Below are 109,703 nucleotides of genomic sequence, written 5' to 3' on the forward strand. Positions count from 1 at the left end.
CGACTGGACTGTCTGGGCGACCGCCCGCGAGGAATCGGACATCGAAGACCTCGGCGAAGACGGGTGTGAGACCGCCGAACTCGACGTGACGAACCCGCGCGAATGCGAGCGGGTCGTTGAGTCGCTCATCGACGCCGAGGGCCGGCTCGACTGCCTGGTGAACAACGCCGGCTACCCGCAGTTCGGCGCGGTCGAGGACGTGTCGACGGCGGCGCTACACGAGCAGTTCGACGTGAACCTCTACGGCCCCCACCGACTCATCCGCGAAGCGCTCCCGCACATGCGGGCTCGCGAGAACGGAACTATCGTCAACGTCTCCAGCGTCGCGGGCCGTATCGCGTTCCCGAACCAGGGTGGCTACGCCGCCTCGAAGTTCGCTCTGGAGGGGCTCAGCGACGCGCTCCGGATGGAGGTCGAGGAGTTCGGCATCGACGTGGTGCTCGTCGAACCCGGACCGGTGGAGACCAACTTCGACGACCGCGCCGAGGAAGAACTCGATGAGCTCGACAAGTCCGGCGCGTACGACTGGCTGTACCAGGCCCACGAGGATTCGAGCCTCGTCGGCATCCAGGACGCACTGTCGGTCACCCCCGGGACGGTGGCGCTCACCATCCGCGACGCCGCCAGCGCCAGCGATCCCGAGCCGCGGTATCCCGTCGGCCAGGGCGCGCAACTGCTTCTCATGCTTGACTATCTGCCGGCGCGGTGGCGCGACGCGGCCTTTGGCGTCATCCGGAAGCTGACGAGTTAAGCAACGACTGCCGCCCGATACACCAATCTGTCTCAGTCCAGACAGGCCGCCACAACCGACAGCAACCGCTCGCCGCGCACTTCTTCGGCGAACAGCGGGACGCGGCGCACGTCGTGGCCGCGGAACATGTCCTGTGACCGGGCCAGCGCGTCCTGCTGGACCTGCCAGCGCCGCGCGCAGAACTCGCAGTCGGCGTGGTTCGGGCCGGCGATGTCTACGTCCTCGCCGAGCACTTCGCTCGGGTCTTGCATCACTCTGTTGACGACGACGGTGCTGACGGGGATGTTGAACTCGTCGAGTTGGGCGAGCAAGCGTTCGGATTCGACCACAGACAGTTCCTCGGGGACCATCACGATGCGGAAGTCGGTCTTCCGGGAATCCTGCAGAATCGACCGCAGGTGTTCGATGCGGTCGGACAGTTCCCGCAGGTCCTCGATGCCGGCCTCAGCATCCACGTCTTGGTCGTCGCCGAACATGCCGGTGAGGTTGTCCATCATCCCCGAAAACCGCTCGCGGAGCTGGAGGATCTTCCCGACCATCGAATCCATCGTCTCGGGGAGTTCCAGCAGGCGGAGCGTGTGACCGGTCGGGGCGGTGTCGATGACGACGCGGTCGAAGCGGTCGTCGTCGACGTAATCCAGCAGGAGGCGGAGGGCCGCGGCCTCGTCAGCCCCGGGCATCGACCCGCCGAGGAGTCCCTCCTCGCCGCCGATGGGGTCCTCGGCCTGACCTGCGCCTGCTGCGCCGCCTGCGCCACCGCCGAACATGCCGTCGCCGCCGAGCAGTTCGCCCACGCCGCCGAGTGCGTCCTCCTCGACGCCGAGCGGTCCCTCGCCGACGGCGGCCTCCGGGTCGATTTCCGCGGCGTACAGCGGGATGTCCTCACGGATGCGCGTCGGCGTCGCCGGAATGTCTGCCTCCAGTGTGTCCGACAGGGAGTGTGCGGGGTCCGTAGAGACGACGAGCGTCGCCGTGTCGTCTCGCGCGGAGGCCAGCGCCGTTGCCGCGGCACACGTCGTCTTGCCGACGCCGCCTTTCCCGCCGTAGAGGACGTACTCCGCTGCGTCGATTCCCGCGGGTGCGTCGATGTCGTCGACCGCCTCGACGTCGAGTTCGCTCATGCCAGGAGCTACGCTCGCCCGGACTTGAGTACTTCCCGAAAAAGAGTTGTCCTACTGCCTCGAGGATCGCGCTTCACGGACATCCGCGCCGTCTCTGAGTTTGTCCTCACAGTTCGGACAGACCCGGGGGCCATGACCTTCGACGGCTTCTGGTGTGAAAACCCGTACGTACTGCTCGGTTACGAACTCGCCGCAGTTCTGACACTCGGGCATCTATAGGTACACTCGTTCCACGATGTATATGCTTTCCGCTGGCAACGAAATCTTCCGGTTAATCAACAGGCGGCACTACTGGTGGTCGGCCCAGAACGAATCTAGTTGGCTCGCGAGGAAATCGGGTGTCATCCGGGTGAACTCCTCGCGCTCGCCGGCGGGCAGGTACGGATACACCGAATGCCGTGCGTCCGGCGTGTACCGGCGGCCGACCAGCGCCCGCACGCCGACCTCGTCGACACCGCGGATGACGCGGCCGATGGCCTGGCGCGCGCGCCGCACGGCCGGGACAGTCAGGGCGTACTCGAAGGCGTTGTCCTCGCCGAAGGCGTCGCCGTATGCTCGCTGGACACCCCGGACGCGCGGCGACCCGATATTCACCAGCGGGATGCCCACGACGGCACAGGTCGATAGCTTCTCGCCGTCGTAGTCGACACCCTCCGTCAGCGTCCCGCGTGTCGACGTGACCATGACTTTCCCGTCGCCGCTGAAGAACTCGCGTTTCAGCCGTTCGGTCTCCTCGTTGCTCGATGACTCGTCAACGAGAACGGCCTTGTCGACGGCTTCTTGCAGGTATGCGCCGGCCCAGCGCGCCTCCCGATAGTTCGGCATCGCCACCATGACGTTGCCCGGCGAGCGGGCCAGCGCGCGCAGCGCCTGTGCGTACTCGTCGCGCGTCGGGTTCCAGTTCTCCCCGAGCGGCCGCATCGTCTCGGGGTCGCCGCGGTTGCGCGCGGTAAACGGCGTCGCGTCCACGAGATACGAGGCCCGGTTCTCGGACGGGAACGGCAGGTCGTAGGTGGTCGTGCGGACCGGCCGGCCGTCGCCGGACTGCTCGTCGGGGGCTGTCGACCCCGTCTCGGCCATCGAATCCAGCCCGGAAACGCGGGTGAACACGTCCAGCGGCTCCAGCGTCGCGCTCATCAGGATACCGCCCCCGAGGTCGTCGAAGACGTTCCGAAGCGCCGTCGCCGGCATGCAGTTGTAACAGAGCAGCCCCGGCGTGTAGACGGCCTGGTAATCGGCGTCGAGGGTCTGTCCGTGATTGGGGGAGTGCTCCAGTTCGATCTCCCGGAGGAACGTCGCGTGGTCGCGCTCCCACCACTGGCCGGCCAGCACGCCGACGGCGGCACACACCGGCTGGCGGGTCAGGCCGAGCTGGTCGATTGCGTCCTCGACCGCGGCCCCGACCTTCGACAGTGACCGCCAGAGCGACCCGTCGTATCCCTTGCCCTCGGCCCACTCGGTCAGTTCGTCCTGTTCGACCGTGTCGGGGTCCCGCAGCGGAATCTCCCTATCGTGTTCCGGCAGCATCGACGGGTCCGCGCGCCAGCCTTCGTGTTCGGCGTCGAGGAACGACTCGATGCGGTCGTCGAGCCACCGAACGAGGTCGTCGTAGAACTTCCGGGCCTGGTCGACTGCGTCCAGCGGGACTTCACGGGCCGACAGCACCTCGCGGACCTGCGCCTTGTGGTCGGCGCTCTGCTGGGCGCGCTGAATGAGCGTCGTGCAGTCGTTGCGCGCCTGGACGATAGTCTGGCGGCCCAGGCGGTCCGACAAGAGGTCCCGCACGCGCTCTTCGAGCCGGTGGGCCTCGTCCACGATGACGAGCGTCTGGCCGTCGAGCACGTCCGACAGCAGGGGTCGAGAGCCGGGGTCGAACAGGTGGTTGTAGTTCCCGATGACAACGTCGGCCTCGTTTAGCATCACGCTCATCACCCGGTGTGGGCAGGTCCCGCGCTCCGTCGCCGCCGGCAGGTAGTCGTCCATCGTCACTACATGCCCCTCCCCGGCGGAGAAATCGACGGGCGAGCCCTTGTTACGAGCGTACCAGTCCGCTTCGAACGGACAGTACAGCGGCGGGTCCGATCCCTCAGCCATCGACTCTGGGGCCGTGGGCTGGGCCTTCCGGTATGGGGAGGTCGCGCCAGCGGTCTGGAGTGTGTCGTCGCCCAGCGTCGACTGCTCGACTGCGTCGGGGCGCGCGGCAGCGGCGAGGTCCTGACCCTTCCGCGGGTCCCACCACTGGTCGTCGTCGGTCTCACCGGCGATTGTGGCGTCCGCGACGGCTGCGCCGTCCGAGCGCCCGTCGTCCTCGACTAACCGCGCCGTCGCCTCCCTGAGGTCCTCACAGCGGTCGTGCGTGCCCACGTCGTCGGGGAACTGCCCCTCGCGACCGTACGGGCAGAGGTCGCGCTTGCCGACCAGCGAGATGCCGTCGAAGGGCTCCTCTATTCCAGCGTTGAGCGCTCGAAGGTCGTCGACGAACTGCTGGAGCTGTTGTTTGACCGGGGTAACGACGACCATTCGCTCGTACAGATTCGTATCGCGGACCAGCGTCGCGCCGGCGGTGAGCGCGGCCATCGTCTTGCCCGTCCCGCAGGGACCCTCCATCGCGAGAAAACCGCGCGCCTTGCCCGCCTCGATGGCTCGTTCGACGGCGTCGGCCTGATTCTCGTATGGCTCGTCGAAGCCGAAATACGTGCGCCAGGACTCCGTGCCCGTCGAGGCGGGGTCTGCCATTGGGCCGGGGTTAGTCGTCCCGGTATTTGAACCGCAGGGTTCCTGTCCGCCGCTCGCGCTCTGTGTGAACAGCGTCGAGACCACAATGAACGGAAAAACGGGCAGTGACTGACCGCCGGCCAGTCACTATAGTAGCCATTGAAAATCAATGCACACCTGATCGCACGACGGCAGTGCGATCAGTGTGTACATCGTTTCAATTGTTACTATAGCACCGAGCCGTTAGTCCAGCAGGCCGAGGTCGCTGAGCCGCTCGACGATAGTGTCGACGGCTTCCTCCGCGTCCTCCTTTCGCTTCCCGCCGGTGACGACGAGCTTCCCCGAACCGAACAGCAGCGCGACCACGTCGGGCTCGTCCAGTCGGTAGACGAGGCCCGGGAACTGCTCCGGCTCGTACTCGATGTTCTCGAGGCCGAGGCCGATTGCGATGGCGTTGAGGTTGAGCGAACTCCCGAGGTCCGCGGAACTGACGATGTTCTGGACGACGATTTCGGGATCGTCGTCGACCTGGATGTTCAGGTCGCGGAGTTTGTCGAAGACGATACGCAGGCTCTGGTGGACGTCGTCCGTGGATTTCGCACCCGTGCAGACGATCTTGCCCGACCGGAAGATGAGCGCGGCGGATTTGGGGTCCTGTGTCCGATAGACGAGGCCCGGGAACTGCTCGGGGTCGTAGTCGGCTCCCTCCAGGTCCATCGCGACGCTCTCAAGGTCGAGTTCTTGTCCGATACCGGTCGAAGCAACGACATTTTCGATGTCAATGCTCTCTTTTGGGTCGACCATATAGTGTTTTAAATACCGGATTTAAATCATATAAACGTTTGTGATGCTGTGATTACTAGTCGTTCTTCGACCTCTACCACGTCCGACAGATTCCATTCAAGTGGGGGTACGTCCGCCGAGCGGCCCGCTGTGCCCGTTCGGTCCGGTCCTGCGAGGCTGCCACTCCGGCGGTAGAACGAGCCGAAAAGAGCCAGCAGTCCCGCTATACGGTCCGGCCGTCGTTGTCGACGACGCTCGCAAACGCGACGTTCTCCTGCACGGTTTCGATTTCGACGGTCGGCGAGTCGCCCGGTTCGCCGTCGGGGACAATGACGACGTAGCCCCGCTCGACCTTGGCGATGCCGTCGCCCTGGTCGCCCAGCGATTCGATGGTGACGTTTCGGATCTCGCCCTCGTCGACCGGCGGTTGCGGGACGCCGGTGTCGGCTCGCTCCGGGTCGGTATCCTGTGTGGGCGTCTGTGGCTGGGCCGTCGTCGACGAGCCGGCATCGACCTGTGAGAGCAGACCGACGCGGTAAGTCTCGCCCGGCGAAATCGCGCCGTGGGACACTTCGCTTTTCGGAATCTCGACAATATATCGGTCCCCGTCAGTCTCTACTCGCGCACTGAACAATGTACTGAGTGCATCTGGAACTTCGACCATAGCCTATTCTACGGCTCATGATAGATAATGGTCCTGCCCTGATGTGGTGAAAATTGCCGGCAGTTGCCGATTAGTCGTCGCTTTCGACGCGATTGGTGCCCGTACCGACCCCGGCCTCGTCGAGCAGTTCCGTCCTGTGCTCGTCTAGCAGCGGCGCGCGACCACCGGGCGAGGGCATGGTTTCGGTCATCTTTATCGGACTGCCGGCGATGGTTATCTGTTCGTCGGCGCCGGGCTGGTCGACATCGGTGAGCATCTCCCGGTCGTGGATGTGGGGGTCGTCGAAGATGTCGGCGGTGTTCTGGACCGGCGCGGCCGGCACGCGCCCTTCGAGCAGGTCGAGGAGCGTCTCCGAGTCGATGGTGGCTGTCCAGTCGGCGATTTCGCGGCGCAGGGACTCGCGGTTCGCGATCCGACTGCCGGCGTCGGGGTAATCCGCGGCGAGGTCCGGGCGCTCCATCGCCTCGCACAGCGTCTCCCAGTGGCCGTCGGAGAACGCCGCGATGACGACGTGGCCGTCGGCGGCCTCGAAGGAGTCGTACGGGAACAGCGTCGGGTGAGAGTTCCCCTGCCGGGTCGGCGACTGGCCGTCACAGGAGTACTGGTACACCGTTCGCTCACACAGCGACACCATCGAGTCGTACATCGCCGTATCGACGTACTGCCCCTCGCCAGTGCGCTCGCGGTGATGGACGGCCGCGAGGATTCCGACGGCGTTCAGCACGGCAGTGAAGAGGTCGCCGACGCCAGGGCCGACCTTCGTCGGCGGCCCGTCCGACTGCCCCGTGATTTCCATGACGCCGCCCAGCGCCTGCGCGATGAGGTCGAACGAGGGCTGGCCCTGCCGGTGGGTTTCGCCCGTCCGCGGGTCGCCAAAGCCCCGGATGGAGGAGTAGATGAGGTCCGGGTTGTGCTCCCGCAGCGTCTCGTAGCCGCAGTCGAACTTCTCCATCGTGCCGGCCTTGAAGTTCTCGACCACCACGTCTGCGCGCTCGACGAGCGAGAGGAACGCCTCGCGGTCTTCGTCGGCACCCAGATCGAGTTCGAGCGAGCGTTTCCCGCGGTTGACGCTCTGGAAGTAGCCGCCGTAGGCCTCCTCGTCGCCGTCGGACACGAACGGCGGGTTCGACCGGATGAGGTCGCCGCCGGGGCGTTCGACCTTTACCACGTCCGCGCCCATGTCCGCGAGCAACATCGTACAGTACGGTCCGGCGAGGACCTGTGTCAGGTCGAGCACACGCAAGTCGTCAAGCGCACCCATGGGAAAACCACGACGGGGCGGCCGCATAAACCTTCTTGAATGTCCGTTATAAATTCCTTAAGGCCATATTATCATGAAAGACCATTAGGTTTATCACTACCCGCCGATGACGGGGTAGTACATGCCCCGGACCGTTATCCTCGGCGTGATTGGCTCCGACGCGCACGTCGTCGGCATCACGATTCTAGAGCAGGCGCTCTCGGCCGCTGGCTTCGAGGTCATCAACCTCGGTGTCCAGACTTCACAGGACGAGTTCGTCTCCGCCGCGAAATCGCACGACGCCGAGGCAGTACTGGTATCCTCCCTGTACGGGCACGCCCGTCAGGACTGTGAGGGGCTTCACGACGAGCTCGACGACGCCGGGCTCGACGTGCTCACCTACGTCGGCGGGAACCTCGCCGTCGGCCAGTCCGACTTTGAGGAGACGCAGGCGACCTTCCGGCAGATGGGCTTCGACCGAGTCTTCGACGCGGAGACCGACCCGGAAGAGGCCATCGAGATGCTCCGCGAAGACCTGCAACTGACGACAACAGAGGCGGAGCAGATCAGGGTTGACGGGTGACTATGCCAACTGACGAGCGACTCAGCGACGACCAGCTACAGCGCATCGCAAACGAACTCAGGGACAACTGGCACACGGGCCGGGAAGTCGACTTCGAGGAGGCCATCGCCTTCCACGAGTCGCTGCCGGCCTCCAAACAGTTCGCCACGGTGCTGGAGTCGGCCGACCAGCCGCTCCTCCAGCCGCGGGCGGGCGTGCCCTGCCTCGAAGAGCAGATCGACCTGCTGCGGTATCTCCAGGACGAGGGCGGCGCGGACCTCCTGCCGACGACCATCGACTCGTACACGCGCGACAACGAATACGAGAAGGCCGAGGAGGGACTGGCCGCCTCCCGCGGCAGCGACGAGAACGAGCTGAACGGCTTCCCGGCGGTCAACCACGGTGTCGAGGACTGCCGACGGCTCATCCGGGCGCTGGACGCGCCGGTAGAGGTCCGGCACGGCACGCCGGACGCTCGACTGCTGGCGATGGTTACCCTCGCCGGCGGCTTCCAGAGCTTCGAGGGCGGGCCGATCTCCTACAACATCCCGTACACGAAACGGCACGACCTCGCGACGACCATCGAACACTGGCAGTTCGTCGACCGGCTCTGCGGGGCCTACACCGAGCGCGGCGTCACCATCAACCGCGAGCCGTTCGGCCCGCTGACCGGCACCCTCGTCCCGCCGAGCATCGCCATCGCGGTGATGCTCGTCGAGGGCGAGCTGGCCGCGACACAGGGCGTCCGGTCGCTCACGCTGGGCTACGGCCAGGTCGGGAACCTCGTGCAGGACGTGGCGGCGCTTCGCGCGCTTCGGAAGCTCGGCAACGAGTACCTCCGCGACGAGGTGACCGTCACGACCGTCTTCCACGAGTGGATGGGCGGCTTCCCGCCCGACGAGGCGCGGGCCAACGGCGTCATCAGCCTCGGCGGCGCGACGGCGGCCGTCGCCCAGCCGGACAAAGTCATCACGAAGTCCGCTCAGGAGTTCCAGGGCGTGCCGACGAAGGAGGCCAACGCGGCCGGACTGCGAACGACGAGACAGCTTATCGATATGATGATCGAACAGGATATCGACCTCGGGGGTATCGAAGAGGAACAGGCGCTCATCGAGCGGGAGACACGGGCGCTGATGGACGCGATCTACGACGCCGGCGACGGCGACGTGGCACGGGGGGTCATCAACGCCTTCGACAGCGGCGCGCTGGACGTGCCGTTCGCGCCGAGCGACGCCGCTGAGGGCGCGGTGCTACCGGCCAGAGACGACGACGGCCGGGTCCGCATCTTCGAGTTCGCGGACCTCGCGCTCCCGGACGACATCAAGGAGATCCACGCCGCGCGGTTGGGCGAACGGGCCGAGACCGAGGGGCGCGACCAGTCCTTCCGGATGGTCGCCGACGACGTGGACGCCATCAGCGACGGGAAGCTCATCGGGCGGCCGACCGGTGACAACAGCCCCACGGGAGGTGCGAGCGATGCGGATTGAGGACGTTCGGACGGTTCCCGGCTTGTCGGGGTTCTTCTTCGACGACCAGCAGGCAATCAAGGACGGGGCGACCCAGAGCGGGTTCGCCTACGACGGCCAGCCGGTCACGGAGGGGTTCGACCGCATCCGCGAGGCCGGCGAGGCCCTCATCGTGGAAATCGAACTCGCCGACGGCTCCATCGCGACGGGCGACTGTGCTGCGGTCCAGTACTCGGGGGCCGGCGGCCGCGACCCGCTGTTCCGGGCCGAGAACTACCGTCCCGTCGTCGAGGGTCCCGTTGCCGATGCGCTCCGGGGCCAAGATGCGACACAGTTCGGTGCCAACGCGACGATGCTGGAGGAGATGAACGCACAGCGTTCGGGCGGTGACCAGCTCCACACCGCGGTCCGCTACGGCGTCTCACAGGCGCTGCTGAACGCCGCCGCACAAGCACGCGGGGTGACGCCGACGGACGTGCTCGCCGACACCTACGACACCGAACCGGCCACGTCACCGATTCCGGTGTTCGGCCAGTCGGGTGACGAGCGCCGCATCAACGCCGAGAAGATGCTCATCAAGGGCGTCCCGGTGTTGCCCCACGGCCTGTTCAACAGCGTCGAGAAGGTCGGCGAGAACGGCGAGGGGCTGCGTGACTACCTCGCGTGGCTCTCGGACCGGGCGACGGCCCTCGGGCCGGAGCCGTACTCGCCGCGCTTCCACGTCGACGTGTACGGCATCCTCGGGAAGGTGTTCGGCCCGCCGTACGACCGGACCGAGGTGACCGACTACTTCGAAACCCTGCGCGAGGCCGCCGCCCCGTACCCCCTCCAGGTCGAGGGGCCGATGGACGCCGGCGGCCGCGCGGAGCAGATATCCCGGATGGCCGAACTCCGCGGCGGCCTCGCGGACGCCGGCGTCGAGGTGGACATCGTCGCCGACGAGTGGTGCAACACTTTCGAGGACGTACAGGCGTTCGTCGACGCGGAAGCCGCCGACCTGGTCCAGATAAAGACGCCGGACCTCGGTGGGATCCAGCGCTCGGCCGAAGCGGTGCTGTACTGCGAGGGCACGGATACCCGCGCCTACGTCGGCGGGACCTGCAACGAGACCGTGACCTCGGCGCGGGCCTGTGCCCACGTCGCGCTGGCGACCGACGCCGCGCAGGTGCTGGCAAAGCCCGGGATGGGCTTCGACGAGGGGTTCATGGTCGTCACGAACGAGATGCGGCGGGCGCTTGCACGCCGCGAGGCCACACGGGAGGTTCCGGCCGATGACTGACTGGACTGACCCCGACGCCATGGACCTCTCGGACGGCGAGACGTTCGACGCGCTGCTGGACCGGGCCGACACCCGTGAGAAGGGCCACTTCTTCGAGTTCTTCGCTGAGGGCGACGAACTCGCTCACGACCCCGGCCTCCGACTCTCCCACCACGGGAGCGAGCAGTGGATGGGCCAGACGCTCAACCACGACCCGGCGTACTGGCGGGCAGACACCGCCCGCGAGCGCGGCTTCGAGGAACGCCCGGTCCACCCGGACTACCTCATTGCGTGTGTGATGGGTATCACCGTTGAGGACCTCTCCGAGAAGGGCGGTTACTTCCTCGGCCGCGATGACGTGGAGTTCCACCAGCCGGCGACAGCGGGGACGCCGCTGTCGGTGACTTCGACCGTCGTCGACACCCGAACCTCCTCCTCCCGGCCGAAGTACGGCATCGTCACCTGGGAGACGGAAGGCCGGGACCGCGAGACCGGCGAGACGCTGGTGTCCTACCGGCGGACGAACATGATTCCGCGACGCGAGCCGGCGGCCACCGACGGCGGCGCTGTCGGGGAACAGGACGATGGGGGGACGACGCTGCCCGACACCCTCGTCTCTCCAGACGGCGAACGTTTCGGGGATTTCCAAGCGGCACTCGACACCGCCCGCGAGGAGAACGCCGCCGTCGCCTACCGCCACGAACGCGGGCGGACGATGGACGACCAACTCGTCGCCGGGCTGCCGCTTTCGACGCTCAACACCGCTCGCCAGCACCACAACCGCGACGAGATGGCCGACTCGCCGTCGGGCGACATCGTCGCGTACGGCGACGTGACCCGCTCGATTGCGCTGGCCCACGCTCGCTCCGACGAAGCGACCTACCGCGAGCAGCGGTTTGCTGACGAGCGGTTCCACGATTTCGTCACGCTGGGCGACACCGTCTACGGCTTCACCCGCGTCCTCGACTGCGACCCCGACGCCGGGCCGGAAGGGGCCGGCGCGGTCACGTTCGAGCACGTCGCGTTCAATCAGGAGCAGACCCCGGTCTACTCTGGCCGGCGAACCGCACTCATTCAGCGAAATCAATGACACGACTCTGTCGCACATTCCAGACCGCACCGGCCGCGATACCGAACGACAACAGCGCGAAGTTCCTCGTCTCGGGACTCACCAGCGAGGGGTTCCAGACCCCCGACTGGCTCGTCCCAGACATCGAGGACGGCACCGCGCCGTCGATGAAAGACGAGGCCGTCGACAATATCGTCGAGCACATCCCCGACCACGCCGACGAGTTCGCGGGGGACATCCTCCCACGGGTCGAATGGGCCTACGACGACGCCGACGCCCGCGAGCGCGGCATCGAGCAGGTAACCCGCCTCGCGGCTGAGGTCGGCGAGGAACTGGACGGCTTCGTCTTCCCGAAGGTCGGCCGCCTCGACGACGTACGTGACGCGGCAGGCGTCATCGCCGACGCGGAGCGCGACGCCGGGCTTGCCGAGGGGACGCTGGAGATGGCGATCATTCTGGAGACGGCACCCGGCCGCTCGGACCTCCGCGAAATATGCCAGTACGCGGCTGACTCGCGGCTCTCCGCGCTCGTGTTCGGGCCGGTGGACTACACCGCGGAACTCGGCGGGCGCGCGCTCGACGGGGAGCGGCCCCGCTGGGACGGCCTGCTCGAAGCGCTCTCGAATGAGACGAGCGCGGCGGACATCGTCGCCATCGGCGGCCCCTTCGACCAACTGTTCCACGAGCGCGCCGGCGTCACCTACTACAACGCCGAGGGGTACGCCGACCAGGTGGAACACGAGGCGACCATCGGCATCGACGGCTCGTGGTCGCTACACCCCAAGCAGACCACGCAGGCCAACCGCATCCACATGCCGACAGTGGAGGAAATGGAACGTGACCTCCACAAGATCGAGTCGTTCAACGAGGCCAAGCGCGAGGGGACCGGCGCAGTCGTCGTCGACGGCCAGATGGTCGACGAGGCGACCTACAAGAACTTCGCGAACACGGTCAAAACCGTCCGAGCTATCGACGAGACCCACCCTGCCCAGACCGAGGAGTACTACGACGACGACCTGCTGGCGCGGGCACGAGATGTCGAACTGATCTTCGGCTAAGCCGGCAGTCGCTTTTTATTCGAAGTAGTTCGCCAGCCGTTCGGCCGCCTCGTCGACCCGTGGCGTCACGAGCGCGAACCGGAGCCAGTCGCGCCGGGATTCGCCGAACGCCTCGCCGGGCATCCCGGCGACGCCGGCCTCGTCGACGAGTTCGTACACGTTCTCGAAGGACCCGGGGAAGTCGGGGAATCGGGCCATCACGTAGAAGCCACCGTCGGGGCGGTTGTACTCGGCACCAGCCTCGGCCAGCGCGGCGCAGAAGTCGTCGACGCGTTCTTCCAGTCGCCGTCGGCAGTCGGCGTAGTAGTCCGGACTCGTCGTCTTCAGCGCCCGCAGGACGGCGTACTGCGCCGGCCGGCTCCCGGTGACGTTCGTGAGCATGTGCTGGGTGCGAGCACGTTCAAGGAGTTCGCCGGTCGGGCCGTCCTCCGGTGGGAAGACGGCGTAGCCAACACGGAAGCCGGTGATCGCCATCGTCTTCGAGAAGGAGTTGGTGGCGACGACGTGGTCGGAGTCGGCGTGCAGCGCCGAACTGAACCGACCCGCGTAGTCGAAGTGGTCGTACACCTCGTCGCTGAGCAGCAGCGCGTCGTACTCCTCGGCGATAGCTGCGAACTCCACCATCGCGTCGGCGTCGTACACCGCGCCAGTGGGGTTGTTCGGCGAATTGACGACGATGACGGCCGTCTCCTCGCTCGCGGCCGCCCGAACGTCCGCTGGTCTCAATCGGTTGTGCTCGTCGACCGGGACGAAAGAGATGTCCGCGCCGATGAAGTTCGCCCGGCCGGCGTAGTAGGGGTAGACCGGGTCTGTCAGGAGAATCTCGTTGCCGTCGAAGTGATGGAGCCCGCCGGTCATCGCGAGGTGGTTTGCCTCACCCGCGCCGTTCGTGATGAGGACTCGGTTCCGGTCCACCCCACGCCGAGCGGCGATTTCATCGCGGAGGGGCGTCAGCCCGACGCTGGGCGGGTACTGGTAGTCGTCGGCCGGAGCCTCGGCGTAGTCTCTGAGCCCGTCCCGAAGCCCCTCGGGCGGGTCCCAGTCGGGGTTGCCCGACACCATGTCCACCACGTCCCGGTCGGCCCGGGCCGCGTACTGCATGACCCGGAAGAACTGGGGTTCCGTGTAGTCCATACGGGCCCTCCGGCTGCCGGCCCCGTCTGCTTTTCTGTCTACTGGCGGATGTACAGCGTCAGTCCGCCGAGGACCAGCAACAGCATCCCCCACAGAAGGTCCGACCCCGGCAAGACCCAGAGGAATAGCGTCACGAGACCCGACGTAACGAGTGACCAGCCAAGCGTCGTCTGATAGCTCATACACGTAGTTGTGTCTCTGAACTGAAAGTATCCCGGCCCGTCCTGAACGCTTATTCGCCTGTCACGACAACGACCGGTAATGACAGACGATACAGCGGACCCAGTCGAGAAACGCGTCGGCAAGCGGCTCCGAGAAGCCGATGCCACGGTCGCTACCGCGGAGTCCTGTACCGGCGGCCTTGTCGGGTCGAAGATAACGGACATACCCGGCTCCAGCGACTACTTCGACCGCTCGCTGGTCACCTACTCCTACGAGGCCAAGCGGGAACTGCTGGCCGTCTCGCGGGAATCGCTGGACGCCCACGGCGCGGTCTCTGAGTCGGTAGCTGTCGAAATGGCCCAGGGCGCACGCGATACCGCCCGGACCGACTGGGGCGTCGCCACGACTGGCGTCGCCGGGCCGAGCGGTGGCTCGTCGGAGACGCCCGTCGGGACGGTCTACATCGCCGTGGCAGAGGCCGCCCCGTGGGGGACCAACGAGTCGGGCGTGACTGTGTCCCGCTACGAGTTCGACGGCACCCGTCGAGAAATCAAAGCGAGCATCGCGACACAGGCGCTCCGAGACCTGGAAACCGCCTTACAGGAGTAGTAAGCTCTTTCAGTCGGGACACAGACGGTCCGGTAGATGAACAAACGTGGGCACGTCCTGAACGCCGTCCTCCTGAGCATCGGACTGGGATACGTCCTTGACCCCTCGGGCGACGTGACGACATTCGCGACAATCACAGAGGTGTTCCTTCCCGTCGTTCTGGGCGCACTGTTCCCCGACGTCGACACCGCCTTCGGCAAGCACCGCAAGACGCTGCACAACATCCCTGTCCTCGTGATCTTCCTGGCCCATCCGCTGTATCACGGCGGCAATCTCCAATGGGTGTGGCTCGGCGTCCTCACCCACTACGTGCTGGACTACTTCGGTTCCCGCCGGGGCATCGCGCTGTTTTACCCCATCTCGGACAAAGAGTACGGGTCACCGACGGGTGTGACGACTTCCAGTGAGTATGCGGAGGTTGTCACCGTCGCGATTACCATCTTCGAACTGGCCGCGGTCGGGCTGTTGATACATGTGCTCCCACAGTACCTGCCGCCGTCGGTCCGTACCTTCGTCGTCGAGAACAGCGCGTTTCTGGTTTAGTACACTTTCACATCGTCGAACCGACCGCTGTACGCGACGTGGTCCGGATGAGTTGGCTCGGTGCCCTGTAGCATCAGCCGGTCGAACTTGCCCCAGGTGTTTTCCAGCCCCAGGTGCGCCCACTCGACTGCCCGGCGGATGTCGTGTGAGAGGCCGTCACGATGGAACAGCGACCGCTCCACGTCGTCTTTCAGCGCTGCACTGAGCGCCGCCACGTCGTCGAACGCCTCGGCGAAGTTCACGTAGGCCTCGCCGACGGTACCACGAACGTGGGCATACGACGAGACGAACGGCTCGTGGCCGGTCTCCGACGTGAACGACTGCGCGCGGTCTCGGTGGTGGGACAGTTGCTTGGGGTTGTACACTTCCAGCGCGTCGATAACGTCGTCGTACGCTTCGATGTCGTCCAGTCCGAGGCTCACGTTGAGAAACCCGGGGTGGGGGACGAGCACGGCTGCGCCCTGACGGTCCAACTCTCGCATCGCGCCGTCGAAGGTGATGAAATCCGGGATCGGCTCTTCGAGGCCAATCGCCAGCACATGCCTGCGCTGTTGCCAGGTGCCAGTAAATATCTCTCTGGCTGGAAACACAGTCAGCTCTTCGTCGGAAAACGCCTCTGCTTGCCGCCGTATCTCCGGTAGCCGCGTGAAATGCGGCGCGTACACCAGCGCGTCGAGGCCACGTGCCTTCGCGCGCTCGACGACCCCGTCGTCGAGCACTTTCACGTGGAGATCAACGGCGTACCCCTCGGGTTGCACGGTGAACGCTAACTCCGTACTGCCATTAGGGGTTTCCGTTTCGGCAGCCTTCGGGACAGACCGATGACAGGTGGCAGCCAACGTTTTTAACCCCGCGTCGCCTGCCACTGAGCAAATGCCACGCTGGGAGTGCGACATCGAAGGGGACGACAGACAGTTCGACCGCGTCGAGGAGCTTATCATCCACCAGTCGGTCGAACACGACCGCATCGAGTGCAAGGTCTGCGGTGCCGTCGTCCCCGACGGCTACTTCGCTATCAAGCACGCCTTCGACGAACACTCCCGCGCGGAGTACGTCCGCGCCTACGACGCCTCTGCCGCCGAGGTCCGCCGCCGCGAACAGATCAAGGAGTCCGTCGAGGCCGCCGCCAACATGAGCGAGGTCATCGACCGACTGGAAGGCGGCGAAGCGTAGCGACTGCGCGCTTTGTGAAACATAGGCGGAAGTTTAGTCGCCGCCGTTAGCTCGCTAAAAAGGCTACCGTACGGTCTCATGGCTCGCTCCGCTCCCGTTCGAGTTGAACGAGGAGCGCTTCGCTCAGCGCTCTTCGGAGTCGAGAACGCGAATCTGGTCGCCACGCACAGTGACCGGAATCGGGACCGTCGCTTCCTACTGCTCCACCTTTTTCTTCGTCGGGTACGCTCACTGTGTTCGCGCACCACTCCTCGAAAAACGTGGGCGAAAAAGCGGGCCCTCACGTCGTTCGGGCCAGTGAACCACCGGCTCCGCCGGTGGATATGTGCCTACCGCTCTTCGGAGTCGAGAACGCGTATCTGATCGCCACGCACGGTGACCGGAATCGGGACCGTTGCCTCGTACAGTTCGACGGTGACCTGATCCTTGCCTTCGTCGATGCGCTGGACCTGCGCCTTCTCGCCCTTGAACGGGCCGGCGATGAGTTCGACGATGTCGCCCTCCGCGATGCCTTCCACGTCCGGTTTCGGCGAGAGGAAGTGCTCGACTTCCGCCATCGAGGACTCCCCCTGCACGACGCCGTTGGCGTGGGGTATCTCGTCGAGGATCCGGTCGAAGACGTTGTGATCGTCCGCTTCGACCATGACGTAGCTCGTGAGCGAGTCCGGTGCGAGCGCGGCGTGGATCTCGTCTTCCTCGCGGGAGATGATCATGTCCGCGACGGTGCGTTCCTGACTGGCCGTGGTTTTGACTGCGTAGATTCCCATCGGTTTACACCGGCTTGCTGCCAGGGATGAAGGTCATCACGGCGAAGATGATGAACCCGAGCAGTCCGACCAGCGCGATGCCCGCGCCGGCGATTTTCGCGATCTGGGAGAACTCCTCCCACGACGGCGTACTCGCCAGTTTGAGTACGCGGATGTAGGAGGTGAGATCGTATGGAACGTCCATAGCGGGTCGTACCCACTGGTGGCTTTTCTATATTGTGGTGCGCGGCGACGAGTCCGCACCTCTCACAGAGCGCTTTGGGTACACCGTCGAAAAAAGTAGTCGACAGAGCGAAGCGATGGCCGAAACGGGCGTTCCGAACTCGTCGGTTAGTCGTCGGTCAACGCAGTCCCGTCCGATCCGTGTGCTCCCAGTTCACTGCCGTCACCGGCATCGCCGGTTTCGAACTGGTCGATGAGCTCCTTGAGGTCTGTCGCCTGACTGGAGAGCGACTGTATCTTCTCGGTGACCTCCGTGATCGACGCCGTCTGTTCCTCGGCGGACGCGGCGACGTTCTCGGCCTCGGCGGACGTCTCCTCGCTGATCGAGCCGACTTCCTCGGCCATCGAGACGACCTCTTCCATCGAAGCCGCCTGCTCGTCGGTCGCGTCGCTGATAGCCTGGACGCCGTCGTTTGCCTCGTTGACCTGCTGGACGATACTGGTCAGCGAGTCCGTCGCGTTTTCGACCGTTTTCTTCCCGGTGTCGACGCTCTCACCCATCTCCTGCATGTCCTCGACAGTGGTGTCGGTCCGGGACCGAATGTCGTCGATCATCGACTCGATATCGGTCGTTGCTTCCTGCGTCTCCTCGGCGAGCGTCTTGATCTCGCGGGCCACGACGGCGAACCCTTCGCCCGCCTCACCGGCCCGAGCGGCTTCGATGTTCGCGTTGAGCGCGAGCATGTTCGTCTGCTCCGCGATTTCGTCGATGAGCGTCGTGACTTCGCCGATGCGCTCCATCTCCTCAGCGAGGGACTCCACCTGTTCGATAGCCTCGGTGGACTTCCGTTCGAGCGCTTCGATTTCGGCGGCGGCTTGCTCAGCGTATTCGCGGCCGGACTCGCCGTCGTTGACGGCCTGTTGTGACTTCGACGCGACTTCGTCGGTGGACGAGGTGATTTCCTCGACGGTCGCCGAGAGGTCGGTCATCTCGTCGCTCACCTGCTGGATGTTCCGGTTTTGCTCGTCAGCGCCTTCGGCGATCTGTTGCACCGACTCGCTCACCGACTCGCTGGCCGACCGCACTTCCTGTGCGCTCGCGGAGATCGTCTCCGTCGAACTGTCGACGGTTCCGGCGAACCCTTCGATGCGGTTGACCGTCCGTTCGAGCTCCGTGATCATCTCGTTGAAGCTCTCCGCGATGTCGACCATCGCGTCGTAGTCGCTGTCGGTGGCCATCCGCTGGGTGAGGTCTCCGGCCGCCGACTTGTCCATCACGTCGCTGAACTCGGCCGCCTTCGCTTCGAGGGCGGACGCCATCGCCTCGGCGTCTTCTTTCGCCGCCTCCGCCTCGTCTCTAGCGGCTTCGACGTCGGTAATCAACGTCTGGATGTCCTCGCCCATCTCCTCCAGCGCCGCACCGAACTCACCGGGGATGCTCTCGTCGAGCGCCGGGTCGTCGAACCGCTTGTCAGCGAGCGCGTCGGCCTGATTCGCGGCGGTTGTCAGGTACGCCTGCATCGACGCGAATGAGTCGTACAGTTGCCCCATCTCGTCGACGCGCGTGGTCTCGGGGAGGGTGCTGTTGATCTCACCGGCGGCGATGTCCTCGGCGCTTTCGGCCACGCGGGAGAGCGCGTTCGCGGTTCCACGCCCGATTGTCACGCCGACGACGAACAGTGCCCCCACGGCAAGCGCCAGGAGGAGCGCGATGTTCTCGGAGACAGCCGACTGCAGGGCGAACGCGCGGTCCTGCGGGACGTGATACAGCAACGCCCACTCAGTGCCGGTGACCGGCGTGTACGCCATCACGTACTGGCCGTCTTCCATGCCCGTTCTGGCGGAGACGGACTTGTAGCCGGTCTCGCCGTTCAGTGCTGCTTCGACACTCGTGTCGGTCGCGTCCCCGGTCGCTGCGTACTCTTCGAGAATAGAACTCTTCCGGTTGTCGAGAATGATCTGTCCGTTCGACCCGACGACCTTCACGTCGCCGGTCGCAAACGGTGACGTGAACTCGTGAGAGCGCGCCTCGAGCGACGCCGTCAGCACGACGTATTCGTCGCTCCCGGCCAGTGGTTGGACGAACGCGATAACCGATTCGTTACTGCTCTTGTACGCTTCGGACGTGCCCGTCGGTCCCGACGAGACGACTGCGCCACTCGCGTCGGTCCACGGATCGTCGACGTCGCTCAGTGCGACGCCGTTCAGTTCGTCGTCGGTGCTGGCGGTGACTGTGCCGTCAGCGGCGTCGACGTAATGAAGCGCCCGGACGTCTCCCGGTAACCCAATGAGCTTCTGTTCGAGCCACCGCTGGTGTTCTCTGTCCGAGGTGGACTCGGACCGGTCACCGATAGACGCCGCGAGGAACGACGCTGTCGACTGCTTGTTCGAGACCCAAGTTGAGACGGAACTCGATTGGGACTCCGCGACACCGCGGATTTGATCCTCTGTCTGTGACTCGACCAGCGCCCCCGTTTCGAGGTTGATGGCTGCCCCACCGAGTGCAAGTAAGACGACCACGCCGAGCAACAGGACGCCGAACTTCGCCGCGTACCGACGCCGAATGACGTCAGGGAGCGCACGCTCCGTCGCCTGAACCAGCCGGCTCGGGAGCGAACTCATCGGTTCCCTCCCGATTTGAAGAACTGCGGTTGCAATAGCTCCAGCGACTCGACCGCCCCGTTAGTGACCCGCTCGATCAGGTACGAACTCAGCGGTTCGAGGTCAGCCGTCAGGTCGACGCTTCCGGATGCGCCCTGGTAATTCACTGCCCGGCCTGCTTCAGTGAGTGACCGAACGCGACCGAAATCGCCGACAGAGACAGTGTGCCCAGACCCGCCGGAGACTGACTGAATGGTCTCGGCGATTGCCGGACCGCTGCTTTCGCCGGCCTGTTCGGCGGCACACGCCATCAAAAACAGCGCGTCGTACGCGTTGACCGAGTACGCTCGGGGATCATCGATGTCCGAGAGTCGGCGGACGAGCTCGAAGTACGCTTGCGTTCGCGCAGAGGACAGCGACGCGCTGTAGAACCCTTCGTAATACGACGGGAGGTCACTACCGAACATCCCTGCAGACAACACCCATGGAACGTCGTACTCCGACTGGCTGTACGCATCAAGGATACCGCGCTCCTGACCGGAGACACTGGTGAAGCTGACGGCATCAGGGTCGTTCTGGAACACGTCTGCGAGCGTGTCGTCGAACGATTCCGACGACGGGTCATACCGAATATCGGCGACGACCTCGGCGTCGAGTACGTCGCGCTGCACTTCGGCCAGTCCGGCACCGAACGAGTTGTCGATGCTCAGTAACGCGACGGAGTCCGCATCGATGTACAGCGGGTCGTCGACGGCCTTCGCCATCACCACCGCTTGCGTCCCGTCACTCGGCACCGTTCGACCGAAGTATTTCCGCCCGTTGGCTCGGCCGGCAGTCGATAGCTGCGGGGCAGTACTGGCGGGGCTGACCTCCATGATTTCGTCGCTGGCTGCTTCCGGAGCGAGAGCGAGCGACGCATCACTGACGAGGCCGCCGACGAAGCCGATGACACCACGGTCGACGAGTGATCCGTACTGCTCTACCGCGGTTTCGGCGTTCGCCTCGGTATCAAGAATGGTCACTTCGACGTCGTTACCGCCGATACCACCGGCGGCGTTGACGTCGCTTGCTGCCTGCTCGACCATGCGCTTGCCGTGTTGTCCGAGTGGGGCGAGCGCACCACTGAGTGGGAGGAGTGCACCAAACTGAACAGTGTCACCGCCTCCGCTCAGAGAACCGAGACAACCGGATGAGAGTCCCAAGCTCCCAACGGTCAGACACTTTTTGAGAACATTACGCCTCGAATCTGAGTACATGCGAAGAGAGTTAGAATTTCCGGATAAACGCTTTTCGGCGAGAGTATCATTTATGATAGCAAACGTGTGGAGATAAATTCATTTACTGGCAGCTAGGGAGAGTCAGAAAACTGAGACGACGAGGCAGTTCAGTCGACGTAGTCGATGTCTTCACCGAGTTGCTGGGCGGCCTTCTCCTGTTCGGCCTCGCTCTGGCCGTAGATCTGTGGGCTCTCGACGCCGGTGACGACGATCATCGTCTCCATCTTGCCCTCGAAATCGTTGTTGACCGACGCGCCCCAGATGATGCGAGCGTCGGGGTCGATGCGGTCGTAGATCTCCTCGACGACGCCCTCGGCTTCCTCGATGCTCATGTCGGGGCCGCCGACGACGTTGACGAGCGCGGAGTTCGCACCGTCGAACTCCACGTCAAGTAGCGGCGAGCGGAGCGCCGAGCGGATGGAGTCTTGGGCCTTGTTCTCGGAGTCGGATTCGCCGAGGCCGATCATCGCGACGCCGCCGTTCTCCATGATGGTCCGAACGTCGGCGAAGTCCACGTTGACGAGGCCGGGCTTGGTGATCAGTTCGGTCATGCCCTTGACCGAGCGCATCAGCACGCGGTCACAGATCTTGAACGCGTCCTGCAGCGGCATGCTGGGGGCGTAGTCCAGCAGCCGGTCGTTCGGTACGACGATGACCGTATCCGAAACCGAGCGGAGCCGTTCGAGGCCGGCGTCGGCGTTGGCACGGCGGCGCTCACCCTCCGCAGTAAAGGGAATCGTCACGATAGAGATGGTGAGTGCGCCGGCTTCCTGGGCGGCCTGTGCGACGACCGGGGCCGCACCCGTCCCGGTCCCGCCGCCGAGACCTGCGGTGACGAACACCATGTCCGAGCCGTCGATAGACTGCTGGATGTCCTCGATGTCCTCCTGGGCGGCCTCCTCGCCGATTTTCGGGACCGAACCCGCACCGCGGCCGCCGGTGCGCTTGCGGCCGATGAGGATCTTGGTGTCGGCGGCCACCTCGTCGGCGAGGTGCTGTGCGTCGGTGTTTGCGGCGACGAGCTTGGCCCCGTGGATGCCCTCCTCCATCATCCGGGTGACCGTGTTCCCGCCGGCACCGCCACAGCCGACGACAGTGATCTTCGTTTCGAGGTCCTTGACGACGCTTGCCAGTTCCTCGTCGGACATCGTCCCGGACGTGGACATGTCCTGGGACGGCGACGATGTCGTTTCGTCGACAGTTCCGCCAGCCGCGTCCTCCCCGTCTTGTTCTGCCTCGTCGATAGCGTCGTCAATTATCGAATCCATAATTTAAAACCCCCTTGCAGACGAACAGTTATTAGTTTTCCCCCTACGTCTGACGCACGTCTGACGTGTTGAGTCCTAGTTTTACCGGCTGACGCGCCAGTGTTCACAGCGTATATCGACGTATACGCTCGCGCTGGAACCGCTCCGGGTCGATCTCTTCCCCGTCTATCTCGACTGACTCGCCCGAGGCGAGTTTCCCGAACTTCGGGCCTTCGGGGATACCGGCCGTTCGTGCGAGGTCCGGGTCGAACGCCGTCTCCCGGGCGACCAGTTCGTCCGCGTTTCGCTCGACGCTGTCGAAGCGCCGTTCGAGAATTTCGACGAGCGGGTCGATGATCGCTTCTAAGCCTGTCGTTGCCGGACAGACAATCGGTCCGGTGAGGACAGTCCCGTTTTGCTCGGTCGCGTACGCGATGGACTGGCGTTCGATAGTCTCACGCAGTGCCTCGCTATCGACACCGCGCACGTCCGAGATGAGTTCGTTCGGGAGGTCGATTACGGTCCATTCCCCGTCGTACCCGGACGCAAGCTCTCCGAACCTGAGACCATCGTCGACCGGTCTGATAGCGTCTTCCAGCGACTCGACGAAGCCTAGGTCGACACCGGTCGTCTCCCGAACGAACGTCTCGCTGACGACGCGGTAGCCCAGCGACTCGATCGCTGCCTGGAGGTCCGGCCGGTCACCCTCCATGAGGGCGTAGTCGGCCGCACTGGCCGCCAAAGCGCGTTCGAGAACGGCGTCGCGCTCCGCGTCGCTGTCGGCCCACTCTGCCAGCGCGTCCAAGGACCAGTTGGCGGCGATGTGGCCGACCGCCCAGTCCGTCTCGCGGACGACCCGCTCGAACCGCGGGGCGTAGTGGCCGCCGCCGACGCCGAGGAGGTGGCGCCGTGTCCCGTTCTCCCGCGGCTTGTCGGCCGGTTCCTCGGCGAGGTCCAGTATCGCTCTGGCGGCGGCCTCGGCGGCGTCGGGGTCCGCCCACTGTGGCTCCGCGCTGCCGACCTCGACGAACATCGACGGCACACCGACCTCCGTCGGACCGTGGTGGGTACACTCCATGCCGACCTCGTAGTCCGGCGGGGCGTGGCGCTGGAGCGCCGAAACCACGGCCTCGTGCGCACCGGGACAGGCGCGCGCGAACTGGCCGTCCTCGCCGCCGAACTCCGCGACGCCGAAGTTCCCGGTGTGGTGAGCCGTCAGGAGTTCGTCGGTCTCGCCGGCGTGTTTCGAGGCGAACACCAGCAGGTCCGGGTCGTCGAACGCCGCCGCGACGTTTTCGATGTCCAGATGTAACGCCTCGAACTCGCGGAGTTCGACGCTGTCTGTTCGGTAGACCGTTCCGCCGCCCTCGGCATCGGAGCGCGTCTCGTCGACGCTGGTCTCCCACTCTCGCAGGGAGCGCAGGTGCTCGCCGATATGGGTCGACGCCACGTCAGCGTGTGAAACAACGATTCCGAGCATCAGTCAGCGTTCTCAGGATGGATCGGCTCACGACCCATCGCGGACCGGACTGCGTCACCGGCCAGCCCGAACAGGTGTTTCAGCGCCTCGCGGCGCTGGACGAACAGTCCGACCCCGACAGCGACGTACAGCCCTGTGTACGCCAGCAGGAGGTCGTGACTCGATATCGGCAGGGCGAGGAGGTCCCTGATGATGGCGAACTCCAGAATCACCTGCGAAATGAACAGCGCAAACAGCCCGACCGCTTCGCGGATACTGATCTCGAAGTTGACCAGGATAGCGAGCGCGAAGAAGGACTGGGCCGCCGTAATCCAGATCTCCGCGCCCTGTCTGGCGTCGAACGGCAGGACGCCGTACCCGCCCAGTGCGATGGAGTACACCACCGCGATAGTCCCGATGAGCAGCGTCCACTGATTGAGCTTCGAGGAGATGAGGGCGTTGAACCCGGCCGTCGACCGGGCCTTGTTGACCAGCACGGCGACGACGATGAGTTCGGGCGACTCGCTGGCCAGCGGGGCGACCCACTGGATCATGAAGAACTCGGGGATGCCGTTCGCGACCCCGATTTCTTCGAGGCCGTGCGCGAAGGGCTCGACGGCCGTGAAAATCATCGCTCCGGAGTAACCAAACAGCGCCAGAACGGCAAGCGGTCGCCAGGGCAGCGACCACTCCTGGAAGTACTTCGGCACGCCGACGGTGTGCTCGCTGTGTTCGATGTCGGACTTGAGGACGAGGCCGATGTAGGCGACGTAGAGACCGACCAGAAACAGCGTATCGAAGATACCGATACCGCCGCCGAGGGGGACGAGAAACGCCCACATCGTCGCCAGAAAGAGGAAGGATATCTCGGTCGCGATGTCGGTGTCCAGTTGGACGGCGTCTCGCAGGAACCCGTCGCGCTTCGTGACTGCGGGGTCCCGCGTTTTCGCGGCCCGCCAGACCGTGAACACGGCGATGCCCGCCCAGCCGATGCCGATGAGGATGCGGTTCGCGCCGGTCATGTTGGCGATAGCCAGGTTCGCGTCGTGACAGGCCCTGGCCAGCGATGTCTCGCTGGCCTCGATAGCCTGTGCGGAGAGCTGGCTACAGGCCTCCGTCGTCGCGCCACCCGCCCCGGCGTTCCAGGCGTACAGCGCGTCGACGGCGTACTCGGGGGCGACGGCGAGAACGGCGAGGACGGCGATAGCGAACGACCGCGGCACGTCTTTCTCGGCCGTTTCAGCACCCCAGGCCAGGAGGAACGACGCCCCGAGGACGGCGATCCCGCTGACGGCGACGGTCGTCACGTTCCCGACTTCGGTACCAGTGACGAACAGATAGATCCAGCCGACAGTCAGAGAGACTGTCACTGCGACCTGCACCAGCGGGTGACGAAGGCTACTCACTAGCCCAAACGTAGCCGGGTCCGGCTGAAAAGCTTGCGAAAGGGCCGGCTGAGTACCCTGACCACTCGCGGGAGAGCGTGGCGTTCATACCACCGGGGGACGCTGGCGTTGGTATGGACGTTTACGGACTCATCGGAAACCCGGTCGGGCACTCGCTGTCGCCGCCGATGCACGAGGCGGGTTACGAGGCACTGGGACTTGACGCGCGCTACGTCACGTTCGAACCGTCGGTTGACGCCGGTGCCGAAGCCATCGGAGCGGCGGAGGCGCTCGGCGTCGACGGCCTCAACGTCACTATCCCGTTCAAGCAGGACGTGCTAGACGCCGTCGACCCCGCGCCGCTCGCCGAGCGCATCGGCGCGGTCAACACCGTCGATTTCAGCGGCGACACGCCGACGGGCTACAACACCGACGCGGTTGGGGCGGTCCGGGCGCTGGCCCACCACGACGTGTCGATGTCCGGCACGGCTGTCGTCGTCGGGGCCGGCGGCGCGGGCCGGGCTGTCGCATTCGGCCTCGCCGACGAGGGGCTGTCGGTGCGAGTCGCCAACCGCACCGAATCGAAAGCAGACGCGCTCGCCGACGAGGTCCCGGCCGCAACCGGCCACGGCCTCGACTCGCTCCCCGACCTGCTCGCGGACGCCGACATCCTCGTCAACTGCACCAGCGTGGGCATGGAGGAAGACGAGACGCCGGTCCCCGCCGATGCGCTGCACAGCGACATCGCGGTGCTCGATGCGGTGTACACGCCAATCGAGACCCGTCTGTTACAGGACGCGGCGGCCGCGGGCGCGACGACAGTCGACGGCGCGTGGATGCTCCTGTATCAGGGGGTCGAAGCGTTTGAACGCTGGACTGGCGAAGACGCGCCCGTGGACCGGATGAACGACCAGTTGCGCGAACACCTGTAGCGGAGCGGTCACCAGCAAGAGATTTGTGTGGGGGATAAATACGTTCATGTATGGGTCTGCTTCAGAAATTGAAATCCGCCCTCGGGCTTGACGGGACTGGGTCATCCGCGTCGGGAACCAATCGCGACGTGGACGTGACCGTCGAGCGAGAGCCCTCTACTGAAGACGAAGACGCTGTGAAGGGGACGAACACCGCGACGACTACCGAGACCCACACATCCGATACCGCGGACGGGGCTGGTGCCGAATCAGGGGACGGGAGTACGACGTCCGTTCAGACGGACGAGTCGGAGACCGCGGCGTCACCGACTGCGACCGACGACGAATCGGCATCTGCGACTGATGACTCTACCACAAAGGCCGAACCAGAAACGGCGGGCGACGACGAGGACAGCGATTCGGCGGCCACCGCTAGTGAGGACTCGACCGAGGCTGATGAGGAGCCAGCCGAATCCGACGAAGAATCGGCTGAGGCCGACGATGATGGAAGCACTGCGCCCGTTACGGATATCAAGGGCATCGGCCCCGCCTACGCCGACCGACTCGCCGAGATCGGTATCGAGACGGTGGGCGAACTGGCCAGCGGGGATGCAGCAGACATCGCCGCGGACACGGACCTCTCAGAGAGCCGCGTTTCGGGCTGGGTCGAGCGGGCCGAAGAGTTCTGAGAGCGTTTACGCCCCATCTCTGTGCGCCGAACCGCAAGGGAATTAGTCGCCGCACTGTTTTCGTTCGGTAATGCAATCGGTCGAAACCGACCGGACTGCGTTCACCGACCTCGCAGCCGACGCGCCCCCGGAGGCACGCGTCCCTGTCGAGGTTCGCGTGGACGTTGATGACCCGTTTCTCGCCTATCGCCGGGCACGCGACGAGACCGGCGGCGTGTATCTGGCGACCACCGGCGGCCAGTCGGGGTGGGGCTACTTCGGGACGGCCCCGGCGGATTTCCGCGAGGTCGATCCGAGGGAAGGCGGGACTCTCGCCGCGCTGACCGAGTTCCTCGACGGCGAGCGACTGGTCCGCGGTGACTGCGACGTGCCGTATCCCTGCGGGGCCGTCGGGTGGTTCTCCTACGACGTGGCGCGGGAACTGGAGTCACTGCCCGACAGCGCCGACGCCGACCGCGCGCTCCCGAACCTGCAGGTGGCTCGTTACGACCGCTTCGCCGCCTGGGAGGAGCCCCGCGGTGAGTCGGTGACGCTGCGCGTGACGGCCTGCCCGCGGGTCGGCGACTTCGAGACGCCAGAACTGGCCTACGAGTTCGGGAAGCAACACGCGCTGGACCTTGCTCGGGCGGCCGAACAGGGCGACCCCGCCGTCGAGGCCCCGCCGGTCGAGGCCGACGAAGCCACGTTCGAGAGCGACTGCACGCGCGAGGAGTTCGCCGAGCGGGTCCGGACGGTCAAGCAGTACATCCGCGAGGGCGACACGTTCCAGGCGAACGTCTCACAGCGCCTCCGCGCACCCGCCGCGGTCCATCCGGTCGAGGCCTTCGACGCACTTCGAACTGTGAACCCGGCACCGTACTCCGCCCTGCTCGAGTTCCCCGGTGTCGACCTCGTTAGCGCGAGCCCGGAACTCCTCTTGCGCCGCGACGGCGACCGGATCGAAACCGAACCCATCGCCGGCACCCGCCCGCGGGGTGAAACACCCGAGGCCGACGACCGACTGGAGGCGGACCTGCTCGACGACGCGAAGGAGCGGGCCGAACACGCCATGCTGGTCGACCTGGAGCGAAACGACCTCGGGAAAGTGAGCAAATTCGGGAGCGTCGAGGTGTCGGACTACCGGCGCATCGACCGCTATTCAGAGGTGATGCACCTCGTCTCGGTCGTCGAGGGCCGACTCCGCGACGGCGCGTCTCTGCAGGACGCTATCGCCGCGGTGTTCCCCGGCGGCACCATCACCGGCGCGCCCAAACCCCGGACGATGGAGATCATCGACGAGGTGGAGGCCACGCGACGGGGGCCGTACACCGGCTCTATCGGCCTGTTCGGTTTCGACGGCCGGGCGACACTGAACATCGTCATCAGGACCCTGGTCCGGTACGCCGAGGAGTACCACCTCCGCGTCGGTGCCGGGGTGGTCCACGATTCGGACCCTGACAGCGAGTATCAGGAGACACTGGACAAGGGCCGCGCGCTCGTCAACGCCGTCGACGAGGCGCTGGGGAGACGTGTCGACCTAGCGATGGAGGACCAGCAATGAGCGGTCATCGTAGCGGTGGCAGCGGGGACAACAGTGGGAATGGATCGGGAACGAATGCCCTCGCTCCGACCGTATTGGTCGTCGACAACTACGACTCGTTCGCGTACAACCTCGTCCAGTACGTCGGCGAAGTTGTCATCCGACTCGGCGGAACCGAGGACGACGTGGTCGTCCGGCGCAACGACGCCATCGACGTCGAGGATATCCGCGAACTGGACCCCGACGGCATCGTCGTCTCGCCGGGGCCGGGGACGCCCGAGGAGGCGGGCGTCTCGATACCGATATTCGAGGAACTGGAATATCCGACGCTGGGGGTCTGTCTCGGCCATCAGGCGCTGTGTGCGGCCAACGGCGCACCCGTCGGCCACGCCGAGGCGGTCGTCCACGGCAAGTCCTCGTCGGTTACCCACGACGGCACCGGCGTGTTCGAAGACATTCCGGACCCGTTCGAAGTCGGCCGCTACCACTCGCTAGCGGTCGACCGCGAGAACCTCCCCGACGTATTGATCGAGACGGCGTACACCGTCAACGAAGACGGCTCCACGAACACCGCTGCGACGCCAGACTCGTCCGAACCTGCCACCGCCGACGGCACGGACGAGTCCCAGGTCGTCATGGGCGTCCGCCACAGCAACCGCCCGCACATCGGCGTCCAGTTCCATCCCGAGAGTATTCTGACCGACCACGGCAAGACCATGATCGAGAACTTCTGCCTGCTATGCAATACCACGTAGACGGGGCGCTCGTCCCCGAAGACGAGGCGACGGTGTCGGTGCGCGACCGCGGGTTCATGTACGGCGACGCGGCGTTCGAGACGCTCCGGGCATACGGCGGCGACCCGTTCAAGTGGGAGGCCCACCGCGACCGCCTCCACCGGACGGCCGAGACGCTCGGGTTCGCCGACGCCGTGCCCGATGACCTCCGTGAGCGCGTCGACGAGACGCTCGCGGCCAACGACCTCGACGAGGCGTACGTCCGGCTGTCGGTCACACGGGGCGTCCAGCCCGGGAAGCTCACGCCGGGGAGCGATGTTGACCCGACGGTCGTCGTCATCTGCAAGGGACTTCCGCGGGGCGGGCTCGACGGCGAGCGCGTCTGGGACGAGCCGGCGTCGGTGCAGACGGTCCGGACCCGGCGGATTCCGAGCGAGGCGGTCCCGGCAGACGCGAAGACCCACAACTACCTCAACGGGATTCTCGGTCGGCTCGAACTCTGGAAAGCCGCCGCTGGCGGTGAACCAGCCGACGAGTGTCTCATCCGGGACACGGACGGGAACCTTGCAGAAGGGGCGACGAGCAACCTCTTTTTCGTCACGGACAACGGCCTCCGGACGCCGAGTACGGACCTCGACCTGCTGCCGGGGGTCACCCGCGACGTGGTAATGGACATCGCTCGCGGCGAGGAGTTCCCCGTCGAGACCGGTCACTACTCGCTCGATGCCCTGCGTGACGCCGACGAGGCGTTTCTCACAAACTCGACGTGGGAGATCCGCCCCATCGCGACCGTCGACGGTATCTCCGTGGGGAGCGGGCCAATGACGAAGCTCCTTCAGCGGCTGTTCGACGAGCGAATCGAGGAGCGGTACTACTGATCGCGCTGAAGGTAGTGGAAAGCGAGCCAGCGCTGGTCGCTGGCGTGCCAGCTGACTGGTGTCCGCGTCCGCGGTCTACTCGGGTGCGTAGCAGACCCAACTTGTCGCGGGAACGGTGATCTGGACCCAACTATCGCCGTTGGTCGAGATATTGCCCGCGTTGCCGCTGTAATCGTTGAGTGTCTGGTTCGTCCAGCTTGTGGGGACCCACTTGCTCCGCTGGCCGCTCGCACGGTTCAGGCCGACGAGGAGGTTCCCCTCTCGTTCGTAGACGTACAGGTCCTGGTCGACGTGGCGGGTCTGTGAGCCGCCGCTCGCGAGGTTGTTCCGGATCCAGAGGAGGTTCCGGATATCGTCGTCGTCGACGCTGATACGGTTGCTGTACACGCGTGGATACCCCTCGTACGTGAGGATGTAGGCGTATGCGAGTTTCTCGTAGTCCGGCGGCCCGCTGTCGTGGTTCGAGACGAAGGTAAACGCCTGGAACGGCGACTGATTCACCATGCCGGCGCCGTCGAGCGCCTGCATATCGCCGTCGCTGTGGAACGCCTCCTCTTTCATCGTGTAATAGAGCGGGTAGTCGGTGACGGACATCCCCGTATCGGCGTACCCCTGGCAGACGCCGATATCGCCGTCGAGCACCTCACCCACTGTCCAGAGATCGAGGTCGTCGGCCCACTGGTTCGCGTAGTCAGCGAAAAACGACTCGGGGACGTGTTTGGCGGCGTCCCAGCGAATGCCGTCGACGCCGAGGTCCGCGTACTTCTGGACGTAGGTCTGTAACTCGCCGCGGACGTACTCGGACTCCTGTTTCAGGTCCTTCAGCCCGACGAGCCAATCGTCCTCGACCGACTCGGGGTCGTCGTAGTTAATGCCGTCTTGCGGGTGGAAATCGCGTTCGCTGAATCGAGGGAGATCCTCGAACGTAATGCCCGGTGCGCCCCGGAAGTCGTCGTTTGCGGCCATGTGGTTGATGACCGCGTCGGCGACGACGTCGAGGCCCTGATTGTGGGCCTCCTGAACCATCGCCTCGTACTCGGCCTCTGTGCCGAACACGCTGTTGAAATCCGTCAGGTCGACGGGCTGATAGCCCAGTGGCGGGTCGGTGACGCCGTTTTGGTGGCTCCGGTCGAGGCGGCTCCGCTGGGCCGGTGGGACCTGAATCGTGTCGTAGCCCTGTTGTGCGACTGTTTCTAGCGTCGCTGTGATTTCTGTCCAGTCTGTGTGGTAGTACTGGTACACCGCGCTATCGCCGACAGCCGCGCTACTGCCGACCGATGTGGCGGTGCCGAATACTGCGGCACCGAGCGCTCCGAGTCCTTTCAGAACGGTTCGCCGAGACGCCTGCTTACTGCCGGTAATTCGGGTTCGGTTCATCTGCTCTCGAAAGTATGTTTCATGTTATCTACCATGCTTTTCCGCAAAAGATGATGAGATTCTACATCATAATAAATAGTTGGTATATGAGATTTATTATGTGTCAGAAATAGAGCATACCTGAACAGTAATACGGAGATTATACGGGGACTAAGTCACTATTTCTACCGCGTTTCCGGCTCCCGAAAGACACACTTCTACGTTCCTATTTTATTTGTGATAGATACCCGACTTTCTCACCAACCTCGAAGTAGTCCGTTCACACCACGTCTTCGCGTTCGACACCGTCGACAGCGAGAATCAGGTCGGGACCGTACGCGCCGGCGGGCGTCTGGAACCCGTCGGGTGCGTCACCGCTCAAGACCCGCTCGGTGATTTCGACCGCCGTCGCCGCCGTGAGGTCGTAGGTGTGTGGCCCTCGCAGTCGGGACTCGACGCGGTCGCCGTCGTCAGTTCTGGCTTCGCCCCAGACGAAACTGGGCACACTTGCGCGCTCTTCAGCGTCGGGTCCCTCGGTCGTCTGCTCGATGACCCACTTGAGCGCGGCTTTCACCGGCGGGAGACCGAGTACGGGCGCGAACAGCCCCGCAAACCGCTGCTGTCGGGCCGCCGACGGGGGCATCGACATGTACACGGTCACGTTCGGTATGCCGGTGGTGTGGTACGCCGTCGACACGTCGCCCCACGGGATCGAGACGGTGTTCATACCATCGTGTCCCCAGCCGAAGTCTATCTCGCGCGATTCGCTCCCGACGGTCACTCGCTCTATGCGGCCGTCGCGGCGCACCGCCCCGCCTGCGTCGATGTGTTCGACCATCGTCTTCGCGGTTCCCTTCGAGACGCCCATCTCCGCGTGAAACGCCAGCGCCAGCGTGTCGGCGTCGGGCAGCCGGTCGGCGAGGTGTGCAGCGAGGCAGTCCGTCGGGACCACGTCGAAACCGACACCAGGCAGGAGCATGATCCCGGCCTCCCGTGCTTCGCTGTCCCGCTCGTGGATGGCCTCAAACACGTCGAGCTCCCCGGTGATGTCCAGGTAGTGCGTCCCGGTTCGCAGGCAGGCCTCGACCATCGGCTCCCACGTCCGGCTGAACGGGCCGGCGCAGTGGACGACGGCGTCGGCGTCGTCGAGCAGCATGTCGAGCACTTTGGGTTCATCCAGCCCGACGACTTCGGACTCACAGCCGAGTTTGATCGCCTGCGTCGAGAGTTCGTCCCGGTTCCGGCCGGCCAGTACGGGCTCTAACCCCCGGTCGATGGCCGCCTGTGCGATGAGGTTGCCGGTGTAGCCGTACGAGCCGTAAATGACGACATCTCCCATGGCGTCGCGTTCGCAGCGTCCCCCGATAACAGTTGACACTGAATCGACAGCCTGGCCGGTGACCGCTGGCCGCTCACTTCACGAGAGCCTTGGCCGCGCTCTGGCCTCGCTTCTTACTGCTCGGTGCCGTTTCCGTCTGAGTAGCCCGTGGCGCTTCACGCGGTTACTCGCCGGGATCGGCGGTTTGAAACGGCTTACGTCCGTACGGATGCGTAGTATGGACGAGGACAGCCGTATCGTCGCGCTGGACGAGGTGCCCGCTGACGGAACCTTTCTGTTCACTGTTCGCGACGGCTTCGACACGAAGGAGGCGATTATCGTCGAGTTGTCCGACGCGGTCGTCGCGTTCGAGAACTACTGTCCACACTGGACAGACGTCCGACTCGACAAAGGCAGTGGGGCGACTGTTCGGAATGGGGAACTGGTGTGTGAGAAACACGGGGCGACGTTCGAATCCGATTCGGGGTTGTGCAACTACGGCCCTTGCGAGGGAGCGGTTCTGGAGGAAGTTTCGATTACCACCGAGGACGGCGTCGTCTACCTGACCGACGAGCGCTACGAGTTCGAAAACCAGGGGCCGTCCGGCGACCACGACCTCTCTTCGCGCGGTCGCATCGGCTTCTCGGGGAACTGAGCGGCTGGAATCGGCTTCTCCGGGACTCCGTACCGGTTAGCTGATCCGGTACGCCGGCTCCGAGACCGCTTCGCATTTACACTCCGGACACCGGCTCGGTCGGTTTGTCAGGTCGTCGAAGTCCGTGAAGCCGCACTCCTCGCACTCCGGCGGCGCGACGAGGAGCTGTTCGTCGGTCGATTCCAGGGATTTCGAAATATGCTCTACGTGCGTGAGCGCGTCGCTGGTCTGTATTTCGAACTCGTTCGCGATTGTCCCGGCGGCCATCGCTTCGTCGCGTAGTTGGTCAGCGATGCGCTGGCGCGTCGTCCGACTTGCCTCGCGCATGGGGGATGTTGGCATCCGATTGTTATAGGTTTTGTTCTGGACTCACTGCGACGCAGTGGTGCTCTCCCACGTTCCTGTCCCAGCCACGATACTTTATCACCGACGGCGGTGAATAGCGACACCCAATGTTCGACAGAATCCTCGTTCCGACCGACGGAAGCCCCGGTTCCGAGCGCGCGTTCGAGGTCGCCGCGACGCTCGCCAGCACTCACGATGCAGCCGTCCACGTCCTCTCGGTCGTCGACGAACACGGCCCCACGGACGACTGGGACTACGACGGCGACTCCCCAGCAGAAGCCTTCGTCGAGTCCCAGGCCGACCACGTCGACACCGAAGGCCTGTCCGTCACCGCCGCGGTCCGCGAGGGAGTCGTCCACGACGCGGTTCTCGACTACGGCGACGAGACCGATATCGACCTCATCGTCATGGGGACCCACGGCCGCACCGGTGTCCGGCGCTTCCTCCTCGGCAGCGTTACCGAGAAGGTCGTCCGCCTCGCCGACGTACCGGTCCTCTCGGTCAAAGCCGACGCGGAGCCGGGAACCGTCTCGTTCGACGACATTCTGCTCCCAACCGACGGCAGTAGCGGTGCGGAGGCAGCTATCGAACCGACGGGCACGCTCGCAAGCGCGACCGATGCCACCGTCCATCTCGTCTCGGTCGTGGATACGCGATCACTCGGCATCGATGTCGGATCGAGCGTTATCATCGACGAACTGGAGTCTGTCGCGACGGATGCCGTCGGGGATGCATCTGATCGGCTCTCCGGGATGGGAGTCGAGACCGTCGAGACAGCTATCACGCACGGTGTCCCGTATCGGGCCATCCTCGACGCCATCGAGGAGGCTGGTGCCGACCTCGTGGTCATCGGGACTCACGGTCGCACTGGTATCGACCGCTACCTGCTGGGCAGCGTCGCGGAGAAACTGGTCCGAACCTCGCCGGTGCCGGTGATGACTGTTCGAGCGCCGGACGCTGGTGATGAAAGCTAACATCGCTCTCGGTTATCCATCGGTGAAGTCAGGACCGCCCGGCGACACGGCCCTCGACCGACCTATCCGAAGTTCTCGACCTTCGCGTCGTCAGTGCTGACGCCGGCGGCCTCGAGCGCTTCCGCGGCGGCCTCGAGGAAGTCCGCGAAGCCGTAGATGAACACTTGACCGCCGTCCTCGACGGCCTCGGCGACCGGCTCAGTCAGGGGCTCGTCGTCGTCGATGACCGAGACGAGCGCCCCGGCCTTGGCGAGCGCGTCCAGTCGGTCCTCGTGGATCGGCGCGTCGTCCTGGTACACGACTGCGGCCTCGTTGCCGTCGTCCAGCGCACGCTCGGCGATCCCGACCGCCGGGCCGACCCCGGGACCGCCGGCGAGCACGACGACGCGGCTCTCGCCCTCGTAGTAATCCGAACCGAACGGGCCGGCGATGCGGACGCCGTCGCCCGCTTCGAGCGCGCCGAGTTGTGGTGCCAACTCGCCGTCGGGGTCGATACCGACAGTAATCTCGAACGCCTCCTCGACCGTCGGTGAGGAGATGGTGTAGAACCGCGAGATGTCTTCCCCGTCAACGGTCAGCGTCAGCTTGACGAACTGACCCGGCTGTGCGTCGAAGGCGTCCGGCGTCTCGAAGTCAATCGCCACGGTGTCTGGTCCGACGTCTCGGACGGCAACCACGTCGAGGACTCGTTCATCCATACCGGCAAGTGACCGTGACTGGGCAAGGGGGTTACGGTCGCGGAGTGTCACGTTATTCGGTGTTAATTGCCGGTTCTTTCCCACAGACGGGTTATTATGCCGGTTTTCACTCGAAACTACGGCGGAATTCACTCGAAACCGAGTAGTGCGCGCGCGGGCGGTTACGGAAGGCTTTTCCTGCCACGCTGGCTACCCGAGGGATATAATGCCAGAGGACCTGAACTGGGCCATCGGCGGCGAAGCCGGCGATGGAATCGACTCCACCGGGAAGATTTTCGCGCAGGCACTCTCCCGGGCTGGTCGACACGTCTTCACCTCAAAGGACTTCGCCTCCCGCATCCGCGGCGGGTACACTGCCTACAAGGTACGGACGTCAGTCGACCGGGTTGAGAGTGTCGTCGACCGCCTGGACATCCTGATCGCACTCACCGAGCGCACCATCCACGAGAACGAGGACGAACTCCACGAGGATTCCGTCATCATCTACGACGGCGAGCGCTCGACGATGCAGGACGTGGAAGTGCCCGGCGACGCGACGGCACTCGAAGTACCGCTGAAACGACTCGCCGAGGACGCGGGTGGGGCCATCATGCTCAACGTCGTCGCCCTCGGTGCGGCGTGTGAGGTCACCGGCTTCCCCATCGAGAACCTCGACGAAAGCCTCGAAAAGCGCTTCGGCGACAAGGGCGAGGCCATCGTCGAGAACAACAAGGAAGCCGCCCGGAAGGGACAACACTACGTCCAGGAGGAGTACGGCGAGTTCGACTACGACATGGAGACCACCGACGAGGACTACGTGCTCCTCAACGGCGACGAGGCCATCGGCATGGGCGCTATCGCCGCCGGCTGTCGCTTCTACTCCGGCTACCCCATCACACCGGCGACGGACGTGATGGAGTACATGACCGGCCGCGTCGACCAGTTCGGCGGCAAGGTCGTCCAGGCCGAGGACGAACTCTCCGCCATCAACATGGCCCTCGGTGCGGCCCGCGCCGGTGCCCGAGCCATGACCGCTACGTCCGGTCCGGGTATCGACCTGATGACCGAGACGTTCGGGCTTGTCGCCACCAGCGAGACGCCGCTGGTCATCTGTGACGTGATGCGTTCCGGTCCCTCGACCGGGATGCCGACCAAGCAGGAACAGGGCGACCTCAACATGACGCTGTACGGCGGCCACGGCGAGATTCCGCGCTTCGTCGTCGCGCCGACGACCGTCTCGGAGTGCTTCTGGAAGACCGTCGAGGCGTTCAACCTCGCCGAGAAGTACCAGACACCGGTGTTCCTCGTTTCGGACCTCGCGATGGCCGTGACGGAACAGACGTTCTCGCCCGACACCTTCGACATGGACGAGGTCGAGATCGACCGCGGGAAGGTCGTCGACGAGGACGAGATCGACACCTGGCTGGACGAGAAGGGCCGTTTCCAGGCCCACTTCGCGGCCGCCGACGGGGTTTCGCCGCGTGCGTTCCCCGGCACGACCGACGGCGCGCACATGACGACCGGCCTCGAACACGACGAACTCGGTCGCCGGACCGAGGACACGGACGTGCGCATCGAACAGGTCGACAAGCGCCAGCGGAAAGTCGAGACCGCCCGCGAGCAGGAAGACTTCGACTACCGCGAGTTCGGCGACCCCGACGCCGACACCCTCGTCATCTCCTGGGGCTCCAACGAGGGGGCTCTGCGCGAGGGGCTGACACTGCTGGAGGAGGACGGCTACGACGTGCGGTTCCTCTCGGTGCCGTACATCTTCCCGCGGCCGGACCTCTCCGAAGAGATCGAAGCCGCAGAGGACGTCATCGTCGTCGAGTGTAACGCCACCGGCCAGTTCGCGGACGTCATCGAACATGACGTTCTCGAACGGGTTCAGCGCATCAACAAGTACAACGGCGTGCGGTTCAAGGCAGACGAACTGGCGACAGAGATCAAGCAAACGCTTGACACACCCGCGGAGGCAACACAATGAGTTCCGACGTTCGCTTCACAGACTTCAAATCCGACAAGCAACCGACCTGGTGTCCCGGCTGCGGTGACTTCGGGACGATGAACGGCATGATGAAGGCGCTGGCAGAGACGGGTAACGACCCCGACAACACCTTCATCGTCGCCGGTATCGGTTGTTCCGGCAAAATCGGGACGTACATGCACAGCTACGCGCTTCACGGCGTCCACGGCCGCGCCCTGCCGGTGGGCATCGGCGTGAAGATGGCCAACCCGGACCTCGAAGTGATGGTCTCGGGCGGCGACGGTGACGGGTACTCCATCGGTGCCGGCCACTTCATCCACGCCGTCCGCCGGAACGTCGACATGAGCTACGTCGTGATGGACAACCGAATCTACGGGCTGACCAAGGGGCAGGCCTCGCCGACCTCGCGAGAGGACTTCGAGACATCCACCTCGCCCGACGGTCCAAACCAGCCGCCGGTCAACCCGAAGGCGCTGGCGCTGGCCTCTGGTGCCACGTTCATCGCGCAGTCGTTCTCCTCGAACGCACAGCGTCACGCCGAGATCGTCAAGCAGGCCGTCGAGCACGACGGCTTCGGCTTCGTCAACGTCTACTCGCCGTGTGTGACGTTCAACGACGTCGACACCTACGACTACTTCCGCGACGCCATCGTGGACCTCGACGACACCGACCACGACCCCGCGGACCGCGACCAGGCCAAGGACAAGATCCTCGAAAGCGACAAGGAGTACATGGGCGTCCTCTACCAGGACGAGGACTCCGTCCCCTTCGAGGAACGCGAAGGCGTCGAAGGCTCGATGGCCGAGATCCCCGACGGCGCGCCCGAGGGCGCGATGGATCTCGTCCGCGAGTTCTACTAGTACCTTTTTCGACGGGGGGTTCGCGCTCGCCACTGGCGAGCGCTCAACCCCCGCCCAAAAATCTACGCTAAAAAGGCGACTTCGCGGCGCGCCGCGAAGTCGTGAAACGGCGGCCTGCGGCCGCCGTATACTGGTGGTTCTATTTGAACCGGTAACAGTGACGGTTTCTCAGTAGTAAATCCCAGGGCCGAGTTGAGTCGAGTGCAACGCTACCGAATGGTTTTATTTATGACAGCTGAATGGGCAGTGTACGGAAATGGGCGGCACACTCGACTACGACGAGGCGGAAGCCCGGCAAGAGGAAGCGATATACAGCACGCCGGCGGCCGTGGCGCGACGGGAGCGAGTACGGGACCTGTTCGCGCCCGAACCAGGCGACAAGGTTCTCTCTATCGGCTGTGGGCCGGGCTTTGAGCCGGCAGAGATCGGCTGGGCGGTCGGCAATGCGGGACACGTTCACGGTATCGACCGGAGCAAGGCGATGCTCGAACTCGCCCGAGCGCGCTGTGCCCCGCTACCGCAGGTGACTCTAGCACAGGGAAACGCCGATGACCTCCCAGTGGCCGATGGATCGGTTGACGCGGCCGTCGCAGTACAGGTGTTTGAGTACCTCGAATCGGTTGATTCAGCGCTTTCGGAACTGGCCCGCGTCCTCCGACCCGGCGGGTCTGCCGTCGTCTGTGACGCCGACTTTTCTTCGCTGGTGTGGCGCAGCCCCAATCCCGAGCGAATGGCACGCGTTCTCGATGCCTTCGACGACCACTGCCCGCACCCGCGGCTGGGCTCCCGCCTCGCCCCGCACCTCCGCGGGGCCGGACTGACGATTGACCGGGTCGAACCGAACGCCATCGTCAACACCAGCCTCGACGACACCTTCGCGGCCCACCTCATGGCGTTCATCGAGGACTACGCGGCCGACCACGAAGCTATCGGGCCAACAGCGGCACAGGCCTGGGCCGATGACCTCCGAGAACAGGCGGCCCGCGGGGAGACCTTTTTTAGTTTCACGCAGTACTGCTACCTCGTTCACAAGCCCGCGTAGCGGTCTCAGTGTCCCGACCACAGACTGTGCTGTGGCCTTGACTCACACACACAATAGTATCGGGTTCGGACCCATATGCCGGTATCCCCAATGTGAGGTATGTACGTCTTCTGGCACCAGCGTGATCTCCGGATACCGGACAACCGGGGGTTGACTGCCGCCGCCGCAGACGACGAGGTGTTGCCGGTGTACGTTCTCGACACGGACCTGCTGTCAAGCGCCGGGAAGCGACAGCGGGCGTTCCTCCTGGCCGGCGTTCGAGCGCTGAAACAGGCCTACCGGGACCACGGCGGGGACTTGCTCGTCAGGGAGGGCTCTGCCGTCGATGTGCTCTCGGATATCGTCAAGGAGTACGACGCTAGCAAGGTGTACTACAACGAGCACTACCGGCCCGCGCGGCGGAACCGTCAGCGGCGGGTCGACGAGGCGCTCCCGACGAAGTCGCTGACCGACCTCGTACTCGTCGACCCGGCGGGGCTCGATAGCCAATACGAGAACCACAGCCGGTTCTACGACGACTGGCAGGCCCACCACAAGCTACCGCCGGTGGACCGGCCGGAGGCGGATTCGCTCGTCGACGTCTCGGAGCCGACGACGGCTCCGGCCATCGATACGGATATCGACCTGCCGACGCCCGGCTACGAGGGCGCACGAGAGCGGTTCGACGATTTTCTCGCCGGCGGCATCGAGACGTACAACGATACCCGCGACGACATGCAGGCCGCCGTCGAGCGGCCGACCAGCGCCGTCTCGCGCATGTCGTCGTACCTCGCGGCCGGAATGATTGGCATCCGCGAGATGTGGCGCGACGCGTCCGACCGCCACGCCGAAGCCACCGGCGACGCCCAGCGGAACATCCAGAAGTACCGCTACGAACTCTCCTGGCGCGAGCAGAACTACCATCTACTGTACTACAACCCCACATTGCTGTCGGAGAACTACAAGGCGTTCCCGAACCCCATCGAATGGGAAAACGACAAGGACAACGTCGGGGCCTGGAAGCGTGGCGAAACGGGGTATCCGTTCGTCGACGCTGGCATGCGCCAGCTCGAACGGGAGGGATACATCCACAACCGACCGCGTCAGAACGTCGCTTCCTTCCTCACGAAGCATCTCCTCGTGGACTGGCGCGAGGGGGCCCGTCATTTCCGCCGGAAGCTCGTCGACCACGATCCCGCCAGCAACGCCGCGAACTGGCAGTGGACAGCATCGACCGGGACCGACTCCGTGGACGTACGTATCTTCGACCCGGTCGCACAGATGAGCAAGTACGACAGCGGGGCGGACTACGTCACGGAGTATGTGCCAGAGCTTCGCGACGTTCCGGCGAACAAAATCGTCGACTGGCCGACGCTCTCGGACGGCGAGCGCGAGGAACTGGCACCGGAGTACCCACATCCAATCGTCGACCGGAACGCCGCCTACGAGCGAGCCCAGCGCGTGTTCCAGACGGCGTTGGGGAAGCGCTGAGGGAGGGGCGAGGGAAGTGGCGCTACGCTCTGTACTGTACGAGGAGATAGGCCGCCACTGCAACGGAACCGGTGACCCCAGTAAGCCAGATATCCGTACTCAGATACAGTCCCGGCGTCGGCGGGTGGTACTGCGTCAGCGGCCACAGCACTTCGTAGGACCGCCCAGAGGCTTTCAGCAGGAGCGCATCGGCAAACAGGTGACTGGCCGCTCCGAGCGACAGCAGACCGAACACGCGGCGTCGGTCGGAGCGGTTCACTACGACCACGCCGACGAGGACGGCGACGAGAGCGCCGCCGAGCGTATGGACGCCCAGCCAGTCGAACGGGATATCCAGTGCTGCCTCGACGGTTGCAGCATCCACGAGAAGCTTGATCTTCGCCATGTCCGGGATGAACGCGCCGGCCATCCCAACGGTGACGTACTCCCCAGAGAGCCAGTCGTACCGCAGTGACAGGAGGGTACAGATGGTGAACGCGATGAAAGCGTGCGAGAGTAGATCCGGCATCAGGCACGCACCTCCCGCATCATCGTAAGGAGCGCTCGTATCGGCCTGAGCGGCTCTTCACGCCGGCACAGTGCCCCCGTTTGCCAGTCAAGCCGCCAGCCACAGATCAGTCGCCCGAGGGTCCACAGGCCAGCGAGGGCGGACACGAGGTACATCGCAGCGTAGTTCATCGCCGGGACGCTCACGCTGTTCTCCGCGGTGATAGTCCGGTCCGAGCCGAGCGTGCCATACACCTGCAGCGATTCGCCTTCGGCGACGGCTGTGTCGACGTTCCGGACCGTGACTGTGAGCGTCCCGCTGTGGCGCTCGCCGCCAGTAGCGTACTCGTACTCGACGGCGATTTCGACGGGGCTGGTCCCACTGACCGTGCCGGTCACCTGAACGTACTCGCCGACGTGGCTGTCGTAGTCCTCGGCCAGTGCGTCCTCGGCTGGGTAGTCACCCAGCGCCGGAGCGGGCGTGGCCGCACCGAATCCGACCATGAGCGCGAACAGCACGGCCAACAGTCCACAGATAGCGACGACCCTGCCCACCCACGAGTGAAGCATTCAAATTCCGGTGCGGGCGGCGGGATATAAACTCTGGCGCTTGGGTCGAGTCGCTGTCGTTCGTGCGCCTACTCGGGCTTGCCGGGTAGGACGTCCGGGTCGCCGGAGCGGTAGATGTACTCGACAGCGACGCCGGTCAGCGGCGAGTCGGCGGCCGTCGCGTACGACTTCGCGAGGTCGAGATACTGTTCGGTCACGTCGACGACGCGCCGATAGGCGGCTTCGTCGTCGGGCGCGAGCAGGTACTCGGCGGTGACTGGCGTCAGTTGCCCCTCCGCGCGGTCGTCCTCGTAGTCGTCGACATCGTCGAGCCACACCTGCGCACCGATGATGGCGAGGACGATGGCCTTCGCGAACTCGTCGTCGATATCGAGGCCGGCGAGTCGGTAGAGGTCCAGCATCCCGTCGTAGAGGACGCCGACGCGGGCGTACTGGGTCTTGCTGTAGGGGAGTTCCTTTTCGGTCTCGGTGAGTGTCGCCGGCTCCTCGTCGTACTCGGCGAACTTGTACTCCTCGCGGATATCGGTCAGAGAGTCCTCGTCACCGTCCTCGGCCGCGGTCATCAGCTCCCGGAAGTAGCCGTCGCGGTCCTGATGGGCCTCGCTGTAGTCGACGGCCCACTGGTAGGCGTTCTCGACGACAGGTGGCATATCCTCCAACAGGCCGTCGAGGTGGGACTGTAGCGCGGATTGGGCGACCTCGGCGACGCGGCGGCGGTCGGCTTCACTCGCGTCAAAGTCAACCTCGAAATCTTCGAACTCGTCGTCGTTGATGGCGTCGCGCATGTCGCCGTCGATGAGCGCCTCGATGGAGAGGCGAGTCATCTGCTCGGCGCGGACGACCATCTCGCGGGGCGCGAGGTCCTGTGCCGGCCCCTTTTCCAGTGCCGTCTCGTCGACAGTCGGCACGCCGTCGGCGATAGCGTCGATAACGGGGTCGCCGGGTGCCTGCTGACGGGCGTTGCGGTAGACGTAGCCGAGCGTCAGCTGCGCGGGCAGGATGAGCTTCGTGTCATAGGAGAACTCGACCGGACGGCCGAACTCGTCTTCGAGGGCGTCCTCGATGCGGTCGGTCACGTCGTCGACCATCGCCTCGGTGCGGTCGTCGATCTCGGATTTCAGCGAGAGGCTGCCGGCGTCGAACACGCCGGTGTCCGCGTAGTATCCCAGTACTGCCCGTACGGCCGTGGGAAGCCGCCGCCTGTCCGCGAGCACGCCCGCGCCTGTCTTGAACATTGTATGTCGCCCCGGGTGTTCCCGTCATGGTAGTGGGGCCGTCTTTACCCTTTCGAGACCGCCCTCGGTGTATTCGGAAAGACTGATTACCGACAGGGAATACCCACAACCATGCGCGAGCGCTTTGACGTGGTGATAGCCGGAGCCGGGCCCGCTGGGGCGCAGTGTGCCCGTGATCTAGCGGAGCGAAACTACGAGGTGCTCGTTCTCGAAACCGAGTCCGAAGACGAGTTCCCGCGTCAGAGCAACAAGTCCACCGCCGGGACGTTCATGTCGGCGATGACGGGCTTTGCGATTCCCGATGACGTGGTGATGAACTACACGGACGACGTCGTGCTCGAATCCCCCAACGACCACTACGTCCGCAATCAGACCGGGGCCGTCCTGGAGTTCGCGGAGTTCAAACAGTGGCTCGTCTCGGAGGGTCGGAGCAAGGGTGCGACCTACCGCTTCGACGCCCGTGTCTCAGCACCGATCATGGAGAACGGGGAGATCGTCGGCGTCCGGTACGACGGCGACGAGGAGGTGTACGCCGACATCGTCATCGACGCCACCGGCCCTGCCGCGCCACTGGCGAAGAAACTCGACGTGTGTAACCTCAAGCGGGATCATCAGGCTATCGGTGTCGAGTACGAGTTCGAGGGCGTCGAAGTCAACCACGACGGCTACGCCGACCTCCGGGACGCGATGATGCTCCGCCTGGATCACGACCTCGCCCCGGGCGGCTACTCCTGGATTTTCCACACCGGCGACGACACGGCGAAGGTCGGCCTCTGTTACATACAGAACGGCTCCCACCAGAAGTACGCGAAAGACGGGATGGGCATCGACGACTATCTGGAGTACTGGCTCGATTCGGACCCCAGATTCGACGAGGCCGAAAAGATCGAGGGTACGCAGGCCCACCGCGGGTCGGCCCACATCCAGCCGCCTGACTCGATGAGCACGGACAACTTCATGGCTATCGGTGACACCGTCCCGACCGTCGACCCGCTGTGGGGCGAGGGCATCCACAAGGGGATGAAATCGGCCCGCGCCGCCGCCGCGACAGCCGATTCGGCGCTCAAGCCCGACGAACCCGACACCTCCGCGGAGAACCTCTCTGTCTACGATCAGCTCTGGCACAGCGAGGTGGCTCCGAAACACAACGCCCGCCTGATGATGACGGAACTGCTGTATCTCGCTCCGAACGACCGGTACGATCAGCTGATGGACGACCTCCGGAGTACCGGACAGGACACCCTCAGACAGATCAACGGCGGCGACCGTCGGGCGATTGCGAAGCTCACCCACCTCTCGGATATGCCGATTCTCGTCGAATACGCGCGCCGTCGCCTCGATATTTGAAGCGACCGCGCGGAGTGCGGCAGGTTTTTTTCCGCCGGCCCGGAGTTTCAGATGATGGGAACCCCCGTTGGTGTGGTCGGTGACGACGCCCTGGCAGACGTGCTTCGAGACGCCGGCGTGGCTGTTGCGCGGGGTAGTGACGGCACCGTTCCGAAGACTGACCGGGTCGTGGCGGTCGGTGAAGACGCCGTCGCTGCCGCGGCGCGGGCCGACGGTGACCCGCTCGTGTTGCCAGTCGCGGCTGGTCGCGGCGTCCGGTCAGTACCGCGAGACGACGTTGTCGCCGCTGTGTCGGGGCTTGCTGACGCCCGGGTTGAGACGCATCCGGTCCTCCGCGTGACGATGCCTGACGGCACGGTCGAACAGGCGTTCTGGGACGTGACCCTCGTCACCGCCGACGCCGCTCGCATCTCCGAGTTCACTATTGCGTCGACAGCCGACCGCATCGGGCAGTTCCGGGCCGACGGCGTCGTAATCGCAACGGCCGCCGGCTCACCGGGCTACGCCCACCGCGTCGGCGGCCCGATTCTGGCGCCATCGGACCAGGCAGTGGTGGCACCGATCGCACCGTTCGCGACTGACCCGGATCACTGGGTGTTGCCTGTCGCCGGACTCAGTGCCTCGGTCGAGCGCGACGAGGCGACCGTCGAGTTACTCGTCGATGACCGCGTATCGCAGCCCGTGGGCTATCAGGAGAGTATCACGATCTCGCTCGGGTCCCCCGTTCGGACCGCCGTCGTCGACGAGAGCCAGTCCAGATTCGAGTGAGATTGGAAAGACACTAATGGACGGTGGACAGAGCTTTGCATATGCAGCCATCCGTAACGTTCTTTGGGCCACTGGATACCATTCTGGGGAGCCCCACAGTCGGCGGCGCGCTCCTCATCGAATACGTCATCTTCGGAGTGGTAATTGTCAACTTCCTGACCCGGCAGCTCGCCCACAGAAGCCACGTCAAACAGTACGAAAACGATGGCGCGGACGCGGTCAGCCGCCACCCGGCGCACACGTTCACCAACATCGCGCTGGTCGTGCTGTCGTTTTTCTACATGACGCTCCACCATCACGGCGGGATGGTCCTGTCGGTACTCGTCCTCGGCGCAGTCATCACCGACTTCTTCGAGTTCGAATCCCGGAAGGTCGAGGCGCGCCGTGACATTCCGCTCGAACGGCCGAAGGGAGCCATCGTCGCCGCCCTCGTAGTGTTCATGTACGCGGGCTACCAGAGCCTGTTCTGGGTCATCAAGGGTCCCTGGAGCGCCATCATCTAAACACGGTTTCTCGTTCTGTCGTCTTCGAGTGCCTATAATCGGCTAGTCGCGCGTACTGATAGCCCTACGTGTGTGGTCGGCAAGCAATATCTGTTTCAATATCTTACTTCTGCACACTTCTCTGCCAGAATAGAGAACATATATTTTATTTTTTCCGACTGGTCCGACTGCTTGTCCTAGAAACAGGCGAAATAGTTTAATACTCGCACTGTATTTGTCTCGGTGTAGACGAAGATGTCACACAGGTCCCTCACAACGGCGCTGACACTGTATCGCGGGGAAACACTCACACTCGAAGAGGCGGCGACGTACAGCGGGGTGTCACCAACAAAATTCGCTGTGGCGCTTCGCTCGCGCGGCATTCAGGTGCGTGACGAAGACGGCGCGCCAGTCGACCAGACTCCGAACTGAGAGTGGCGTCGGTCCCGCAGAAAAGGCTACTGCGTACTATTACGCCGACCGCTCGTTGAGATACGTCTGGAATTCACTGATCAGTGGGAGCACGACCCAGAAGGTCAGTGCGCCCAGTACCGCAAACCAGAAGAACGCGTCGCCCATGAACAGGGCAATCTGGTCGAACGTGGTCGGTTCCTCGATGGTAAGTTCGCCGGTGAGCTGTGCGCCCTCGAAGCTCGGCGTGTTGTACCAGCCCTTGATGGTCATCCAACCCAGTCCGCCGACCATGAGGCACGCGAACCCCTTCATGAACTCGTCAGCCATTATCCGAACGTTAGGTAGCGTCGTCTTTAGACTTTCCCATTTCCTCGGTACGGAAGCGCGTCGAGAACGCATAGACGACTGTGCCAGCGAGGATGCACGCGATTCCGGCGATGCCGACCGGAACGTCGATCTCCGAGGCGGGCGCTGACGCCCGCTGTGTCGCCACGTCGACGAGGATGAACCCGGCGACGACGCTGACGACCGCAAACAGCGTCGAAAACACCGTCACGGCCTTGTACACGCGCAGCGGCACCACGACGTCCCGCCGCTCCGAACCGTCTTCAGTCCCCGCTGACTGGTCCCCTGTCATCGGTACCACTAGGGACGGGAGCCACTTTACTGCGGCGAGATGCGGTCGCACCGCTTGCGATAGCCACGAGCAAAGAACGTGAGAAACGACGGAGAAATCGACCGGTCAGATTACTTCGGCGGCCGCAGCCGGTAGTACCGACGGTTGAGGTCGAACATGTAGCCCTCGCGCATCGTCTTGAGCACCGCGTAGGTGATGGTCGCGCTAACGATGGGGACGAGGAACGTCAGGTCGAACAGCAGGTGCGAGTCCATCGGGACGAGGTTCTTGATGGACAGGGCGGCGATGGTCAGGCTGAAGATGACGCCGGACATCCCGACGGCAGCCCAGAACGGCTGCTCGACGGGACGGCGGGCCGACCCCTTGTTCAGGAAGGGGACGATGGCGACGAAGCCGACGACTACGACGTTTGCCAGCACACCGTAGGTTCGGTCAGCCATGAGCTTCGAGCCGCCGAGGATACTCAGCTCGGGGTTCAGCGGGCCGAGCTTCAGCAGGCCAAAGGACCAGTAAAGATACCAGTCCGGCAGGATAATCGCCGGCGTCACGCCGGAGTTGGCCGGGTTCGGCATTTCCGGGGGCAGCGTCGCCGAGACGAACAGGATCATGCCCACGAAGAACGACGTCAGCGCGATGTTGCGCATCATCTCGTGGGGCCAGGCCGGGAACGCGAGCACGTCACGCTCGACGTAGTCCGACTGCTGGCGAAGGTCCTGGTCCTCGCGGCGCGCCCGCTCGAAGTACTCGTAGGTCAGCCGGGAGAGCCCCTGGGTCCGCTCCTTTCGCTCGGACCATGCGGGAGTCTCGTCGTCCGGCGAGACGATACCGGTGCCGGAACCGTCCGTGCGAACGTCGTCTGTGTCGTTGTCGCTCATAGTATTAGTGTGGCTCAGCGATCCCCTGCATCCAGACGATGCCGATGTGGACCGCGATGATGGCAGTCGTGATGAACGGCAGGAAGAACACGTGCAGGATGTACATCCGCTGTAGCGTGGCCTGCGAGAGCGTGAACCCGCCGAACATCAGCTGTGCGACCCACTCACCGATAAGCGGGATGGAGAGGGACATCTCGACGCCGATCTGGCCGGCCCAGAACGAGAGCTGGCTCCACGGCAGCAGGTAGCCGGTGTACCCGAACACTAGCGTCAGCGAAATCAGGACGATGCCGATGAGCCAGTTCAGCTCGCGCGGCTCCTTGTACGCCCCGGTGAAGTACACGCGGAGCATGTGGAGGAACACGGCGGCGACCATGATCTGCGCGGCCCAGCGGTGGACCGAGCGCAGGAAGTAGCCGAGGTTGAGCTGGCCCATGATGAGCATCACCGAATCGTACGCGACCGTTGGCGACCCGTCGGCAGCCGCGGCGGCCGGTGCGTAGTAGAAGCCCAGCAGTGCGCCGGATATCGCGGCGACGACGTACGCGACTGTCGAGAACGATCCGAGTGCGTACAGTGGGTACCAGTACCAGAACTTGTTGTCGAGATTGTACTGTTCAGTGTGGCTCTTCGGCATCTGCATGTTGACCTTGTAGTAGAGATCTTCGAGGATCTCTAGGTAGTCAACGACGCGCAGTCGCCTGTCGAGCCAGATGAGCACGGTCAAGTACACCGATTCCACCGGCGTCAGCTCGCGCGATTCCATCCAGCCTTTGTGGTCGTGTTCGTCTTTGCGTTCGAGACTCATTGATTACTCCGTTTTTGGTGGGCGTGGCAGCGCCACGAACGTCGATTGCACAGGACTGAACGGGTCGTACACGGACTGGTGGCACTGACAGTAGATGTCGTTGGCTGCGGCGAAGTTAGCGCTTCCCTCCTGTGTCTTGAACCCGGGCACACAGCAGAAGTGCGTACATTTGTTCAGCCAAGCGATGAAGCCCTGGTCGGTCGCCTCGGAGACGAACGACTGGACGTTTCCGGGAAGGTTCGCGTACTCGCCCTCGCCGTTGGCCATCTTCTCGACTTCGACTGACCGGATTATCTGCACTGGGGCGCCGTTCTTGCCCTCGCTGTTGGTCCGCCAGACGACGCTTGCGGGCTTCCCGACGCCAGGGTCGCCGATGCCGTTGCCCCACTCCTGGTAGTCGTCGAACATATCGACCGTCATCGGCTTGCCGGACTCGTACTCCCCTTGCCAGGAGAAGGATCCAGTGTCGTTGAGGAACGTGTTGTTCCGCTCGGACTGCGGGTAGACGGCTTCGGTGCTCTGGATACCGCAGTACTGGAACCACTGCGAGGAGTAGTCGATACCGCTCCCGCCGAAGTCCGATGCGAGGGCCGCACCAGCGTTCTCGTCGTAGTCCGGCCAGAGACCGCTGATTTCGCCGCCGTTGATCTCGATGGGAATGATCGGCATTCCACGCGGGGCCGGTCCAGCGGTATTCTCGACAGCGACAAACGGCGTCGTCCCGCCACCTTCGCCGGCGGCGTCCGTCGTCGCGTCGACGGCTGCGGCGCCACCGACGCCGACGCTGGAGAGTGCCGCACTCCCGACGACGCCCTTTACGAAGCGACGACGGCCTGTTTCAGCCGGGTATTTGTCTTCATCAAGTGGCATATTATTTCTTGTAGTATGGGTACACTGCGCGTTTGAATGTCTCTGCGAACTTGTCGCCGTCCGCCACTGTTTCCCCGTCGACGTCCTCTTGGCGGATGTAGAGGTCTTCCCACTTGCGACGGCGCTTTTTGACGATCATTACGTCGGGGAGGAACTCCTTGCGGTACAGCAGCATGATGAAGGCCAGGTCGATGAAAATCGCCGTCAACACGCCGCCCATGAACATATTGGCCTCGATGAGGCGGACAGTCAACACCGTGCCGATGCCGGACGCCCATCCGGCGATCATGCCGTAGGTGAAGAGGCCGACGAGGCCGACCTGGATCACCGTCAGGAGTACGATGCCGACGGCCGCTGCTGTGCTCTCGCGTGGCGGTTCGTACCGGTGGATATCACCGTACGTGGAGCCTTCGGACGCCATTAGTTGTTCCCTCCACTAGTGTGGGGCGACTCGCCGTACTTCAGCTGGAAGAACGTGAATATCAGCGGGATGATGACTGCGAGGCCAGCGCCGAACCCGACAAAGTGAGGTTGAATCGGGACGCCGGCGTAGTGTGGGTCGACTTCGACCGGGCCGCCGCCGCCGACTGTCATTGTCGGGTACTCCTCGCCGACGACGATAGCGCCCTTCATGTTGAGTCCCTCGTGGGGGACACAGAGGTACGGGTAGATGCCGTCCTCCTCGAAGGTGTGCTCGTAGTTGACGCCGGCACTGGAAGTCGTACTGCCGGAGTCCAGCGGGCCGTCGCCGTCCGAGACGACGTTGTGGCCGCCGCCGTTGCCCGTCCATTCGAACTGGACGGTCGCGCCGTTGTCAACGTGGACGGCTGGCGGACCGAACCCGTACGCGCCGCCGTTGGCCTGCACGCCGACCTCGACAGTTACTGTGTCCTGCCCGGTCGCGTCGACGGTCGTCCCGTCGAAATTCCCGACCGAATCCAGGAAACCGCCGTAGTCCGGGACGGTTTCGCCACCGTCGCCGCCTTCCTCCTGTGCGGCGGCAGAGCCGGTGGCACTGAGGGTCGCCGCAGCACCGGCGGCCCCCCCTGCTGTCCGGACGAACTCCCGTCTGTTCATATACACTCTGGAATCAGGACTGAGTTTGTATAAACCCACCGAATACCACCCGCAGGAACCGTCATTACCCGGCTTCGTCAGTCTCGGTCGCCCCGTCTTCAGACCCCGAATTCTGTGGGTCGAGCTCCGGAACGAACTCCGGTCGTTCGCCGTCCTCGAGTCCGATAGCCCGGAGTCTGTCCCGGTACTCTTCGGCGCGGAACGTGTCCGAGAGCCTCGCGTTTGCGACGGTGAAAAAGAGGACGAGCGACACACCGATGAAGGCAGCGCCAGCCACGACTAGGAGCGCAATGCTGGTTCCCCTGTTGCCGATGACGCCAGCGGTCGCGAGTACTGCGCCCCCGAGCAGGGCAATCCCGGCCAGGAGCTGCGCCCCGGCAATCGCCTGTAACATCCAGTTACCGAGTTCGCCGCCACCCTCGGGAACTGACTCCGGTTCGGGAAGGGGTCTATCGGGGACGTTCTCGGGCACGTCGTAGGAGTCCATCGAACACAGCGCGACCGTGGGCTTCACGTCACGCATGACGGTCCCCTCCCCTTCGAGGCTTCCGTCGGGGTAGACGACCGCATAGCCTTCGTCGGAGTACGCGAGTACCCGCGGCGGGTCCCGATGACGTTCGATGCGGGCGAACACGTCGCGGTTTGCAACGCGGTTCCGCAGGTCCCGCGTGACCCGGTCGAGCAGGTCGTCGCCAGTGATCCAAGAGTCCTCGTCGAAGGCAACGTCCCATTCCTCAGCAGTCATCTCGGCCATGTCCGCCGGGCCGAAGTTGTCGAAGTCGTACTTCTCTTCGACCTGCTTCCGGAGCGCCTCCGTATCGAGTTCGTCGCCTGACTCGCCGTCGTCGTCCGTCTCGCCGCCGTCATCCTCGGCCCCGTGTTCGCCGGGCTCGGTTTCGGCAGCTACCGCGTCCGCAGGGGTGTTCCCGCGCTCGTCCTCCGTGGGAGACGTCGAGTCCGGGTCGGCCATTACTCGGGTGTACGGACCGCGACGGCTTACAAGTTCTGACCTTCTGCATCCGGCAGTCTTTAGCGAGCACTGTCCCTAGGTCGCCCTATGGTGTCGGACGGCCTCGTGGCCACAGTCGTGTTACTGTCGGTGAGCCTCAGCCTCCCCTGTTTCCTGTACGGCGCGTATTACATCATCGAGACGGAGCCGGTCACCTGGGACGTGCTCGTGCACCATCTGAAGTTCGTCACGACGGGGCTGGTGTTGACCACTGTCCCGATGGTGTTCTGGATGATCCCTCGCCTGCCGGACCAGCTCGGCGGCCTGTCCGCCGTCCACGCGATGCTCGGCCTGCAGGCCTACGCGCTACTCGCCTTCGGCGGAACGGGAATCGTTCGGATCTTTCGTGCAAAACGGGAGCACGACCTCTACAACGAGTACGACGAAGACCTGTTGCTGGACGAAATCGGGGACGAGACGTTCAGCCACTGGCGCTCGCGGCTCCGTATCGGCGTGTTCGGATACGTCATCTTCTGGCTGCTGGCGTATCTGGTCGGTATCGCTCGGTACGCCCTCCGCTACGTGGCGTGAGCGCCGTCGATAGCGGATCTGATTCTCGGAATCTGCGAACGGACTAGATGTTTCATTAGCATTGCATGTCCATCGCTAGCTGTGGTTCCAATGTACGAACACATCCTCTTTCCGACGGACGGTAGTTCCGGAGCAGAAGCCGCGCTGGCACACGCACGCACTCTCGCCGAAACGCACAACGCGACGTTACACATCATGACCGTCCTCGATACGTCGTCGCCGCATATCGGGATGACTGCCCCAGGCCCGGAAGGGGCAACGACCGGCATGACTGCGGAGGAGCACGACGAGTCGGAGTCGGGGATGGTCAACGAAGAACACAACATCGAATCGTCGCTGCGGGAGCGGTCACAGGCCATCGTCGACGCGGCGGCAGACGAGGTCGACGGAGTCGACACCGTCACCGCCGTCGAACGCGGCCCACCACACAGCGCGATCCTCGACTACGTCGACGAGAACGACATCGACCTCATCGTCATGGGGACCCACGGCCGAACGGGCGTCGAGCGATATCTCCTCGGTAGCGTCGCGGAAAAAGTCGTCAGAACGTCCGATGTCCCTGTTCTCACGGTTCGACTCGGAGAGGACGACAGCTGAAGGCCTCGCGCGGGGCTACCACGCCTCGCCGCTGGCGAGGTCAACGTCGCTGTCGCCCTTTGCGGAGGGACAGATATCTGCGAGCACGCACGCCTCACAGTCCGCGGAGCGCGCGCCACAGACCGCCCGGCCGTGGTCGATGAGCAGGTGCGTGAACTGCTGCCACTCGCCGCTGGGCACCACGTCGAGCAGGTCCTGCTCGATGGCTTCCGGCCGTTCTTCCTCGGTGAGTCCCAGTCGCCGAGAGAGCCGCTGGACGTGCGTGTCGACGACGATACCTTCGACGATGTCGTGGCCGTGCTGGAGGACGACGTTCGCCGTCTTGCGGCCCACGCCCGGGAGGTCGGTCAGCGCCGACATCGTGTCAGGCACCTCGCCGTCGTGTTCCTCGGTCAGAATCTCGCCGATTCCCTGAAGGTAGCCGCCTTTGTTGTTGTGAAAGGTGATGCCGTAGATGTCCTCGGCGAGTTGCTCCTCGGTAGCTTCGGCGTAGTCCTCGGCGCTCTGGTACTTTTCGAACAGGTCCGCCGTGACCTCGTTGACTCGCTCGTCTGTACACTGTGCGGAGAGGACGACGGCGATCAGCAGTTCCAGGCGGTTGCTGTAGTTCAGTGAGATAGCCGAATCGGGGTATTCCTCGTGGAGGCGGTCGACGACCTCTGTTGCCTGTTCTTCGTGTGACTCCAGCGGCGTTCCCATACCGCAGAGCAGTGCTGAGGTCCCTTTGACGTGTCGTTCTTCGCCGTCTGGTCTACAACTGGTATTATTACACATACCACGGCAACACCCTTGTGTCAACTATGAGCACTCTTGTGCGTGCCAGGACCAGTGTTCATCCACGGCGAGCAGGTGACACTCCGCCCACAGCAAGCAGCCGATAGCGACCTGTTACAGCGGCTGTTAAACGAGCCCCAGATTCGGCAAAACATCGGGTTCACCGACCCACTCTCCGAGCCAGCCGCCGAAGCCCTCGACAGCCGCGATGCCGACACGCACTTCGTCGTTTGTGTGGGCGACGAGCCGGTTGGGACGTGTATGCTTCACGAAGGCCACCACCAGTGGGGATTTGGTGTGCTCGGGTACTCGATGTGCCCGGACCACTGGGGCAACGGCTACGCGACCGACGCTGTCGACTGTCTCGCACAGTACGCGTTTCGGGAACTGCGATTGAACAAACTCGGAGCGGACTGCTACGCCACCAACCCGGCCTCCGCGCGTGTGCTGGAGAAAGTGGGATTCCAGCTGGAGGGCCGACGCCGCGACCACGCCTTCGTCGACGGCGAGTACGTCGACCTGCTGGAGTATGGCCTGCTCGCTGACGAGTGGGGAGATTGATAGTCACTCACACGCCTACCGAAGCTTCTTTCACTACCCCTTCGTCGGCTTGTGTATGCCCGGACCAACATTCCTCCGGGGCGAGACAATCACGCTCCGAACGGTCGAAGACGAAGATGTCGAGTTCCTGCAAGAGACCATCAACGACCCGGATGTCAGACACGGCCTCTCAGCCACGGAGCCGATATCCGAGCGGGCTGAACGCGAGTGGGTCGAATCCGTTGCCAGCGGCGAGACCGATGACGTCCATTTGCTCGTCTGTGTCGACAGCGAGGCGGTCGGTATCATTGGGCTGAACGACGTCACGGACCGAATGGGGATGGCCGAGGTCGGCTACTGGCTCACGCCGGACGCGTGGGGCAACGGCTACGCGACCGACGCCGTCCGGACGCTCACCGAGTACGCCTTTCAGGAGCGGCGGTTCCACCGGGTGTACGCGAAGGTCTTCGCCGGCAACGAGGGGTCCCAACGCGTGCTCGAAAAGGCGGGGTTCAAGCGGGAGGGGACGATGCGGGACCACTGGTTCCGTGACGGCCGCTACGAGGACGTGTATCTCTATGGACTGCTAGAGGGTGAACTGGACCGCGGTGAGTAGCTACAACTCGGCGAGGCCACGCAGAACCGTGTCGAGGTCCGGTACGGTCCCGTCCAAATCATCGAATGCTGTCGCCGCCCGAACACGACATCGCTTGTCAACGACGAACGCCGCTCGCTGCATGCTCCCGTCCTGTTTTCGGACGCCGAACTGCGCAGCGACGCCGTGGGTGTCGGCCAGCAGCGGGTAGGGGAGCGACAGCGCCGCCGCGAGCGACTGACAGTCGTCGATACCTACCGGGAGAACGCCAAAGACTGCTACAGCATCAGAGACGCTCGCCCAGTCTGTCTGGGCTAACTCGGTGAGGAGGCTCCGCGAATCGGGGTCGTCGCCGGGGAGAAAGGCGACGACCGCCGGCGTGCGGTTCGTCGCAGCCGACAGGCGATAGGCACCAACACCTCCATCAGCGGTCCCCTGCAGGTCAAAGTCCGGGGCCGGGTCGCCAGGGCTGAGCATACCGAGCGAACGGGGAAGCGGGACAAAAGTCCCGCGACCTATAGTAGCCATTGAAAATCAATGCACACCTGATCGCACGATGGCAGTGCGATCAGTGTGTAATTCGTTTCAATTGTTACTATAGACAGGCGACTGCTCCCTGTGTGGGGACGCTGGCAGCGGCATCAGAGTGCGGCCAGCAGTCGTTGTCCGGGGGCATCTTGTAGCATTTGCTCCCCCGAGCCATAGACGTTTCAGTCGCAAAGAAGCTTTATAAGCCGTCCGACCAACCACCGTCGTATGGGAATGGAGAATCTACCACAGGAGATTACAGCCCTCGTGGGTCGCGAGGTGTATTCGAAAAACGGCGTGTTCGTCGGCGAAGTCGAAGACCTTCGGCTGGAACTCGACCGCAAGGAAGTGACGGGGCTGGCACTCACCCAGCTCAACACGGAGCTGTTCGACGAAGAAGTGAACACAGCCCGGGGCGTCATCATTCCGTACCGGTGGGTTCAGGCTGTCGGCGATGTCGTCATCGTCAGCGATATCGTCGAACGGCTCCGCCAGCCCGAAGCCGGCGACGAGGAAGAGGAAGTCCCCGCCTAGTTTCCGTTCGAACTCTCGCTACTGCTGTCGACACCCATCGCTTCGAACAGTTTCCGCTTGACTGCTTCTTCAGTGAGTTCTAGCAGGGTGTCTCTGTTGTCGTCGCTCGTATCTAAACCGGTGAAGATGCCGAGCGGTATCTCGACGCTGGCGTCAGTGGAGTGACCCGCCGTCTCGCCCATCCCGCCGAACGCGTCCGACAGCACCTTGCCGATGTTCATCCGGATGTCCTTCGAGCGCGCGGCGAGGTAGATGGTGTCGTCGGCGATGGCAAACACGGCTGTGGTCGTGATGCCCTCCAGATTGAGGAGGTGCTGGGCCGCCTGCGCCAGCGCGTCGCGGTCCCGAATGAATCCGGCGTTGGAGACGAGATGGCTCCCCTGAACCTCGCGGTTCCGGATCGCTTCGGCGAGCACGTCGAGCGTCTCCGGACTCATCGACGGCGATTCGACCTGTTCGAGTGTGTCGTGGTCGGCGAAGGGATACAGGTACGCCGCGGCGGTCAGGTCCGCCGGCGTCGTGTCCCGCTTGAAATCCAGCGTCTCGGCGCGGATGCCGTACAGCAGCGCCGTGGCGACGCTCTGGTCGAGATTGAGGTCCAGTTCCTGAATGTATTTCGTGAGAATCGTCGACGTGGCCGAGATGTTCGGCCGGATATCGGAGAAGGCGGCGTCGTGTTCCAGTTCGTGTTCGTGCTCGTAGTGATCGACGACGATATCGACGGACTCGATAGCCGGTTCCCCACCCTTGGCGACGTCCACCAGCGCGAACGTGTCGTAGTCGTCGAGGTCGACGTCCTCGTTCGAGGTCAGTTCGATACCCAGGAGATTGACGAACGCGCGGTTCTCCTGGTGCCCGATCTCGCCCTCGTAGATGATGTCGGCCTCCACGTCGCGGCTCGCGGCGATGGCCCGCAACGCGGCGGCTGAAGCGATGGAATCGGGGTCCGGCGACCGGTGGATAAGTATTGCCATGCGCTCTTCGGTCCCGTCGATGACGTCCCCGAGCTGTGAGGCCTTGTACTCCAGCTCCCCGGTTTCCAGCGCTCGAAGCGCCGAGTCCGCGATGACTGCGGAAGGGTTGATGACCACGTCCGCACCGAGCTCAGTGAGGTCGTCGGCCGACACCGGGTCGTCGGCGCGGGCGACGATGAACTGCTCGCCACCGGACTCGCGGATGTTCTGTACCGCTTCGGCGTTGGCGTTCACGTCCGGGGACATGATGAGCACCACGTCGCGGTCGGCGACCGTCTGGGCGACGTCAGTCTCGCAGATGTCTGCCTGCTGTGCGTTGAGGTCCTGATCGCGGAGGGCCTCGACTCGCCCCTCGTCCGCGTCGAGGATGAGTACGTCTTTCCCCTCCTCGACGAGTTCTTCCGCCACGGCGTGGCCAACACTCCCACACCCGAGGATGGCGTAGGTCGACATAGAGGCCATCGTGATGCCGCTGGCTGTACTCATTAGTGTCTGTATCGCTTGGCGTCAAGCCTCTTTAATGCCAGCTATTTCTCCAACAACTGGGAACGCTCTCCTGAAAGATCGGTTCGAGAGGGCGTCAAACGCCGTCAAGCGCAGGCATAGTCGTACCCTGTGCGATTCTTCTCTCATACTGCCGGCTGTAACTATTTCAAGAGATTCGCCACCCCGAGGTGGCGAGATCCTTCACAGACTTACAGCCGGCAGTATCAGTTCACCGCCGCTAGCTGACTGGTGTGTACAAGAAACGTGAGACCGACCGACACGAGGCGTCCGAATGAAAACCTATTTTACCGGGCCGTCCAGAGCATTGAGTGCACTGGGCCGGTAGCTCAGTCTGGCAGAGCGACGGCCTCTTAAGCCGTCGGTCGAGGGTTCAAATCCCTTCCGGCCCGCTTTTGCGACGAACACTTCGCGAGGAGCAAAGCGGCTACGAAGCGGTTTTGAACCAGGGAGGGCGTGCACAGCGAAGCGAGCACGTCCGACCGTGGTTCAAATCCCTTCCGGCCCGTTTTTGCGACGCCCTCTCTGTGGGAGCGAAGCAGCTACCGGACGGAGTGAACGATGGAACGAGCGGTGGAAAGTGGCGACGTTTACAGACTCAGCCACTCACGTCGTACAGGTCGTCAGTGTCGGTGGCGAGCACTGCGTTGACGACGACGCCGACCATCAGGACGATTGCGGCCACGTACGTGCTCGTGAGGATGAGGATGAGCCCGCTGAGGACGCCGTAGATGGCGTACTGTCCGGCGTTGGCGACAAAGAACTGGATCACTGCGTGGAGGGCGGTCCAGCCCATCGCGGTCGTCATCGCGCCGGGGAGGGCATCTTGTGGCGAACTCGCGACGCGTGACGGGACGAAATACAGGGGCAGCAGCGTGACGGTCAGCGCGACGAACAGGACGGCGAACCCGACGAGTACGCTCAGCGGGCCGGCAGCGAAGAGAGCCAGGAACACGCTCTGGACAAGTATCACGAGAACGGCGGTCGTAAGCGTCCCGAGGACAGTTGCGGCGTCACACACCTGCCGCGCGAGTGGCTGCTCTGTCACCGCCTCGATACGCTCGACGACGGTCAGGACGCCGACGGCGACGTTGGCACCGCTCCACGCCAGCACGACCACGGAGAGGACAGTCGCCGCTGTCCGGCCCGTCGCCGCTGTCAATCCCTCGTACAGCAGTTGCTGTGTGTCAGGGGTGAGAAACTGCGCGCCAGTGACTGAAACCACGCCGGCCAGTTGCTGGCCGAAGACGATGAAAACGAGCAACAGCACCGGCATGAGCGAGATGAACGCGTAGTACGCTAGCGACGTCGCGATGTACCTGATATCGCTCTCGTACGCGATACTGGCGACTGTCTTCGCAGTTGCCACCCACTCGACTCGTCGCGCCATATCCCGAAAAGGGTGGAAGCAGGGAAACATGTTTGTGCTGGGATAACTGTGGTCGAGGGACAGCTACGACTGGTCGTCCGCGAACCGTCCTCAGCCCTCACGACGTACTGCGCCTGCAGGGCCACGTATGGTTAGCTCAGCCGTCCAATCGCTTTCGCATCTCGACGTGTGGAATGCCGGCTTCCTCGAATTCGTCGCTAACCGTCTCGTAGCCGAGTTGCCCGTAAAACGACTCGACGTGGGTCTGTGCGTGGAGTATGAGCGTAGTCGCGCCGTCGTCCCGAGCGGCGTCTTCGACGGCCCGCATCAGCGCTGCGCCGACGCCGTCGCCCCGATAGGGCTCGCGGACCGCGACCCGTTCGACCTTGCCGACCGTTGACTCGGGGAACCGGAGCCGGGCGGTGCCGACGGGATACTCGCCGTCACGGGCCAGAAACTGGACGGCGTCCGAGTCGTTCCCGTCGAGTTCCTCATCCTCGGAGACGCCCTGTTCCTCGACGAACACTGCTGTTCGGACGGCTGTTGCCGCGTCTTCGAACGCATCCCAGGTGCCGACACTGACTTCCAAGTCGCTCATGACCGCAACTTCGAGCGGGTCCCCTGTATGTGCTGTTACTGGGAATCGCCGAAACCATCAACACAGACCCGGGTGTAGCGGGCATGCATGACGTACGACTACGCTCGCGACCACGAGCACGAACTGTCGGCGGAGTACCTGTACGCCTCTGACGCGGAGGTTCTGGGAATCTACAACTCTGATGACTCTCTACAGGTCGACGTGGCCGTCATCTGTCCCGAATGCAGCGAGACACTTTGTTTGGAAACGACCGTCGACAAAGTCACGTCGTCCGGGACTGAACTCCCGCTGGACGAAGACTACTACGACTGACCGGCATATCCACAATAATTTTTTCCGCGGCGCGAGTACGGCCGTCCGCTATGTCCGACTTCGATACGTTCGAGTGTTCCAGCTGTGGTGAGTCGTTCAAAGCGTATCCCGACGCGAACGCGGCACAGACGGAAGCGTGTAGTCCGGCCTGCGAAACCGCGTAATAATCGGCTGCGGTTTTCTGCGTCCACTCCAGTCGTCAGCGTTAGCTGTCGGGACTGTAGTTGGGCGCTTCGTCCGTAATCATCACGTCGTGTGGGTGGCTCTCCTGCTGTCCGGCCGCGGAGACCCGCACGAACTCGGCGCGTTGCTTGAACTCGGGGATCGTCTCGGCCCCGACGTAACCCATGCCGGACTGCATCCCGCCGACGAGTTGGTGGAGTTCAGAGGCCAGCGAGCCCTTGTACGGCGTCGCGGCTTCGACGCCCTCGGGGACGAACTCCTCGCCCTCCTCGTCGTCCTTGAGGTAGCGCTCGCCGCCACCCTCGTTCATCGCGCCGACGCTGCCCATCCCGCGGTACTGCTTGTACTTCTTGCCGTTCATGGTGATGACGCGGCCCGGAGCCTCGTCGGTCCCGGCGAAGTACGAGCCGAGCATCACCGCGTCCGCACCCGCGGCGATGGCCTTGATGGCGTCCCCGGAGTATCGGATGCCACCGTCGGCGATGACCGGGACGTCGTGCTGGCTCGCTACGTCGGCGACCTGCGAGACGGCGGTTATCTGAGGCATTCCGGCGCCGGTGACTACACGGGTCGTACAGATGGAACCGGGACCGATACCCACCTTGACGCCGTCAGCGAAGTCGACGACGGCTTCGGCGGCTTCCCGGGTGCCGATGTTCCCGACGACCACGTCGGCGTCTACTTCGGCCTTGATCTCGCGGGCGCTCTCGATGACGTTCGCGTTGTGGGCGTGCGCGCAGTCGATAAATAAGATGTCGACGCCGGCCTCGTCTGCGACCTGCGCGCGGTCCATCTCGAAGGGACCGACGGCGGCACCACAGCGGAGCGAGCCGTCGTCCGCGCGGGCGGCCTGGTCGTACTCGCGGCGCTGGAGGATGCCCTGCATCGTGACCAGCCCGACGAGGCGGTTCTCATCGTCGACGATGGGGACGCGCTCGATCTTGTGGTCGTACATCAGTTCCAGCGCTTCCCGCGGCGTCACGTCCTCGGGGGCGGTGACGACTTCGTCGGTCATCGCGTCCGTGACGGCGTCGTCCTCGCCGACCTCCAGATACGGCCGGATGTCCGTCCCGGAGATGATGCCCAGCACTTCGCCGTTGTCGTCGTCGACGACCGGCGCGCCGGAGACACCCTCGTGTTCCATCATCTCGTCGACCTCACTGACGGTCTGGTTCGGGCTGGCCGTCACGACGTCGCGGATGATGAGCTCGTCGGCGCGTTTGACTCGCTCGATCTCGGTCGCCATCTCGTCGGCGTTCATGTTACGGTGGAGGACGCCGATACCGCCCTGTCGCGCCATTGCGATCGCCATGTCGCTCTCGGTGACGGTGTCCATCGCCGCGGAGAGGACGGGAACGGTCAGCTCGACGGATTTCGAGACCCGTGTCGTCGTGTCTGCCTCGTCTGGTTCGACCCGGGACTCCTTGGGTCTGAGGAGTACGTCGTCGAACGTCAGCGCCTCCGGCACTCGGAGCTTCTCTGAGAAAGGCTCGGAATCGTTCGCCATGTAAATCGTCCACGACGGCCCGGCAAAAACGTTGCGAGACTCGGCGCTACGTGGGGTTCGATGCCACACTTGTCTCGGGAAGCCCGTTCCAGAAATACGCCCGTGATACCGCACTTGTCATTCCCTGCTCTCGAAGGTGAGACATTCGTCCACAAACATCGAGGTATTTCGGAGAATCGGTGGCGTATGTGCGCAGTTCTCACGCAACGGTTATGTGGGAATGAAGGATAATTAAAAACATGCGACTCACCGAACCCGCACGGAACGGTACTGCCCGCCAGATGACGCCTACAGCGTCGGGCAACACAGCGTTCGCGTGGTTCGGTACCAAGTTCTGGCAGTTCTGTCGTGTTTGTCAGGACCGAGTGAGAACCTCCCGACGAGAGTTGGGTTACGCTCGACCGTAACGCGACATGAGTATCTCCAGACACCCGATTGCGCTCGACATCGAGCAGCAGGTCGGCCGTGGCGGCCGGCTCTTAGCGACCGTCATGGGCCTCCCGCTCGTCGACGGCATCTTCCCGGTGCTCGTCCTCGCAGGAGCACTTTCGACCTGGATGGGCGTCCTCGAAGTAGGCTTGCTGGTCTTCGGTGGGTCGGCTACCGTCGCTGTCGTGCTGGCCGAACTCGAAGGCGGTCCCCGCCAGCAGGCGCGCTCGGTACTCATCATCGGAGCCGTGTTGATGCCGATTGCCCTCATCGAAGCGGCGCTCGCACCGACGATTGCGGGGGTTGTCAAACTGGGCACCCTCGAACGATTCGCCGGCCTCGTCATCCTCGCCATCGCCGCACAGACCGCAAGCGCCCGGATCGGCGAGTACCTGCCGCGTCCAGCCGTCATCGTCGTGCTCGGCCTGCTGGCGAGTCTGGACCCCGCCGGCGCGACGCTGGTCACCGCCATCGAACCCGGCGTCTTGCTCCGGGCGGCCGCCACCACCGGCGTCGGTATCGGCTTCGCTCTCGCCGTCGCGCTGGCGAGTCCGTGGCTCCGCAACGCCGTCGACATAGACCGGTTCCGCTTCGGCAGCGCTGTCGCGCTCGGCGTGCTCGCCCTCTCCGTCCTCGGCGTGATGCCGACCGACGCACCAGTCGCGCTGGCCGTGCTCGCTGTCACGGCGCTGCTCTCCTTCGACCCGGAGAACGCCCGCACGCGCCACACGGAATACCGCCCCGACGCTGTGGACCTCACCGCCGCCTTCGCCGACGGCGGCGCGTCCCAGGGGGTCGCCGCCGACGAACAGACCGACGAAGGGGCCGCGGTCGAGTACGAACCCGACCAGGAACGCGCCCCGTGGCTGTGACGAGGGAGAACTTTTAGGCCCATCAGGCCCGGCTGTCCGGTATGAGCGACAATCGCGTGGTCCAGGGCCGGATGCAGACCCCCGAGAGCCTGGCCGAACTCATCGAAGGCGAGGACGTCATGGACGCAGAACCCATCGAAGACGCCGCCGACGACTGCCCGGAATGTGGTGAGAACGTCATTTCAGTGGGGTATATGCCCTCTGCGCTGGAGTTTGTTACTGGATACAAGTGCCAGGAGTGCGACTGGTCCGACACCGACCGCGACTGAGCGCCGTCTGCCAATCGAAATCCCTTTAATGCGAGTCGGCTTACGCCGGAGTGCGGGGTCGTGGCCTAGTCCGGGAAGGCGGCTGACTCCAGAGGCCACGCGCCTGGGACGACACTTCGAGGGCTGATATACTGAGCGGCCGGCTGATCACCGGTTCGCGACGATGACCCTCTGGAGTTCCGAGGCGCAGGACGGAGATATCAGCCGATCGGGGGTTCAAATCCCTCCGACCCCATTTCCTGCCGCGAGCTACAACGCGAGCGGCAGAACTGTTGAGAGGTGGATTTGAGCCACGCGAGACGAACGAAGTGAGTCTCGCAGCCGGGTGACTAATCCCTCCGACCTCATACTGTTACTCTTCCAGATCAGTCTGTTCGTTTGTTTTCGCCGTAGTCGTGCGTCTAAGGCCCTTCAGTCCCGGTTTTCACACTCTCGATGCAGCCAGAGCGTTCCGAACACGGCTCCGAGTCGGCGTCAGGTTTGGGAGGGCAACACTGCCCCAGTCCAATGAGTTTACTTCATGGCGGCTATCTGCCCACGCATGAGCCAGTTATTACGCGATTTACTTGCCGGAAACGCCGACCACGCGGCGGAGTTCCGGGACCGGTTCGATCAGGTCCAGAACTCGCAAACGCCCGACGCTGTCACGGTCTGTTGCTCCGATTCGCGGGTACTCCAGGACCATATGTGGGGCAACAGCGAGCCGGGGCATCTCTTCACCTGTAGCAATATCGGAAACCGAGTCATCCAGCGGACCGCGTCCGGCGAGGCGGTCTCGGGTGACGTGTTGTACCCTATCGAGCACACGATGACCGAAACCGCCATCGTCGTCGGCCACACCGGCTGTGGAGCGGTGACGGCGACCTACGACGACCTGACGGACGGCCTCGATGAGCCGGCCGGGATCGAGCACTGTCTCGGCGTTCTCAAACCGCATCTCGAGCCCGCGCTGGAACACCTTCCCGAAGACATCGAGCGAGCGGCGGCTGTCAACCGACTCGTCGAGTACAACGTCGACAGGCAAGTCGAGTTCCTCCGCAGCAGCGACGACGTTCCCGACGCTGTGGACGTGTTCGGCGTCGTCTACGACTTTCAGGACGTGTACGGCGGCCGACGGGGCGCAGTCCACGTCATCAACGTCGACGGTGAAACCGATGTCGACGCACTCCGAGCGGCCCATCCCGATATCGACTCGCGGATTACCCGCCTCTGGGAGTACTAGTCCCGCTATCGACTCTCTCTTTGTTCGACCTTGTTCAGTTCGATCAGGAGTCGGAAAATCGCTTTCACGAGGTTCTCGTCAACGTCGAACTGCTCCGCGTTGTCGCCGGCGCGGTCCATGACGGCTTGCTCCTGTTGCTCGTCGGTCGTCGGCAGCCCCTTCTCGTCTTTGACCTGTGCGATGGTGTCGGCCACGTAGGTTCGCTGTGCGATCTTCTCGACGATCTCCTGGTCGATAGTCCGGATTTCGTCGCGCAGTTCGTCCAGCGACATGTCCTCTGGGTTCGGGTTCGTGCTCATACTGTGTGTGTTCCCTTGGTCTGTGTCGTCGTCAGCCAGGTCGCTCCGGGTCGCTCGTCCCAGGCGTCCTGTACGGCTTCGAGTGCGGCCCGCTCGCCAACGGCAGTGAACGACGGCCCCGTCCCCGACAGCGAGACGCCTTCGACGTGCTGGAGCGCGTCGAGTACCGGGTCCGTCTCGAAGTCCAGCGCGGCCGAGAACGCGAGGCCGTTGACCGTCATGGCCCGCTGATAGTCGCCGTCGAGTGCGAGGTCCTCGACGAGGCGGGCCATCGGTGCGATCTGGCGGCATCGCTCGACATCCGCGTCAGCACTGAACGACTGTTCCGGCGGCGTCCAGACGAGCACGTCCCAGTCGATTTCCTCGCGGGCAAGGAGCGCGTCGTCCTCGTTGTCGGTGACGGTGACACCGCCGAGCATCGACGCCGACGCGTCGTCGAAGGCCCCGGTGACGGTGACGCCCACGTCGCGGGCGGCCATGACGCCGAGGCGGGCCATGTCCTCGCGGCTCATCCGCTCAGTCGCGTCGAGTGCGTCGAGCGTCGCCATGACGGTCGCGTTTGCGGCCGCACTGGAGCTTTTGAGCCCCGACGCCATCGGAACCTCGCTCTCCGTGCGGACAGTCCCGCCGGAGACCGCCGGGACGCCCACGTTCTGTGGGCCGCCGTGGGCGTCGATGACGTACTCGACACAGCGTTCGATGAGCCGCGTGTCGGCGTCCGGAGCACCATCCACCTCGCCAGTGACACCGTCGGTCTCAGTCGAGAGCGTGACGGTCGCTGTCGTGTACTCGTCGATAGCAAACGCCGCACCGCGGCCGGTCGCGAGCGCGTTGAGGACCGTCCCTGCTGCGGGCGCTGCTGCCTTCCCTTCCATCGACGTGTACTCCCTCGCGGACCTATTTACTAACTGCGATACCCCTGTAGCGGCACGTTGACCGCAGTACGAAGCAGTAGCGTCGCAGTAAGACGGACAACACTATACCGATCAGTTCGAAGGGAACCAGCAACGGGAAATGAGCATCGGGAACGCACTCCGGGGACTCACCGCAGGCATCGCGGTTCTGGGCTACGTCAGCCTGTTTCTGTTGTTGCAGGTCCGGGCGGCCTCAGTGTCAGTGCTGGCGGGAATTGCGGTACTCGCTACTACTGCACTCGCCGTCGCTGGCGGCCGGCCCGCAGTTCGCCAGGTTCTGGGTCGCGGGTCGTCATCTCAGGAGGACGCGACCGGGTGGTGGCTCGCTCGCGTCGAACCCGCGCTCGAAGACGCTTGGAACACGTATGCGGACCTCGTGCTAACGGTCGGCCTGTGGGGCATCAGTATCGGCTCCTTCGGCGGACTCGTAACCTATCCCGGCGACGACCCGCCGTTTGGCCTCGCTATGACCGGGTTCCTGTCGATGGTCTGTGGACTCATCTCACTCGGATTTCTCATCGATTCGAGGTACGAGTAGTGGCCGGTGGGACGGCTTCGACGCATACGGATTGTTTGCGCGATCTCCCGGTCTGTTCCGACGCCGGGGGCTACCCGGAACCAATCTACTGGCGGAGCAGGCCGAGTGCCTCGGGGCTTGACCCCGAGGGTGAAGGCCGTAAGCCCCGTTAAACGTGTTCCGTTCGCTCGATATACTGCTCAATCGTGTCGGTCGAAACATCACCCGCCGTCCCCACGTAGTACGATTCCTCCCAGAACCCACCTCCCCACAGATACTCCTTCAAGTACGACTCGTGCTGTTCCCACATCTCCCGCGCCGTGATGCTCTTGACCGTTCGCACAATCTCGCTCGGCGCATGCTTCGGGTGGGCTGACAGGAACAGGTGTACGTGGTCGGGTGAGATGTGGAGTCGTTCGAGAGACGCAGTCTCTCGTGATCACGAAAATCTCCGATTTTCGGACGACGACAGTATCTCGTAGCCGTACTCGTCGCACATGGCACGGAAACTCGCTTCCAGCGAATCCTCGATTGGTTCGAGAATGGTGTGGCGGTACTTCGGACACCACACGAAGTGGTAGTTAATGTTGTACACCGTGTGGTTCGACCGCTTCTCGCCCATACATACCAATACAACGACCAATCGAAAGTATTCTTTGAAGTGACTCACAGACCACCACAAGTAAACTTTTAACTGTGGAAGAATAAGGGGTAGACGTGACGAAACAACTCAAGGTATCCGACACCGTGTACGACGACCTTGACGAACTCAAGGACGAGGAGGGCCACACGAGTTTCGACAGCGTACTCCGCACGCTCCTCCTCCACTACCGTCACGTCCAACCCAACGAGCAAGAATGACCGACTCACAGGCTCTCGTCAAGACGCTGGACTTCCAACTCGACATCCAGAGTGACAACGAGAGCCTGCTGTACGACGCCACCCTCGAAGCGCGGTCGGTGTACAACGAAACCATCCGTCTCGCCAAGCAAGGCGTCGACTGGGACGCGATTCCCGACCGTGTAGCCGACGACGCCAACCTCGTGAAAAACACGACACAGCGCGTCGTCGCCAAAGCACTCGGCGCGATGGAGAACTACTACGAGTACGACGACTTCGGCAAACCCAGTCACACCAAGGACGGCGCGTACCCCCTCCGAACGAACTACGAGGAGGGGTACAACCTGTCGCTCACCGACGACGGCGACGTGGCGTTCCGCATCAGCGCGAAGCCGTACAAGCACGTCACGGGCGTCCTCAAAGGGAGTGACGCCAACCTCGACATTCTCCAGACCGCACTCGAAAGCGATGAGTGGAAGATTGGGACGGCGGAAGCCCTGTTCCACAACGACAACGCTGAGTTGCACGTCAACGTCACCAACACCGAACAGACCGTTCGAGACAAGCAGGACTCGCGGACGGTCGTCGGTGTGGACGTGAACGAAGACAACGTGGCTCTCACCGCTCTCTCCGAGGATGGCATTGAGGACTCGTTGGTTATTGACTTCCCCGAAATCAAGTTCGAGCGCCACCGCTACTTCACGATGCGGAAGCGCGTCCAGAACGCGGGGAAAGACAGCATCCACGACACGCTGGAAGGGCGTGAGGAACGGTTCGTCCGTGACCGACTCCACAAGGTGTCTCGACACATCGTGGAGTGGAGTCGTCAGTTCGAGAAGCCGTGCATCGTCTTTGAAGACCTCAAAGAGATGCGCGACAGTATCGACTACGGCACGCGGATGAACCGACGCTTGCACCACCTTCCGTTCCGCGCCCTCCAGTTCTATACGTCGTACAAGGCGTCGTTCGAGGGTATTCCGACTGCGTGGATTAACCCCGAGTACACGAGCCAACGGTGTCCGATGTGCGGACACACGGAACGTGCGAACCGTAACAAGAAACGGTTCAATTGTCGGGACTGTGGGCATCAAGACCACAGCGACCGTGGTGCAAGCGTCAACATCGCCGTGAAAGGCGTGAAGAAACTCGATTGGAATGTGCCTGCTCTCAACAGCCTTCCCGTTGTTCGGAAGGTGCGACGGCGGGCATCGGGGGCCGTGGACGCCCCGACCGTGACCCAACCGACCGCCCGAGGCTATCAGGCCGATGGTCGGATGGGAGTGTCCGACTAAACCACGGGAAGCCTCGGGGCTTGACCCCGAGGCGGTTCACACCGTCCCGTCTCAGGCCGGGAACAGGAAGTACGGAACGACGAACAGTAACAGGAACATGAACAGGAGGACGAGGCCGTAGCCGGCGAGTGTCCCGGCGGCTGTCAGCCAGGCCGGATGGTCGAACTGCTCGGTGATGTTTGACATACCCAGCAGTTCAATCGGGGACAGTATAGTGGTTTGGGAGCGGGGCGGGCACCGACAGGCCGAACCGCCGCAGTGGCTTGCTTGTGATTGATAACGGTAGTCTTTCAACCATCGGTTCAGTACACTGGCAAAAATGTATATCGTCATCGTCGGCGCCGGTGATATCGGGTCGCCGTTGCTTGAAATCGCGACAGCAGGCGGCAACGAGGTCGTTGCCATCGAAAGGGACGAGGAGCGAGCGGAACGTGCGTCGAGACAGTACGACTGTCTCGTTATCAACGACGATGCGACGTCGAAAGACACGCTAGAGGACGCCGGTGCGGACCGTGCCGATGCGCTCATATCGACGACCGATCAGGACGCGACGAACATCATGGTCTGTCTGCTGGCACAGGAACTGGAAGTGCCGGACATTGTCTCGGTCGTCCACAACCCAGAGCACATGAACGTGTTCCGCCAGATCGGCGTCAACACGATGCAGAACCCACAGCGGCTCATCGCCGAGTACCTCTATCGGGCCGTCAAGCGGCCGTCTATCGTCGATTTCATGCGTATCGGCGACCAGGCGGAAGTGTTCGAGATCACTGTCACGCCCGGCGCACCGATTGCGGGTAAGACGTTGCAGGAGGCGAACACGGAGGGCCTCATCGGCGGCCAGACGCTCATCGTGGCCATTGAACGCAACGGGGAGGGCGACCCGATAACGCCCCGCGGCGATACACGAATCGAGGCAAACGACCTCCTCACGGTCTACTCGGGAGACGGTGCGACGCCCGAGGTGACCGACATCTTCGGTCACGCCGAGGACCACAACTGATATGTCACGACGGAACGGCGGGCTGTTCCCGACGGACCTGAAAATCATCACCAGGGACATCGGCTCGCTCCTGCTGATGGAGGCCGGGCTGATGACGATCACGGCCGCCATTGCGCTCGGCTTTCGGGAGTTTCACGCCGCTCTCGGGTTCTTCACCGCGGCCGGGGTGACCGCCGCCGTCGGTGGTCTCGCGAACCGTGGCTTCACTGACGCGCCGGCCCCAGAGATGAAACACGGCATGGTAATCGCCGCCGGCGGGTGGCTGATGGTCGCCACGTTCGGCTCGCTGCCGTTCCTGTTGACCGCGTGGTTCACGCCCCCCGCCGTCATGGATACGTTCGTTCCAGTCGGAACGGACACGAGTACGTGGGAGCCGATCAGGGTCGGCGGGACGACGACGCTCTCCAGTCTGGCGTACTTCCGGAACCCGCTCCACGCTTTCTTCGAGAGCATGAGCGGATGGACCGGGAGCGGCCTGACGATGGCGATTCACGAGCCCTCGCTCCCCCGCGCAGTTCAGTGGTGGCGGTCGTTCATCCAGTACGTCGGCGGCGTCGGCGTCATCGTCCTGACCGTCTCCATCCTCTCGCGGCCCGGCAGCGGCAGTTACGCGCTCTACCAGAGCGAGGCCCGCGAGGAGAAGATCCACCCGAGCGTCGTCTCCACCGTCCGAACGGTCTGGAAACTCGTCGTCGGCTACACGGTGCTCTCGTTCGCGCTCCTGTTCGGTGCCATCCTCGCCAGCGATAGCGAGTACGCCGAATCGCTGCCGCTGTGGGAGGTCGCCTGGCAGGCGCTCAACCACGCCATGACCGGGCTGACGACTGGCGGGTTCTCGGTCACGGACAACTCGATTGCGACGTACAACTCGCCGCTCGTCGAAACCGTTCTGTTGCCGATCATGATTCTCGGTGCGGTCGCGTTCCCGGTCCACTACGTCGTCTTGCACGACAGGCAAGTTCGCGAACTGGTGTCGGACTTACAGACTCGCTGGCTGTTCATCCTGCTCGCGCTCGGCGTCGTCGCGCTCTCGGTACAGAACGTATGGTCCGTGCCCGCGACGACCGAGGCGTTTGCCACCCAGTCGTTCCTGCCGTTTTCGGTGCCGATGCTCGACGCCGCACAGCTCGATGCGGTCCGGGACTCGACGTTCCAGTGGGTCAGCGCCCTCAGCTGTACCGGGTTCCAGTCGGCCCCGATCGGCCGCTGGCTCGCTGGCGGGAAGGTGCTCGTGGTCGGCGCGATGGTGCTCGGCGGCGCTGCCGGATCCACCGTCGGCGGCATCAAGATCATCCGTGGCTACACCATCGCTCGCGGCATCATCTGGCAGTTCTCGCGGGTGTTTCTCCCGACGAACGCAGTGATTACGGCCCGAATCGGCGACCGGACGCTCGACCGCGAATCGATGGAACGGGAGTTCAGCGAAGCGGCCATCGTCACGCTACTGTGGCTCATCATTCTGGTGACCAGCAGCGTCGTCCTCACCAACGTCGCGGGACCGGAGTTCGGCTACGCCGATGCCCTGTTCGAAGTCGCCAGCGCACAGGGGAACGTCGGCCTCTCCTCGGGCATCACCGGCCCGTCGATGCCCCCGCTCGCAGAGGGGATGTTCGTGCTGAACATGTGGGTCGGCCGACTGGAGATCATCCCGATTCTCGTGTTCATCCGCGCCGGACTGTACGGGCTGGAACCGTAGTTGAGCGGGCGGCCCCTTACTCTCCGTCGTCGGGATAGACCTCGCCGAGGAACATCCAGCGTGCCTTCGTTCCACCCTCGGGTCGGGATTCCTGTTTGACGTGGTAGAGATACGGACCGTGGGGACAGTCGTCACAGCCCTGCGCACAGGAAGCCAGCTTTACCACCTCAGTGTAGCCGTCGCGTTCGGTTGCCCGGATGATGTCTTCGTTGGGACCCGGTTCTATCGGCGACGCCGTCTCGTCGTGGAACTGCAGCAGTTCCTGCGCGTAGATGATCGTGTTGCGGAGTTCTTCAGGCGTCAACTCCGGTAGGTCCGTCGCCACCCGGTCCGGAACCCCCTCAGGTGGCGTCGGTTCGTCTGCAGGACTGGTCATACCGTAGTCTCCGTCGGGTAGGTACATAACTGAACTGCCAGCTAGAACTGCCGACGGAACGAGTCTCCCGCACTCACTCGTTCCAGAACGCCCCGGTAAATATCACGAACACCGGAATGATCTCCAGTCGACCGATCCACATCAGGAATATCATCAGCAGTTTGCTGGTCTCCGGGAAGCGTTCGTAGGTCCCGAACGGCCCCAGAAACCCGAACCCGGGACCGATGTTCCCGATGGTCGCCAGGCTTGCGCTGATGGCTTCGAAGACAGTCAGGTCGAGCCCGACACGGCCTGCATCGAGGAGGAGAAACACTGTCGCGACACCGAACGTGAGCAGGTACAACAGCGTGAACCCGTATATCGCGTTGATGACGTCCTCGTCGATGACCTGCCCGCCGAGCCGAACTGGTTTGACGGCGCTGGGATGAGCTGTCGTGAACAGTTGGCGTCGGATGCTCTTGAGCACGACCAGCCATCGGACGATCTTGACACCGCCACCGGTCGACCCCGCGGAGCCACCGATGAACATCGCGAACAGGAGGATTCCCTTTGCGGTGTTACCCCATTCGGCGAAGTTACTGGTCGCGTACCCGGTCGAGTTCAGCAACGAGGCGATCTGGAACGTGGCTTGCCGGAGCGAGTTCTCCAGCGCACCCTGTGTCACACCGCCGAGTTCGAGCGGCGGCGCGGACCCGGTAAAGAGCAGTCCCCAGAGGATGACGGCCACGCCGGCGTTCGCACCGAGGTACGCCTGGAGTTCGCGGTCCTGGAGGAAGGCGGCGTACTCGTCCTGTAACAGGAGGTAAAACAGCGCGAAGTTCATCCCGGCGATGAGCATGAACGGGATGACGACCCACTGGACGGCCGGTGAGAAGTAGGCGATGCTCTCGGCCTGGGGGGAGAACCCGCCGGTGGGCAGCGTCGTGAATCCGTGTGCGACGGCATTATACGCATCCATGTTCGGTGCGTAGCCCGTGTAATGGAGGCCGAGCAGAATGAGGATATACAGAACGGTAAAGCCCAGATAGAACAGCCAGAGGAGCCGTGCGGTTTCGGCTATCTTCGGCGTCAGCTTCTGGAGTTCGGGGCCGGGCGCTTCGGATTCGATCAACTGCGCCCCGTTGACGGCCGCTTCCGGAAGAATGGCGACCATCAGAACGATGATACCCATCCCGCCGAGCCACTGGGTGAGCTGTCGCCACATCAACAGCGCGTGGGAGTGGCGGGCAAACGATATTTCGTTGGTGACAGTCGCCCCAGTTGTGGTGAAACCGGACATCGACTCGAACAGCGCGTTCACGGGCTCACCGAGCGCTGATTCGGTCCCCCAGCCGGCGATAACGTAGGGAATCGCGCCGATAACCGCGACAGCACCCCAGGAGAGGCCGACGAACAGCAGCGCCTCGCGTGGCCCGAGTTCGTGACTGTCGCTGGCTTGCTCCAGCGCTATGCCGAGCGTGATGGCGATCGCGATAGAAATCAGAAAGACGACGGTATCTTCTCCGTACAGAAAACTGATCCCGAGCGGGACCAGCATTGCGACGGCGAGATACTTGATTACAGTGCCGGTCAGGGCGACACTCTGTCGCCAGTCGACGCGAACCGACATCACTGATCACCGACCATTAACTGACGCTCACACTCCCGATATGAAAAAGCCCCACGTTCCAACAGCGCTGCTTCCGACGGAGATACTCGGGAACAGCGCTGCTGTAGGGTTTTCCCTTCCGCAACGGAACTCGCTATATACAGACAGGTACCGGTCCGAGTGTTCCGTTGACGACGATTGGTTTTCCGAATTCGAACATCTATATTTAAATAAGGTTCGAATATACGATATAAGTAGACACATTCTTACCGACCTATCTACTCCGTCTGTGTATGAACAGTAGCACCAACGAGACAACCACGGACATTCTTGCACATGTCTTGCTACCGGTTGGCAACGAGGACGACGCGCTTGCGACGGCGACTGCGCTCGAACCGTACGAGCCGGAGCAGGTGACGGCGTTACACGTCGTCGAGAAAGGCGAGGGTGTTCCGGACAAGACGCCAGTCGAGCAGTCGGAAGAGCTGGCGGCAGAGTCGTACGCGGCCGTCAGGACGGTGTTCCCTGACGCCGACGACCGCACCGCGTACGCTCGGGATGTCGTCGAGGCTATCTTCGATGCCGCCGAGGAAGTCGGAGCGAGCGCTATCGCGTACCGATCCCGCGGTGGTGGTCGCCTCATGCAGTTCCTCTCCGGTGATCTCTCGCTGAAGCTCGTGACAAACGCGGAGGTCCCAGTAATTGCACTTCCACAGGCGGACTCGAAGGAATGAGCGACGAAGAACTGGCGAAAGACCTCGGGCTGGTGTCGGCGATGACCATCGGCATCGGGACGATGATCGGTGCCGGTATCTTCGTCCTGCCCGGCGTGGCCGCGAACGCGGCCGGTCCCATCGTCGTCGTTTCGTTCGTCGTCGGTGGGCTGATTGCGATGGTGAACGCGCTATCGGTCTCGGAACTCGGCACGGCGATGCCGAAGGCGGGCGGCGGGTACTACTACATCAACAAGTCACTCGGACCGCTGTTTGGCTCGATAGCCGGGATGGGCGACTGGATGGGACTGGCATTCGCCTCTGCGTTCTACTGCATCGGGTTCGGCCAGTATCTTGCCGTCTTCGTCCCGCTCCCCGAAGTCGCCTTTCTCAACCCGATTCAGATAGGGGCGCTCATCGCCGGGGCGATATTCGTCGCCGTCAACTACATCGGAGCCAAGGAGACCGGCGGCGTCCAGACGGTCATCGTCTTTATCCTGCTCTCTATTCTCACCGTCTTTGCCGTTGCAGGCTTTTTCGCCTTCGACTACGCGACGCTGGCGGGATCGGACGGCCTGGCGCCGTTCGGTACCGGCGCGATTCTCCCGGCGACGGCACTCGTGTTCGTCTCTTTCCTGGGGTACGCGAAAATCGCCACTGTCGCCGAGGAACTCAAGAACCCGGGACGGAACCTCCCGATTGCCATCATCGGGAGTGTGGGTATCGTGACCGTCATCTACGCAATCCTCGTGTCGATGATGCTCGGGGTCGTTCCGTGGCCGGACCTCAGTCAGGACGCGCCGGTCGCACAGGCCGCACAGATCGCGTTCCCGACATCCATCGGCCCGATCGGCGGCGTTGCCGCCGGTGCGGCAGCCATAATGACCGTCGGCGCACTGCTGGCGACGGCTTCCTCCGCGAACGCGTCGATTCTCGCCTCGGCCCGGATCAACTTCGCGATGGGCCGGGACAAGATCGTCACGAACTGGCTCAACGAGATCCATCCCAACTACGCCACGCCCTACCGCTCGATTCTGGTCACCGGCGGACTCATCATCGTATTCATCGTGTTCCTCGGTCGCGACATCGAGGTGCTGGCGAAGGCGGCCAGCGTCCTCCACCTCATCGTCTACGCCCTGATGAACGTGGGACTCATCGTCTTCCGCGAGGCCGACGTGCCGGAGTACGACCCGGACTTCACGGTGCCGCTGTACCCCATCACGCCGATACTCGGTGCGGTACTCTCGCTTGGCCTCGTCGCGTTCATGGACCGCATCGAGATTGCGCTGTCGGCCGGATTCGTCCTCGTCGCGATCGCATGGTACTTCGTCTACGCGCGCGGCAAAACCACACAGCAGGGCGTACTCTCCGACTACATCGGCAATCGCGAGGAACAGCTTCCGGATCAGGTGGTAAACGCCGCCGACGCAGTCGCACCGAACGGAACCGAGGGACCGACGATTATGGTGGCACTGGCGAATCCCCGCACCGAGAGCGCGCTCATCACCCTCGCAGGCGCGCTGGCGAAACACGAAGGCGGACGGGTGCTCGCAACCCACATCGTGACAGTCCCAGACCAGACCGCGCTCGAAACCGCTGCCGCGGACAGAGGTCAGATAGACGCTACCTCGGAGAGCCTGCTGGACGCCGCGAAGGCCGACGCGGAGGCCTTCGACGTGCCGATAGAGACGAAGACGATCCTCTCACACCGCGGCATCGAGGAGGTGTTCGACGCGGCTCGGACGAACGACGCCGACACCGTCGTGATGGGCTACGGCGGCACCCAGTTCGCCAGCGGTCGCGCCGAAGGCACGCTGGACGAACTGGCCCACGACTTGCCGTGTGACTTCCTCGTGCTGGACGGGCAGGACCTCGACCTCAGTGACGTCCTGGTTCCGACCGCTGGCGGTCTCTCGTCGGACCTTTCCGCGGAGGTCGCCAAAGCGCTCCAGGAAACTGTCGACGTAGCCGTCGACCTGCTCCACGTCGTCGACCCCGGTGCAGAAGAGAGCGGTCGCACGTTCCTGCGCGAGTGGGCGGCGGAACACGACTTGGCCGACGCCGAGATACGCATTGAAACCGGTGACATCGAGAGGACCATCGAACGGATCGGCCGCGACTACAGCCTCGTCGTCGTCGGCGCGACGGAACGAGGCCTGCTATCACGCATCGTTCGCGGCTCGCTGGTGTTCGACGTCATCGAGACGCTCGATACGCCGGTCCTGCTGACCGAGCGCCCGTCGTCGCGTTCCCTCCGAGAGCGGCTGTTCGGTCGGGAGTAGCCACACGGCGTGTCAGGCGTGGCCCTGCTCTTTCGCCCCCTCGCGGATCTTCTTTGCTCGCTTGCGGACGCGTGAGACGTACCGTTCGATTTTCTCCGGTTTCTCGCCGTAGAACGACGCGGCCCAGTGGACGTCGACACCGTCCTGTGTGAGGAAGTACGCCACGAGCGTATCACGGCCAGCCTGTATGACCGTCGGCGGCACGCCGCGGTCGCCGGTCCCGGCCTCCTGGAATCCGTTCACGTCGAAGTACACGTCGGCGTACAGCGTCGCCATCTCGGGGTCTTCGAACTCGATTCCCTCGTGGTCCGGGGCCTCGAACCGGTAGCGCGTGTCGCCGTCGCCTGTCGCTCGCTCGACGACGCGCACGTCGAGGATGTACTCGCGGTAAATCGAACTGTCCGTCGGTGCAGCGGTGGTGTCTGGTTGTGGCATAGGTGGGTATTGCTGTGGAGTTACTGTTGCTGAGTGCGTCTGGCTGCCAGCGCCGCCACCGCGGCGAGTGCGGCGATAGCCAGCGCTATTGGGAGTGGACCGTTCGCGCCGGTCGTCGACTGGTCGCCGCCCGCGGAGCCGTCCTCTGCGGCGCTCGCGGTGCCCGCTGACTCGGCTGTGCGCTCGCTGGCGGGTGACGATACTTCGGTCACGGCGGCCACTGTCTCCGTCGTCGCGCCCGGTGACACTGCGAGCGCCGCCGGCTCGGTCGCTGGCTCGACTGCGCCGCCGCCGTCGGCGTCGACCTGGTTCGATGCGACGGTCACCTGCGTCTCACCGCCGTCGACGCCGGTAAGCGAGACTGTCGCGAGCACCACGTCGCTGGCTCCGGGTTCGATCTGGCCGTCGAGGTCAGCCGCTTCGAGCGTGATCGTCCCGCCGTCTGAACTAACGACGGGGTCGGTCGTGAGCGCGAATCGGTCGGGATAGCTCGCGTTCCCGAACCGGGCGACTGCGGGGTCGTCGACGGCGAGTTCGAGCTGGTAGCCGGCAAGGCCGTCCGGCGCGCTCGTCAGGACCACTGGAACGGTCGTTGTCTCGCCGGCGGCGACGGAGCCGGCCTCGATGCTGATTGTCGGCGTGCTCTGCCCTGTGGCGAGCGCGGGGACCGTCCCCGCGAGGAGGACGAGCGCGACGAGCGCCAGGGGGCGGCTGGCGGTTCGGACGCGACCGCGTATCGAACAGGTGGTGTCGTCGGTCATTGTGTTGCTGTATCGAAAGATGGGAGGAGGACTCGGTCGCTGTCGTCAGTTGACCTCTTCGTAGAGCGCCGTCACGTCCGCGAAGTCGATCTTGCCGTTCTCGTTGAAGTCGTACGCGCCGGTGTTCAGCTGGACGCTGTCGGAGTCCATGTTCGAGAACAGCACCTGCACGTCCTCGTAGTCGAGACGGCCGTTGCCGTTGAGGTCCTCGAAGTGGCCGTCGCCGTCGGGGTCGGTCGGCGCGGCGTCGCCGACGACCGTCTTCGGACCGCCAACGACGATGCCGTTTCGGACCTCTGCCTCGATGGCGTTGCCGTTCTCGTCGTCCATCTGCTTGATGGAGACGGTCAGGTCGGTCGTGCCACCGCCGTTGGCGCGGACGTCGAGCGTTGCGAGTGGCACGTCCATCGCGCCGGACTGGACGTTCGTGTCGACATCGGCAACCCGGATTGTCGCCGACGAGCCGTCGTCGCTGATGGAACTCTCGGTGAGTCCGAGCGCGTCGGGGAATGAGACGCCGGTGATAGACGCGATTTCGGGGTTCGAGACGCTGACGGTGAGCCGAGCGCCGGAGAAGCCAGCGGGGAGCGACGAGGCGGTCAGCGGGACGCTACCCGTCGACCCGCTGCCGACCGCGGCGGAGTTGGCGCTGACGACGACGTTGGGCTGGTAGACATAGAGGCCGTCGTTCGGGTACGAGCGCGCGGGGCCGCCGAAGCCGTCCTCACAGCAGATGACGCGGCCGTCGCGCATCGTGTAGACGTTGTCGATGTTCCGGAGCGCGTCGTTTGCGTCCTCCGGCGAGTCGGTGAAGTCGGGGCCGGTGATGACCGGTTCGAGCGTCGAGACGTTGTAGTCCGACTCCAGTACCCCGCGGTAGACGACGCCGCCGTCGACGCGGTCCATCTGGATGTCGCCGGTGTCGTCCGCGAGTGCGTCGTTGAACTCCGAGATGCCGAAGTAGACGAAGTCCCCGGGCTGGGAGTCGTCGACGCTGTCGACGCCCTCGGCCTTGTTGAACTCGATAGATGCGCCGATTTCTTTTGCGGCCGCGCGGGTCTCCAGGAACGGGACGCGTCGGAGGTCCTCGTCGACGCCGTCGGGACCGTTGGCCTCGTACTGCTCGGCCCACTCGACGATTTCCTCGTTCGTGATGTAGTTCCGGTTCCCGTTCTCGATGACGGACAGGTCGGCCTGCTTGATGACCGCCTCGGTCACCTCGTCGCCGTCCGCCCAGTCGGCGTGTGCGCTGAGGTAGTCGGCCTGGGTCACGTCGTCGTACTCGGCGACCCAGGACTCGACCTCGCTGTTCGTGGCGTGACCGAGTTCGAGCCACTCGATTTCCAGCGGGGTCTGTGCGGGGGAGTTCCGCTCCCCGGCTTCGGCGGCGTTGGCCGCGTCGTTCGTGATCTTCGGTGCGTACAGCGTCCCGGCGACGTCCATCGGGTCGTCGTACTCCGGAATCGGCTCGTCGGCGACGAACTTGTAGATGCCCTTGCTGTCGCCGTCCGAGCAACCGTAGAGGGTCCGCTGGTCGCCTTCGATGTCGGGTGCCTCCCACGAGGCCCGCCCCATCACGTAGTACTTGACCGCTTCGGGTTCGTCAGCGGTCGGTTCCCGGAAGTCGACGAAGTACCCGTACCGGTACGGGTTCGGATACACGTCGTCGAGCAGCGTCGTTGCGAGGTTCTCGCCGTCCCCCTGGTCGTCGCGCTCCGCACCGAGGTAGTACGCGAGGAACTCGACGCCGGTCAGCGCCCAGGAGCCCTGTGCATAGAAGTTCTCGTCGAGGTCGCCGCTCTCGGCATAGGACTCGATAGCGCCCGATATCTCGCTCGGGTTCGGACGGTTCCAGAACTGACACCCACCGATGAGTCCCTCGCCCGACCCCGCCTCGACGATGTCGCTCACCGTCGCCGTCAGACTGACGCGGGGATGTGCGTAGTTCTCCTCGGCGGAAATCATCGTCTCCCACGGGCTGAGGTCGCCGTAGCAGTTGATCCGCGTCCCGCCGTGTTCACGGAGGGATTGGGTGTTGGTCAGGTTCATCGCGTTCCCGGTGTCCGCGCTCCACTCGCCGTTCTCGTCCTGGCTAAGCGGGACCCGCGAGACGCATCCGGGGCTGTTCTCCCAGTTCGTGAACAGGTAGCCCTCGGTCCCCTCGTCGTTGGTCGGGACGAACTGGTTACAGTCGGGGTTCGTCGCCGCGCCACCGTACTGGGTACCGGCGAAGTTCTCCTGGGTGATATCCGTCCCGTCGGGCGTCTGGACCACGCCGAGCCGTTCCGCCCCGCCGTTGATGGGTTCGCGTCCCTGCACGAGGATTTCGTAGTCGCCCGCCGCGGACCGGACCTGACGCTGTTTCTCCTCGGTGTCCGGAACCCCCACCTCCGGGAAATCGTCGTTACTCCCATCGAACTCGAACTGGAAGCCGCTGAAATAGCCCACTGCGGCCCGTCCGAACGGGTCGGGGTTCTCTCCCTCCGGGTGCTGGAGACTGTACAGCAGTGACCCGTCCTCGAAGACGAACGGGCCGGTCACTTCCGCGCCGAACGCCGTCGTCGAGAAGCGTTTGAGACTCCCGGCGACGCTCGGAGCGCCCGGTGTGTCTGTCTCTTCGACCTCTTCCCCACTTGCCACGCCGATGACGCTGGCCCCAAGCGCAGCAGCCACCGACTGTGAAAGCACCTGCCGTCGAGTGAAATCGACCATGCGAGTGGGGGGTAGGAGTGATAATTAAAGCAAGTTTATAATATTCGTATGATGTATTTAGAGCGGTCCCATTACCTCGGTTCGATACGTACTGCTAACATATCAGATATATCAGATATAGTGCTATTTTTTCCGAATGCGTACTGACTCGCTCTGATTGCAGTCGCTCACGCACTGGTTCATCCTCACCTACGTACCAGTCCGCTTCGAGTAGCCGGCACAGTGTCGTCCCACTCCCGCCCGCGAGTCAAACAAGTAGTCGCTGTGGGGTGCGAGCCGGGTGGCTACATCCCCATGTCGGCAGCCGGCTCTGGGACCGGAAGGGCGTTCGGAGACACACCGAGCAGTTCCGCCGCGTGGTCGAGCGCCATATCGAAGCCGTAGTATCGCTCCAGTTCGTCGCCGTCCGCGGTCGGTCGGACCTTCAGCATCGCGTACCCCTCGATGTTCTGTGCGACCGCGGCGCTCCCGCTGTCGCTCTCGAATGTCAGCAGCCGTTCCTCGTCGGTCTCTCGGTAGGTGGCCGTGATACCGTCGGCTGACGCCTCGACGGGGAGTTCGGAATCGGTCATCGGCGGCTCTAGGAACCGGGGGTATGCGAACTTGGCGGTCCGCTCGGAACCGCAAACGCGAAACCGGGCGGCCGTGACCGGACACCTATGGCGAAGTGGCTCCAGAGCGGCCGCCGGCGCGATATGTGCGTCCTGCTGGCCGCCGCCGAGGACGGGGAACTCTCCGGCCAGCGGCTGAAGACGCGGCTCGAACGCCGCTACGACACGCGAATCGAACCGAAGAGCTTCTACGGCGCGCTCGACGCGCTGGAGTCGGCGGGGTTCGTCGCCCACCGCGAGGACGGCATCGCCGACAAGTACTCGCTGACCGAGGCCGGTGAGCGGCGGCTTCGAGACCAGTTCGAGTGGATTCGGGAAGCGCTCGACGAGGACGGCTGACGCCGCTGATTGTCTGCCCAGCCGAATCGTTGCACCGCTACTGATGGGATATCCTTTTTGTGAGCGCTCCCACAGAACACAGGTATGTCCCTGTCCCGCTCGCTCCTCCTGGCAGGCTTGGACGCCCTCCCGTTCGCGGCGCTCGCCAGCGTCGCAACGTACGTGTTCGCACGCACAGCCATCCACCCGTCGGAAATTGTCGGAATGCTCGCCGGGACCGTCGGCGTGGCGGTACTCCTCGCGCTTGGAACCATCAGCGCGAACCGCTACCGTGCGGACGGAAAACCGTTCTACTTCACGCGTGCGGTGGTCGTCGAAGGGCTCCTCTCGTTTCCTTAGTCGAGGAGTTCACTGGCAATCGTATTGCGCAGCACCTCGCTGGTCCCTTCGTAGATCTCGTTGAGTTTGGCGTCGCGGTAGAACCGTTCGGCCGGGAAGTCCTTCGTGTAGCCGTAGCCGCCGTGGACCTGAATGCCCTCGTTCGCCACTTCCCGGGACACTTCAGAGGCGTAGAGTTTGGCCTGTGCAGCCTCCTTGACGAAGGACTCGCCGGCCATCTTCTTGTCGGCCGCCTGGTGCATCAGCAGGCGGGCGGCCTGCGTTTTCGTGTCCATATCGGCGAGTTTGTGCTGGATGGCCTGAAAATCGCTAATGGGCTGGTCGAACTGCTCGCGGTCCTGCGCGTACTGCAGCGCCTCGTCCAGTGCGGCCTGGGCGATGCCGACGCCGCGGGCCGCGATAGTGATGCGCCCGCCGTTGAGCGTCTTGAGCGCGTGGACGAACCCACGGCCTTCCTCACCGAGACGGCGGTCCGCGGGGATGCGCATATCGTCGAACCGCAGTTCGGCGGTCGGACAGCCCTTGTCGCCGAGTTTGTGCTCGGTCCCTTCGACGATGAAGCCGTCGTCCTCCTCGGGGCGAACGACGAACGACGAGATGCCCTTGTTGCCGGCTTCGGGGTCAGTCTTTGCGAACAGGACGACAGTGTCGGCGACGGAGCCGTTGGAGATCCAGAGCTTGCCGCCGTTGACCAGATAGGTGTCGCCGCCGTCGACCGGTTCGGCAGTGGTGTCCATCGCGGGCACGTCACTGCCCGCGCCCGCTTCGGAGAGGGCGAACGCGCCGATCTCCTCGCCTTCGGCCAGCGGCGTGAGGTAGGTCTCTTTCTGCGCTTCGTCGCCGAACTCGTAGATCATGTTGCAGGCCAGCGAGATGTGTGCGGCGACGATGGTGCCGAGCCCGCCGCTTCCCCGCGAAATCTCTTCGAGGGCCATCGCGTAGCTGTGATAGTCCAGTTCGGCCCCGCCGTACTGCTCCGGAATCGGCATGCCCATCAGACCGAGGTCGGCCATCTCGTCGACGAGGTCCCACGGGAACTCGTCGGTTTCGTCGATCTCCGCCGCCCGCGGCTTGACCTCGTCGTCGACGAACTCCGAGACCATTTCCTGTATCTGGCGTTGTTCCTGTGTGGGGCTAAAGTCCATGACAGATTCTAACGCGGGTTGGGTCTTTACTGTTGGCCAACGCCCAGCCCGTTGCTGGGTATTGTACTCGGCCCGGTACTGTCGGTGTTCGGTACCGCAGATCGGTCAGTCGTAGTCGTAGAAGCCCCGCCCGGACTTTTTGCCGAGGTCGCCGGCCGCGACTTTGCGTTTGAGCAGGTATGCGGGCTTGTAGCGGTCGCCCAGTTCTTCATACAGCGTTTCGGAGGCGTCGAGGACCACGTCGAGGCCGATGTGGTCGGCCAGTTCGAGCGGCCCCATGGGGACGTTCGTTCCGAGAGTTAGCCCGCGGTCGATGTCGGCCTTATCCGCGACGCCTTCGTCGTACGCCCGGATGCCCTCGTTGATCCAGGGCATCAGCACGCGGTTCACGACGAAGCCGGGCTTGTCGTCGGCCTCCCAGGTCTCCTTGCCGATATCGTGGGCGAACTCGCGGCCCAGCGTCACCGTCTCGTCGCTGGTCTTCTCGCCGACGACGAGTTCGACGCCTTTCATCACCGGCACGGGGTTCATGAAGTGCAGTCCGAGGACCTGTTCGGGCCGTTCGGTGACACTAGCGATGGTCGTAATCGAGAGCGTGCTCGTGTTGCTGGCTAGCACCGTGTCCGGCCCGCAGACGGCGTCGAGGTCCTCGAACACTGACTGCTTGATGTCCATGTTTTCTGTTACGGCCTCGACGACGAGGTCGGCATCCGCGAGGTCCTCCATCTCTGTGGTTCCGGTGATGCGGGCTGTTGCCGCTTCTGCTTCCTGTTCTGTCACTGTGTCGCGCGCAACGAGCGTCTCGAAGCTCGACTGGATCTCCTCGAACCCGGCGGCAACCAGTTCTTCTGATACATCGCGCATGACGACGTCGTAGCCGGCCGTCGCTGTGACCTGGGCGATGCCGTTACCCATCGTTCCAGCTCCGACGACGCCGACGGTGTCGACTGTTTCGAGATGCATACCCGCGCCTTCGTCCGGCGGTCGTGTAAGTCTGCCGACGGTATCGACTCGTCACGGCGGCCGGAAGCTCGCCGAGTGAGCCAGCCACACGCTTAGCGGCAAAAGGTGCGCCTCGGCTGAATATTCACTCGAAATGTAGTAAATGTCAGCAAAAAGATACTTATGGTGTGCCGGAGAACGAACTGATGATGAGAGACCCTGCGGGCAGCAGGCTCGGAGAAACATTCGACTGGTTTCAGTATGGCCAGTCCCTGCCCCTAATCTGACAAATGAGTAAGTCACTCGACATTTCGACCACCGAAGCCGAGCAGACAGTCACGGCAGTCATCGAGACCATCGCCGCGACGACACCGGACGTCCGCCGCGCCATCGCCGACCACCGTGGCCAGAGCAACTCCGTCAACCCAACCGGCGACGACCAGCTCGCGGCTGACCTGCGCGCCGACGAACTGTTCGAGGAGCGGGTGCTGGACATCGACGGTGTCGCCTCCTACGCCAGCGAGGAACGCGCGGACGTGAAAACGACGGACGGTCGCCTCCACGTCGCGATGGACCCGCTCGACGGGTCGAGCAACCTCGAACCCAACAGCGGGATGGGGACGATTTTCGGCGTCTACAGCGAGCAGCCGCCGACGGTCGGCACCAATCTGCTCGCCGCCGGGTTCGTCATCTACGGCCCTATCACCTCGATGATCGTCGCCCGGGACGGCAGCGTCCGCGAGTACATCCTCGAAGACGGCGACAAGCGGGTCGTCGACGACGACGTGACGGTTCCGGAGGACCCCACAGTGTTCGGGTTCGGCGGCGGCGTCGACTCCTGGACCGACGAGTTCGAATCCTACGCCGAGAAGGTCCGCCACGAACTGAAACTCCGCTACGGCGGAGCGATGGTCGCTGACATCAATCAGGTGCTCACCTACGGCGGTATCTTCTCGTACCCCGCACTGGAATCACGCCCCGAAGGAAAGCTCCGGGTCCAGTTCGAGGGACAGCCGATGGCCTACATCCTCGAATCGGCCGGCGGTCGGTCCTCCGACGGCGACCAGTCGCTGCTCGAAATCGACCCCGACGAGCTACACGAGCGGACGCCGCTGTATCTCGGGAACGACGACCTGATCGACCGGCTGGAAGCGACTATCGACTGACGGCTCGGATTCTGCAGTTCAGTAGCCGAGATATATCGCCAGGGCTTTGAGAACGCCATACAGGCCGACAGCGACGCCCAGGAGCCCGCTGAGAACGGTTCCGACGATGCCGTCGGGCCACAGCGAGAGCGGGTTCGGAATCCCGATTGACGGCAACGCGGGAATCGGCAGGCCACCGCTGTCGCCTGTCACGTTCCCGACGCGCTGCCCGTCGACCGTTAGCTCACCGGTCCTGTTTTCGGGTACAGAGCGGGCAAACTCCGTCGTTCGTGTCTCGCCGGCAGGGACCGTGACCGTCCGTGTCGTCAGTATCGAGGTGTTGAGCGCGACGATGACGTTGTGGTCCCCGCTCGCAGTCCCCCGGTTTTCAAGCTCGACGGTGATGACGGTCCGCTCGCCGGGGCCGAGTTCCGATGGAACAGCCGTGGCGTTCGTGACCACGATATCCGGCTGTCCGGGTTCTTCTGTCTGTGTCTCGGTCGTCTCGGGTTCGGCCGTCGACGTTTCCGAGTCGGTTGTCGCCGCCTCCGCATCCAGGTCTGTCGCTGCCGTCTGTTCGACTCCGACGACGAACGTCGAGAGGCCCGGAGAGTCAGCCCGGTAGACGATGTGTGACTCGCTCCGGCCGGCGATGTCGGTCGCTAACGGCGTCCACCCGTCGTCTTTCCGGAACAGCGTCACAGCATCGGGTTCCGCGCCGACCGCCCCCAGCGCGTCACGGTCAACAGTAAACGTGAACGTCGCGTCCTCGGCCGGAACGGAGCCGTGGTCGATATCGAACCGGCTGACGCCGGTGTGACCGGTGGCAGTCGCGAACGCTGGCGTGGGCTGGCGGGAGCGGACGGTGAGTGTGGCGGATTCGTTACGCGGGAACGACGCGGCAAGCCGCTCCAGCGTTCCGTTCTGACCGGTGACGAGTGGCCCCTCCGGGGGCCGAATCTGCTGTGTCTGGCCGGACCCGTTCACCGAGACGTTCGCCACGGTCGCGTTCGGCTGCCGCACAGTCACGTTCCCGGCGGTTCCATTGCCCGTCACAGACACGACCCTGGTCACAGTTTCCGTGTTCCCGAGCGGATCGGCGGCGGTCACTGTGACTTCGTGACTGCCGGGCGAGGCGAAGGCCACGGTGATGTTCTCGCCGGTCAGGATCGTCTCGCTCCCCACCTGCCACCGGACCGACTCGACGCCCTGATCGTCTGTCGTCCCCGCCGCGGAGAAGGTCACCGACTCGCCGACCGTCGCGTTCTCCGGCCCGGTGACAGTGACGTTCGGTGCGGAATCGTCATAGAGGAACGTCTGCTGTCGGCCAAAGGAGTTCTCGTTGCCGTTCTCGTCGGTCACCGACATCAGCAGCAGCGAGTACTCACCCTCCTCCGGGAACGTGTACTTTCGTGTGTACGTGATCGTGTTACCGGTGCGTTCGGTGAATCCCGAGATGTTGAGTGTGTCTATCGACGGGCCGCCGACGGAGATTCGAAGCTGCTGTATCGGTTCGTGAATCCCAACAGAGATGCGGGCGGTGGAGCTATTGACGCGGCGTACCTCGAACGACTGATACTTCGGCACGACGGCGTCCATCCCGGTGACGGTGACCGACTCGTGGGGAAGTTCGTTCCCCGCTTCGTCGGTGATACTGGCGGTGTCACGGAGGCTGACAGTGACGTTGTCTGTGTCGACTTTTCTCTCTAGCAGCAGGGAGACGCGCACCCCGGTCCTGTTTTCGCCGGAGGCGTTGATCGATGCGACCGAGACGTTCTCCACTCGACCCGCGGTTAGGTCGAAATCCGCTGCCTGAATCGTACTCGTGTCCACCGACCCACCGTCGTCGTACAGGGACACCTCGATAGTCGTCGCGTTGCCCCGCGTCGCATTGCCCCACTCCGGCGACTCGGTGTCTTCGGCCGCGACCGTGCCAGAAGCGACTGCAATGAGCAGCGGGAGCAAAAGGAGTACCGCGAGAAGCGGGAGCCACCGACGACGACGCCCGGGCGACGGCGGCGTCTCTCGGGGGTGGCCGGTGGTACTCATGGTGCATGAGTAGTCTGGCACCCGATATCAATGGTGCGCCACCATTACGAGAGGTGATAATCGCACGCGGGGTAACTACTGTGACCCCCGGGACCGTTGGATATGGTATGAAAGTGCATATCGCGGACGAGGCCACGCGCGACGAGGCGTCGGCCATCGCGGCCGCCGTCGCCGAACACACCGACCGAACTGTGGAAGTGTACGTCGGCGACGATGAAACCCCGACGTTAGTCCGCGAGGTGACCGATGAAGGTGGGACCGAAGATACAGCCGTGGACGGCGATTCGGCGGACGCTGCACCGACGGAACGAGAGAAACGCCTCCGCGAAGAGATCGCCGACATCGAACGTGGCGGGCCGCAGAAGTACCGCGACCGCCTCGCAGAGCAGGGGAAGCTGTTCGTCCGCGACCGACTCGAACTCTGGTTCGGCGACGATGGCCTGGACTTCGAGGACGGCCGGTTCGCGAACTTCGACTCGTGGCATCCCAGCAGTCCCGACGTGGACGACGAGGACGACCGGCTGCCGGCCGACGGACTCGTCACCGGCGCGGGGACCTTCAAGGGCCGACAGGTACACGTCGCCGCCAACGACTTCACCGTCAAGGCGGGATCAATCGCTCGCCACGGGGTCGAGAAGTTCCTCCGACTGCAAGAGCGCGGGCTGAAGAGCGGACAGCCGTTACTGTATCTGGTCGATTCCTCGGGCGGCCGTATCGACCAGCAACGGGGCTTCTTCGCCAACCGCGAAGGGATCGGGAAGTTCTACTACAACCACTCGCTGCTATCTGGCGCGGTTCCACAGATATGCGTCCTATACGGCCCGTGTATCGCCGGCGCGGCCTACACACCGGTGTTCGCCGACTTCACCGTCATGGTCCGTGGCATGAGCGCACTGGCAATCGCATCCCCCCGAATGGTCGAGATGGTCACTGGCGAGGACATCGACCTCGAAACGCTCGGCGGGCCGGACTTGCACGCCCGTCACTCCGGCAGCGCGGATCTGGTCGCCGACGACGAGGACCACGCCCGCGAGCTCGTCGCCCAACTCATCACGTACCTGCCCGATAACGCCGACGAGAAACCGCCACGGACCGACGGGACCGCGCCAGCAGTCGACCCTGCGGGCCTCGATTCGGTCATCCCCGCTGAACCGAACAAAGGCTACGATATGCACCGAGTTATCGAACACATCGTCGACGCCGACTCCTTCTTCGAACTGCAGTCGCAGTACGGGGCCGAAATTCTGACTGGATTCGCCAGAGTCGACGGCCGCTCCGTCGGTATCGTCGCCAACCAGCCGAGCCAGCGGGCCGGCGCGATATTCCCTGATTCGGCCCGCAAAGCGGCCGGCTTCGTCTGGACCTGTGACGCCTACAACATCCCACTGCTGTACCTCTGTGACACGCCGGGGTTCATGGCTGGCTCCTCGGTCGAAAAGGAGGGCATACTGGAAGCCGGGAAGCGGATGATCTACGCTACCTCGCAGGCCACCGTTCCGAAGCAGTGCGTCGTCGTCCGGAAGGCCTACGGTGCGGGCATCTACGCCATGTCAGGCCCCGCCTACGACCCCGAAGCGACCCTCGCGCTCCCGGGTAGCGAAATCGCGATCATGGGGCCAGAAGCCGCGATAAACGCGGTGTACGCGAACAAACTGGACGCAATCGACGACCCGGAAGAGCGGGCCGAGCGCGAGCAGGAGCTACGCGAGGCGTACCGCGAAGACATCGACGTCCACCGGATGGCGAGCGAAGTCGTCATCGACGAGATCGTTCCGCCAGGTGACCTCCGAGACGAAACCGTTGCCCGATTTGACCTGTACGAGGACGTCGAAAAGGACCGACCCGAGAAGAAACACGGGACGATTCTCTGACTGTATTCGTGGCGGCCCATACACCCGTTTTTCCCGGGAGTAGACAGCCCCTACCCCTTCCGTTTCAGTAGTAAACACTGTGTATTTAATACACTGGGTGAAAACAGGATAACAGACCACGTGGGGGCGTGGTTGCGGAGGGTGACGTGTTCACAACGGACCGAACGGTCCCGATAGGGACCATCGACGGGTGGTGTAGCGCCATGCTCGACGAACTTGCGGCCGTCGAGCGAGAGCTATGGCTGGTAGTCGCCGTGACGCTCATCGTCGACGTGTGGCTGACACACGTCGGCCTCCAGCACGGCCTCCACGAGGGAAACCCCGTGATGCGGGCCGCGATAGAGACGTTCGGGATCGCCGTTCTCGGAGCGACGAAAGTCGGCGTTCTCGGGCTTGCGGGGCTGACCCGCCAGCTGCTGGACGAGCAGCGCGGCGTCGTCGTGCCGCTCGGGCTAGCGCTCCCCTGGGTGGCGGCCGTCGTGATAAACGCGGTCCTCTTGAGTAGCCTGTAGCCGTCTCGGGGTTTCCGCCTCCGATTTCAGTCGTCCGCTCGCTGGACGAAGGCCGTCCGCTCGAACGTACAGACGAGCGTGTCGTCCTGGCTGTAGGCGTCGACCTGCATCGTAGCGATACCATGACCTCGTCGCCGGCCAGTCGCTTGGGCAGGACCGCCGTTTCCGCACGGATCGTATCGCCATGGACGACTGTACTCAATCGCCGACAATCCATGTGGCCGACTAGTGCCGTTGTAGGTATCGCTCGTCTGACGAATCCCATGGACGGCGGTACCCTTTTGCCCATAGTCCGAGTCAGTTCTCGTATGTCGTCTGAGGTAAACCCGTTCGAGAGTTTACAGGAGCAGATCGACGACGCGTCGGACTACCTCGAATATTCGACCGACGTGCTCGAACGGCTGAAACACCCCGAGCGAGTGCTGGAGACGAACCTCTCCGTGGAGATGGACGACGGCTCCGTCGAGGTGTTTCGAGCCTATCGCTCACAGTTCAACGGCGACCGAGGGCCGTACAAGGGCGGAATCCGCTATCACCCGCAGGTCACACGCGACGAGGTCAAGGCGCTGTCAGGCTGGATGGTGTACAAGTGCGCCGCCGTTAACATCCCCTACGGCGGCGGGAAAGGCGGCATCGAGATCGACCCGCGCCAGTACTCGGCCGACGAGATAGAGCGGATAACGCGGTCGTTCGCGACGGAACTCCGTCCGATCATCGGCGAGGACCGGGACATCCCCGCGCCCGACGTCAACACCGGACAGCGCGAGATGAACTGGATCAAAGACACATACGAGACGCTGGAGAACACCACCGAGCCCGGCGTCATCACCGGCAAGGCCCCGGAGTCGGGCGGCAGTGCGGGCCGCGTCGAAGCGACCGGTCGCTCCGTGATGCTCACGGCCCGCGAGGCGTTCGACTATCTCGGCAAGGACATGGAGAACGCGACGGTGGCCGTGCAGGGCTACGGGAACGCCGGCTCCGTGGCGGCGAAGCTCATCGAGGACCTGGGCGCGAACATCGTCGCAGCATCGGACTCGTCAGGAGCCATCTACAACCCCGACGGTATCGACGCACGCGACGCGAAGGCGTTCAAGAGCGAGACCGGGTCGCTGACCGGTTACGAGGGCGCGACCGAGGAGCTGACCAACGAGGACCTGCTGACGATGGACGTGGACCTGCTCGTCCCGGCGGCGCTCGAAAACGCCATCGACGGCGACCTCGCGCCGGACGTACAGGCCGACATCGTCGTGGAGGCGGCAAACGGCCCCCTGACGCCGAACGCGGACGACGTGCTCACGGAGCGCGACGTGGCCGTGTTCCCCGATATCCTTGCTAACGCGGGCGGGGTCACAGTGTCGTACTTCGAGTGGGTGCAGAACCGCCAACGGTTCTACTGGTCCGAAGAGCGCGTGAACGAGGAACTGGAGACCATCATCACGAACGCGTTCGACGACCTCGTCGAGACCTACGAGGAGACCGGCGCGCCGAACTTCCGGACGGCGATGTACGTCGTCGCCATCCAGCGCGTCGTCGCTGCCGCAGAGGAAGGCGGTATCTGGCCCTGACTCCGTCCCGGCATCGGTCGCGGCTATCGCGGGTGTTTTGCCACCGGTCCCCCTACTGTGTGTATGAACGTTTACGAGCGGCAGGTTCGCGTCGAAGCCCCGCTGTCAGAAGTCTGGAAGTTCCACGCGACGGGCGACGGGCTGGTCGCGCTGACTCCCGACTGGATGAACATCCGCATCGAGGCGGAGCGGGGACCGGACGGCGAGCCGAACCCCGAGGAACTGACCGCCGGGTCGGTCGTCGAATCCTCGATCAAGCCGTTCGGCGTGCCGCCGCGCCAGCGCTGGGTCTCGAACATCGTTGCCCGAGAGGAGAGCGAGGACGAAGCGATGTTCCGCGACGTGATGGAGAAAGGGCCGTTCCCCCACTGGGAGCACACGCACACGTTTCGGGCGCTGAGCGACAGGGAGACGCTCGTCCACGACCACGTCGAGTTCGAACTGCCCGGCGGACCGCTGGGCCAGGCGCTCGGTCCCTTCGGCTGTCTCGGCATGGAGCCGATGTTTCGGTATCGCCATCAGCAGACGAAGGAACTGCTCGAAGGGTAGCGTATCATCGCCCGCGGACGGCACGGCCCCGACTATGGTCACCGGTGTTTCTTTATTCCCGTGTCGGATACAGCCACAGGATGAGCGGACGTGTCGTCGCGGTAACTGATTGGGCTGTACTGTCTCCGCGCCACAACGGAGCGACATGGGCGTGACGGAGCCGCGAGTCGACCCGCGAATCGCGCTGGCTGTCGCCGTGCTCGCAGTCAGTACGAGCGCGATTCTCGTCCGCTGGAGCGCGGCCGCGGCGTCGGTGGCGGCCTTTTACCGCGTCCTGTTGACGACCGCACTGCTGGCCCCGCTGGCGTTGGGCCGGCATCGGTCAGCCTTCGGGCGACTCTCCCGGCGAGACGTACTGGCGGCGGCGGCGACTGGCGTCGCGCTCGCGGTTCACTTCGCCGCGTGGTTCGAGAGCCTGGCGTGGACGAGCGTCGCGGCGTCAGTCACGCTGGTCCAGTGCCAGCCGCTGTTCGTCGCCGTCGGGGCGTGGGCGCTGCTGGACGAGCGCGTCACGCGCGGCACGACGGCGGGCATCCTCGTCGCTATCGGTGGCATCGTCGTGATGTCCGTCGGCGAACTGCTCGGCGGCGGAGCCATCGGCCCGCGTCCGCTGTACGGCAACGCGCTGGCCCTCGTCGGCGGTGTCATGGCCGCCGGGTACGTGCTCGCCGGGCGTTCGCTCCGCCAGCGGTTCCCCCTCATCCCCTACGTGACCGTGGTCTACGGCGTCGCCGCGATATGCCTCCTCGGCTTCGTCGTCGCGTCGGGCCACCCCGTGACAGGCTACCCGCCGCAGGAATGGGCGCTGTTTTTCGCGATGGCCGTCGGCCCCGGCGTGTTCGGCCACACCGTCCTCAACTGGGCACTGGCACACGTCGAATCCAGTATGGTTAGCGTCTCGCTGCTCGGCGAACCGGTCGGGAGCGCGCTGCTTGCGTTGCTGTTGCTCGCGGAGATACCCGGACCGTCGACCGTCGCCGGCGGGGCCGTCGTGCTCATCGGCATCGGCGTTGTTGCTAGAAGCCGAGCGCTCGGAGCGACGCCGGCGGACTGAGGCCGTTCCGGGCCGGCCTATGTGCGCTTTTCCACGGCCCCGCGGATTTCGGCGGCGGCGAAGTCGTGGTCCGGACGGATGTTGACGAAATCCAGGAACTCCTCCGCGGCCAGTAGCTCCGCCGTCTCGTAGTGCATCGCCGCGGCCGAGACGGCGGCCGGCGCGCCGATGAGCGGCTCCAACGCGCCCAGCGCACAGGCAAGGTCGTAGGCGCGAGCGTCGCTGATCGCTTCCTCGCGCACGCTCGTGGCGTCGATGAAGTACAGGTCGTCGCGGGCCACGAGCACGTTCTCACACCGGAAATCGCCGTGTGCCAGGCCGTCCTCGTGCATCCGGTGGAGGAAGTCAAACACCGTCGGGCTGTGACACTCGACGGTTTCGGCCGAGAGGTGGTCCAGCGGCTCGAAGTCGGGGATGTATTCCAGCACGAGTACCCCCATCCCGTCGTATTCGAAGGCCTCGATTGGTTCGGGAGCGTTGACGCCGATCTCCCGCATCCGCCGGGTCGCCGCCAGTTCGTGTTCCGCCATCTCGTAGGGCGTCCCGAAATGCTCGAAAAAACCCTCCGTCCCCGACGAGAACGCGCCGATGTTGCGGCCGGCAGTCAGCAGCGTGTGAACAAGCGAGTTCTGCCCCGTGATGACTTTCACGAACCACTGGTCGTTGACGACCAGCGGCGTCGAGAGCCAGTTGTCCGCCTCCAGAAACGCCACGCGGGCCGCGGGCTCGTCGTATCGCTCCATTACCGCCCGCACCACGCCTTCGAGTTCCTCCCAGGGGACCGTCCCGCGGAGGAGTCGCCGGAACGCCATTCCCCCGAGGGAACGCCGTGGACGGGCAAATGGCTTGTGTCTTCCCCATGTGGTATTTAATAACACAGGCCATAGACGCGGTATGGAGTTCGACGTTCCCGGCGAACACCGGATGATACGGGATTCGGTCCGCGAGTTCTGCGAGAACGAGATTCAGCCGATAGCCCAGGAGATAGAGGACGAGCACCGGTTTCCGGCGGAAATATTCGAGGAACTCGGCGACCTGGACGTGATGGGCGTGCCGATCAGCGAGGACTGGGGCGGGCTGGGCGGAGACACGTTGATGTACGCGCTCGTCGCCGAGGAACTCGGGCGGGTCTCCGGGAGCATCGGCCTCTCGTACGTGGCCCACACCTCACTCGGGAGCAAGCCGATAGAGCTGTTCGGCACGGACGCACAGAAGGACCGCTGGCTCACACCGCTCGCTACCGGTGAGCACCTCGGCGGCTGGGCGCTGACTGAACCGGGCAGCGGGAGCGACGCCAGCGACATGGACACGACAGCGGTGCGGGACGGTGACGAGTACGTCATCAACGGGACGAAACAGTTCATCACGAACGCCTCCGTCGCCGGGTCGGTGCTGGTCAAGGCTGTCACCGACCCCGAGGCCGGCTACGACGGCATCTCGACGTTCATCGTCGCTCCCGAGGACGACGGGTGGGCGGTGACGACCGAGTGGGACAAGATGGGGCTGAACGCCTCCCCGACCTGCGAACTTCAGTTCGACGACTGCCGGATTCCCGCGGACCGCCTGCTCGGCGAGGAAGGTGACGGCTGGAAGCAGACGCTGAAGACGCTCAACGGCGGACGCATCTCCATTGCCGCGCTCTCGACGGGGCTCGCACAGGGGGCGTTCGAGGCCGCAAAGTCCTACGCGACCAAACGCGAGCAGTTCGACCGTCCCATCTCGAAGTTCGACGCTGTCCGGGACAAAATTGTCGAGATGGACCGCAAAATCGAGCGCGCCCGCCTGTTGACCCACAAGGCGGCGACGATGTACGATCAAGGCGAGGACGTGACGCGGCTCTCCTCGCTGGCAAAGCTCGACGCCAGCGAAATCTGCCGGGAGGTCGCCGAGGACGCCGTCCAGGTGCTGGGCGGCTACGGCTACACGACGGACTTCGCGCCCCAGCGGTTCTACCGGGACGCGAAGCTCATGGAGATCGGCGAGGGAACGAGCGAGATACAGCGGATGGTACTCGGCCGGGAACTGGGCCTGTGACGACCTGCGCGACGCTCAGGGGTCTGCGGGACCTTCGGGGACGATCGTCACCGGCACGTTGGCGGCGTCGATGACGGCGACCGCCGCGTCGCCCTCCCGGATTCTGCCGGCCAGCCCCTTCGGCTCGTGGCCCATGACGATGTGCCGGACGTCCACGTCGGCCGCGAGTTCGAGCAGTTCGTTGCCGATCCGCGTGCCCGAACGCATCGCTGACCGGCCGACGTGTTCGATAGCGACCGTCGCCACGACGGTGGCGTCGCGGAACCGGTCGCGCATCTCGTCCCGGAGTTGCATGGCCGTGCCGTCGGCGGTGTCCTCGTCGACGAGGTGGACGACGTACAGTTCCTCGTCGAGCCCGTCAGCGAGTCGAACTGCCGTATCGATGACCGCCGGAGAGACCGAATCGTTGGCGATAGCCACCAGAATGGTCATACAGGACACAGGGCCTTCGCGTCCTAATCACTTTCTGCCAGGCTAACAGACCCGCTCACTCAGTCGCCTTCAGGTTGTGGACCGCGTCGACGTACTCGACGACCTCGGCAGTGGGCTGGATGGCGGAGAGAATTTCGTCGGCGTCCTTGTACGCCATCGGCGCTTCGTCGCGGACACCTTTGATGACGGACTCCGAGTAGACGCCGTCCATCGCTGCGGTGAACTCGTCCATGTCAATCTCGCTGTGGGCCTGCCGGCGGCTCATCACGCGGCCCGCGCCGTGTGGCGCTGTCTGGTGGTACTCGTCGTTGCCCTTCCCGCGGGCGATAATCGACCCCTCAGCCATGTTGAACGGAATCAGTAGCCGCTGGCCCTCGCGGGCTGGGGTCGCACCTTTTCGGATGGTCAGGTCCCTGAAATCTATATAATTGTGAATCGATTGAAACTGGTCAACGGGGTCGATCCCCAGCGCGTCGCAGACGGCGTCGCTCATCAGTTCGCGGTTCCAGCGGGCGTACTGCTGGGCGAACAGCATGTCGACGAGGTAGCCGTGAGCCTCGCGGCCTTCGAGCCAGTCTAAGTCCGTGTTGCGGTCCTCGTCGTCGCTGCTGTGGATGGCGTCCTGGACCTGTCCCAGCGCGTCGAAGGCGTCCTCGATTTCCTTGCCGTCGAGTTCGCGCCGGAGGCGGTCCTTCCGGATGTAGGACTCGCCCATGCCGCCGGTGACCCAGGCGTAGAGGTCCCGCGATTCGACTGTATCGGGGTCGAACTTGAGGTACTCGACGTACTCGTCGGGAATCTGCTCGCGGATCTCGCCGATTGTCCGGCGGTCCGTCGCCGTCGATTGCCAGTACTCGGCGACAGACTTACCCAGATACCGGGACCCGCTGTGGATGACCAGCCAGTAGTCGCCCGATTCGCGTGCCTTGCCGAACTCGACGAAGTGGTTCCCGCCGCCCAGCGTCCCCGCACTCTTGATTATGTACCCCATTCCCTGACGCTGGTCTGCCAGCACGCGGTCACAGAGCGACTCGAAGTACTCCTCGTCGTAGCCGTCGAAGTCGAACTCGACTGGGTCGATGTGCTCGCCGAACCGCTCGGCGTAGGCCGCGTCGAACTGCTCGAAGACGCGGTTGGCCCGCTCGAACGGGAACTCCTCGACGAAGTGGACCGCGTCGTCGTAGTCGTGAACCGACCGTCCCATCGGGACCGCCTCGCGGACGCGGCGCTCGCGCTCTTCGTTTTCCAGCGGGAGGTCCGGCCCGAGGTTCGTCGCAGCCATCCCACAGCCCACGTCGACGCCGACGATGTTCGGGACGACGCGTTCGCCAAGCGGCATCGTGAAGCCGATGGGTGCGCCCGCCCCCCAGTGCGTGTCCGGCATGATCCGCACCGGTTCGGTGAACGCGGGATGGTCGATGAGCGTCTCGATTTGCTCCCGACACCCAGCCTCGACGAGCGATTCGTCGTCGACCATCACCTGCGCTGTGGTGTGTTCGCCCGTCAGTTCGAGTACCATTGGTGTCCTACCGTAGTTGCATGGATGGTTTGAACCTCACGGTGGCCCGTGAGTGGGTGTCTCCCCGTCGGAGGAAATAAAAACCCGCAACCGAACAGGTGTCGAAACGCTAAACGGCTGATACATCCCTTCTCAGGGGCTGAGATGTGTTTTCACTCGGTGGGAACGCTCGTTCCCTTATATATCATAGCGGCGCGGAACTCTATATGTGAGGTGACACAGATGTCCTATCAAGCGGCGAACCCCCTGGCAGACGACTTCGAGCTCGAGCTCGGCGGGGCCTGGACCGCGTACTGGCTGGCGTTCCTGCGTGTCGTAACCGGCTGGTGGTTCTTCCACGCAGGCGTAACGAAGCTCATCGAGAACGGGCTGGCCTACACCTACGGGCCAACGTACCTCAAGCAGATGACTGGCACGGCACTCGGCCCGCTCCCCGTGCTGATGGGCGAATACCTTGGCTGGCTCATTCAGGCAATGGTCCCGCTGGGCGAGACGCTCATCGGGCTCGGACTGATGGTCGGCGCGCTAGTCAGGCTCGCCTCCGTCTTCGGGGTCTTCTTCATGGCCCTGTTCTGGATCGGCAACGCGGAGTTCGGCCACGGGCTGGTCAACAGCGACTTCATGGGCATGCTGCTGTTCATGACGATGATCGTGCTGGCTACCGGTCGCTACTACGGCCTCGACGCGATCATCGAGAAGACCAAACTGGTCAAACGACACCCGAAACTGAGGTACCTGCTCGGCTAAGGAGGTGACCACCAATGCAACAACACACCACCGTCATCGACAAAGCGGCGATGGCACTCAGCGGCGGACTGATGCTGCTGGGCGTCGTCGTCCTCGGCATCGTGGAGATACTGGCGGGTAAGCCCTACAGCGCGGCACCGCTGACGAACGACGCGGGCGAGATCATCGCGACTCCGATGATCGATCCGACGCTCCGGACCGGACTGGTCCTGGCCGGCCTCCTGGTCCTGGCTCTGTACGGGCTCTACAGGCTCGTCGCCCCAATGAAGAATGAGACGGCCACGGCACAGCAGGAAATCACGGCGGACTGAGCAGTTCCCGTTTTCGCTGTTTGACTCGGCATATCGCTCACGTCGACAGAAGTGATAATGGGTGCCGTTCCACCCCACCGATTCCCCACTAACAACGTATTTACTATGGCTATATTAATCAAGTGGGGTAGTTTCTAATTCTGATAGAGCCCACCACAACGCTCATTTCTGTGGTAGTATTGATATCTATATGCCTTCGCTGGTGGTTCACTACGCCTTCGTTGGGTTACTCGCCGCAACGCTGCTGGGTGCTGCATTCGACAAGCGGTCGCTCCTCCTGTCGATACTCGTCGTCACGTTTCCCGACATAGACGCGTTCCTCGGGCTCTACTGGCAAGCCGGCCACCGGGCCGCGACGACGAACCTCGTCATTCCGGCGGTACTGGCGCTCCTTATCGCGATGGACCTGTACGTGCGCGACGAATCGTATATCGAGGGCCGCTGGGGGGCCTACGGTGTTCGAGTCAGTTGGTTCTGTGTCGTGGTGTACGCGGTGGGTCACGTACTGCTGGACTTGATTACGGGCGGTGCGAACCTCTTCTGGCCGCTGTACGACCAGTTCTATCAGCTCAGCGGTCATCTGGAGCTGTCGAGCCAGCGCGGCATCGTCCAGACGTTCGTCGAACTGCCCGAGCCGTCCTCTCAGGCTTCCGGTGGCACCGGCACGGGCGGGAGCGGCGGGTCGACCACGCAGTCGATGGGCAACTCCACCGAGGTACAGATGAGTACCGGCATCGACCCGAATCCGGGACAACCGGAACCAGAAAACGTCGACCGCGTGTTCCCCATCGCCCGGAGCGGCTGGGAACTGGTCGTCCTCGTCGTTGGGACGCTCGCCACCACCGCTCGCCTCGTCATCGGCCACGACCTCCCGGAAGAGTAATCGCCGGCCGGTCGGCACTGCGGGGCGTTCGCTTTCGAGTCCTTCATATACGCCGTGGCCAACCGGGAAACCATGGGCTTCGAGGTACGCCGACGACTCAGTGTCGCCGACACGGTGACGTTGTTCAACGCCGTCGTCGGGTTCGTCGCCGGAGCCATCGCCTTCACCGACCCGCATCTGGCCGCTCGGCTCATTCTGCTGGCTGTTATCGCCGACGCTATCGACGGGATCGTCGCCCGGAACGGCGACAGTTCGGCGGTCGGCCCGCTGCTCGACTCTGTGACTGACGTGGTCTCCTTCGGCGCGACACCGAGCCTCTTTCTGTACGTGCTGTTGACAGACGCCTACGGCGGCATCGAGTCCGCCCACCCGGCCGTGTTCATCGGCCTCGCCCTGCTCGCCTCCGCGTACGTCGTGTGCTCTATCGTCCGGACCGCGTTCTACTCGACGTACTTCGATTCACCCGACGAGCGGCCGGGTATGCCGAACACCCTCGGGAGTATCATCATCGCGACGGCGTATCTGAGCGGCGTCACGAACCCGCTCGTGCTGAGCGTCGGCGCGCTCGGCCTCTCGCTTGCGATGATCGCGCCTTTCGACTACCCCAAGCCAGGGCCGAAACACGCCATCCCGATGGGTGTCGTGCAGGCCGTCGCCGTCGTCGCGCCAACGGCGCTCTTCAGGGCTGGGCCGCGGGCGATGCTCGCCATCGCGCTGCTGTTTTTCGCGCTCGGGCCGTGGGTCTACTCCGGAGAGTAACCCCTCTCCAGCCGCTCAGGCCCGCTCAGACCGTGTCATCGATGAACTCCTCTAGGACGTCGTTGAACGTCTCGGCCTGTTCGACCATCGCGAGGTGTGCAGCGTCGGGAATAAACGACACCGCTCCGTCTTGGACCTCGCGGGCCAGTGTCTCGTGATACGCACGCGGGGTCAGTTTGTCGTGTTCGCCACAGACGGCCAGCACGGGCACGTCAATCTCGCCCAGTCGCTCGCGCACGTCGAAACCGTGACACGTCATGAAGTCGCGGCGGGTCACCGCCTGCCCGACCGCCGCCATCTGCTCGTGGGAGCGCGACACGGCCTCGTGGTCGGTGTCGTGGAACAGGCGGTCCCGTTCGTGCAGGAACTCGACGGCGCGGTCCCAGTCGTCCGCGAGCCACTCCTGTAATCCTTCGAACACCGGGAGTTCGGGGCCGGTCCCCAGCAACACTATCGCCTCGGGCGTCCAGTCCCGCTCCAGGGCGACCCACTGGGCAACGGCCCCGCCAAGCGAGTTCCCGATCAGCACCTCCGCGTCTGTCTCCCGCCCCACAGCGGCCACGTCGTCCGCGTAGGCGTCGAGTGTCGTGGTCCCGGCTGCGGTGTCGATGTCGTCCGACTCTCCGTGCCCTGACAGGTCCAGCGCGATGGCGGGATGGGTCGGTCCGGATGGCGCGTACTGACGACCCCACACGCGGTGTGTCGCCCCGCTGCCGTGGACATACAGCGCCGTCGGCCCCGATGCCGCAGGCTGTGTCTGTCTGTACGCCGTGACTCGCCCGTCGTGACTGACCCGTTCCATGCGACACCGTTCGGAAGCGGTGTGGATAAAAGGTTGGCGCGCTCAGATGAGGTGTGAACCGCATTCAAGCAACTACACTCATTTTTCCGCCGTACAGCGTATTTCAGCGATAGATTTATATACTTATCTCGCTTACTTTGAGTTAGCATGACTTCAGAACAGCAGTTGTTCGACGAGACGCCCCTCCGCCGATTCGAGTACGACGACAGCGTCGTGTTCGCGGCGGACGTGGGACCTGCCGCCGATGCGAGTGTCGATGTGGTCGACGGGACCGTCATCGTCGTCGCAGACGGCCACCAGTACGAACAGGAGATCCCCGCTGGCGACGCACGAGCGTTTATCAACCACGGGGTTCTCATTATCGAACTGTCAGACGGCGAGGGAGATAACTGATGAGACTTACTGTTAAACCACTCAAACAGAAAGATGCTGGCCGTGGCCTCGCGGCGATCGACCGCGCCGCGATGGACGAACTCGAACTCGAGAACGGCGACTACATCGTTCTTGAGGGGAAACAGGACAGCCGCGCTGTCGCCCGGGTCTGGCCCGGCTACCCCGAGGACGAGGGGAACGGCATCGTCCGCATTGACGGGCAGCTCCGCCAGGAGGCGAACGTCGGTATCGACGACCCCGTCAATATCGAGAAGGCCGACGTCAACCCCGCGACCTCGGTCACCGTCGCGCTGCCCCAGAACCTCCGGGTTCGGGGCAACGTCGGTCCGATGATTCGCAACAACCTCAGCGGTCAGGCCGTCACGCAGGGCCAGACTGTCCCAGTGAGCTTCGGCCTCGGACCGCTCTCCTCGATGTCCGGCCAGAAGATCCCGCTGAAGATCGCCGAAACCGAGCCCTCCGGCACGGTCGTCGTGACTGATTCCACGGAAATACAGGTCAGCGAGATGCCTGCCGAGCAGGTCCACAGCGGCGAGGGCGCGCCCGAAGCGAGCGACACGCCCGACGTGACATACGAGGACATCGGCGGCCTCGACCGCGAACTCGAACAGGTCCGCGAGATGATCGAGCTGCCGATGCGCCACCCCGAACTGTTCCAGCAGCTCGGCATCGAACCGCCCAAAGGCGTCCTCCTACACGGCCCGCCCGGCACCGGCAAGACGCTGATGGCCAAGGCCGTTGCCAACGAGATCGACGCGTCGTTCAGCACCATCTCCGGCCCGGAGATCATGTCGAAGTACTATGGCGAGAGTGAGGAGCAGCTCCGCGAGGTCTTCGAAGAGGCCGAGGAGAACGCTCCCGCAATCGTCTTCATCGACGAACTCGACTCCATCGCCCCGAAACGCGGCGAGACTCAGGGCGACGTGGAACGCCGCGTCGTCGCCCAGTTGCTCAGCCTGATGGACGGCCTCGAAGAGCGTGGGCAGGTCATCGTCATCGGCGCGACGAACCGCGTCGATGACATCGACCCCGCTCTGCGCCGTGGCGGCCGCTTCGACCGCGAAATCGAGATCGGCGTCCCGGACAAGAAGGGCCGCAAGGAGATCCTCCAGGTCCACACCCGCGGGATGCCCCTCTCCGAGGAGATCAACATCGAAAACTACGCCGAGAACACCCACGGCTTCGTCGGCGCTGACCTCGCGACTCTCACGAAAGAGAGCGCGATGAACGCCCTCCGGCGCATCCGCCCCGAACTCGACCTCGAATCCGACGAGATCGACGCCGAGGTGCTTGAACGCTTGGAGATCAGCGACAAGGACTTCCGCGAGGCGATGAAGGGCATCGAGCCCTCCGCGCTCCGGGAGGTCTTCGTCGAAGTCCCGGACGTCACCTGGGACTCCGTCGGCGGACTCGAAGACACCAAGGAACGGCTCCGGGAGACCATCCAGTGGCCACTGGAGTACGAGGACGTCTTCGAGTCGATGGACCTCGAGGCAGCCAAGGGTGTGCTGATGTACGGCCCGCCCGGCACCGGGAAGACGCTGCTGGCGAAGGCCGTCGCCAACGAGGCCCAGTCCAACTTCATCTCCGTGAAGGGGCCGGAACTCCTGAACAAGTTTGTGGGTGAGTCCGAGAAGGGCGTCCGCGAAGTGTTCAGCAAGGCCCGCGAGAACGCCCCGACCGTGGTGTTCTTCGACGAGATCGACTCCATCGCCGGCGAACGTGGCGGCGGCACGACCGACTCCGGCGTCGGCGAACGCGTCGTCTCCCAGCTCCTGACGGAACTGGACGGCATCGAGGACATGGAGAACGTCGTGGTCGTCGCGACCACGAACCGGCCGGACCTCATCGACGACGCGCTCCTGCGCCCCGGCCGACTCGACAGGCACGTCCATGTGCCCGTCCCGGACGAGGAAGCGCGCCGCGCCATCTTCCAGGTCCACACCCGCGACAAGCCGCTGGCCGACGGCGTCGACCTCGACGACCTGGCCAGCCGCACGGACGGCTACGTCGGCGCGGATATCGAAGCGGTCGCTCGCGAGGCGTCGATGGCCGCGACCCGGGAGTTCATCAACAGCGTGGACCCCGAGGACATCGGCGACAGTGTCAGCAACGTCCGCGTGACGATGGACCACTTCGAGCACGCGCTCGAAGAAGTCGGCCCCAGCGTCACCGAGGAGACCCGCGAGCGCTACGACGAGATCGAACAGCGCTTCGACCGGGCCGAACCCGGCGTCACCGACGAGAGCACGGCCAGCCGCACCTTCCAGTAGCGACGGTCGGCACTCGATAGCGACGGTCGACACACCGACGCTGATTGTTGCGTCTTACAGGCGATTTTCTCGCTGCGTTATTCGTCGTCAGCCCTGTCCAACGTGATCTCGCGACACTCATAGGCTTCCTTCGTCGCACCGGCCCCGCCGACAGTGACCGGTCCGGCATCGGTCTCGATAGTGAGTGACCGTTCGGCCGGGTTCGTGCTCGATGCGGGATAGACGACGCTCTGCCGGACGTTTATCACCGGTCCCGATATCGTCGTCTCCGTCCGGTCCGCAGTCGAGATGACCCGAGCGCGAGCAGTGATCGGCGTCCCCGCGCGCAACGCCAGCGCCGCCATGAGTACGGCGAACTGGAACGCGGAGAACGTCCGCGGGAACGCACACACGCTAGCGATGTAGTGTTCCGTCCCCATCAGCCAGTGGGAGCCGAGGAACATCGCGAATTCGTCGTGAGCGAGGTTCTCGTTGTCGAACTCGGTCGCCTGATATTCTGCTATCGAGTCGGTCAGCAGTCCGGAATGCCCAGTGAGTCCGCGCTGGATATCTGCGGTCACGAGCAGTGGGGTAATACCGCTCTCGATTGTCCTGACCGCCGTTGCGATGTCCTCGTATGCGGGCGTCGGTGCCGTCGCATCGCCGTGGACCAGTAACAGTACCAGCACATCCCGCTCGATAGCGGCGCTGAGTTGCGGGACAAACTCCGGGAGGGACGATTTCGGGACCGCAACCGTGAGGCTCTCGTCGGCACTGTCGATAAGAGATTGTATCGCATCGATGACTGCCGACTGGGTCCGATGGATTTCCAGCCCCGGTTGTGCCATCATCAAAAGATACGGTACCGTGTGTATAAATCGTCCCCTGAAATGGGCAATAGCGTCGCTGAGATGGTAGAGGTGTCAACAATGGAGTGTTTCGTGGTGTAACTTCTTTATGCGTGTGTCTCCTCGGAAGGGTGATGAAGTCACAGCCCACCGTCCTGTTTGTCCGTAGTCCGAGCCAGGACAGGGCCGCGATTTCGATGCTCCGGGACAGTGATCTCACCGTCCACGAGTTCGACGGTGTTCGTGATCTGGAGTGTGCGCTCGGCGACTACGACACGGACTGTGTCGTCACGAACTGCGAAGTGGAGAACCCGGACGGGACACAGTATCTCGGTGGGTTGACCCTTATTGATCGACTGCAACGAAATCACCCCGAACTCCCGGTCGTCCTCTTTGCCGAGGTGGCAAACGGCGACATCGCCCGCGAGGCCTACAGCCGCGACGTGTTCGGCTACGTTCCGAGCACAGTGAGCGACGCTCACCAGCGGCTCTTGGCGCGGGTCGATGCCGCCGTCGCTTCCAGCCCGGCCCGTCAGCGGGCGAACAAGCGAAAACAGCTCAACGAGGCCGTCCGGCTGGTCAATCAAGCGCTCGTCCGCTCACAGTCGCGGGTGGATATCGAACGCGACGTCACGGCGGTTCTGGCGGGCACGACCAGATACAGCGAGGCCTGTACGGTGACCTGTCAGCACGACAGGCCGGTCGTTCGAGCGCTGGGTTCACAGCGTGACCGTGTCTCCATCACCGTGCCGGAGCCGTTGTGCCGCGCCGAGTCGGAGGACCGACTGGTCGTTGCGGATATCGACCCAGCAACGTTCGCAAATGACACAGACGCACTGGAAACGGACTGCGCCCGAGTTCTCGCTGTCCCACTGGTGTACGATGGGACGTCGTACGGCGTCCTCGGAGTGTACGCCGACCGCGTCGATGTCTTCGACACGGAAGAACAGGACACGTTCCGGGAGGTCGGCCACAACATCGCGCTGGCTATCGACGCGAGCCAGACGAAAGACGCACTCCAGCAGCGGACGACGGAACTGGAACGGCAGAAAGAGCGGCTCCGAGAGCTCGCACAGATCATCTCACACGAACTCCGGAACCCGCTCCAGGCGGCGATGGGACGAGTCGAACTGCTAGCCGCGGAACACGCCGCCGAGGAGTTCGACGCCATCCAGCGCAGCCACACCCGCATGTCGTTTCTCATCGACGACCTCATGGAAATCGCCCGTCAGGGCGGCCGACAGTACACCGTCGAGCCGGTAACACTCTCCGACGTGATGGCGGACGCCTGGACGACGGTCGACACCGACGGGTCGACCATCGAAATCGACTGTACCGAGACGATACTGGCCGATAGTGGCCGACTGTGTCAGCTCGCGGAGAACTTCTTCCGGTTCGCGACGGAGCAGGGCAATACCGAAAAAATAACCATCACGGACACGGTCGACGGGTTCGCCCTCGAACACGACGGCACCCCGTTGGAGACGGGAAACGAGAAACCGTTTGAACTCTACTACGCCTCCAGTGACGAAGGGGTCGGGCTCCACCTCGCCGTGATCCGGGAAATCGCACACGGTCACGGCTGGGAAACCGCCCTCTCCAACGACTCGACGGGACGGGTCCGGCTGGACGTAACCGACGTCGAGCGACCGGCAGCGAAAACCACGTAGCGACCCCGCCTCGCCGTACGTGACTCGAAACCGTATTTTGCGTCCAGTCCGGAGTTGTGGTATGGATCTTCAGGCTCGGTATCGCGTGCCAGCACTCACTGGTCTGTTGACGGTCGTGTCGCTCGCGCTCGTGTTCGGGGCCGTTCTCGGGGCGATCCCACAGTCCGCTCTCCCGGCTGCGCCCGCGAGCGTTCTCGGGGCGATCCCCCACGCCAACGCCGTGGTCAGCGCCCTCGCTATCGGAACAATCGTCGGCGGTGTCCGGGCGATTCGCCGCGGGGACGTCGCCCGACACCGGAAGCTGATGCTCTCCTCGTTCGGCCTGTTCGCTCTGTTTCTCGTCCTGTACCTCTACCGGATAACGCTTGTCGGACCGACGGACTTCACCGGCCCGTCGGTCGTCGAGACCTACTTCTATCTCCCCTTCCTCGCTATCCACATCCTGCTTGCCATCATCGCCATCCCGGCGGTGTACTACGTCCTGCTGCTAGCCTACACGTACCCCGTCCCGGAACTGTCGTCGACGAACCATCCGCGAGCCGGGAAGCTGGCCGCGGGGCTGTGGCTGATCTCCTTCTCGATGGGTATCGCCGTCTACGCGATGCTGTATCTGGTCTGGTAACGTCATAGTGATTATTGCGAGTCAGTACCACATCGACCGCACGACAGCGTGCGGTCGGAGCGGCAACCAGTCGCAATACTCACTATCAGTCGCTCTCTGTTCGGAGCAGGCCGAACCACAGCAGATCGCGCCACGCGCCGTCGAGATACCACTCCGCTCGGTGTGTCCCTTCCTTGGTGAATCCCAGTCGTTCGACCACCGCGACGGAGCGGTCGTTTCCGCCCACGATCTTCGCCGACCACTTCCGGAGCGCCCGCTGGTCGAAGCCGTACTGGACCAGCCGGCCCGCCGCCTCGGTGGCGTACCCCTGGCCCCAGGCGTCCGGGTCGAGCCAGTAGGCCAGTTCGGCTGTGCCCCGCTCCGGGTCGTGGTCCGTCATGGCGACGAGGCCGACCGGCTCGGTTCGGTCCCCGACTGGGCCCGGACTCCCATCCGGGTCGATACAGACCAGTAGATGGACCGAGTCCTCGTCGGAAAGCGTCTCTTCGTAGTAGGTCTCCATCTGGTCGGCGGTCGGCGGACGGGCGTACGTACCCAGCCCCCAGACCTTCTCGTCGTGGAAGACGCGCTGTATCCAGTCGAGGTCGTCTCGCTCCGGGGACCGGAGGGCGGTTCGGTCGGTTGCGAGGAAGGACGGCCCTGGCATGGACGACTGCTCGCTCGGACTGCGCAAAAATGTGGTGCCATCCCGAACCGACGACGCTAGTCGTCAGCCGGGCGCGACTGCGTGCCGATATCCGGGCGGGCAACGTCGCGGTCGGTCGCCTCACCTTCGATATCGTAGGGATACTCGCCCGTGACACAGCCGAGACAGAGGTCCGCCTGGCTCTTGTCCAGCGTCTCCGCGATGGCATCGATAGAGAGATACGACAGCGAGTCCGCCTCGATTTCCTCACGGATTTCCTCGACGGACTGGTTCCCGGCGATGAGTTCGTCGCGGGAGGCCATGTCGATGCCCATGTAGCACGGGGCGACGATGGGCGGCGCGCCGATGCGGACGTGGACCTCCTCGGCACCGGCGTCTTTCAGCAACTGAATCAGTTGCGTCGAGGTGGTCCCGCGGACGATAGAGTCGTCGATGATGGTGACGCTTTTCCCCTCGATGGTCGACTTGATGGGGTTGAGCTTCAGCCGGACGGCCCGCTCGCGTTCGTCCTGAGTCGGCATGATGAAGGTCCGGCCGACGTACCGGTTTTTCATCAGCCCCTCGGCGAACTCGATGTCCGAGTCGTCGTCCTGTGCGGCTTCGGCGTAGCCGGAGGCGAAGGCGCGTCCGGAGTCGGGGACCGGCAACACCACGTCCGATTCGACGCCGGACTCTCCCCAGAGTTTGCGGCCCAGTTCGCGCCGGACCTCGTAGACGAGGTTCTCGTCGATGGTCGAGTCCGGCCGCGCGAAGTAGACGTGTTCGAAGAAACAGTGAGCCGTGTTCTCCGGCTCGACGAGCTGGTAGGTGTCGAAGCCGGTCCCGTCGGCGTGCAGGACGACGAGTTCGCCGGGCTTGACGTCCCGGATGAGGTCGCCGTCGAGCGTGTCGATGGCGGCCGACTCGGAGGCGAGGACGTAGCCGTCCTCGAGTTCGCCGATGCACAGCGGTCGGTTCCCCTGCGGGTCGCGCACGCCGAGTACCGTCTCGTCGTGCATAATCGTCAGCGAGTACGACCCGTGGATACGGTTCATCGTCCGCTTGACAGCCCGAACCAGGTCCTCCTCTAAGAGATTACGCGCGAGGTCGTGGGCGATGACCTCGGTGTCGCCGTCGGACGTGAAGGCGTGGCCGAGGTCGGCCAGTTCGTCGCCGATCTCGTCGGCGTTGACGAGGTTCCCGTTGTGGGACAGCCCCAGCGACCCCGACTTGAACGAGACGGAGAACGGCTGGGCACAGCAGGCGTTGACGCTCCCGGCGGTCGGGTATCGGACGTGGCCGATGCCGTTCGACCCGTTGAGCGATTCCAGGTCGCCGGGGTCGAACGCGTCACCGACGAGGCCCATCTCGACGTGGCTGTACTGCTGGAACCCGTCGTGGGTGACGATACCGGCTGATTCCTGACCGCGATGCTGGAGCGCGTACAAGGAGTAGTAAAGCGGTCGGGCGGCGTCACGGTCCTCCAAAGAGATGCCAACAACGCCGCACTTCTCGTGCATTTGTGTTGAGTGTGTTATTCGCCTGCTTTCGACTGCCACTCGTAGTCACGCCGCTTGGCCGACTTGCCGAAACCGCACGACGAGCAGACCTTCTTTTTCGTGTGATACGACTTTTCACCACACCGTCGACACTTCGTGTGCGTCGTGGTGTTTTTCTTGCCCTGACTCGGAGTTCCTGCGCCAGTCATGGAGTAATTGAGACGACGTTATCGCCGCGTATAATCGTTGTGTCTTCATCCTCGACGACGAGGTTCATGTGTTGATCGTAGCCGGTGAGTTCCCCTTCGAAGATTTCGCCACCCTTCAGCTGTACGGTGACTGTCTCACCGAGGGACGCTTCGAGTACATCCAGCGGTCGTCCACTCATGTACGGTTTGGATAGTGACGGCCGCTTAAACGTACCGTTTGTGTGGTGGCGCGCGCGAGACAGCCCCGACTCCCTACACGTCGACGCTAAAGGGCGCTCGGTCGGCCGCTCGGACAGCGAAGCCGGCCAGCAGGTCCGCGAGCGCGTCGAGGTCGTCGGGGTCGATGACCTCGACCGGCGTGTGCATGTAGCGGTTCGGCAGGCCGACGTTGGCCGACGGAATCCCACCGCGGGAGGTGTAGAAGGCGTCCGCGTCGGTCCCGGTCCTGCTGCCCGTCGCCTGCAACTGAATGTCGATGTCCTCCTCCTTGCCGGTCTCTCGGAGAGCGTCGACGGCGACCGGATGGTTCGCGCTCCCGCGAGCAACGACCGGCCCCGCGCCGAGTTCGACTCCCGTCGCGGCCTTCCCCGGCGAACCCGGCGAGTCCGTCGCGTGGGTCACGTCAACGGCGATAGCGACGTCCGGCGCGAGATCGAACCCGACCATCTTCGCCCCCTGGACGCCGACCTCCTCCTGCACCGTGGAGACGGCGTACACTGTCGCCTCTGCATCGGCCTCCGCCGCGCGCCGAAGCCCCTCAGCGGCCGCCCAGATGCCGATACGGTTGTCCATTCCCCGGGCCGCGAGGCGGCCGTTCTCCAGTTCGCTCAGCGTCTGGACGAACGTCACCGGGTCGCCGCGGTCGACGAGTGATTCTACCTCGTCGCCGTCCTCGGCCCCCACGTCGACGTGCTGTTCGGCGATCTCCGGCACGGAGTCGTCGTCCGGGTCCCGGAGGTGAATCGCAGTCTGTCCCACGACGCCCGATACCGGCCCGTCGGCTGTGTGAATGGTGACGTGTTGCCCGCGCGAGACGGTCTTGTCCGAGCCGCCGATGCGGCCCAGTTTGACGAAGCCGTCGTCGGTGAGGTCCCGGACGATGAAGCCGATCTCGTCGCCGTGGCCCGCGAGCGCGACGGTCGTGTCGCCACCTTCGACCTTCGCGACGGCGTTGCCGTAGTCGTCCGTTCGGACCTCGTCAGCGAACTCGCTGACGTAGTCGAGCCACACCCGCTGGCTGTCGGCCTCGTACCCCGACGGGCCGGGCGTCGTCAGAAGCGATTCCAAGAATTCGCGTCGTCGTGTGTCCATATGCGGGATAATCGCTCTGTGGTCATGAAAACAGCGGACGGCACGCGGTCTGGGACCGTCCCACCGTGGCTCTGGGACCGCCACGGCTAAGAGTCGCGGCGTCGAACTGTCAGTATGGCCGAATTCACTCTCCTCGAACTGCATCTCGACGGCGCGGAGTTCACTGCCAACGCCCCGTTCAGTTCCACCGACGATGACGACGAATCGGAGCGCAAATCACGGTGGTCGCGGTCCCGGACGGACGAGCAGAGCGACGAGACGGACGTTGAGGGTGACGGTGGCCGTAACGTCGGTCGCTTCGCGCTCGCGGTACTCGGTGCCGTCGCGCTCGTCGCGGTCGTCCTGCGTCTGTACCTCGGTGGGTCAGACGGCGACGACAGCGACGAAGCCCTGTAAGGGACAGCGTCCCACTCCACAGCAAGGCCACGAACCGAACGCCGGTGGTCGTTTTCACAGGGAGAAGGCCTATTTTCTCCCGCCACATTTCAGACGTATGGGAATATACCACAGCGTTCAGGCTGTCGCCGGCGCGACCGGCGACGGCCCCATCGACTGGAGTGCCGTCGCCGACGCCGCGAAGGGCGCGACGGACACGGGCGACCTCACCGTCGAGACGCCCGAACGCGACGGCTACGCCACCGACGTCCGGGACGCCAGAGATCGCGTCCGGGAGGTCGGCGAACTCGCCTTTGACCTGCCCGAAACCGTCGAGATCCAGAACCGCCACCACTGGATCGACGCCAACGTCGCCACCTTCAGCCGCGTGATGGAACCGATCGAACAGCAGGCCGAGTACATCCCCGGCATCGCCCGCGTGGTCAACACCGGGTCGATGGCCGTTGCGCTCTCGTTTCTGGGGAACAACGTCTTGGGTCAGTACGACCCCGTCTTGCTCGCGGATAACGACGCTCACGCGCTGTACTTCGTGCGCCCCAACATCCACCGGGTCGCCGACGAGTTGAACGTCGAGCGGGATCGCTTCCGCCGCTGGATCGCGTTCCACGAGGTCACGCACGCGGCGGAGTTCGGCGCGGCCCCGTGGCTCTCCGACCACCTCGAAACGGCGATGGAGGACGCCATCGACAACCTCACCGACGGCAACATCGACCGGACGACGCTTGGTGAACTCGACACGACGATGACCGCCGTCGAAGGGTACGCGGAACTGCTGATGGACCGGGCCTTCGACGACGAGTACGACGACCTGCGCCGGAAAGTCGACGAGCGCCGGCAGGGGCGTGGCCCCATCGCGTCGCTCATGCGCCGGCTGCTCGGCCTCGGGATGAAGCGCCAGCAGTACGAACGCGGGAAGGCGTTCTTCGACACGGTCGCCGACGCCCGCGGCGTCGCTGCGGCCGGGCGCGTCTGGGACTCGCCGGACACCCTCCCCACCGAAGACGAGATAGAGACGCCGACGCTGTGGATCGACCGCGTCGACCCCTGAAAGAGCTACGGTACGCCGCGTGGCCGCACGGACCGCTTATTTCTCCGGTTCTTCCACAGGCGCTTCGATCTTCGCGACGTCGAGGAGGATTTCGCTGTTGGATTCGTCGACAGCGACAACCGTCCCGGCGACGACTAGCTTCGAAATCGGCGTGGGTCCGAGAATGACGGCCTGTCCCTCGCTGAAGTCCTGCACCGAGCTCTGGAGGTGGAACCGGGCGCGGCACTTCTCCGGGTCGTGGACGTTCGTGAAGTTGA

119 protein-coding genes, 2 tRNA genes and 2 pseudogenes (2 of these 123 running past the window's edge) are annotated in these 109,703 nt (G+C 64.0%); 61 read left to right on the top strand and 62 right to left on the bottom strand.

Translation table 11 applies throughout. From position 1 onward, the window contains the following. A protein-coding gene (locus VI340_RS05875; protein WP_008309459.1) for an SDR family oxidoreductase crosses the window boundary here: on the top strand, positions 1-751 show its 3' portion. It extends 74 nt beyond the left edge of the window; the window shows 751 of its 825 coding nt (coding positions 75-825); the start codon falls outside the window, past its left edge; the stop codon is at positions 749-751. 32 nt (positions 752-783) lie between these two features. Here VI340_RS05875 and VI340_RS05880 read toward each other — a convergent pair whose 3' ends face one another. The 6 genes from VI340_RS05880 to mct form a co-directional block, all read right to left on the bottom strand. Then, positions 784-1,872: an ArsA family ATPase gene (locus tag VI340_RS05880; RefSeq protein WP_008309457.1), complete on the bottom strand. Its 1,089-nt coding sequence runs from the start codon at positions 1,870-1,872 to the stop codon at positions 784-786. A gap of 51 nt (positions 1,873-1,923) precedes the next feature. Continuing rightward, positions 1,924-2,085 carry a DUF7563 family protein gene (locus VI340_RS19835; RefSeq protein ID WP_004516852.1) on the bottom strand — a complete coding sequence of 54 codons (162 nt, stop codon included), beginning with the start codon at positions 2,083-2,085 and terminating at the stop codon, positions 1,924-1,926. A gap of 75 nt (positions 2,086-2,160) precedes the next feature. Further along, on the bottom strand, positions 2,161-4,608 hold the full coding sequence (locus tag VI340_RS05885; protein WP_336357996.1) for an ATP-dependent DNA helicase: 2,448 nt from the start codon (positions 4,606-4,608) through the stop codon (positions 2,161-2,163). Positions 4,609-4,830: 222 nt separating this feature from the next. After that, positions 4,831-5,391, bottom strand: coding sequence for a TATA-box-binding protein (locus VI340_RS05890; RefSeq protein ID WP_004516850.1), 561 nt, complete (start codon positions 5,389-5,391; stop codon positions 4,831-4,833). A 202-nt stretch (positions 5,392-5,593) separates the two neighbouring features. Then, positions 5,594-6,034 (bottom strand): TRAM domain-containing protein, encoded by a 441-nt coding sequence (locus VI340_RS05895; protein ID WP_008309452.1) that lies wholly within the window; start codon positions 6,032-6,034, stop codon positions 5,594-5,596. A 70-nt stretch (positions 6,035-6,104) separates the two neighbouring features. Then, positions 6,105-7,295, bottom strand: a complete 1,191-nt coding sequence (gene mct / locus VI340_RS05900; protein ID WP_336357997.1) for a succinyl-CoA:mesaconate CoA-transferase — start codon at positions 7,293-7,295, stop codon at positions 6,105-6,107. A 121-nt stretch (positions 7,296-7,416) separates the two neighbouring features. Between mct and glmS the strand changes: the two genes are divergently transcribed. From glmS to citE, 5 genes are read left to right on the top strand one after another with little or no spacing between them, the layout of a single operon-like run. Next, positions 7,417-7,857 (top strand): methylaspartate mutase subunit S, encoded by a 441-nt coding sequence (glmS, locus tag VI340_RS05905; RefSeq protein WP_004516847.1) that lies wholly within the window; start codon positions 7,417-7,419, stop codon positions 7,855-7,857. A gap of 2 nt (positions 7,858-7,859) precedes the next feature. Continuing rightward, the gene (locus tag VI340_RS05910) at positions 7,860-9,323 is read left to right on the top strand and encodes a methylaspartate mutase subunit E (protein WP_336357998.1); all 1,464 of its coding nucleotides are present in this window, start codon (positions 7,860-7,862) and stop codon (positions 9,321-9,323) included. Then, positions 9,313-10,581 (top strand): methylaspartate ammonia-lyase, encoded by a 1,269-nt coding sequence (locus tag VI340_RS05915; protein WP_336357999.1) that lies wholly within the window; start codon positions 9,313-9,315, stop codon positions 10,579-10,581. Before VI340_RS05910 ends, VI340_RS05915 begins: the two co-directional genes overlap by 11 nt. Beyond that, positions 10,574-11,650, top strand: a complete 1,077-nt coding sequence (gene mch / locus VI340_RS05920) for a 2-methylfumaryl-CoA hydratase (protein WP_336358000.1) — start codon at positions 10,574-10,576, stop codon at positions 11,648-11,650. Before VI340_RS05915 ends, mch begins: the two co-directional genes overlap by 8 nt. After that, positions 11,647-12,687, top strand: coding sequence for an L-malyl-CoA/beta-methylmalyl-CoA lyase (gene citE / locus VI340_RS05925; RefSeq protein WP_008309445.1), 1,041 nt, complete (start codon positions 11,647-11,649; stop codon positions 12,685-12,687). The genes mch and citE overlap by 4 nt, the downstream gene beginning before the upstream one ends. Positions 12,688-12,702: 15 nt before the next feature. Here citE and VI340_RS05930 read toward each other — a convergent pair whose 3' ends face one another. Continuing rightward, complete coding sequence (locus tag VI340_RS05930; RefSeq protein ID WP_336358001.1) at positions 12,703-13,821, bottom strand: pyridoxal phosphate-dependent aminotransferase; 1,119 nt, start codon at positions 13,819-13,821, stop codon at positions 12,703-12,705. 38 nt (positions 13,822-13,859) lie between these two features. Then, positions 13,860-14,003, bottom strand: coding sequence for a hypothetical protein (locus VI340_RS05935; RefSeq protein WP_004961837.1), 144 nt, complete (start codon positions 14,001-14,003; stop codon positions 13,860-13,862). 79 nt (positions 14,004-14,082) lie between these two features. Between VI340_RS05935 and VI340_RS05940 the strand changes: the two genes are divergently transcribed. After that, positions 14,083-14,592 carry a CinA family protein gene (locus VI340_RS05940; protein WP_336330063.1) on the top strand — a complete coding sequence of 170 codons (510 nt, stop codon included), beginning with the start codon at positions 14,083-14,085 and terminating at the stop codon, positions 14,590-14,592. Between the two features lie 36 nt (positions 14,593-14,628). After that, positions 14,629-15,135 carry a metal-dependent hydrolase gene (locus tag VI340_RS05945; protein WP_008309440.1) on the top strand — a complete coding sequence of 169 codons (507 nt, stop codon included), beginning with the start codon at positions 14,629-14,631 and terminating at the stop codon, positions 15,133-15,135. On the opposite strand, the gene VI340_RS05950 is transcribed toward VI340_RS05945, so the two are convergent. Continuing rightward, on the bottom strand, positions 15,132-15,893 hold the full coding sequence (locus VI340_RS05950; RefSeq protein ID WP_008309438.1) for a PHP-associated domain-containing protein: 762 nt from the start codon (positions 15,891-15,893) through the stop codon (positions 15,132-15,134). The two genes, VI340_RS05945 and VI340_RS05950, sit on opposite strands and share 4 nt — an antisense overlap. Positions 15,894-16,008: 115 nt before the next feature. Between VI340_RS05950 and VI340_RS05955 the strand changes: the two genes are divergently transcribed. After that, positions 16,009-16,308, top strand: coding sequence for a DUF7565 family protein (locus tag VI340_RS05955; RefSeq protein ID WP_004516837.1), 300 nt, complete (start codon positions 16,009-16,011; stop codon positions 16,306-16,308). Positions 16,309-16,431: 123 nt separating this feature from the next. Here the strand turns inward: VI340_RS05955 and VI340_RS05960 are convergent. The 8 genes and pseudogenes from VI340_RS05960 to VI340_RS05995 form a co-directional block, all read right to left on the bottom strand. Further along, positions 16,432-16,503, bottom strand: a pseudogene (locus VI340_RS05960) (transcription elongation factor Spt5); the annotation flags it as partial. A gap of 134 nt (positions 16,504-16,637) precedes the next feature. Continuing rightward, positions 16,638-17,075, bottom strand: coding sequence for a transcription elongation factor Spt5 (locus VI340_RS05965; protein WP_004516836.1), 438 nt, complete (start codon positions 17,073-17,075; stop codon positions 16,638-16,640). A gap of 4 nt (positions 17,076-17,079) precedes the next feature. Next, the gene (locus VI340_RS05970) at positions 17,080-17,259 is read right to left on the bottom strand and encodes a protein translocase SEC61 complex subunit gamma (protein ID WP_004592944.1); all 180 of its coding nucleotides are present in this window, start codon (positions 17,257-17,259) and stop codon (positions 17,080-17,082) included. Between the two features lie 146 nt (positions 17,260-17,405). Next, positions 17,406-19,859, bottom strand: a complete 2,454-nt coding sequence (locus tag VI340_RS05975) for a methyl-accepting chemotaxis protein (protein WP_008309433.1) — start codon at positions 19,857-19,859, stop codon at positions 17,406-17,408. Further along, positions 19,856-21,094, bottom strand: coding sequence for an ABC transporter substrate-binding protein (locus VI340_RS05980; RefSeq protein WP_336358002.1), 1,239 nt, complete (start codon positions 21,092-21,094; stop codon positions 19,856-19,858). The genes VI340_RS05975 and VI340_RS05980 overlap by 4 nt, the downstream gene beginning before the upstream one ends. Positions 21,095-21,222: 128 nt before the next feature. Beyond that, positions 21,223-22,383 carry a cell division protein FtsZ gene (gene ftsZ, locus VI340_RS05985; protein WP_336358003.1) on the bottom strand — a complete coding sequence of 387 codons (1,161 nt, stop codon included), beginning with the start codon at positions 22,381-22,383 and terminating at the stop codon, positions 21,223-21,225. 103 nt (positions 22,384-22,486) lie between these two features. Further along, the gene (locus VI340_RS05990; protein ID WP_336358004.1) at positions 22,487-23,842 is read right to left on the bottom strand and encodes a D-aminoacyl-tRNA deacylase; all 1,356 of its coding nucleotides are present in this window, start codon (positions 23,840-23,842) and stop codon (positions 22,487-22,489) included. Then, complete coding sequence (locus VI340_RS05995; protein ID WP_336358187.1) at positions 23,842-25,203, bottom strand: sodium:calcium antiporter; 1,362 nt, start codon at positions 25,201-25,203, stop codon at positions 23,842-23,844. Before VI340_RS05995 ends, VI340_RS05990 begins: the two co-directional genes overlap by 1 nt. Positions 25,204-25,340: 137 nt before the next feature. Between VI340_RS05995 and VI340_RS06000 the strand changes: the two genes are divergently transcribed. The 5 genes from VI340_RS06000 (at position 25,341) to VI340_RS06020 (ending at position 29,937) form a co-directional block, all read left to right on the top strand. Continuing rightward, the gene (locus VI340_RS06000) at positions 25,341-26,138 is read left to right on the top strand and encodes a shikimate dehydrogenase (RefSeq protein WP_336358005.1); all 798 of its coding nucleotides are present in this window, start codon (positions 25,341-25,343) and stop codon (positions 26,136-26,138) included. Positions 26,139-26,188: 50 nt separating this feature from the next. Further along, positions 26,189-26,806 carry a helix-hairpin-helix domain-containing protein gene (locus VI340_RS06005; protein ID WP_008309421.1) on the top strand — a complete coding sequence of 206 codons (618 nt, stop codon included), beginning with the start codon at positions 26,189-26,191 and terminating at the stop codon, positions 26,804-26,806. A 70-nt stretch (positions 26,807-26,876) separates the two neighbouring features. Continuing rightward, a complete protein-coding gene (gene pabB, locus VI340_RS06010) occupies positions 26,877-28,346 on the top strand; it encodes an aminodeoxychorismate synthase, component I (RefSeq protein WP_336358006.1) in 1,470 nt (489 codons plus the stop codon). Further along, on the top strand, positions 28,343-29,080 hold the full coding sequence (locus VI340_RS06015) for an anthranilate synthase component II (protein ID WP_336358007.1): 738 nt from the start codon (positions 28,343-28,345) through the stop codon (positions 29,078-29,080). The genes pabB and VI340_RS06015 overlap by 4 nt, the downstream gene beginning before the upstream one ends. After that, the gene (locus tag VI340_RS06020; protein ID WP_336358008.1) at positions 29,065-29,937 is read left to right on the top strand and encodes an aminotransferase class IV; all 873 of its coding nucleotides are present in this window, start codon (positions 29,065-29,067) and stop codon (positions 29,935-29,937) included. The genes VI340_RS06015 and VI340_RS06020 overlap by 16 nt, the downstream gene beginning before the upstream one ends. Before the next feature lie 75 nt (positions 29,938-30,012). Here VI340_RS06020 and VI340_RS06025 read toward each other — a convergent pair whose 3' ends face one another. After that, on the bottom strand, positions 30,013-31,314 hold the full coding sequence (locus VI340_RS06025) for an alpha-amylase domain-containing protein (protein WP_008309416.1): 1,302 nt from the start codon (positions 31,312-31,314) through the stop codon (positions 30,013-30,015). A gap of 259 nt (positions 31,315-31,573) precedes the next feature. Beyond that, positions 31,574-32,632, bottom strand: coding sequence for a saccharopine dehydrogenase family protein (locus tag VI340_RS06030; protein WP_336358009.1), 1,059 nt, complete (start codon positions 32,630-32,632; stop codon positions 31,574-31,576). 217 nt (positions 32,633-32,849) lie between these two features. Between VI340_RS06030 and VI340_RS06035 the strand changes: the two genes are divergently transcribed. Continuing rightward, a complete protein-coding gene (locus VI340_RS06035; RefSeq protein ID WP_008309414.1) occupies positions 32,850-33,266 on the top strand; it encodes a Rieske (2Fe-2S) protein in 417 nt (138 codons plus the stop codon). A gap of 36 nt (positions 33,267-33,302) precedes the next feature. Here the strand turns inward: VI340_RS06035 and VI340_RS06040 are convergent, their stop codons facing one another. Next, entirely contained in the window at positions 33,303-33,593 is a 291-nt protein-coding gene (locus VI340_RS06040) for a transcriptional regulator (protein ID WP_004592932.1), read from the bottom strand. Positions 33,594-33,718: 125 nt separating this feature from the next. Between VI340_RS06040 and VI340_RS06045 the strand changes: the two genes are divergently transcribed. After that, entirely contained in the window at positions 33,719-34,585 is an 867-nt protein-coding gene (locus tag VI340_RS06045; protein WP_336358010.1) for a universal stress protein, read from the top strand. Positions 34,586-34,647: 62 nt separating this feature from the next. Here VI340_RS06045 and VI340_RS06050 read toward each other — a convergent pair whose 3' ends face one another. Further along, positions 34,648-35,283 (bottom strand): FAD-dependent oxidoreductase, encoded by a 636-nt coding sequence (locus VI340_RS06050; RefSeq protein WP_008309412.1) that lies wholly within the window; start codon positions 35,281-35,283, stop codon positions 34,648-34,650. A gap of 205 nt (positions 35,284-35,488) precedes the next feature. Here VI340_RS06050 and VI340_RS06055 point away from each other — a divergent pair, with 205 nt between their 5' ends. The 4 genes from VI340_RS06055 to VI340_RS06070 all read left to right on the top strand — a co-directional run bounded on the left by VI340_RS06055 (position 35,489) and on the right by VI340_RS06070 (position 40,621). Beyond that, a complete protein-coding gene (locus VI340_RS06055) occupies positions 35,489-37,249 on the top strand; it encodes a 2-oxoacid:acceptor oxidoreductase subunit alpha (protein WP_008309411.1) in 1,761 nt (586 codons plus the stop codon). Beyond that, on the top strand, positions 37,246-38,109 hold the full coding sequence (locus VI340_RS06060) for a 2-oxoacid:ferredoxin oxidoreductase subunit beta (protein ID WP_008309410.1): 864 nt from the start codon (positions 37,246-37,248) through the stop codon (positions 38,107-38,109). Before VI340_RS06055 ends, VI340_RS06060 begins: the two co-directional genes overlap by 4 nt. 256 nt (positions 38,110-38,365) lie before the next feature. Next, the gene (locus tag VI340_RS06065; RefSeq protein ID WP_336358011.1) at positions 38,366-39,151 is read left to right on the top strand and encodes a class I SAM-dependent methyltransferase; all 786 of its coding nucleotides are present in this window, start codon (positions 38,366-38,368) and stop codon (positions 39,149-39,151) included. A 99-nt stretch (positions 39,152-39,250) separates the two neighbouring features. Then, on the top strand, positions 39,251-40,621 hold the full coding sequence (locus tag VI340_RS06070) for a cryptochrome/photolyase family protein (RefSeq protein WP_336358012.1): 1,371 nt from the start codon (positions 39,251-39,253) through the stop codon (positions 40,619-40,621). Between the two features lie 22 nt (positions 40,622-40,643). Here the strand turns inward: VI340_RS06070 and VI340_RS06075 are convergent, their stop codons facing one another. The 3 genes from VI340_RS06075 to VI340_RS06085 form a co-directional block, all read right to left on the bottom strand. Then, positions 40,644-41,129: a metal-dependent hydrolase gene (locus VI340_RS06075; RefSeq protein WP_008309403.1), complete on the bottom strand. Its 486-nt coding sequence runs from the start codon at positions 41,127-41,129 to the stop codon at positions 40,644-40,646. Next, positions 41,129-41,677, bottom strand: a complete 549-nt coding sequence (locus VI340_RS06080) for a hypothetical protein (RefSeq protein WP_336358013.1) — start codon at positions 41,675-41,677, stop codon at positions 41,129-41,131. Before VI340_RS06080 ends, VI340_RS06075 begins: the two co-directional genes overlap by 1 nt. Positions 41,678-41,745: 68 nt before the next feature. Beyond that, a complete protein-coding gene (locus VI340_RS06085) occupies positions 41,746-42,912 on the bottom strand; it encodes a hypothetical protein (RefSeq protein ID WP_008309399.1) in 1,167 nt (388 codons plus the stop codon). Positions 42,913-43,023: 111 nt separating this feature from the next. On the opposite strand from VI340_RS06085, the gene VI340_RS06090 reads away from it, so the two are divergent. The 4 genes from VI340_RS06090 (at position 43,024) to VI340_RS06105 (ending at position 45,941) form a co-directional block, all read left to right on the top strand. Continuing rightward, positions 43,024-44,259 (top strand): digeranylgeranylglycerophospholipid reductase, encoded by a 1,236-nt coding sequence (locus VI340_RS06090; protein WP_336358014.1) that lies wholly within the window; start codon positions 43,024-43,026, stop codon positions 44,257-44,259. Between the two features lie 54 nt (positions 44,260-44,313). Further along, positions 44,314-45,027 (top strand): ATP-NAD kinase, encoded by a 714-nt coding sequence (locus VI340_RS06095; protein ID WP_336330079.1) that lies wholly within the window; start codon positions 44,314-44,316, stop codon positions 45,025-45,027. A 41-nt stretch (positions 45,028-45,068) separates the two neighbouring features. Further along, a complete protein-coding gene (locus VI340_RS06100) occupies positions 45,069-45,530 on the top strand; it encodes a DUF7313 family protein (RefSeq protein WP_008309394.1) in 462 nt (153 codons plus the stop codon). Positions 45,531-45,764: 234 nt separating this feature from the next. Further along, entirely contained in the window at positions 45,765-45,941 is a 177-nt protein-coding gene (locus tag VI340_RS06105; RefSeq protein WP_008309393.1) for a DUF7317 family protein, read from the top strand. 39 nt (positions 45,942-45,980) lie between these two features. Here VI340_RS06105 and VI340_RS06110 read toward each other — a convergent pair whose 3' ends face one another. The 8 genes from VI340_RS06110 to VI340_RS06145 form a co-directional block, all read right to left on the bottom strand. Then, positions 45,981-46,250, bottom strand: coding sequence for a DUF7314 family protein (locus VI340_RS06110; RefSeq protein ID WP_005534632.1), 270 nt, complete (start codon positions 46,248-46,250; stop codon positions 45,981-45,983). Positions 46,251-46,260: 10 nt separating this feature from the next. Continuing rightward, positions 46,261-46,560 carry a DUF7315 family membrane protein gene (locus VI340_RS06115; protein WP_004592916.1) on the bottom strand — a complete coding sequence of 100 codons (300 nt, stop codon included), beginning with the start codon at positions 46,558-46,560 and terminating at the stop codon, positions 46,261-46,263. A gap of 110 nt (positions 46,561-46,670) precedes the next feature. Further along, complete coding sequence (locus tag VI340_RS06120; RefSeq protein WP_008309388.1) at positions 46,671-47,435, bottom strand: cytochrome bc complex cytochrome b subunit; 765 nt, start codon at positions 47,433-47,435, stop codon at positions 46,671-46,673. Between the two features lie 4 nt (positions 47,436-47,439). Next, a complete protein-coding gene (locus VI340_RS06125) occupies positions 47,440-48,243 on the bottom strand; it encodes a cytochrome b (protein WP_008309387.1) in 804 nt (267 codons plus the stop codon). Between the two features lie 3 nt (positions 48,244-48,246). Continuing rightward, a complete protein-coding gene (locus tag VI340_RS06130) occupies positions 48,247-49,113 on the bottom strand; it encodes a ubiquinol-cytochrome c reductase iron-sulfur subunit (RefSeq protein ID WP_336330080.1) in 867 nt (288 codons plus the stop codon). A 1-nt stretch (position 49,114) separates the two neighbouring features. Further along, positions 49,115-49,534 carry a DUF7318 family protein gene (locus tag VI340_RS06135; protein WP_008309385.1) on the bottom strand — a complete coding sequence of 140 codons (420 nt, stop codon included), beginning with the start codon at positions 49,532-49,534 and terminating at the stop codon, positions 49,115-49,117. Then, positions 49,534-50,190 carry a halocyanin domain-containing protein gene (locus VI340_RS06140; RefSeq protein WP_008309384.1) on the bottom strand — a complete coding sequence of 219 codons (657 nt, stop codon included), beginning with the start codon at positions 50,188-50,190 and terminating at the stop codon, positions 49,534-49,536. The genes VI340_RS06135 and VI340_RS06140 overlap by 1 nt, the downstream gene beginning before the upstream one ends. 64 nt (positions 50,191-50,254) lie before the next feature. After that, positions 50,255-51,160 (bottom strand): DUF7319 domain-containing protein, encoded by a 906-nt coding sequence (locus VI340_RS06145; RefSeq protein ID WP_008309383.1) that lies wholly within the window; start codon positions 51,158-51,160, stop codon positions 50,255-50,257. An 87-nt stretch (positions 51,161-51,247) separates the two neighbouring features. On the opposite strand from VI340_RS06145, the gene VI340_RS06150 reads away from it, so the two are divergent. Further along, entirely contained in the window at positions 51,248-51,730 is a 483-nt protein-coding gene (locus VI340_RS06150) for a DUF7321 family protein (protein ID WP_008309382.1), read from the top strand. Positions 51,731-51,820: 90 nt separating this feature from the next. After that, positions 51,821-52,327, top strand: a complete 507-nt coding sequence (locus VI340_RS06155) for a universal stress protein (RefSeq protein WP_008309379.1) — start codon at positions 51,821-51,823, stop codon at positions 52,325-52,327. 15 nt (positions 52,328-52,342) lie between these two features. Here the strand turns inward: VI340_RS06155 and nth are convergent, their stop codons facing one another. Beyond that, on the bottom strand, positions 52,343-53,026 hold the full coding sequence (gene nth / locus VI340_RS06160) for an endonuclease III (protein ID WP_008309377.1): 684 nt from the start codon (positions 53,024-53,026) through the stop codon (positions 52,343-52,345). Positions 53,027-53,143: 117 nt separating this feature from the next. On the opposite strand from nth, the gene VI340_RS06165 reads away from it, so the two are divergent. Both VI340_RS06165 and VI340_RS06170 read left to right on the top strand, forming a co-directional pair. Continuing rightward, positions 53,144-53,662 carry a GNAT family N-acetyltransferase gene (locus VI340_RS06165; protein ID WP_336358015.1) on the top strand — a complete coding sequence of 173 codons (519 nt, stop codon included), beginning with the start codon at positions 53,144-53,146 and terminating at the stop codon, positions 53,660-53,662. Between the two features lie 55 nt (positions 53,663-53,717). After that, positions 53,718-54,257: a GNAT family N-acetyltransferase gene (locus tag VI340_RS06170; RefSeq protein ID WP_336330083.1), complete on the top strand. Its 540-nt coding sequence runs from the start codon at positions 53,718-53,720 to the stop codon at positions 54,255-54,257. Here VI340_RS06170 and VI340_RS06175 read toward each other — a convergent pair whose 3' ends face one another. Beyond that, positions 54,258-54,713 (bottom strand): redoxin domain-containing protein, encoded by a 456-nt coding sequence (locus tag VI340_RS06175; protein WP_008309372.1) that lies wholly within the window; start codon positions 54,711-54,713, stop codon positions 54,258-54,260. Between the two features lie 285 nt (positions 54,714-54,998). Between VI340_RS06175 and VI340_RS06180 the strand changes: the two genes are divergently transcribed. Continuing rightward, positions 54,999-55,298: a PRC-barrel domain-containing protein gene (locus VI340_RS06180; protein ID WP_008309371.1), complete on the top strand. Its 300-nt coding sequence runs from the start codon at positions 54,999-55,001 to the stop codon at positions 55,296-55,298. Here the strand turns inward: VI340_RS06180 and VI340_RS06185 are convergent. Further along, positions 55,295-56,758 carry a DHH family phosphoesterase gene (locus tag VI340_RS06185; protein WP_008309370.1) on the bottom strand — a complete coding sequence of 488 codons (1,464 nt, stop codon included), beginning with the start codon at positions 56,756-56,758 and terminating at the stop codon, positions 55,295-55,297. The genes VI340_RS06180 and VI340_RS06185 overlap by 4 nt on opposite strands. 336 nt (positions 56,759-57,094) lie before the next feature. On the opposite strand from VI340_RS06185, the gene VI340_RS06190 reads away from it, so the two are divergent. Then, positions 57,095-57,168, top strand: a tRNA-Lys gene (locus tag VI340_RS06190). Between the two features lie 206 nt (positions 57,169-57,374). Here VI340_RS06190 and VI340_RS06195 read toward each other — a convergent pair. Both VI340_RS06195 and VI340_RS06200 read right to left on the bottom strand, forming a co-directional pair. Continuing rightward, positions 57,375-58,166 carry a YihY/virulence factor BrkB family protein gene (locus VI340_RS06195; RefSeq protein ID WP_336358016.1) on the bottom strand — a complete coding sequence of 264 codons (792 nt, stop codon included), beginning with the start codon at positions 58,164-58,166 and terminating at the stop codon, positions 57,375-57,377. A 136-nt stretch (positions 58,167-58,302) separates the two neighbouring features. After that, positions 58,303-58,743, bottom strand: coding sequence for a GNAT family N-acetyltransferase (locus VI340_RS06200; RefSeq protein ID WP_336358017.1), 441 nt, complete (start codon positions 58,741-58,743; stop codon positions 58,303-58,305). Between the two features lie 87 nt (positions 58,744-58,830). Here VI340_RS06200 and VI340_RS06205 point away from each other — a divergent pair, with 87 nt between their 5' ends. Next, entirely contained in the window at positions 58,831-59,055 is a 225-nt protein-coding gene (locus tag VI340_RS06205) for a hypothetical protein (RefSeq protein ID WP_336358018.1), read from the top strand. A 205-nt stretch (positions 59,056-59,260) separates the two neighbouring features. Here VI340_RS06205 and guaB read toward each other — a convergent pair whose 3' ends face one another. Then, positions 59,261-60,745, bottom strand: coding sequence for an IMP dehydrogenase (guaB, locus tag VI340_RS06210; protein ID WP_008309360.1), 1,485 nt, complete (start codon positions 60,743-60,745; stop codon positions 59,261-59,263). A 413-nt stretch (positions 60,746-61,158) separates the two neighbouring features. Between guaB and VI340_RS06215 the strand changes: the two genes are divergently transcribed. From VI340_RS06215 to VI340_RS06230, 4 genes are all read left to right on the top strand, one after another. After that, positions 61,159-62,046: a DUF5794 domain-containing protein gene (locus VI340_RS06215; RefSeq protein ID WP_008309359.1), complete on the top strand. Its 888-nt coding sequence runs from the start codon at positions 61,159-61,161 to the stop codon at positions 62,044-62,046. Positions 62,047-62,087: 41 nt separating this feature from the next. Then, on the top strand, positions 62,088-62,315 hold the full coding sequence (locus VI340_RS06220) for a DUF5795 family protein (protein ID WP_008309357.1): 228 nt from the start codon (positions 62,088-62,090) through the stop codon (positions 62,313-62,315). 54 nt (positions 62,316-62,369) lie between these two features. Continuing rightward, positions 62,370-62,550, top strand: a tRNA-Trp gene (locus VI340_RS06225). Between the two features lie 306 nt (positions 62,551-62,856). After that, the gene (locus tag VI340_RS06230; RefSeq protein ID WP_044951817.1) at positions 62,857-63,537 is read left to right on the top strand and encodes a carbonic anhydrase; all 681 of its coding nucleotides are present in this window, start codon (positions 62,857-62,859) and stop codon (positions 63,535-63,537) included. 5 nt (positions 63,538-63,542) lie between these two features. Here VI340_RS06230 and VI340_RS06235 read toward each other — a convergent pair whose 3' ends face one another. Both VI340_RS06235 and VI340_RS06240 read right to left on the bottom strand, forming a co-directional pair. Then, a complete protein-coding gene (locus tag VI340_RS06235) occupies positions 63,543-63,836 on the bottom strand; it encodes a chorismate mutase (RefSeq protein WP_008309354.1) in 294 nt (97 codons plus the stop codon). Further along, complete coding sequence (locus VI340_RS06240) at positions 63,833-64,711, bottom strand: shikimate kinase (protein ID WP_014040253.1); 879 nt, start codon at positions 64,709-64,711, stop codon at positions 63,833-63,835. Before VI340_RS06240 ends, VI340_RS06235 begins: the two co-directional genes overlap by 4 nt. Before the next feature lie 139 nt (positions 64,712-64,850). Between VI340_RS06240 and VI340_RS06245 the strand changes: the two genes are divergently transcribed. Next, positions 64,851-65,288: a hypothetical protein gene (locus VI340_RS06245; protein ID WP_336358019.1), complete on the top strand. Its 438-nt coding sequence runs from the start codon at positions 64,851-64,853 to the stop codon at positions 65,286-65,288. A gap of 148 nt (positions 65,289-65,436) precedes the next feature. On the opposite strand, the pseudogene tnpA reads toward VI340_RS06245, so the two are convergent. Next, positions 65,437-65,889: pseudogene (tnpA, locus tag VI340_RS06250) on the bottom strand (IS200/IS605 family transposase). Between the two features lie 95 nt (positions 65,890-65,984). Here tnpA and VI340_RS06255 point away from each other — a divergent pair. Beyond that, positions 65,985-66,128: a hypothetical protein gene (locus VI340_RS06255; RefSeq protein WP_023843275.1), complete on the top strand. Its 144-nt coding sequence runs from the start codon at positions 65,985-65,987 to the stop codon at positions 66,126-66,128. Beyond that, positions 66,125-67,399, top strand: a complete 1,275-nt coding sequence (locus tag VI340_RS06260; RefSeq protein WP_014040476.1) for an RNA-guided endonuclease InsQ/TnpB family protein — start codon at positions 66,125-66,127, stop codon at positions 67,397-67,399. The genes VI340_RS06255 and VI340_RS06260 overlap by 4 nt, the downstream gene beginning before the upstream one ends. Before the next feature lie 51 nt (positions 67,400-67,450). On the opposite strand, the gene VI340_RS06265 is transcribed toward VI340_RS06260, so the two are convergent. Continuing rightward, positions 67,451-67,585: a hypothetical protein gene (locus tag VI340_RS06265; protein ID WP_336358020.1), complete on the bottom strand. Its 135-nt coding sequence runs from the start codon at positions 67,583-67,585 to the stop codon at positions 67,451-67,453. Between the two features lie 133 nt (positions 67,586-67,718). On the opposite strand from VI340_RS06265, the gene VI340_RS06270 reads away from it, so the two are divergent. Then, complete coding sequence (locus tag VI340_RS06270; protein WP_336358021.1) at positions 67,719-68,402, top strand: potassium channel family protein; 684 nt, start codon at positions 67,719-67,721, stop codon at positions 68,400-68,402. 1 nt (position 68,403) lies between these two features. Further along, complete coding sequence (locus tag VI340_RS06275) at positions 68,404-70,098, top strand: potassium transporter TrkG (protein WP_336358022.1); 1,695 nt, start codon at positions 68,404-68,406, stop codon at positions 70,096-70,098. 16 nt (positions 70,099-70,114) lie between these two features. Here the strand turns inward: VI340_RS06275 and VI340_RS06280 are convergent, their stop codons facing one another. Both VI340_RS06280 and VI340_RS06285 read right to left on the bottom strand, forming a co-directional pair. Then, the gene (locus tag VI340_RS06280) at positions 70,115-70,474 is read right to left on the bottom strand and encodes a hypothetical protein (protein ID WP_014040258.1); all 360 of its coding nucleotides are present in this window, start codon (positions 70,472-70,474) and stop codon (positions 70,115-70,117) included. Between the two features lie 73 nt (positions 70,475-70,547). Beyond that, positions 70,548-72,083 carry a TrkH family potassium uptake protein gene (locus VI340_RS06285; RefSeq protein WP_336358023.1) on the bottom strand — a complete coding sequence of 512 codons (1,536 nt, stop codon included), beginning with the start codon at positions 72,081-72,083 and terminating at the stop codon, positions 70,548-70,550. A 272-nt stretch (positions 72,084-72,355) separates the two neighbouring features. Between VI340_RS06285 and VI340_RS06290 the strand changes: the two genes are divergently transcribed. Then, the gene (locus tag VI340_RS06290; protein ID WP_008309338.1) at positions 72,356-72,796 is read left to right on the top strand and encodes a universal stress protein; all 441 of its coding nucleotides are present in this window, start codon (positions 72,356-72,358) and stop codon (positions 72,794-72,796) included. After that, entirely contained in the window at positions 72,793-75,057 is a 2,265-nt protein-coding gene (locus tag VI340_RS06295; protein ID WP_336358024.1) for an amino acid permease, read from the top strand. The genes VI340_RS06290 and VI340_RS06295 overlap by 4 nt, the downstream gene beginning before the upstream one ends. A gap of 12 nt (positions 75,058-75,069) precedes the next feature. Here VI340_RS06295 and VI340_RS06300 read toward each other — a convergent pair whose 3' ends face one another. From VI340_RS06300 to VI340_RS06315, 4 genes are all read right to left on the bottom strand, one after another. Continuing rightward, complete coding sequence (locus tag VI340_RS06300) at positions 75,070-75,492, bottom strand: hypothetical protein (RefSeq protein ID WP_336358025.1); 423 nt, start codon at positions 75,490-75,492, stop codon at positions 75,070-75,072. Positions 75,493-75,512: 20 nt separating this feature from the next. After that, positions 75,513-76,253 carry a cell surface protein gene (locus tag VI340_RS06305; protein WP_336358026.1) on the bottom strand — a complete coding sequence of 247 codons (741 nt, stop codon included), beginning with the start codon at positions 76,251-76,253 and terminating at the stop codon, positions 75,513-75,515. Positions 76,254-76,298: 45 nt separating this feature from the next. Beyond that, positions 76,299-78,965 (bottom strand): alkaline phosphatase PhoX, encoded by a 2,667-nt coding sequence (locus tag VI340_RS06310; protein ID WP_336358027.1) that lies wholly within the window; start codon positions 78,963-78,965, stop codon positions 76,299-76,301. 284 nt (positions 78,966-79,249) lie between these two features. After that, positions 79,250-79,537, bottom strand: coding sequence for a DUF7111 family protein (locus VI340_RS06315; RefSeq protein ID WP_008309333.1), 288 nt, complete (start codon positions 79,535-79,537; stop codon positions 79,250-79,252). An 87-nt stretch (positions 79,538-79,624) separates the two neighbouring features. On the opposite strand from VI340_RS06315, the gene VI340_RS06320 reads away from it, so the two are divergent. Both VI340_RS06320 and VI340_RS06325 read left to right on the top strand, forming a co-directional pair. Beyond that, positions 79,625-79,915, top strand: a complete 291-nt coding sequence (locus VI340_RS06320; protein WP_336330496.1) for a PadR family transcriptional regulator — start codon at positions 79,625-79,627, stop codon at positions 79,913-79,915. Positions 79,916-79,999: 84 nt separating this feature from the next. After that, positions 80,000-80,254 carry a hypothetical protein gene (locus tag VI340_RS06325; protein ID WP_336330495.1) on the top strand — a complete coding sequence of 85 codons (255 nt, stop codon included), beginning with the start codon at positions 80,000-80,002 and terminating at the stop codon, positions 80,252-80,254. Here the strand turns inward: VI340_RS06325 and VI340_RS06330 are convergent. Together VI340_RS06330 and VI340_RS06335 are read right to left on the bottom strand one after the other, a co-directional pair. Next, positions 80,251-81,399 carry an acyl-CoA dehydrogenase gene (locus VI340_RS06330; protein WP_008309330.1) on the bottom strand — a complete coding sequence of 383 codons (1,149 nt, stop codon included), beginning with the start codon at positions 81,397-81,399 and terminating at the stop codon, positions 80,251-80,253. The two genes, VI340_RS06325 and VI340_RS06330, sit on opposite strands and share 4 nt — an antisense overlap. Positions 81,400-81,504: 105 nt before the next feature. Beyond that, positions 81,505-82,362 (bottom strand): 3-hydroxyacyl-CoA dehydrogenase family protein, encoded by an 858-nt coding sequence (locus tag VI340_RS06335; protein WP_008309329.1) that lies wholly within the window; start codon positions 82,360-82,362, stop codon positions 81,505-81,507. Between the two features lie 269 nt (positions 82,363-82,631). Between VI340_RS06335 and VI340_RS06340 the strand changes: the two genes are divergently transcribed. Then, on the top strand, positions 82,632-83,507 hold the full coding sequence (locus VI340_RS06340) for a class 1 fructose-bisphosphatase (protein ID WP_336330493.1): 876 nt from the start codon (positions 82,632-82,634) through the stop codon (positions 83,505-83,507). Between the two features lie 18 nt (positions 83,508-83,525). Here the strand turns inward: VI340_RS06340 and VI340_RS06345 are convergent, their stop codons facing one another. Next, positions 83,526-85,535, bottom strand: coding sequence for a PKD domain-containing protein (locus VI340_RS06345; RefSeq protein ID WP_336358028.1), 2,010 nt, complete (start codon positions 85,533-85,535; stop codon positions 83,526-83,528). Between the two features lie 107 nt (positions 85,536-85,642). Between VI340_RS06345 and VI340_RS06350 the strand changes: the two genes are divergently transcribed. From VI340_RS06350 to VI340_RS06370, 5 genes are all read left to right on the top strand, one after another. Further along, a complete protein-coding gene (locus VI340_RS06350; protein ID WP_336358029.1) occupies positions 85,643-87,406 on the top strand; it encodes an acyl-CoA carboxylase subunit beta in 1,764 nt (587 codons plus the stop codon). Positions 87,407-87,534: 128 nt separating this feature from the next. Beyond that, a complete protein-coding gene (locus VI340_RS06355) occupies positions 87,535-87,918 on the top strand; it encodes a DUF5658 family protein (RefSeq protein ID WP_008309322.1) in 384 nt (127 codons plus the stop codon). A gap of 308 nt (positions 87,919-88,226) precedes the next feature. Beyond that, the gene (locus tag VI340_RS06360) at positions 88,227-89,483 is read left to right on the top strand and encodes a Glu/Leu/Phe/Val family dehydrogenase (protein WP_336330490.1); all 1,257 of its coding nucleotides are present in this window, start codon (positions 88,227-88,229) and stop codon (positions 89,481-89,483) included. A 63-nt stretch (positions 89,484-89,546) separates the two neighbouring features. Continuing rightward, positions 89,547-90,032, top strand: coding sequence for an SRPBCC family protein (locus VI340_RS06365; RefSeq protein WP_008309317.1), 486 nt, complete (start codon positions 89,547-89,549; stop codon positions 90,030-90,032). 145 nt (positions 90,033-90,177) lie between these two features. Next, positions 90,178-91,086 carry a DMT family transporter gene (locus VI340_RS06370; RefSeq protein ID WP_336330489.1) on the top strand — a complete coding sequence of 303 codons (909 nt, stop codon included), beginning with the start codon at positions 90,178-90,180 and terminating at the stop codon, positions 91,084-91,086. Between the two features lie 17 nt (positions 91,087-91,103). On the opposite strand, the gene VI340_RS06375 is transcribed toward VI340_RS06370, so the two are convergent. Next, positions 91,104-91,898: an RIO1 family regulatory kinase/ATPase domain-containing protein gene (locus tag VI340_RS06375; protein WP_008309313.1), complete on the bottom strand. Its 795-nt coding sequence runs from the start codon at positions 91,896-91,898 to the stop codon at positions 91,104-91,106. An 82-nt stretch (positions 91,899-91,980) separates the two neighbouring features. On the opposite strand from VI340_RS06375, the gene VI340_RS06380 reads away from it, so the two are divergent. After that, positions 91,981-93,120: an acyl-CoA dehydrogenase family protein gene (locus VI340_RS06380; protein WP_336358030.1), complete on the top strand. Its 1,140-nt coding sequence runs from the start codon at positions 91,981-91,983 to the stop codon at positions 93,118-93,120. 15 nt (positions 93,121-93,135) lie between these two features. Here VI340_RS06380 and VI340_RS06385 read toward each other — a convergent pair whose 3' ends face one another. Continuing rightward, positions 93,136-93,552, bottom strand: coding sequence for a universal stress protein (locus tag VI340_RS06385; protein WP_008309310.1), 417 nt, complete (start codon positions 93,550-93,552; stop codon positions 93,136-93,138). A 55-nt stretch (positions 93,553-93,607) separates the two neighbouring features. Beyond that, positions 93,608-95,071, bottom strand: coding sequence for an RtcB family protein (locus VI340_RS06390; RefSeq protein ID WP_336358031.1), 1,464 nt, complete (start codon positions 95,069-95,071; stop codon positions 93,608-93,610). A gap of 222 nt (positions 95,072-95,293) precedes the next feature. Between VI340_RS06390 and VI340_RS06395 the strand changes: the two genes are divergently transcribed. The 4 genes from VI340_RS06395 (at position 95,294) to VI340_RS06410 (ending at position 97,771) form a co-directional block, all read left to right on the top strand. Then, positions 95,294-95,818, top strand: coding sequence for a DoxX family protein (locus VI340_RS06395; RefSeq protein ID WP_336330484.1), 525 nt, complete (start codon positions 95,294-95,296; stop codon positions 95,816-95,818). Positions 95,819-95,832: 14 nt separating this feature from the next. Further along, entirely contained in the window at positions 95,833-96,129 is a 297-nt protein-coding gene (locus tag VI340_RS06400) for a hypothetical protein (RefSeq protein ID WP_008309307.1), read from the top strand. A gap of 190 nt (positions 96,130-96,319) precedes the next feature. Next, positions 96,320-97,012, top strand: coding sequence for a metal-dependent hydrolase (locus VI340_RS06405; protein ID WP_008309306.1), 693 nt, complete (start codon positions 96,320-96,322; stop codon positions 97,010-97,012). A gap of 72 nt (positions 97,013-97,084) precedes the next feature. Beyond that, a complete protein-coding gene (locus tag VI340_RS06410; RefSeq protein ID WP_008309305.1) occupies positions 97,085-97,771 on the top strand; it encodes a protein sorting system archaetidylserine synthase in 687 nt (228 codons plus the stop codon). 25 nt (positions 97,772-97,796) lie between these two features. Here VI340_RS06410 and VI340_RS06415 read toward each other — a convergent pair whose 3' ends face one another. Further along, a complete protein-coding gene (locus VI340_RS06415; protein ID WP_336358032.1) occupies positions 97,797-98,573 on the bottom strand; it encodes an alpha/beta fold hydrolase in 777 nt (258 codons plus the stop codon). A gap of 147 nt (positions 98,574-98,720) precedes the next feature. Between VI340_RS06415 and VI340_RS06420 the strand changes: the two genes are divergently transcribed. Continuing rightward, positions 98,721-98,966 (top strand): DUF7127 family protein, encoded by a 246-nt coding sequence (locus VI340_RS06420; RefSeq protein WP_336358033.1) that lies wholly within the window; start codon positions 98,721-98,723, stop codon positions 98,964-98,966. Further along, complete coding sequence (locus tag VI340_RS06425; RefSeq protein ID WP_336358034.1) at positions 98,966-101,239, top strand: CDC48 family AAA ATPase; 2,274 nt, start codon at positions 98,966-98,968, stop codon at positions 101,237-101,239. Before VI340_RS06420 ends, VI340_RS06425 begins: the two co-directional genes overlap by 1 nt. A gap of 77 nt (positions 101,240-101,316) precedes the next feature. Here VI340_RS06425 and VI340_RS06430 read toward each other — a convergent pair whose 3' ends face one another. Beyond that, on the bottom strand, positions 101,317-102,069 hold the full coding sequence (locus VI340_RS06430; protein WP_336358035.1) for a TrmB family transcriptional regulator sugar-binding domain-containing protein: 753 nt from the start codon (positions 102,067-102,069) through the stop codon (positions 101,317-101,319). 131 nt (positions 102,070-102,200) lie between these two features. Between VI340_RS06430 and VI340_RS06435 the strand changes: the two genes are divergently transcribed. After that, the gene (locus tag VI340_RS06435) at positions 102,201-103,736 is read left to right on the top strand and encodes an ATP-binding response regulator (RefSeq protein WP_336358036.1); all 1,536 of its coding nucleotides are present in this window, start codon (positions 102,201-102,203) and stop codon (positions 103,734-103,736) included. A 61-nt stretch (positions 103,737-103,797) separates the two neighbouring features. Continuing rightward, the gene (locus tag VI340_RS06440) at positions 103,798-104,358 is read left to right on the top strand and encodes a DUF420 domain-containing protein (protein ID WP_336358037.1); all 561 of its coding nucleotides are present in this window, start codon (positions 103,798-103,800) and stop codon (positions 104,356-104,358) included. A gap of 85 nt (positions 104,359-104,443) precedes the next feature. On the opposite strand, the gene VI340_RS06445 is transcribed toward VI340_RS06440, so the two are convergent. The 5 genes from VI340_RS06445 to VI340_RS06465 all read right to left on the bottom strand — a co-directional run bounded on the left by VI340_RS06445 (position 104,444) and on the right by VI340_RS06465 (position 108,002). Next, on the bottom strand, positions 104,444-105,004 hold the full coding sequence (locus VI340_RS06445; protein ID WP_336358038.1) for a GNAT family N-acetyltransferase: 561 nt from the start codon (positions 105,002-105,004) through the stop codon (positions 104,444-104,446). A 56-nt stretch (positions 105,005-105,060) separates the two neighbouring features. Beyond that, entirely contained in the window at positions 105,061-106,503 is a 1,443-nt protein-coding gene (gene purF, locus VI340_RS06450) for an amidophosphoribosyltransferase (protein ID WP_008309291.1), read from the bottom strand. A gap of 14 nt (positions 106,504-106,517) precedes the next feature. Further along, entirely contained in the window at positions 106,518-106,691 is a 174-nt protein-coding gene (locus tag VI340_RS06455; RefSeq protein WP_004517916.1) for a 50S ribosomal protein L37e, read from the bottom strand. Beyond that, complete coding sequence (locus VI340_RS06460) at positions 106,688-106,870, bottom strand: LSM domain-containing protein (protein WP_004592851.1); 183 nt, start codon at positions 106,868-106,870, stop codon at positions 106,688-106,690. The genes VI340_RS06455 and VI340_RS06460 overlap by 4 nt, the downstream gene beginning before the upstream one ends. Positions 106,871-106,943: 73 nt before the next feature. Continuing rightward, positions 106,944-108,002 (bottom strand): M20/M25/M40 family metallo-hydrolase, encoded by a 1,059-nt coding sequence (locus VI340_RS06465; RefSeq protein WP_336358039.1) that lies wholly within the window; start codon positions 108,000-108,002, stop codon positions 106,944-106,946. 114 nt (positions 108,003-108,116) lie between these two features. Here VI340_RS06465 and VI340_RS06470 point away from each other — a divergent pair, with 114 nt between their 5' ends. Together VI340_RS06470 and VI340_RS06475 are read left to right on the top strand one after the other, a co-directional pair. After that, complete coding sequence (locus tag VI340_RS06470) at positions 108,117-108,398, top strand: hypothetical protein (protein ID WP_008309284.1); 282 nt, start codon at positions 108,117-108,119, stop codon at positions 108,396-108,398. A 97-nt stretch (positions 108,399-108,495) separates the two neighbouring features. Beyond that, positions 108,496-109,446, top strand: coding sequence for a zinc-dependent metalloprotease (locus tag VI340_RS06475; protein ID WP_008309283.1), 951 nt, complete (start codon positions 108,496-108,498; stop codon positions 109,444-109,446). Between the two features lie 36 nt (positions 109,447-109,482). Here VI340_RS06475 and VI340_RS06480 read toward each other — a convergent pair whose 3' ends face one another. Continuing rightward, positions 109,483-109,703: the 3' portion of an Rrf2 family transcriptional regulator gene (locus VI340_RS06480; protein WP_023843253.1), read on the bottom strand. It continues 310 nt past the right edge of the window; 221 of the gene's 531 nt are visible here — the last part of the coding sequence; its start codon lies beyond the right edge, outside the window — the gene reads right to left on this strand; its stop codon occupies positions 109,483-109,485.

Source organism: Haloarcula sp. CGMCC 1.6347, from assembly GCF_037078395.1.
Classification (GTDB): domain Archaea; phylum Halobacteriota; class Halobacteria; order Halobacteriales; family Haloarculaceae; genus Haloarcula; species Haloarcula amylolytica.

Excerpts from the sequence above, each read along its gene's own strand:
- VI340_RS05880 (WP_008309457.1), bottom strand. The coding sequence starts at position 1,872 with ATGAGCGAACTCGACGTCGAGGCGGTCGACGACATCGACGCACCCGCG.
- VI340_RS19835 (WP_004516852.1), bottom strand. The coding sequence starts at position 2,085 with ATGCCCGAGTGTCAGAACTGCGGCGAGTTCGTAACCGAGCAGTACGTA.
- VI340_RS05885 (WP_336357996.1), bottom strand. The coding sequence starts at position 4,608 with ATGGCAGACCCCGCCTCGACGGGCACGGAGTCCTGGCGCACGTATTTC.
- VI340_RS05890 (WP_004516850.1), bottom strand. The coding sequence starts at position 5,391 with ATGGTCGACCCAAAAGAGAGCATTGACATCGAAAATGTCGTTGCTTCG.
- VI340_RS05895 (WP_008309452.1), bottom strand. The coding sequence starts at position 6,034 with ATGGTCGAAGTTCCAGATGCACTCAGTACATTGTTCAGTGCGCGAGTA.
- mct (WP_336357997.1), bottom strand. The coding sequence starts at position 7,295 with ATGGGTGCGCTTGACGACTTGCGTGTGCTCGACCTGACACAGGTCCTC.
- glmS (WP_004516847.1), top strand. The coding sequence starts at position 7,417 with ATGCCCCGGACCGTTATCCTCGGCGTGATTGGCTCCGACGCGCACGTC.
- VI340_RS05910 (WP_336357998.1), top strand. The coding sequence starts at position 7,860 with ATGCCAACTGACGAGCGACTCAGCGACGACCAGCTACAGCGCATCGCA.
- VI340_RS05915 (WP_336357999.1), top strand. The coding sequence starts at position 9,313 with ATGCGGATTGAGGACGTTCGGACGGTTCCCGGCTTGTCGGGGTTCTTC.
- mch (WP_336358000.1), top strand. The coding sequence starts at position 10,574 with ATGACTGACTGGACTGACCCCGACGCCATGGACCTCTCGGACGGCGAG.
- citE (WP_008309445.1), top strand. The coding sequence starts at position 11,647 with ATGACACGACTCTGTCGCACATTCCAGACCGCACCGGCCGCGATACCG.
- VI340_RS05930 (WP_336358001.1), bottom strand. The coding sequence starts at position 13,821 with ATGGACTACACGGAACCCCAGTTCTTCCGGGTCATGCAGTACGCGGCC.
- VI340_RS05935 (WP_004961837.1), bottom strand. The coding sequence starts at position 14,003 with ATGAGCTATCAGACGACGCTTGGCTGGTCACTCGTTACGTCGGGTCTC.
- VI340_RS05940 (WP_336330063.1), top strand. The coding sequence starts at position 14,083 with ATGACAGACGATACAGCGGACCCAGTCGAGAAACGCGTCGGCAAGCGG.
- VI340_RS05945 (WP_008309440.1), top strand. The coding sequence starts at position 14,629 with ATGAACAAACGTGGGCACGTCCTGAACGCCGTCCTCCTGAGCATCGGA.
- VI340_RS05955 (WP_004516837.1), top strand. The coding sequence starts at position 16,009 with ATGCCACGCTGGGAGTGCGACATCGAAGGGGACGACAGACAGTTCGAC.
- VI340_RS05965 (WP_004516836.1), bottom strand. The coding sequence starts at position 17,075 with ATGGGAATCTACGCAGTCAAAACCACGGCCAGTCAGGAACGCACCGTC.
- VI340_RS05970 (WP_004592944.1), bottom strand. The coding sequence starts at position 17,259 with ATGGACGTTCCATACGATCTCACCTCCTACATCCGCGTACTCAAACTG.
- VI340_RS05975 (WP_008309433.1), bottom strand. The coding sequence starts at position 19,859 with ATGAGTTCGCTCCCGAGCCGGCTGGTTCAGGCGACGGAGCGTGCGCTC.
- VI340_RS05980 (WP_336358002.1), bottom strand. The coding sequence starts at position 21,094 with ATGTACTCAGATTCGAGGCGTAATGTTCTCAAAAAGTGTCTGACCGTT.
- ftsZ (WP_336358003.1), bottom strand. The coding sequence starts at position 22,383 with ATGGATTCGATAATTGACGACGCTATCGACGAGGCAGAACAAGACGGG.
- VI340_RS05990 (WP_336358004.1), bottom strand. The coding sequence starts at position 23,842 with ATGCTCGGAATCGTTGTTTCACACGCTGACGTGGCGTCGACCCATATC.
- VI340_RS06000 (WP_336358005.1), top strand. The coding sequence starts at position 25,341 with ATGGACGTTTACGGACTCATCGGAAACCCGGTCGGGCACTCGCTGTCG.
- VI340_RS06005 (WP_008309421.1), top strand. The coding sequence starts at position 26,189 with ATGGGTCTGCTTCAGAAATTGAAATCCGCCCTCGGGCTTGACGGGACT.
- pabB (WP_336358006.1), top strand. The coding sequence starts at position 26,877 with ATGCAATCGGTCGAAACCGACCGGACTGCGTTCACCGACCTCGCAGCC.
- VI340_RS06015 (WP_336358007.1), top strand. The coding sequence starts at position 28,343 with ATGAGCGGTCATCGTAGCGGTGGCAGCGGGGACAACAGTGGGAATGGA.
- VI340_RS06020 (WP_336358008.1), top strand. The coding sequence starts at position 29,065 with ATGCAATACCACGTAGACGGGGCGCTCGTCCCCGAAGACGAGGCGACG.
- VI340_RS06025 (WP_008309416.1), bottom strand. The coding sequence starts at position 31,314 with ATGAACCGAACCCGAATTACCGGCAGTAAGCAGGCGTCTCGGCGAACC.
- VI340_RS06030 (WP_336358009.1), bottom strand. The coding sequence starts at position 32,632 with ATGGGAGATGTCGTCATTTACGGCTCGTACGGCTACACCGGCAACCTC.
- VI340_RS06035 (WP_008309414.1), top strand. The coding sequence starts at position 32,850 with ATGGACGAGGACAGCCGTATCGTCGCGCTGGACGAGGTGCCCGCTGAC.
- VI340_RS06040 (WP_004592932.1), bottom strand. The coding sequence starts at position 33,593 with ATGCGCGAGGCAAGTCGGACGACGCGCCAGCGCATCGCTGACCAACTA.
- VI340_RS06045 (WP_336358010.1), top strand. The coding sequence starts at position 33,719 with ATGTTCGACAGAATCCTCGTTCCGACCGACGGAAGCCCCGGTTCCGAG.
- VI340_RS06050 (WP_008309412.1), bottom strand. The coding sequence starts at position 35,283 with ATGGATGAACGAGTCCTCGACGTGGTTGCCGTCCGAGACGTCGGACCA.
- VI340_RS06055 (WP_008309411.1), top strand. The coding sequence starts at position 35,489 with ATGCCAGAGGACCTGAACTGGGCCATCGGCGGCGAAGCCGGCGATGGA.
- VI340_RS06060 (WP_008309410.1), top strand. The coding sequence starts at position 37,246 with ATGAGTTCCGACGTTCGCTTCACAGACTTCAAATCCGACAAGCAACCG.
- VI340_RS06065 (WP_336358011.1), top strand. The coding sequence starts at position 38,366 with ATGGGCGGCACACTCGACTACGACGAGGCGGAAGCCCGGCAAGAGGAA.
- VI340_RS06070 (WP_336358012.1), top strand. The coding sequence starts at position 39,251 with ATGTACGTCTTCTGGCACCAGCGTGATCTCCGGATACCGGACAACCGG.
- VI340_RS06075 (WP_008309403.1), bottom strand. The coding sequence starts at position 41,129 with ATGCCGGATCTACTCTCGCACGCTTTCATCGCGTTCACCATCTGTACC.
- VI340_RS06080 (WP_336358013.1), bottom strand. The coding sequence starts at position 41,677 with ATGCTTCACTCGTGGGTGGGCAGGGTCGTCGCTATCTGTGGACTGTTG.
- VI340_RS06085 (WP_008309399.1), bottom strand. The coding sequence starts at position 42,912 with ATGTTCAAGACAGGCGCGGGCGTGCTCGCGGACAGGCGGCGGCTTCCC.
- VI340_RS06090 (WP_336358014.1), top strand. The coding sequence starts at position 43,024 with ATGCGCGAGCGCTTTGACGTGGTGATAGCCGGAGCCGGGCCCGCTGGG.
- VI340_RS06095 (WP_336330079.1), top strand. The coding sequence starts at position 44,314 with ATGGGAACCCCCGTTGGTGTGGTCGGTGACGACGCCCTGGCAGACGTG.
- VI340_RS06100 (WP_008309394.1), top strand. The coding sequence starts at position 45,069 with ATGCAGCCATCCGTAACGTTCTTTGGGCCACTGGATACCATTCTGGGG.
- VI340_RS06105 (WP_008309393.1), top strand. The coding sequence starts at position 45,765 with ATGTCACACAGGTCCCTCACAACGGCGCTGACACTGTATCGCGGGGAA.
- VI340_RS06110 (WP_005534632.1), bottom strand. The coding sequence starts at position 46,250 with ATGGCTGACGAGTTCATGAAGGGGTTCGCGTGCCTCATGGTCGGCGGA.
- VI340_RS06115 (WP_004592916.1), bottom strand. The coding sequence starts at position 46,560 with ATGACAGGGGACCAGTCAGCGGGGACTGAAGACGGTTCGGAGCGGCGG.
- VI340_RS06120 (WP_008309388.1), bottom strand. The coding sequence starts at position 47,435 with ATGAGCGACAACGACACAGACGACGTTCGCACGGACGGTTCCGGCACC.
- VI340_RS06125 (WP_008309387.1), bottom strand. The coding sequence starts at position 48,243 with ATGAGTCTCGAACGCAAAGACGAACACGACCACAAAGGCTGGATGGAA.
- VI340_RS06130 (WP_336330080.1), bottom strand. The coding sequence starts at position 49,113 with ATGCCACTTGATGAAGACAAATACCCGGCTGAAACAGGCCGTCGTCGC.
- VI340_RS06135 (WP_008309385.1), bottom strand. The coding sequence starts at position 49,534 with ATGGCGTCCGAAGGCTCCACGTACGGTGATATCCACCGGTACGAACCG.
- VI340_RS06140 (WP_008309384.1), bottom strand. The coding sequence starts at position 50,190 with ATGAACAGACGGGAGTTCGTCCGGACAGCAGGGGGGGCCGCCGGTGCT.
- VI340_RS06145 (WP_008309383.1), bottom strand. The coding sequence starts at position 51,160 with ATGGCCGACCCGGACTCGACGTCTCCCACGGAGGACGAGCGCGGGAAC.
- VI340_RS06150 (WP_008309382.1), top strand. The coding sequence starts at position 51,248 with ATGGTGTCGGACGGCCTCGTGGCCACAGTCGTGTTACTGTCGGTGAGC.
- VI340_RS06155 (WP_008309379.1), top strand. The coding sequence starts at position 51,821 with ATGTACGAACACATCCTCTTTCCGACGGACGGTAGTTCCGGAGCAGAA.
- nth (WP_008309377.1), bottom strand. The coding sequence starts at position 53,026 with ATGGGAACGCCGCTGGAGTCACACGAAGAACAGGCAACAGAGGTCGTC.
- VI340_RS06170 (WP_336330083.1), top strand. The coding sequence starts at position 53,718 with ATGCCCGGACCAACATTCCTCCGGGGCGAGACAATCACGCTCCGAACG.
- VI340_RS06175 (WP_008309372.1), bottom strand. The coding sequence starts at position 54,713 with ATGCTCAGCCCTGGCGACCCGGCCCCGGACTTTGACCTGCAGGGGACC.
- VI340_RS06180 (WP_008309371.1), top strand. The coding sequence starts at position 54,999 with ATGGAGAATCTACCACAGGAGATTACAGCCCTCGTGGGTCGCGAGGTG.
- VI340_RS06185 (WP_008309370.1), bottom strand. The coding sequence starts at position 56,758 with ATGAGTACAGCCAGCGGCATCACGATGGCCTCTATGTCGACCTACGCC.
- VI340_RS06195 (WP_336358016.1), bottom strand. The coding sequence starts at position 58,166 with ATGGCGCGACGAGTCGAGTGGGTGGCAACTGCGAAGACAGTCGCCAGT.
- VI340_RS06200 (WP_336358017.1), bottom strand. The coding sequence starts at position 58,743 with ATGAGCGACTTGGAAGTCAGTGTCGGCACCTGGGATGCGTTCGAAGAC.
- VI340_RS06205 (WP_336358018.1), top strand. The coding sequence starts at position 58,831 with ATGACGTACGACTACGCTCGCGACCACGAGCACGAACTGTCGGCGGAG.
- guaB (WP_008309360.1), bottom strand. The coding sequence starts at position 60,745 with ATGGCGAACGATTCCGAGCCTTTCTCAGAGAAGCTCCGAGTGCCGGAG.
- VI340_RS06215 (WP_008309359.1), top strand. The coding sequence starts at position 61,159 with ATGAGTATCTCCAGACACCCGATTGCGCTCGACATCGAGCAGCAGGTC.
- VI340_RS06220 (WP_008309357.1), top strand. The coding sequence starts at position 62,088 with ATGAGCGACAATCGCGTGGTCCAGGGCCGGATGCAGACCCCCGAGAGC.
- VI340_RS06230 (WP_044951817.1), top strand. The coding sequence starts at position 62,857 with ATGAGCCAGTTATTACGCGATTTACTTGCCGGAAACGCCGACCACGCG.
- VI340_RS06235 (WP_008309354.1), bottom strand. The coding sequence starts at position 63,836 with ATGAGCACGAACCCGAACCCAGAGGACATGTCGCTGGACGAACTGCGC.
- VI340_RS06240 (WP_014040253.1), bottom strand. The coding sequence starts at position 64,711 with ATGGAAGGGAAGGCAGCAGCGCCCGCAGCAGGGACGGTCCTCAACGCG.
- VI340_RS06245 (WP_336358019.1), top strand. The coding sequence starts at position 64,851 with ATGAGCATCGGGAACGCACTCCGGGGACTCACCGCAGGCATCGCGGTT.
- VI340_RS06260 (WP_014040476.1), top strand. The coding sequence starts at position 66,125 with ATGACCGACTCACAGGCTCTCGTCAAGACGCTGGACTTCCAACTCGAC.
- VI340_RS06265 (WP_336358020.1), bottom strand. The coding sequence starts at position 67,585 with ATGTCAAACATCACCGAGCAGTTCGACCATCCGGCCTGGCTGACAGCC.
- VI340_RS06270 (WP_336358021.1), top strand. The coding sequence starts at position 67,719 with ATGTATATCGTCATCGTCGGCGCCGGTGATATCGGGTCGCCGTTGCTT.
- VI340_RS06275 (WP_336358022.1), top strand. The coding sequence starts at position 68,404 with ATGTCACGACGGAACGGCGGGCTGTTCCCGACGGACCTGAAAATCATC.
- VI340_RS06280 (WP_014040258.1), bottom strand. The coding sequence starts at position 70,474 with ATGACCAGTCCTGCAGACGAACCGACGCCACCTGAGGGGGTTCCGGAC.
- VI340_RS06285 (WP_336358023.1), bottom strand. The coding sequence starts at position 72,083 with ATGTCGGTTCGCGTCGACTGGCGACAGAGTGTCGCCCTGACCGGCACT.
- VI340_RS06290 (WP_008309338.1), top strand. The coding sequence starts at position 72,356 with ATGAACAGTAGCACCAACGAGACAACCACGGACATTCTTGCACATGTC.
- VI340_RS06295 (WP_336358024.1), top strand. The coding sequence starts at position 72,793 with ATGAGCGACGAAGAACTGGCGAAAGACCTCGGGCTGGTGTCGGCGATG.
- VI340_RS06300 (WP_336358025.1), bottom strand. The coding sequence starts at position 75,492 with ATGCCACAACCAGACACCACCGCTGCACCGACGGACAGTTCGATTTAC.
- VI340_RS06305 (WP_336358026.1), bottom strand. The coding sequence starts at position 76,253 with ATGACCGACGACACCACCTGTTCGATACGCGGTCGCGTCCGAACCGCC.
- VI340_RS06310 (WP_336358027.1), bottom strand. The coding sequence starts at position 78,965 with ATGGTCGATTTCACTCGACGGCAGGTGCTTTCACAGTCGGTGGCTGCT.
- VI340_RS06315 (WP_008309333.1), bottom strand. The coding sequence starts at position 79,537 with ATGACCGATTCCGAACTCCCCGTCGAGGCGTCAGCCGACGGTATCACG.
- VI340_RS06320 (WP_336330496.1), top strand. The coding sequence starts at position 79,625 with ATGGCGAAGTGGCTCCAGAGCGGCCGCCGGCGCGATATGTGCGTCCTG.
- VI340_RS06325 (WP_336330495.1), top strand. The coding sequence starts at position 80,000 with ATGTCCCTGTCCCGCTCGCTCCTCCTGGCAGGCTTGGACGCCCTCCCG.
- VI340_RS06330 (WP_008309330.1), bottom strand. The coding sequence starts at position 81,399 with ATGGACTTTAGCCCCACACAGGAACAACGCCAGATACAGGAAATGGTC.
- VI340_RS06335 (WP_008309329.1), bottom strand. The coding sequence starts at position 82,362 with ATGCATCTCGAAACAGTCGACACCGTCGGCGTCGTCGGAGCTGGAACG.
- VI340_RS06340 (WP_336330493.1), top strand. The coding sequence starts at position 82,632 with ATGAGTAAGTCACTCGACATTTCGACCACCGAAGCCGAGCAGACAGTC.
- VI340_RS06345 (WP_336358028.1), bottom strand. The coding sequence starts at position 85,535 with ATGAGTACCACCGGCCACCCCCGAGAGACGCCGCCGTCGCCCGGGCGT.
- VI340_RS06350 (WP_336358029.1), top strand. The coding sequence starts at position 85,643 with ATGAAAGTGCATATCGCGGACGAGGCCACGCGCGACGAGGCGTCGGCC.
- VI340_RS06360 (WP_336330490.1), top strand. The coding sequence starts at position 88,227 with ATGTCGTCTGAGGTAAACCCGTTCGAGAGTTTACAGGAGCAGATCGAC.
- VI340_RS06365 (WP_008309317.1), top strand. The coding sequence starts at position 89,547 with ATGAACGTTTACGAGCGGCAGGTTCGCGTCGAAGCCCCGCTGTCAGAA.
- VI340_RS06370 (WP_336330489.1), top strand. The coding sequence starts at position 90,178 with ATGGGCGTGACGGAGCCGCGAGTCGACCCGCGAATCGCGCTGGCTGTC.
- VI340_RS06375 (WP_008309313.1), bottom strand. The coding sequence starts at position 91,898 with ATGGCGTTCCGGCGACTCCTCCGCGGGACGGTCCCCTGGGAGGAACTC.
- VI340_RS06380 (WP_336358030.1), top strand. The coding sequence starts at position 91,981 with ATGGAGTTCGACGTTCCCGGCGAACACCGGATGATACGGGATTCGGTC.
- VI340_RS06385 (WP_008309310.1), bottom strand. The coding sequence starts at position 93,552 with ATGACCATTCTGGTGGCTATCGCCAACGATTCGGTCTCTCCGGCGGTC.
- VI340_RS06390 (WP_336358031.1), bottom strand. The coding sequence starts at position 95,071 with ATGGTACTCGAACTGACGGGCGAACACACCACAGCGCAGGTGATGGTC.
- VI340_RS06395 (WP_336330484.1), top strand. The coding sequence starts at position 95,294 with ATGTCCTATCAAGCGGCGAACCCCCTGGCAGACGACTTCGAGCTCGAG.
- VI340_RS06400 (WP_008309307.1), top strand. The coding sequence starts at position 95,833 with ATGCAACAACACACCACCGTCATCGACAAAGCGGCGATGGCACTCAGC.
- VI340_RS06405 (WP_008309306.1), top strand. The coding sequence starts at position 96,320 with ATGCCTTCGCTGGTGGTTCACTACGCCTTCGTTGGGTTACTCGCCGCA.
- VI340_RS06410 (WP_008309305.1), top strand. The coding sequence starts at position 97,085 with ATGGGCTTCGAGGTACGCCGACGACTCAGTGTCGCCGACACGGTGACG.
- VI340_RS06415 (WP_336358032.1), bottom strand. The coding sequence starts at position 98,573 with ATGGAACGGGTCAGTCACGACGGGCGAGTCACGGCGTACAGACAGACA.
- VI340_RS06420 (WP_336358033.1), top strand. The coding sequence starts at position 98,721 with ATGACTTCAGAACAGCAGTTGTTCGACGAGACGCCCCTCCGCCGATTC.
- VI340_RS06425 (WP_336358034.1), top strand. The coding sequence starts at position 98,966 with ATGAGACTTACTGTTAAACCACTCAAACAGAAAGATGCTGGCCGTGGC.
- VI340_RS06430 (WP_336358035.1), bottom strand. The coding sequence starts at position 102,069 with ATGATGGCACAACCGGGGCTGGAAATCCATCGGACCCAGTCGGCAGTC.
- VI340_RS06435 (WP_336358036.1), top strand. The coding sequence starts at position 102,201 with ATGAAGTCACAGCCCACCGTCCTGTTTGTCCGTAGTCCGAGCCAGGAC.
- VI340_RS06440 (WP_336358037.1), top strand. The coding sequence starts at position 103,798 with ATGGATCTTCAGGCTCGGTATCGCGTGCCAGCACTCACTGGTCTGTTG.
- VI340_RS06445 (WP_336358038.1), bottom strand. The coding sequence starts at position 105,004 with ATGCCAGGGCCGTCCTTCCTCGCAACCGACCGAACCGCCCTCCGGTCC.
- purF (WP_008309291.1), bottom strand. The coding sequence starts at position 106,503 with ATGCACGAGAAGTGCGGCGTTGTTGGCATCTCTTTGGAGGACCGTGAC.
- VI340_RS06455 (WP_004517916.1), bottom strand. The coding sequence starts at position 106,691 with ATGACTGGCGCAGGAACTCCGAGTCAGGGCAAGAAAAACACCACGACG.
- VI340_RS06460 (WP_004592851.1), bottom strand. The coding sequence starts at position 106,870 with ATGAGTGGACGACCGCTGGATGTACTCGAAGCGTCCCTCGGTGAGACA.
- VI340_RS06465 (WP_336358039.1), bottom strand. The coding sequence starts at position 108,002 with ATGGACACACGACGACGCGAATTCTTGGAATCGCTTCTGACGACGCCC.
- VI340_RS06470 (WP_008309284.1), top strand. The coding sequence starts at position 108,117 with ATGGCCGAATTCACTCTCCTCGAACTGCATCTCGACGGCGCGGAGTTC.
- VI340_RS06475 (WP_008309283.1), top strand. The coding sequence starts at position 108,496 with ATGGGAATATACCACAGCGTTCAGGCTGTCGCCGGCGCGACCGGCGAC.